A 115,343-nucleotide genomic window follows, 5' to 3' on the forward strand; every position below is an offset into this window, starting at 1 on the left:
CTGACGTTAAAATCAGAAGGATGTTTTGCATTATCGAAAGACCGGAATCGTTTCTGTCAAAAAATCGTTCCAGGCTGTTTGATGCAGTTCGCTATAGAGCTCTGGCATTTGGTCTCTTTCAAAAAAAGCAACGTCGAGTGATTCATCGGAATCAATCGTCAATTGCCCCCCATTGATTCGGCAAACGAAAAAATGGACGATCGGCTGGACGACATCCCCGTTTGGATACATCTCTTCGTACTTCGAATAGACACCACTCAAACGTTCGATCCTGACATGAAAACCGGTCTCTTCAAAAATCTCACGCTGTGCGGCTTCGACAATCGACTCTCCCAGTTCCAGTGCGCCGCCGGGAAAGCCCCATGCTTGTTGCTTCCGCCGTTTTTGAAGAAGAATGCGCTCCTCCTCGTCGATGACGATGCCACCCGCAAAGTTCAACATCACTTTTTCTTGACCGACCTTAGTGCGAAGAAAACGTATGTAGTCCATCTGTCGCCCCTTGAAGTTTGACGTGCTTCAGCCATGTGATCAGTTGTTTGATCATTGCATCGGTCACGGTATGATTGACACCTGGAAAAACGTCTAATACGGTCGTTTGCGCCATACCTGCTTGAACAGCTGTCCCGTGATAAAACTGCTGGATCGATAGTGGAATGATGTCATCGGCATCGCCGTGCAGGAGTAATCGCGGACGCTCATCCATCACGCTGATTGGATCGAGCTTCCATGGTACATCCTCCTTTTTGATGGCAGGTCGCCCGTCACGAACGCGGAATTGACGTTCTGCTTCAAGATAGGCACCGCCCCCATTGATCGCAACGAGTGCTTTAATCGGCTGACGCGACATGATCCCGTGGGCAATGAACCCACCCATCGAGACGCCGATCGCTATCACGTCTGAAACATGCCAGCCTGATTGTTCGATGATAGCTGTCGCTTCCGTAATCGATTGTTCGACGACGGACCAAAAATAGGTCGTCGTTATTTCTGGATCAAATGGATGATCAAGCGGTTCACGCTGGTCGTGTCGAAGAAGTTCCGGGATGAAGACATCGTATCCTTCGTCAGATAATTGTCGCGCAAACTCTAGATAAGAAACAGCCGTTCCGCCCCAACCATGATAAAGCAGAATGGCTCCTGTAGGTTGAGAGGCACGGACACAATGAACATGAAAATCAAGCTTCATTATTTAGCTTCTCCTGATTCAAGCGGACGATCGTTCTCGCGAAGTCATCTTCCGGTAATCGGTGTCCGTTCTCAAGAAACGGTTTCCAATACGGTCGAATCTTAAATAGCGAGACCGTATCACGATAGACTGTTCGGCGGACAATTTGTTCTGTCGTCAACGGCAATCCGTTCTCGCTTTCAACCTGGATGCCGCAAATCCGACCACCAATCGTTTTTCCGTTCAACAGTTTTAATTGCGCGACTTCTCCTAGAAAACTGATTGTCGGTTGTGTCACGACAGCGTGAACGACTTCTGACTTCACACGTCGTAACACCGTTTTTTCGATGACGAAGGAAAGTCCGAAATAAACAGCTTGGTTGATGATATACGCACCGATTCGTCGTTTAGTCGTTAAATGCATGGGTGGTCCTCCTTATACGTTGAAATAGACGACAGCGCCAAGTCCACTGACGGCAATCAAATAAAAGACGATTGCGAGTCGTTTGTTTGCAGCAGAGATATCCTTTCGGACGAGGATCTTACTATACCGATACGTCAAGAATGCGAACACGAGCAATGCCAAAATCAATAATGGTTCCATTCGATTCCCTCCTTTTCTTTCTTATTCTACATCATTTCTGGTTTCGAATTGTTATATTTTACAAGTAAAGTGGTATATGCTTGATCCATATGTCATCAATCCAACAATGAAATGAGGTTTACATGTTGAACACTACAACGATTTGCTGTCTTGTGGAGTCGAAGACACCTGGTTATCTTGTTCGGGAACTGCCGCCGCTTGGCATCCATGACGTCCACGTCCGCACCTTAGCCGGTGCCATCAGTATTGGTGCCGAACTTCCCCAATGGCTGGAACAAGATATGACCGAAACCAGCTATGACTATCCGCTCGAGACCGGATATGAAAGCTACGGCGAAGTGCTTGCAGTTGGTGACGCCGTCCAAATCGTCAAGCCCGGTGATCGGGTCGTCAGCTTCTATGGTCATCAAGATCAGGCGATCGTTCCTGTATCGAAGGTCATCCCGGTTCCTGCTTATGTCTCACCACGTGAAGCCTTACTACTGATTCTGTCCTGTGACGCGGCAAAAGGCGTCCGTAAGCTGACATTGAAACCCGACACAAACGTCTTAGTTTCTGGAATGGGTACGATCGGTTTGCTTACAGTGCATTACTTACGGCATTATATCAACGTTCGTCAGATTGATATCATCGAGCCGCTTACGTCCCGAGCGGAGTTAGCACGTCAATTAGGTGCACGTGTCGTCACACCGGATTCAAGTATGTATGACGCCGCCATCGAATGTTCCGGACGCCAAGCGGCCTTTGCCGAGCTTCAGTCTGCTGTCCGTCCTCATGGTTCAATCTGCGTCTTATCGGACGGCAACCGGGAATCCTTGGCGTTGACGCCCGCTTTTCACGCGAAAGAACTTCAGATCGTTGCATCGAGTGACGGCTGGGACTACCGCAAGCACGCAGACTGGCTCTTTGCAGACGAGCGTCACGCGACATTGCCCGCTTTGTTCGAACACGAGACTTCGTTTTCGGAGCTCGCCAGTTGCTTCGCTGCCTTAATGGAAACACCAGATCTCCCGATCAAAGTATTCGTTGATTATGAGCAGACGAGCTGAACACCGTTCGGATCCGTACCTACGAGCGATACGTCGGAAAAGACTGCTTCTTGCAAGACGGTCTTCTCTCCGCGGACGGTTTGGATTTGTGAAATCGGTTGATCGAACAGTTTCGCTAAATCCGCCTCTAATCCTTCGCGCGGCGTCGCTAGGATCAGACGCTCAAGCGTCGCTCCATCAGTATCCGCAATCGCATCTTCATGGACTTGCAGTTCAATCCGTAATCCGTATGGTGTCTGCAAGAATATCCGCCGTTCGTTCGCTTGGACGGTGAACGATAACGTTTCTGCGCGATCGAGAATCGTTTGCACGTCACCGGGCTGAATCAAAAATCCGATGTGATCGAAACGAACCGTTTTTCCGAATCCGATCGTCACATTGACCGCTCCCCTTTTCATTTCAATGATTCGGAATAAAATTTGATCGGCTCGAAAATCATCCCATGATAGAGGTGGATTGAACGACGAAAATTCTCCGTCTTTCTTCCCGATGCGCTGGGAAACGTGAAATCCGCGTGCCGTGTACCAAGCTTCTGTTTCTTCCAAATGTGGTGTCCAAATATGGTAGTGAAATAGCATTTACATACACTCCTTTTTGTTGTTCCAATCGTTCCACGTCATCACTTCGACTTGGTTCGATTCATTCAAATATTGTCGTAATAACGGGAGGTGCGCAGCACCGTACAAACAGACGATTCGTTCGTTCGCCTGAGCGAGGTGCAGTAAACGATTTGCGATCTTTTGATTGCGGACTCGCCAGTAGCGTTCAACCCAAATCCGACCACTCTCCAGTCGTTCGATTTGATCATAGATTCTAGCCGACGCTGCAATCGTTTCTTCAGCGTGCAATCGATCGAGCCATTCGGAGAATGATGACTGCTCCATCGCGTGCTCTAACTGTTCTGTCCGCTTCATCTCAGCCGCGACGATCGTCTCAAAGGCTTCCGGATGATGTGAACGGACGATTCCTAAATCCGGTACGCCGGGTACGATTTCGTTCCAATCGACCCCATGGAGATTTGCTACTCCCGCCATCCGGGCTAATCGAAAGCCAATTTGTTGCCGTTCATTTTCGGTTAAATCGCTCTCATGTTGATAGGTGTCATATGTATGTTGCAGGTCACTCATGCGTTCAGGTGCCGTCTCAAGGGCAACGCATGTCGGTCGAAATGCGTTCAATCGAGCGACGACTTCTTGGATTTCTCGTTGCCTTCTCTCTGACGCGATATCAAAAATTGCTGGACGAATCATGTCACCATTTGCCGGGCGATCGAGATGGAACATGCCTAACAGTAAAATCTGAGGTTTCATCTATCTCCCTCCTTTTCCTGATTTTACCTTATAATTGGTAAAAGAATCGACTATTACCTATCATGAATTTACGTTCCTATTCAACGAATACTCATATAAGGAGGTTCCGATGAAAAAGATATTCGTCATTGTGTTCATTGGATTTTTATTCGGATGCAGTCAAACCGGTACAGAGGACGAAGTTAGTCATGCCATGATCGTCATTGTGAATAACAAAGAGTATAACGGAACAGAAGTTGAATTGGATGCATCTATGCAACAAGGAGAAAAAATGAGCACGATACTAAAGAAAACAAAAGCCTATGAAATGCCCCAAGCGAACAGTCAATCGAATCTTTTTTCAGTCGGCTCCACCATCTATTCTGTTAAAGGAACAGAAGATTTTATCATCGTAAAAGACAAAGAAAATAAAAAATGGCTTTTAAAAAAGGTAAGAGATATCAAAAACAATTTGAATCAATGAGGCACTTTAACACTTTTAACGTGGTACCTCTTTAGAAGTACCAACAGCAGAGATGTTTTGTACTTTTACACGAGGTATGGTGAAAAGTAATAAAAAGTGGACAGATGGCGCCATCTGTCCACTTTTTTTATCCTGTTAAGCTTGATTTAACGAGTAAAATTTTCCCACTTTCCTCTGCATCGATATAAGATACGGCTTGTACATCGAGATGGATATCACGACCGAATAAACGGTACAACCGTTCCATCAGAAGTCGTTCGTCTGATTGACTGAACCGCTCTGCGTCCGGAACGTAGTAGATCGATACGCTATCTGTCGTCATTTGAACATATTGAATACGCTCGATACTGTTTGGCAAATGTTTGACGAGACTCGACAGTTGCGCTTCAAAAATCTTTTGCCCATCCGGTTTTTGAATGAATGCCCGCCCCCTGCCGTCAATCGATTCGATGATTGGTCCCGGGTGACCACAGGAACAGGTGCGCTGACTGAGCGTCATCCGATCTCCGACCCGGTAGCGAATGAGGGGAGTCCCGTGTGTATCAAAACTCGTCACGAGAATCTCCCCGTCTGTATCGAGTTCGATGATCCCCATCTCATGATGCAGATGTTTTTGACCAAACCGGCATTCCGAAACGATTGGTGCCCCTTCAGACGATGCATATTGATCAAAGACTGGTCCGTGAAACACTTCTTCGATGACTTGGCGCTCTTCCGCGTCGATCCGTTCAGCCGTCGGAAAAATCGCAATCGGTTGACACGTCAAGCGGATCCCTTCTCGCTTCGCAAATCGGGCGAGCTCAATCATCGCTGACGGAAGACCATCGATCGTTTCTGGTTGAAAACGTTCGATGGCTTCAAGATAAGCTGCCATCGTCCTTGGGGATAATCGTTTTACCGTGAACAAGAGTTGATTCGCCGCTCGATTCATTCGCCAGTAGACGTCCACCTGTTGACGCTCGGGTACGAGATCCTGTGCCGTAAAGCTGATTCGTCGCATGCCACGGTAGACACCGTGGGTCGCCTTGAAATAATCCAGATGGGCCATGCGAATTTGCATATCCGGTATCGTATATCGTACTTGCAGTGACGTGCCTGTCGTTCCGCCCGTTTTCCCTATGATTGGCGCAGCGACATCTGTTTGAATGTCCTCCATGTGTGTTCGTAATTTTTCTTTTGATAGTACAGGAATATGTTTTAGTTCGGATAAGTCCGTTAACGGTAGGCGAATGCCATGTGAAGTGAAGAGCTGACGGTAATAGGGACTGTGTTCAGTACAGAAGCGAAGGAAGTCATTTAAACGATCAAGTTGTTCCGCTTTGACGTCGATCGTCGTATGTTCTCGTTCGAGGAGCATCCGGAACCGTTCTTGATAGACCGGTCCATAACGTTCGCGATGCAATTGATACCCATAGAGGGTTGTGAAGAAGTGCTGGAGAAATAGAGGAGAGCGATTGTAGATCTGCTCTTTGATACCCATATCATCACGTCCTTTCGCAAGGGAAATAACGATTACGATATCTCTACGATATCGTAAATAACTGACAGGAATATGACAAAAATAAGGGAACATGCATCCTGACAAATTGCTATCACCTTGGACAGGTCCGACGATCTTCGCTCTACTATACTGAAAACAAGGAGGTGACAAGATGTGGCTCGAATCGATTCAACGCGTTATTGACTATATCGAAGATCATTTAGAAGACTCGCTCAATCTCAACGTTTTGACAAAAGTCGCTCAGATGCAGGCTTATCCTTTACAACGGACGTTTTCGTTACTTGCGATGATGACGTTACCGGAATACATCCGAGGACGACGTCTGACGCTCGCAGCGCAACAATTGACACAGACGGACGAAAAAATCATCGATCTCGCCTTACGTTTTGGTTATGAGACGCCGGAAGCTTTTACGAAAGCTTTCAAACGTCAGCATGGTTGTTCGCCAACGTTGATGCGAAGCGAGCGACGTCCGATTCACGCCTATAACCGCCTGAGCATTCAGGTGACCTTGAAGGGACTGGAGCAAATGGATTACCAACTCATCGAACGACCGGCTTTACAAATTTCAGGATGGCGAAAACATTTCCCGACGCAAGATGGTGCCCAACAACAACTGATTCCGTTGTTTTGGAATGATGTGAATCATTCTGGTCAAGATGCTACCTTGTTTAAACAAAATGACGGTCAGATTGAAGGTGTGATTGGTGTCTGCTCCAATTTCACCGAAGCATCGATGGATTATTGGATCGCGACGACGACAACGGAAGTTCTGCCCGGTCAGGAAACGATGACGATTCCGGCGAGTCTTTGGGCGACGTTTCCGGTCGTTGGTCCGATGCCGCATGCCATTCAAGAGATGTGGCAGCGTATCTATCAAGAGTGGATCCCATCGCATGGATATGATCCTCTCCCTCACGCTGAACTCGAAGTTTATTCGGCAGGCGACCCGTCTGCCGCCGATTATCAATCTGCCATCTGGATTCCGGTGCGACCACGCGACTGACAGTTTCAGGACATACGAAAAAGCGAGATCATCAGTGACCTCGCCTTTTCATGTGTCATGCATACTGTTGTTTAATCAGTAACGTTTTTCCACTGATTTCTTTCGGAATTTCGGGTACCGCGCGCATGACGACATTCAATTGTCCGTCAAACAGTCGGTCAAGAACGAAAAAGAGTTTCTTCTCATGTTCTTTCTCGAAGCATCGTTCATCCGGAACATATAATAAAACAATCTCATCCCGCGTCTCTTGAATGTATTGCACGCGTTCGATACAGTTCGGGAACGCTCGAACGATTCCCGCAAGTTCGCCTTCAAAGACACGGTGCCCGTTTCTGAGTTGAATGAAGCTTCTCCCCCGTCCGTCGATCGAAGCGATGATCGGACCTTGATGACCACAGGGACACGTTTCCTGACTAAGCGTCATCCGATCGCCAACGCGGTAACGGACAAGTGGTGTACCATGCGTATCGAAGCTCGTCACAAGGATTTCACCGTCCTCATCACGTTCAATGATTCCCATCTCATAATGTAAATGTTTTTTCCCATACGGACATTCGGCGACGATCGGCGCCCCTTCTGACGACGCATACTGATCATAGATTGGCGCATGGAAGACTTCTTCGACGAGCGTTCGTTCTTCTGCCGTCATCATCTCAGCCGTCGGGAAGATTGCTTTGGGACGAAACGTACAGGTCATCCCATATTTTTTAGCATATCGTGCGACTTCGATCATTCCTGAAGGCAAACCATCAATCGATTCCGGCTGAAACCGATTCAGTTGTTCGATGTATGCAGCGGCGGTTTTCGGATTGATGTTTTTGATCGAGAACAACATCTGATTGATGACTTTATTCGTCCGCCAATAAACCGGTGCCTTTTGTTGCGGGGAAGCAAGCGTTTGACCGGTAAAACTTGCACGGCGCATCCCTTGATCGACTCCATGGGTCCACTTGAAGAAGTCAAGATGTGCCATCCGGATTTGCATGTCTTCCTTTGTATAATGCACTTGAATCGATTTACCGGTCGTACCGCCCGTTTTTCCGAGAATCGGGGCATGGACGTGCGCATGGACGTCCTCATTTTGTTGGCGTAAGATTTCTTTCGTCAAAGGGGGAATCTGTTTTAGTTCGTCAATCGATTGTAGCGGGAGCTCTAGTGCAATGGTAGAAAACAATTCCTGATAGTATGGACTATGTGTTTGGCAAAAAGAAAGGAAGTCGTTTAATCGATGCAATTGTTCTGCTCGAACGTCATGCGGTCGTCCTAACTTCTGTTTCAGTTCTTGTAAACGTTGCTGATAGGCGGGACCGTATCGTTCATGGAACAGGCGACGTCCTTGTAAAGTCGTCAACAAGTTTTGGATGAAAATCGGTGAGTGAAAGTAGATCGATTCTTTGAGCTGCATGATGTCACTCCTTCCATAGTTAGACCACCTTTTACTGATACTTTCATCTTATTTCCAGTCGCCGCCCATCTCAATTAGTTCTTCGTGAATAAACTTAGCTTTTATTTTCATGGCGATTTATTTTAATGAACTCTGATTCACGAACATCTTCTTACCGATTCTTGAACTTACAACTTTTCTTCCCTCACAAAAAATCCGATTGATGAAGAGGAGTTTCTTCATCAATCGGATTCATACGAGTGGTATTACGATTTCGCACCTTTTTGTAGCATCTGACATCCGTATGCCCGCAATTTAATCGCTTCGAGTACGAGCGACATCTGTTGCTCATCCAATCGTTCAATCAGCTCGATGATCGTGATCGTCGTTCGTCCATTATACAATTGGACGATCAAGTGGATGATTGCTTCTAACGCTGGACTCGGATAGGGTTCAGCCAGAAATTCACGATCAAAAAACTCACCACTATCCGGAAAGAAGTAATCCGAGAACCGTTCGAGCACTTGTGGCTGTCCTGTCGCAAGGTACAGCATCGAGACCATCGCTGCATCTTCTCGTTGTTTCGGCTTTAATCGTCTCCACAACAGATCGAATCGTCGTTCATGTCCCTCTTGCATGAATTGTATCGTCTGCATGGTTGAAGCCCCCTTTGTTTTCATACTTCCTGTTGGTTCTTTTCCATATGTTACTATTCCCTATTCCATTCAACTGAATCGTCTCAGCATATCCTCTTGCGATTGAACCGACTCGATTGGGGGTACATTACAACAGATATAAGAGAGGAGTTTACATCCATGCCAACGCGCCTAGCTTTAGCCGGAGCCACCGGATACATTGGTCACAATTTACTGAACGAACTAAAGAAAAAATATGACGTCATCGCCCTTTCACGAAATGGTGACGACAAGGACAATGAGGAACGCGTCGAATGGCGATCGTGCGACCTCTTTTCTCTAGACGATACGATCGCTGGTATGAAAGGAGCAGACATCGCTGTCTACCTCGTCCATTCGATGATGCCATCTGCTAAATTGACACAAGGATCGTTTGAGAATATGGACTTATTGTTAGCCGATAACTTCGCCCGTGCCGCAAAAGAAAACGGCATCCGGCAAATCATCTACTTAAGTGGTATCATCCCCGAGGAAACAGAAAATCTATCGCGTCACTTAAAGAGTCGACTTGAAGTCGAACGCGTTCTCGGTGCGTACGGAACACCGGTGACGACGATCCGTGCTGCGTTAATCGTTGGTCCTAAAGGTTCATCGTTCCCAATCTTATCGAAACTCGTCAAACGCTTACCCGTCATGGCACTCCCACGATGGACACGTAACAAGACACATCCTGTCGCCTTACCCGACGTCATTCATGCTCTTGGTGAAAGTGTCGATCGCGATGATGTCAAAGACCGGGCCATCGATATCGGTGGTCCGGAAGCGATGACCTATAAAGAGATGATCCTTAAAACAGCCGACATCATGGGTAAACGACAACCGACGATCGATATTCCTTTATTGACCGTTAAATTATCCCGCCTTTGGGTGACACTCGTGTCCGGAGAACCAAAAGAAACCGTCTATCCACTCGTTGAAAGCATGGTCCATGAGATGGTTGCGGATCCAGAAAAAATGGTTCCCGGCATCAGTGACGGCAAAATCACATTCGAACAATCAGTCCGAGATGCGTTAAAAGAGGAGGAGGAACAAAAAGGATCTTCTTCCTCGTCGTCTTCGACACCAGACGTCCTTGACGTCCGATCGGTACAACGTGTTCTTTTGCCAAAGGATCGCGATGCCGACTGGGCAGCTGAAGATTATATGAACTGGTTGTCATCATTTGCTCGCCCTTTCCTATCGTCAACCGTGCAAGATCAAGTCGTTCGGATCCACATTCCGTTTTACGAACAACCGCTGCTGGAATTGACGAAGGAACCGGTTCACGATCGACACATGGCGACGTACCGGATTACCGGCGGATTGTTCGCAAAAGTCGAGCAAGACAGCCGTGGTCGGATTGAATTCCGGCAAATTCCCGGTACGCAGGAATGTATCATCGCCATCCATGAATTCGTCCCTGCGCTACCGTGGATACTCTACAAGGCAACACAGGCGAACGTTCACCTGCTCGTCATGTATCTCTTCAAATTACACTTGTTGCGCCGGATTCATTCGACGGAACAAGAATCGACACGTGCGGACGAAATCGTTCCGTCCTCTTAATGCCAATCAAAACGATTCGCCTCTTCCTTGGCGAATCGTTTTTTGACGTTTACAGAAGGATGACGAAATGGAAAAAATCGTGATACACTGGACGATGACTGAAAGAAAGGGGTTTCATCGCATGCGCTCATTTGAGGAACGATTATCGAACCAACTCGAGGCGACGGCTTCACTCGCCACATTGATTCAACCTTCAACGGATCAACTCCGTTTAGATAAACTAGATAAATTCGCTAGCAAACTATTAAAACGAGAGTTCACGATTGCGTTTGCCGGTCACTTTTCAGCTGGAAAATCGAGCATGATCAACGCCTTGACGGGTGAATCGGTCTTACCGACGAGTCCGATTCCGACGAGTGCGAACATCGTGACACTTCAGCAAGGTGAGATGGATTCAGCAATCGTTCACTTTCATGAACAGCCGTCTGTTCGTCTGACAGCAACAGAGCAAGAGGAGCATCTTCAATCGCTTGGGAAAAGTGGTGATGTCCGACAAATCGATTTGACGCATGCCGCGTCCGCGCTGCCTCCTGGTCTCGTCTTAATGGATACGCCAGGCGTCGACTCGGTCGATGATGCCCACCGTGTATCAACGGAGTCTGCCCTTCACTTGGCTGACATCTTGTTTTACGTCATGGACTACAATCATGTTCAATCCGAATTGAACTTCATGGTGACGGATGAATTACAAGCTGCCGTACCGGAATTGTATTTAATCGTCAATCAAATCGATAAACATCGTAACGATGAACTATCATTCGACGCCTTCCGCCGCTCGGTTCATGCGTCCTTCGCTGAACACGGTGTCGTGCCGAAAGGAATCTTCTTTACGAGCCTACGGGACCCAGCCCATCCGCATAACGATTTCATGGAAGTCGAACAGCTCGTCAAACAAAGCATTCGCGACGCTCAACCGAAGTTGTTGACTTCTGCCGCTTTGACACTCGAAAGTCTTCACCAGGAGCATACACGTTATCTCACACGTCTCGTCTCAGAAACACACGAGACGATGGCTGAGCAATTGAATGACGCTGAACGACGGGATCCGGCGAAAATCGAAACCGAATTAACGCGTGTCTCGCAACAATTAGAAGCACGTCAACCGGACCGCTGGGTACAGACGTTTTCGCTTCATCGGGATCAACTCTTGAAAAATGCGACATTGATGCCATTTGAGTTACGCGAGAAGATGCGCCGTTTCCTCGAGTCACGTCAGCATGATTTCAAGGTTGGATTATTCCGTAGCGCGAAAAAAACGGAAGCGGCTCAAGCGGAGATCGCACAAGACGTGCTCCGTGCCTATCAGACAGTGACCGCTTCCGAAATTTCGCTTCATTTACGTAACTTGATGAAACAATCGTTACGTGACCTTGGTCTCCTGCAGGATACGCATATCGTCGCAATCGATCAGCTCTCACTCGACCCACCGCTTTCCGTACTCGAAAGTGCCTTGCCAACCGGTATTACGATCACAGGTGAATCAGTGCTCCAGTTCACGAATCGTGTCGCCGAACAGACACAAGCGTGGTTCGTCAAGGAAACGAACGCGTGGCGTGAGCTTGTTCGTCAAGAGTTGACGGCAACTTTCCCGAAAGAACAAGCTGAACTATTGCAACAACAGACGTCACTACAGCATAAATGGAATAGCGTTCAAGCATGGCAACAGGCTACCGTAGCACTCGAGCGATATGAGCATGGCGTTGCCAATCCATCTGACCAACAACTCAAACAGGCTCGGACGCAAGTCTCAGTTTGGGAGGAGCAATTGATTCAGCAAGAAGCGGCGATCGTTTCCTTTACCGGATATGAATCGGTGACAGAAACTACTTCGTTTGAAGTTGCGACGACGATCAGTGAGCAACAAGCCGTCCGTTATGCACCGGAAGACGTCGCTCAAATCCGTCAGCATCTAAATGGTCTTCAAGGTTTTGAAGATGCCGTCGCTTATTTGAATGACAAATTGGACCGACTGACACATCAATCGTTCACGATTGCCTTATTCGGTGCCTTCAGTGCTGGGAAATCGTCGTTTTGCAATGCCTTACTCGGAGACAAGGTCCTCCCGGTCTCTCCGAATCCGACGACCGCATCGATCAACCGGATTCACCCTGTTGACGCTGCACACCCGCACGGCGTGGCAGAAGTCACGTTCAAGTCGGAAGCATCGATGCTGGAAGACTTAAATGAAGCGATGGTCGGAACGATGACATTCGAGTCAACGAAACAGGCATACGATACGCTCTTACCACGTACCGCGTCACTGACGGACCCGTTCTTGCGTGCTTTCTTGAAAGGATTCCCTGCCGTTCAATCCTTCATCGGTACCGCTCAGACGGTCGATCAAGACGCATTTAAACAGTATGTCGCGCAGGAAGAACAAAGCTGTTTCGTAGATGTCATCGATTTCTATTACGATAGTCCGTTAACACGTCTCGGCGTGACGCTCGTTGATACTCCAGGAGCAGATTCAATCAATGCCCGTCATACTGATGTCGCTTTTGATTACATTAAGAACGCGGATGCGATCTTATTCGTCACGTACTTCAATCATGCCTTTGCCCGCGCTGACCGTGAATTCTTGATTCAACTCGGTCGTGTCAAAGACGCATTCGAACTCGATAAGATGTTCTTCCTCGTCAATGCGATCGATCTCGCTGCTTCAGATAGCGAACGTCAAGATGTCTTGAACTATGTCGCGACGGAATTGCAACGCTTCGGGATTCGGTCGCCCCGACTGTATGGAGTCTCGAGCTTACAAGGACTCACCGAAAAGCAACAAGAGCGATCGGATTCAACTTCCGGTCTACCTGAATTCGAGGAGGCATTCCATCACTTCCTAGCGGAGGATTTGACCGGTCTCGCTAAAGTATCGTTGTCTGAGCAGACGGAAAAGACCGTCCAGCGACTCGAACGATTTATCGCTGCGACTGAAGCGAATCTGTTGCGAAAAGAAGAACGGTTGGCTGAGCTGTCTACTCTAGAACAGCAGGTCACCGATCGTTTCGAAGACAATCGCGCCGCTGTGATCGAACCTGCACTCAAAGCAGAGATCCATGAGCTGTTGCACCATGTCGTACAACGCATTTATTACCGTTTCCCTGACTTTTTCAAGGAAGCCTATAACCCTGTTCGTTTTGCTCAAACTGGCAAAGGAGCAGCATTACAAGATGCGTTAACGGAACTGTTGACGTTCCTTCGGTTCGATTTTGAACAAGAGCTCCGTGTCACGCATTTCCGTGTCGACCAATGGCTCGAAGCGTCCTTGATCCGGCGTCAACAAGAGGAGCAACAGTTGCTAGAGCAATGGAACGAATCCTTCCAGCTCGCGCCTGTTACGGTCTCTCGATTAAACGAAATGACGTTCGACGGACCCTTCGAAGATGCAACTCCTTATATCGGCGTCAAACGTCATTTCCGGAATGCGAAAGCCTTCTTTGAGAAAAATGAGAAGGAGCAGTTGAAGGAGGAGCTTGCGACATTAACCAAACAAGAAGCACTCGCGTACACTGCCACTCAAGAAGAACGCTTGCTGGCAGTCGCGTCGGCACATCTGGACACTTCTTTGACAGCCGTTTCAGAGCACCTATTACGCCAAACACTCGAGCAACTTGAGAGTGAACGCGCGACGTTACAGGCACAAGAGACGCTGACTCCTTATAAACAAGCAGCAAAGCAGATTCGCAGTCTGACGCAACACGTCACTTCATAAAATACAATCGTTCAACACAAAAGACCGGAGCGCGATGCGTTCCGGTCTTTTTTCTTCATCGCGCAGGCGTTGGCCAATACGACTGAAAATAGTGGACGATGTATTGGTGGACGTGCCGGACAACAGGACGTAATTCCGTCCCGACGAGTCGGTTCAACGAGACATCCCATAACATCGGTGGGTCGAACGGGATGATTTTAATGTCATCCGCATGATGAAACCGTAGTATCGGCTCCGGTAGGATTGAGATGACGTCAAGTTCTTGGACCATCCCGATCAACAAGTCCCATGCCCCTGACATGAAGAAGATATTCGGCTCTTGCTGCACTTTACGAAACTCCGATAGTATTTGATGATGTAACATGAATCGATCGTTCAAGATGACAAGTGGTTCATTTCCGATATCACGATACGACAACGCTTCTTTGGCTTGAAACGGGTGATTCGGACGCACGGCGACGACGACCTCATCTTCGATCAATCGAAAACGTTCGATACCATAGGATTCGCCCGGTTCAATCAAAATGGCCAAGTCGAGTTCTTCAAGTAACAGTCGACGCTTGAGTTCAAACGCCCCCTCTTCGATGATTTCGAGTTCGATGCCTGGATGTTCCGCCATGAACTTCGGAATCAACTGCGAAAATAAAACAGGGAGGATGACGGGTGGGATGCCGAGACGGACCTTTCCTCGGACGACGTTCGAACGTTCACGCAGATGACCCATCAATGCTTGATGACGTGTCAGAACGATCTTCGCATCCTCATACAATTGACGTCCTGTTTCCGATAATCCTGTCAACCGTCCGTGCTTTCGAATGAACAGTTCTACTTGCTCCAGCTGTTCGAAGTCGCGAATCATCTGACTAAGCGCCGGTTGCGAAATCGACAAGTGTTTCGAAGCACGCGTTAAGTTATAGCCTTGCTCGACAATTGTCGTAAAAAAAAGTAACTGTCGAATATCCACTTATATCTCTCCTTATTCATCAAACCAACGATTTTTTTTGAAGAACAGAATCATCCCTAAAGCAAGAAGTCCCATTGCCCCTAACGTCACGAAATAACCATACCGGGTGGTCAGTTCTGGCATATGTTCAAAGTTCATGCCATATATACCAGCGATGAACGTCAACGGCATGAAAATCGTCGTAAAGATCGTTAACGTCTTCATGATGCTATTCATCCGATACGAGTTGAGGGAAATGAAGTTATCCCGAAACTCAGATGTCATCAATCGGTTGTATTCAATCATTTCGGATAACTTTAGTAAATGATCATACAAATCGCGAAAGAATGCTTGCTTCTTCGGATGAATCGATAACCGCTTCGATTCGACGACCCGATACAATAAGTCCCGCATCGGCATGACCGTCCGCGAGATTCGAAGTAACCGCGCGCGTAGTTCGAAAATCTCCTCCATCAACCGACGATCATTGCCACGCGTTCGGTAGCGTTCCTCAAGCGCAAACAATTCATCTTCCGTTGCATGAACGATCGGAAAATACCCGTCGACGATCTTATCCATGATTTTATGTACGAGGTCGACTGTTTCTTGTTTGTCGAGGCGTTGGCTACACTGTTCAAACACGATATCAATTTCTGGTGAAGATTGCTCATGGTAGCTAACGAGATGCCGATCACTTGCGAACAAATTGATTTCACGACTCGTCAACGTTCCTTCATCGAGCGCATGAAGGACAAAAAAGCTATGTTCTGTATAATATTCAAGCTTTGGGCGTTGCAAGTAATGAAAACAATCTTCAATCGCCAGTGGATGAAAATCAAAGACCTCAATCAATTTTTGCTTCTCTGCGTCTGTCGGTTGATCGAAATCAACGAAATAACGTGTGATGCCTGACTCCTGTATCCGACTTACATCATCGGTCAAAATGATTGTGTCATTCGCATCGATCAGTATACAACGAATCAACTTTTTCTCCCCCTTTTCCTATGTAAGCGTACTATATTTTTTCGTATGCAACAAAAAAAGGATTTCCTCGAAGAGAAATCCTTTCAGATTGTAGACAAATGAACTGACTCAAAAAATGACACACCTTTTCACGCCCTTTCCTCAGGCGAGACACAAGCCAGTTTTCCCGCTTCATTCGAGCAGGAAAACCTGTCTTGTTTGTCTCTGACAGCGCAAAATCGTGCTTTTTCCTGTAGGAGTGGCGTGTAATGCGTCATTTTTTTATATCCGGAAGAAGGATCCGAGAAGCATTTTGTTCACTCGAGATTGTTTCTTAAGGAAAAACAAGCAAGAGCGACCCTTGCAACGAAGCGAAGCTGCGTGATGCTTGTCCCAGGAAAACGATGCGAGACGAACAAAAAAAGCGCAATCCTTCTCGTTAGAGAACAATTGCACTTGTCTTCAGTCTCAAAAGATTTCCCCGAAGAGTAATCCTTTTTTGTATAGCAATCAACCATGTTCAATATAAAAGCCACTCCAATATACTTGACGATACGTAAATTCTTTACCGCTTTTCGTCGTCACAAGCATCTCATCTTCTGCCATGACAGCAATTTTAATGGGTACTTCACCGTGATCCGTCAAATAATTGAGAATCTCGAGATGCCGATTCAACCAAAGACGACGGCGGAACCAACGAAAACGACTGAATGCCGCACTGAAGTGGAGTAAAGCGAGCGCAAGAATAATTAAAGCAAACGGAAGTGGAATGTCGAACAACGCAATCAAATATACATCTGCGATCAGCAAGGATAACGAGAGACCCATTTCCGTCATCTCCATGAAAGATGCTTTATAGGTCGCGAAGTAGGTCATCACACGAAATAGGAAGATGACCGTGAGGTACGGTACGAAGTACATTTGAAACACATGGTCCGTGCCGCTGTTGACGAACATGAGCAGTGGCAGGAAGAATAGCAATTTCCAGATTAGGATGGCGGAATAAAATAAAGTATGATCCGTGTAGCGTCTGCGTACGATGGCTTGACTCATATTCATTGCCTTCCCCTCCTTCATGATGGACCGTTTCAAAGTCGATGATGACAGGACATGATGCCTATAAGGGTATGTTTCCGAATTCAGCTGTTTCTAATCGTCTAATTCACAGTTTTTAGAAACTGTATATTTAGTATACGTCATGACGCGCCAAATGGTTCACTTTCCCCATCATTTCCCATCATTCGATGTGCTACAGATTGGAAACCCGCTCTTGCTAGTCGTCCGGATCTTCTACTGCTACAATATAAGATATTCCAATTGAACAGAATCGAGTTGAATCTTTCATGTACAACCATATCATCATCGGCGCCGGCATTCTCGGTGCTTCGACGGCCTATCATTTATCGAAGGCTGGTGAACGCGTCTTACTCGTCGATCGGAAGGAACCTGGTCGAGCCTCTCATGCGGCAGCCGGCATTATCTGTCCATGGATGACACAGCGGCGAAATAAGGCATGGTACCAATTAGCGAATAACGGGGCTCATTTTTACAAGACATTGATTCCTGAACTGGAAGCACTCGGTGAGACGAGTACAGGTTATCAGCAAGTTGGCACGATCGCCTTACATGAAACATCAAAAATCGAAAAGATGGAGACGATTGCGCAAAACCGTTTTCCGGAAGCTCCTGCCATCGAACGTATCGAACGACTGGACCAAGATCGTGTCAAAACGCTCTTTCCACTCGTCGAACAGATCGAGGGTGCCTTATTCGTTTCCGGTGGTGCACGCGTTGACGGACGTGCCTTGTGTGCTGCACTGATTCGTGGTGCTGTCGAACACGGTGCGACCGTCCTAGAAGGAGATGCTTCTCTTATCGTAGACAAGGGAGTCGTCACTGGTATAACTATGGAAAATGAACAGTACTTGGCAGAACAGTTCATTTTAACGGCGGGTGTCTGGTTAAATGACCTACTCCGTCCACTTGAGCTTAAAATCGATTTGCATCCGGAGAAGGGACAGATCCTGCAACTCGATTTGACGGATTCTACATCAACGACTTGGCCCGTCGTCATGGGACAACGCGGATTATATCTCGTCTCCATCCACGAAGGGAAACTGATCGTCGGTTCAACACACGAAAAACAGACCGACTACGACTTGAAACCAACCGTTAAGGGGATGTATGCCTTATTGAATCGGGCTTTACCTGTCTTACCGCGTCTCGAAGAAACAACGATTGATGAACTGCGTATCGGCTTACGCCCGTATACGAAAAACTCCCTGCCGGTGATCGGACCGCTTCAAAATCATCCGAACGTGTTCCTAGCGAACGGACTTGGTGCATCTGGTTTGACGATCGGACCCTATCTCGGTAGCCAATTAGCGAAGCTTGCACGTCATCAAGCGCCTGATATCGAATGGACGACTTATGAGCCGACCTATGTCTCTCTCGACTCCTGACCCACTCTATGCTTCACTTTGAAAGGAAGTACACCATTGTCCATGAAACCAATCGTTCCTCTTGAATTATTCGATGCTTTAGATATACGTGTTGGTACAATCCAGTCGCTTTCGGATCTTACCGATGGCTCAATTCAGATTGAACTACAATTCGACGGATTTACGCGTTTATTCTCACTCGACTGGGAATCACTGCGACCCGATGTCCATGAATTGCTTGGAAAACAAGCGATTGCCGTACTCAATATACCTGGTCGTACGCCTGAAGAGTCCGGTCGGGTGCTTGAGATCGGTCGCTCGGAACAATGGATGCCGATTCTCGTCGTACCGGAACATCCGATTCCGGAAGGAGCACGTGTCGAATAAGGCATATCATTTAGAAAAACACTCCCTGTGTCGCTTCGTAATGGAAGCTTTCAAGTGGGAGTGTTTTTTGATGTGCCGTTACATTTTTTCTAAATAATGCACGCTGAATCGTTCATCGTCATCGAGCCAACAATTGACTGAATGAAAACCACTTTGACGGGCAAGTGTCTCAAACTCTTCTTTACTATACTTATAGGAGTTTTCCGTATGAATCGTTTCCCCTTGTTTGAATGGAACCGTCACATCTCCAACTTGCACGAGTTGATCGAGTTGACTCCGAAGATGCATTTCGATTCGTCCTTTTTCTTCATTATAAAAAGCATGATGTTCGAATCGTGTCACATCAAACGTTCCCTTGAGCATCTGATTCAAATGCGTCAACATGTTCAAATTGAATGCTGCTGTGACACCGGCTGCATCATTATAAGCCCGTTCAAGCACATCAACAGACTTTTTCAGATCAACACCGATCAAGAATCCATCGCCCGTTTCAAGAATTCGTGAGGAATGACGTAAGAAGCGCATCGCTTCCTCCGGTTCAAAGTTACCAATCGTCGATCCCGGGAAAAAGATGACTCGTTTTTGAGACTCCTCGACCGGTAAAGAAATCGATTGTGAGTAATCCCCACAGACCGCTTTAATATGCAGCGCAGGATACCGTTCCGACAATTGGCGTGCAGATTCCATTAGGAAGTCTTTTGAGATATCAATGGGCATATACGTATCGAGATGTGTAAATGTCTCCAGTAACATCTGGATTTTACGACTGCTGCCACTTCCATATTCAATCAGTGTATGCACATCGCCGATACTTCGTGCAATCTCCGCTCGATGCTGCTCCAAGATGGCGAGTTCTGTCCGTGTCGGATAATATTCCGGTTGTTGCGTAATCTGTTCGAACAACTGGGATCCGATATGATCATAAAAATATTTTGCCGGTAAGACCTTTTGTTCTCGCATCAGACCTTCGATGACTTCTAAACGCATGTTTTGTTGCGGCGTATATAAATCGTACCCAATGACTGTCTCTCGCATCACATGTCACCTGCCAATCGGAAGCCGCCAAATAACCAACGTTTATCAGGCGGGAAGAAGTTACGGTATGTCTCGCGAATGTGATCGTCAGGCGTCACGCACGCTCCTCCACGCAGTACCATTTGATTACACATGAACTTCGCATTGTATTCCCCGAGTGCTCCTTCAAGCGGTTTACTGCCTGGATATGAACTATAAGCGCTCGACGTCCACTCCCAGACATTTCCGAACATGCTCGCAAGCGTCGTCTCTGACTCTTCGACGGCTACCGGATGGAAGGTTCCGCTTCCCATCATATTACGCTTCGTGACAGAATCGACTTGGCGAGAAGCCCATTCCCATTCCGCTTCTGTCGGCAAGCGTTTCCCTATAAAGCGACTATAAGCGTCCGCCTCATAAAAACTGACATGACAGACCGGTTCATCGAGACGAAGTGGTTCGACACCATTCATCGTAAAGATCGTCCACTCTCCCGCGTCATCCTTCATCCAATATAACGGGGCTTTCCAGTCTTCTTTTTGCACCGTCGCAAAGCCGTCAGATAGCCAATACTCTGATTTTTCATAGCCCCCCGCTTCAATGAACGCCAAATACTCCCCGTTCGTGACAGGACGCGTCGCTAATTGAAACGGATGTAACCACGTTTTATGACGTGGACTCTCGTTGTCAAACGCAAAACCGTCTCCTGTATGACCGATTTCGACGAGTCCTTCCTCGAATTGGATAAACGATGTTTCCTTGACTGCATTTTCAGGCACATCTGTTGCCAGCGACTTTGACAGATAAGCAGGTAACAGTGGATTCGTGAAAAAGTTATACTTCACGTCCATCAAGATCAATTCCTGATGTTGTTGCTCGTGTTGTAGTCCCATCTCGACTAACGCTTCGATTTTCCGTTGGTCTTCTGGAGTCCGTTCTTCTTTCAAGAACTCGACCATTTGTCCATCGACATATGACCGGTAAGCAATGATGTCTTCGACGGTCGGACGCGACAGCATTCCCCGTTGTTGACGAGGCTGGTAAGGACCGATTGAATTATAGTAAGAATTGAATAGATAATTGTACTTCGGATGGAAAACGCGATAGTCTTCATTATATTCCTGTAGTATCATCCGTTCAAAAAACCAAGTCGTATGGGCGATATGCCATTTCGGCGGACTCACGTCCGAACTCGCTTGAATGATGAAGTCTTCTGCTTCGAGCGGTTCAATCAAGGCAATTGTTTGGTTACGAACAGTGGCAAATTTTTCGATTAAGTACGATGTCGTTTCAAATAGCATGTCAATCACTCCCTATCCAAAATATTCCGAATCTTTTGGTCCATTTGATGTATACCCCTCCTATGGAAGAGTTATGCTAAAGAAACAAAAAAAGTCCGCTCCGTTAAGAGCGAACTGATCACTTTAATATACTTTATCGCCGTTGAAGATCGAGTTCTTGACGACGACGTAGTCGACCGTCCGAATCGCCTGCAATTTGTTCCCGCCAGCGTACGAAATTGCCGATTGCAAATCTTGCTCCATCTCGATCAACGTATCCGCTAGACTTCCTTTATGCTCGACGAACATCTTCTTTCCTTCGACGTTCTTGCGTTCCCCTTTTTGGAACTCAGAAGCAGAACCGAAGTATTCCTTGACGAGCACCCCATCTACTTCATGCGTCTCACCAGGCGATTCCTCGTGCCCTGCGAAGAGTGAACCGATCATGACCATCGAAGCACCGAACCGAACCGACTTCGCGATATCGCCATGCGTCCGAATCCCGCCATCCGCGATGATCGGTTTACTTGCTGCTTTTGCACACCAACGAAGTGCCGCAAGTTGCCAACCACCTGTACCGAATCCTGTCTTAATCTTCGTAATACACACTTTACCTGGTCCGATCCCGACTTTTGTTGCGTCGGCTCCCGCATTCTCAAGTTCGCGCACCGCTTCTGGCGTACCAACGTTACCCGCGATGACGAAACTTGCTGGTAGAAGCGACTTGATGTGACGAATCATCTGAATGACGGCTTCCGAATGACCGTGTGCGATATCAATCGTGATGTATTCAGGAGTTAGGCCCTCTGCCGCAAGCTGTTCGATCAGCTGATATTCTTCTTCCTTGACACCGACGCTGATTGAAGCGAACAGTTGACGTTCTTGCATCATACGTACGAATGCCAAACGACGAGCCGGTTCGAATCGATGCATGATATAAAAATAATCGCCTTCCGCTAAGAACAAAGCAATCGATTCATCAATGATCGTTTGCATGTTTGCCGGTACGACCGGAAGCTTGAAACGTCTACCACCGAACTCGACTGACGTATCACATTCCGAACGACTACCAACGATTGATTTTGCTGGAATTAATTGAATATCTTCATAATCGAATACTACATCCATGAATAACACCTCTAATTACGAATATTTTTTAATATATTGGCGATAATCATTCGCCCCTTGACTACTATAACGAACTGTCATCATAGTGTCAAAGAAATTTTCGCGTTTTTAAGGTTTTTCAAGAACTTTATTCCGTTACCAGCAATTTAATGTTCGGTTTTTACCGATTTTGTTGTTGTAAATCTGTCAACCAGTGCTCTTCCCAGTCAAAATAGCTCGTTGCTTCGGATGCTTCAAACACGTGATCAGGATAAGGCAGTACTAAAGGAGGACGATCCTGTTTCGGAAAATACGCCAGTTGCTTTGATTCGCCATCGATGGCTTCGAGCGTTCCGCCGACTACCTTACACTCGAATACCGTCGCTACATATTCAACTTCGTTTCCATCTGGGTACGTCAAACGGAACGACTCTCCACCGAAGGTCGCAATCAGACGGACCGGTCGGACGAATAGACCCGTCTCTTCATAGACTTCGCGAATGACTGCCTGTGCCGGTGATTCCCCCAGTTCGATTGCTCCAGCAGGCAAACTCCAAAACGGACCTCCTGGATCCTGAAAGAGGATGTGACCTGCTTCGTTTCGAATGATCGCTGCGACGCATGGTGTAAAAAGACGCTGCGTTCCGACAAGTTGGCGCAGATTGGCATAATAATTAGAGATTGGCATGACGTGACTCCTTTCGGTCTTCTTTTAATAGGGCAAACAAAACAAAGTCTTCCCAGGCATCGTTGATGAAGAGATTTTGTTTCGCGATTCCTTCTTTACGAAATCCGACTTTTTCAAGGACACGGATCGAGCCGATATTCTCTGGCATGACTTCAGCTCGGATCCGGTGGAACTGGTGGACATCAAATAAATGATCCACGAACAATCCGACCGCTTGTGCCATATATCCTCGTCCTGAAAAGGCGGCATCCAACTGGTAGCCAATCATGCACGTCTCCGCTGGTCCACGTTGAACGAACATCGCCGAAACATCCCCAATCAACTGGTCCGTCTCGGATAAAAAAACACCATACGCATAATAAGCATCTTGACGCATCAACTCTAGATGACGATGAATCCGTTCTCGTTGCCCTTCTATCGTGTATTGTTCAGGTGACGGCTTGATAGGCATCCAGTATTCAAAGTGATCACGGTTTCGCAAATTCACATCAAGGATCGCCGCTGCATCGTCCAAGATGTACGGACGAATGTATACAGGAAACATATAACGTCCCTCCATTTCCATTATTATCTTTAGTTCAAGAAGTTTGGGTGTTTCATAATTCATATAGCGGGAATCTACATAATAGTTTTATTACATTACAGTGACAGCATACTATAGAGAAAACTGTCGAAGAAGGAGTGACCTATGTATTCAGACATTGATTTGCTCAATCAAATCAAACAACGCGATTCCGTCGCGTTAGAACGATTATACGATCGTTACGAAAAAACACTCTTTCTTCTATTCCGTCGCACACAAGTCGAGGATGCACTCATTCATGCCGCGATGACGCAATTGTTTCGTACCGTTTGGGAACAACCGACACGTTATCCGAACTTCCAAGGATTCATTTTGCATACATTACGACAACTCAGTAGTAAAAGAGAACATATTCCGACTCGTTGAAAGAATCAGTTATACTCTTTCGACACAAGTAGAATGAACCCTTTAATTGCATGCTTTATTCAGAGAAGAACAGCTTCGTTTGTTCTTTTTTTGTTTTGTCCTTTCTTTTTCGATTCAGGCATGCTATATTATTAAGTAATTATTGTTGTTCGGTGGAGATACGAAGTGTTTCACTTTATATTCGATGAAATTGATCACGGTAGTAATAATCAGTGTGCCAGTCACACGCAGGAGGCAATACACATGGAACAAGGTAAAGTAAAATGGTTTAACGCAGAAAAAGGATTCGGCTTCATCGAGCGCGAAAGCGGAGACGACGTATTCGTACACTTCTCAGCAATCCAATCTGAAGGTTTCAAATCACTTGACGAAGGTCAAGAGGTTTCTTTCGAAGTTGAAGAAGGTCAACGTGGACCACAAGCAACTAACGTTGTAAAACTTTAATTTCCTTTAGACCCTGCTCACGCAGGGTCTTTTTTGTGTTTATATATGCTACACTAGCGATTCAGGAAGAAAGGAGATGTAACATGACACTCGAACAAACCATGCAACACCTTCAAGAGGCTATGCTAAAAGGAGATTTATCACAAGTCTCGCCTCTATTATCTCCCGAATTTACGTTCATCGATGCGTTAGGGCGGTCTTTCGATGCCGAGACCTACCTCGATCATTACGTGGATCCTGCAAACATCCGCTGGTTATCCCGGACCGATGATTTTTCATACATTGATCATTTCGAAGATACGGCAATCCAGTATAGTTTGACAGAAGACCGATTTGAATACGGGACAACTCAATATGTTGGTCGTTTCCGGATCGTATCCATCTATCGTGCTACGTCAAATGGTTGGAAATGGCACTTTGGTCAACTGACATCTCTTGATCCGTCGTAACGGATTCAAGGGATGTTTTTGTTTTCATGTTCCATTCATCGTCAGTTGGAATTGCTTCTCATTTTTCATTCCGTTACACTTGAGGGGTACATATTTTCTGAAAATTCAAGAAGGAGTGTTCCTCATGACGGTTTATAACTTCTCTGCCGGTCCAGCAGTCCTTCCTGCCCCGGTCCTATTGAAGGCTCAATCCGAACTACTCGATTATGAAAATTCAGGACAATCCGTTCTTGAAATGAGTCATCGTTCGCCAATCTTTGAATCGATTCGAGATGCGGCTGAACAATCCTTACGGAGACTGATGTTGATTCCCGATTCGTACTCCGTATTGTTTCTTCAGGGAGGAGCTACACTTCAGTTCGCGATGTTACCGCAAAATCTGGCGACGAAGACCGGACGGATTGATTTCATCGATACCGGCGGCTGGTCGACGAAGGCGATGGCAGATGCCAAACTGTACGCCACGGTCAACGTGCTCGCCTCTTCCGCTGATCACGGGTATCGCTTCATCCCAGAAGGTCCGTTCACGTCAACGGCCGACTATCTGCATATCACTTGGAACAATACGCTCGAAGGGACGACGTATCAGACACCGCCACATGTCGATGTGCCACTCGTCGCTGATGTCTCGTCTTCGATTTTGTCTGAACCATTGCCAATCGAGTCATTCGATGTGTTGTATGCTGGTGCTCAAAAAAACCTTGGTGTCGCTGGTTTAACGGTCGTCATCGTGAAGAACGAGTTGCTTGATCGTGTTCCTGACACGATCGGTGCCTACTTACGGTATGACATCCATGCAAAACAGCGGTCTCTTTATAACACGCCACCGACGTTTAGTCTTTATATGACGAAATTAGTGCTCGATTGGATTGAAGAGACGGGACTCGAGACGATCGCGGCACGAAACGTCTCACAAGCGCGCATATTATATGAAGCAATTGATCAATCCGATCTATTTCATAACCATGTAGCCGTCAAGGATCGAAGCCGGATGAACATTCCATTCTCGACCGGAAGCGAATCGGAAGACGCTGCTTTCTTGAACTTTGCTGCGCGTCACGATTTAATCAACCTTGCCGGTCACCGCTCGATTGGTGGAATGCGCGCGAGTCTTTACAATGCGATGCCGACCGAAGGAGTTACGGCACTGATTCACATCATGCACCGTTTTGAACAGGGGGAACGTTAAATGTATCACATCCAACTATGGAATGATCTATCAGACAAAGGATTAAAACGATTTACATACGACTATCACGTCCAGCGGGAAACGGAGCAACCAGACGCCTTTCTCGTCCGCAGCAAGGATTTACATGACATGCGCTTTCCAGATAGTCTCAAAGCCGTCGCCCGAGCTGGCGTCGGTGTCAATACGATTCCACTCGATCAACTCGCGAACCGCGGGATTCCCGTCTTTTCGACACCAGGTGCCAATGCGAATGCCGTCAAGGAACTTGTCATCGGTAGTTTGTTCCTGACGGCGCGAAAACTCGTCCCGAGTCTGCTTTGGACGAACAACTTGCGCGGACCGGATATTCCGGAGCGGATCGAAGCGAACAAAAAACAATTCGTCGGAACGGAGTTACTCGGAAAACGAATCGGGATCGTTGGACTTGGGGCGATCGGGGCAAACTTAGCCAACACCCTTCACGAGCTCGGCATGACCGTCACAGGCTATGATCCACATATGTCCGTTGAGTCCGCTTGGCGCGTCTCGAATCAGATTCAGCGGGCAACACAGCTCGAGGATCTCCTCGCGACAAGCGACTACATCACGTTGCATCTCCCGCTCCTTGATGCGACGACGGGTTTACTCGATGCGTCACTCTTTTCAAAAATGAAACACGGCGCGACCCTACTCAACTTCTCGCGTGGTGAACTCGTCGATGAACAAGCGTTAGCAGACGTGCTCAGGTCCGGTCGCCTGGCGAATTATGTGACGGATTTCCCGAACGCCTTCATCTTGTCCCTCCCCCGGGTCATTGCTTTACCACATATCGGGGCATCGACAAGTGAAGCGGAGGAAAACTGTGCCATCATGGCGGTCGATCAACTGCGTCTGTTCCTTGAGACAGGAAACATCCGCAATGCGGTCAATTTCCCAGCCGTCGAGTTACCGTTCACTGGAAAACGACGAATTACGATTGCTCACCACAACATTCCGAACATGGTCGGTCAAATCGCCTCCGTGTTAGCGCAAGAGTCGATCAATATCGCGAATATGATCAATGGTAGTAAAGATGCGATTGCCTATACGATCATCGATATCGATAACCATGCGGACGAGATGATTTCGCTCGACCGACTGAATCAGATTCCTGGCGTCTTGAAAACACGCCTACTCTAAAGGAGTGAACCCCATGCCAACTTTCGAACCTTTTGCGGCGTTACGACCGGACTCAAAATATGCGGCAGAATTTGCCGCCTTACCGTATGATGTTTATTCGCGCGAAGAAGCACGTTCCGAGATCCGACGTCATCCGCTGTCTTTTTTACGGATCGATAAAGCAGAAGCTACTCTTCCGTCATTAATCGCTGAAGATGACCCACGCGTTTATCAGCAAGCAGCGCTTGCCTTCGAAGAGAGTCAAACAAACGGCATCTTACAGCTCGATGCAGACGAGACGTATTACATTTATCAATTGTCAGATGGAACACATACGCAATCCGGTTTCGTCGGATGTGTTGCCGTCAGTGATTATGAGACGAATCAAATTCGTAAACATGAGTTCACACGTCCTGATAAAGAGCGCGACCGCGTCCGACACGTCGAACAGTTACAAGCACATACGGGTCCGATTTTACTTGCGCATCAAACCGATGCACAACTCGAAGCAATCGTTACGACGATTACTGCTGGCGATCCCCTATATGATTTCACCGTCGATGGAGTGACGCATCGAATTTATAAAATCACCGATCGCAATCATCTATTGACGATCGGGAGCCAGTTCGCCCGTCACGATGCTCTCTATATCGCTGATGGTCACCATCGTGCTGCAGCAGCAGCCATCGCTGCCAGTCGGACGGACCAGGAGGAAGCACAACGTTTTCTTGGCGTCTCCTTCCCGCAGGATCAATTACGGATTCTCGGTTACCATCGGGTCGTTGAAGATTTGTACGGTCAATCCGTCGTTGATTTCCTTGAGCGATTAGCCCATCGCTTTACGATCACAAAAGGACGTGCCGAACAAACGAAGCCTCACCAAATCGAGATGTATCTCAACCGGCAATGGTATACCCTTTCGTACGATTCTGAACGAACAGGGACGAAAGCGAATCTCGACGTCTCGATTTTACAAGAAGAGTTGTTGACACCGTTACTCGGTATCGAGGATCCACGGACGGACGCACGGATCCAGTTCGTCGGTGGTCATAAGGGGTATGCCGGCCTTGAGCAAATCGTGGACTCTGGACATGCCGCTGTCGCTTTTCACTTGCATCCGACTTCGATCGAAGATTTAATGGCTGTGGCTGATGCGGGAGAAGTGATGCCGCCGAAGTCGACTTGGTTCGAACCGAAGCTTCGGAGCGGTTTACTGATCCATCCGTTTGATTCATAATGCACACGCACTAAAAAAGCAAGTCGCGGATTCGATATCCACGACTTGCTTTTTCTTATACGTGTCGCAAAAGAAGAGCCGACACAGCTTCTACTTGAATAGTTCCCGACAACGTCGTTGCATTTAACAGACTTTCATACGTTCCCTCAAGCGAAAGAGATTGTGCCTCTTCACTTACGTTGACCACGAGCAAGTAAATCTGTTCACCCTGACGTCGCTCGACGACAAATGTCTGTTTTGTATCATCGATCCTTTGGAAATGATACGTTCCGGCATTTGCTAAAACCGGATGCTGTTTTCGAAGATCGATCAACTGTGCAACGTGATCGAACAACTCACGGTTCTGCTTCGTCTCATCCCATTCCATACACGCACGGTTTGCCGGGTCTTGCCCCCCAGTCATTCCAATCTCATCGCCATAGTAGATGACGGGTGAACCCGGAAACGTCAACAGTGTAGTGAAGAGTAACTTCATTCGATCGATATTCCCTTTCGCACGCGTTAGAGCACGCGGCGTATCATGCGAGTCAATCAAATTGAACATGACCTCGTTGACATTTTGAGAATGCCAGTTTAAATTCCGGCTGACTGCATGTGAGAAATCACGAACGCTCGTCTCGCCCGTCGCAAAACAAGTCAAAAAGCTCTCTGTCAAACCGTAATTCATGACGGCATCAAATTGATCGCCGAGGAGCCATGGTTGCGAATCCGTCCAGCATTCGCCGACGATATAACATGTTCCGTTCGCAGCCCGGACTTCCTTTCGAAACTCACGCCAAAACGCATGATCGACTTCACTAGCGACATCCAGACGCCAGCCGTCAACTCCGAATTCCTCGACCCAGTAACGTCCGACGTGAAGCAAATAGTCTTTGACGTCCGGATGGGCAGTATTCAACTTCGGCATGTTTCGTTCAAATGCAAACACTTCATAGTTTGGAATCGATGGATCGACCGGGAAGGAATCAATCGTAAACCAGTTGGCGTATTTTGAGTCTTGTCCCTTTTCTAAGACATCTTGAAATGCTGGGTGCTCTTCACTAATATGATTAAAGACGGCATCGAGTAATACGCGGATACCGTTCTCATGTAGCACATCGATCATCTTGCGGAACGTTTTCTCGTCACCGAACGCAGGATCAAGCTTCAAGTAATCAAGCGTATCGTATTTATGATTGGATGGTGCCTCAAAGACTGGGCAGAAGTAGACACCCGTGACGCCGAGACGTTGTAAATGATCGACGTGATCAATGACCCCTTGAAAATCTCCACCGAAGAAATTCTGAAAAGCCGGTGCTTCACTTCTCCACTCCTTCGTTCCCGCTGGATCATTCGTCGTGTCACCATTAGCAAATCGTTCCGGGAAAATTTGATACCAGACCGTATCCTTCACCCAATCCGGTGTATCAAAGACATCCGTCGCATGAACATATGGCACAGAAAAATAATAGCCTGGATGATCGAGTGGTGATTCGTCATACCAGCCACGCTCGGTTAAAACGGCTATCTTATCGCCATGAACCTCAAACCCATACCGTACCCGCTTCCGTTCTGGACGGATTGCAATGAACCAATAATCATACGTCGCGTCACTTCCATTGTGTTGCATCGGTGTCCGCTCTACTTTCCATGATTTTTCTTTCTCCGGATCAAAGTTCCAATCTCGGTCTTCTTCTTTTTCTGCTTCCCATTCATACGGATCACCATATATCAATTCAACTTTTTCAATATCATCTTTAGCCGTCATAAGTCGGATATGGACCGTCTCTTGATCATAGGTATAAACAAATGGTGATAATGCGCGATGAACTACCCCAGCCTGGTTCAAATTCTGCCACTCTCCCTTAAATTGATATTTCTCTATCGGTAAAGTTCCTTTCTTCCACATCGCTTAAACGTATTTAGTAGAAATTCAACTGTTCCACCGACATTTTAGTTCAGTCTGTCAGGTAGTTTAAGGTATACTGATAACGCATAGGAAATCAGGGATTTCTGATATTACGGAAAGAGAGTGGATACGAAATGGGTCGTAAATGGAACAACATCAAGGAAAAAAAAGCATCAAAAGACAAAAATACGAGTCGGATCTACGCAAAGTTCGGTCGTGAGATTTATGTAGCGGCTAAACAAGGTGAACCCGATCCAGAATCAAACCAAGCATTAAAGGTCGTTCTCGAACGAGCGAAGACATACAACGTGCCACGTGCCATCGTCGATCGGGCGATTGAAAAAGCAAAAGGTGGAGCGGAAGAAAACTACGATGTCTTACGTTATGAAGGATTCGGTCCAAGCGGTTCAATGGTCATCGTCGAAACGTTGACGAACAATGTTAACCGGACGGCTTCTGACGTCCGTGCTGCATTCGGAAAAAATGGCGGAAACATGGGCGTGAGCGGATCCGTCGCTTATATGTTCGATGCGACGGCAATCTTTGCCTTCGAAGGTAAAACTGCAGATGACGTTCTCGAGTTGATGATGGAAGCGGATATTGATGTGCGCGATATCCTCGAAGAAGACGAATCTGTCATCATCTACGCTGAGCCGGAACAATTCCATGCTGTGCAAGAAGCGTTGAAAGCTGCAGGGATCACCGAGTTCTCACTTGCCGAACTCGTCATGCTCGCTCAAAACGAAGTCGCGTTGTCTGAAGACGACGTCGCACAATTCGAGAAAATGATCGATGCACTGGAAGATCTTGAGGATGTGCAACAGGTCTACCACAACGTAGAACTATAATCAAAAAGACAAGGGGATGGTCACGACCATCCCCTTGTCTTTTTGATTATAGTTTCTGTATCGGTTAACGCCCAGAATCGGTCACGCACCGTCTGTATTCATCATAAAGTATGAAACGCGTTTCATAACAAGAACTAAAAAAGATTCATTTATGATGTTTATTTCTTGAATTTAATGGGAATAGTAATATTCGGTGTTGATTATAACTTATTTTGCTTTGAAGAAATAAAAGGAGGAACGAACGATGACATATTCTTTAATTGAAACATTCAAACACATCGTAAGCGAGGCAACTAGCTTTAAGCGCGTTGATTTCGGAGGATACGATATTTATATGCAGACAACAGATGGACGAACGATTACGGCACACATCCGCTATGATGGTGGTGGAACAGACTTCAATGAAGCTTATTTAATGCTAGAATCGAGTACCGGTCAACGTCGCACAGCGACCTTAACGCTTTATCAATTCGAACATCTTTCTTCTTATACTGCACACAGTGAACGGACACGTGCCCTAGTCACAACAAGTGCTTAATGACTATAAAACACGTCTCTCATTCGAGAGACGTGTTTTTTTAATTTTCTTCTCGCTCGAGGCGTTCGAGTTCTGCGTGCGTTTGTGGGAATCCATTCGCTTGCCAATCTGCCCGATGAATGGAATCAAGTTGTGTCAGTCCGACTTCAGCCGGATCGCGTTTCGCGTCGACACTTGGACGATGGTCAATATCGTCTGAAGTCGTTTTTCGTTGTTGGTATTGTTGATAGGCGATTGTCGCAATCGCCGCTAGACCACCTAAAATGACACCTGTCTTGAATGTTGCTCGCATGAAAGTTCCCCCTCTATGGTCATTAGTTGTGCTCTAGGTAGATGTACCCGAGTTACTTGAATTTGAATCATTCTTCTCATGGATCAACGTGTTATTTGAAAAAAATCAAAAAAAAATTCAGCCTATTTCTGCCGTGTTCCTACATATTTAATAATCAAGAGAGAAAATGGCTCTATCCCTTATGCTTCAACGCTTCACGTCATGCAAGAGGGAAAAAAGTACGCTATACTTGATTCAGAAACATCTTCGACGAACAAAATGAATCGTGTCTTCTACTGGACAGTTCCGAGCTTCAACAGCTTGCGTTCGCGTCCCTTTTTCATTTTTGGTCGTCGATGTCACAAAGGAGGGAATTTCGTGTCCGTGATGCACGGGGCTATTTTACTGCCCATATTGATCAGTCTTTTCATTCCGCTTCTAGCGAAACGCCTTCCGAACATTCATACCGGTTGGTTTGTACTTGTCGTACCTGTACTGCTCGTTTCGTATTTCAGCCGCTTTCTCGCTGGTACGATGTCAGGTGAGACCTTTACGGCACGCATGCCGTGGATACCATCGCTCGGTATCGATTTCGTCACGTATCTCGACGGACTCGGCTTATTGTTCGCACTATTGATCACAGGAATCGGCTCACTCGTCGTTCTTTATTCGATTTTTTATTTAGATGCGAAAAAAGAATCACTCGGAACATTTTATGTTTATCTGTTGATGTTCATGACCGCCATGCTTGGCGTCGTGCTGTCAGATAACATGATCGTCCTCTATCTGTTCTGGGAATTAACGTCGATTTCGTCGTTCTTATTGATCGCCTATTGGTACGAGCGGGAACGTTCTCGTTACGGCGCTCAAAAATCGATGCTGATCACCGTCTTCGGTGGACTAGCGATGCTTGGGGGAATCGCGATTCTCTCAACACTCAGTGGATCGTTAAGTATTCGTGAGACCTATGCGTCGCTTGAATCGATTCAAGGTGAACCCTTCTTTTCGGTCGCCCTCGTTTTATTCTTGCTAGCTGCCTTCACGAAATCGGCTCAATTTCCGTTCCACATCTGGTTACCGGATGCGATGGAAGCACCGACCCCTGTCAGCGCCTACTTGCACTCGGCAACGATGGTCAAGGCAGGGTTGTATCTTGTCGCTCGTTTCAGTCCGATTTTTGCGGATGAGTCGCTCTGGTTCTATCTCGTCTCATCTGTCGGAATATTCACCTTATTCTGGGGTTCACTCAATGCGGTGAAACAACATGATTTGAAAGGAATCCTTGCTTACTCGACGATTTCTCAGCTTGGATTGATCATGTCCTTGCTCGGACTCGGAGCAGCCGCCTTGCACGTCGACGCGTTAGATGACGGATTATATACGATTGCGACAGTCGCTGCGATCTTCCACCTGATCAACCACGCGACGTTTAAAGGCAGTCTCTTCATGATGGCGGGAATCGTCGATCACGAGACTGGTACTCGCGACATTCGGAAGCTCGGTGGTCTTGCGCAACTCATGCCGATTTCGATGACGATTGCGATGATCGGGACCCTTTCGATGGCGGGGATTCCACCATTCAATGGTTTCTTAAGTAAAGAGATGTTCTTGACAGGTGTACTTGAAGTTTCAGGATCTGACTTGTTCCACTTACCGTCTTACGGTTGGATTATTCCTGTACTCGCCGTCGTCGGAAGTATCTTTACATTCGTCTATAGCATCTTGATTGTCCGCAGAACGTTCTTCGGTAAGCGTCAAGACGACAAGTTACCGAAAACACCACACGAGGCACCGATTGGCATGTTGATTCCACCTCTCGTCCTCGTCTCGCTCGTCGTCATCATCGGACTCTTCCCGAATATATTATCGGATACGTTGATCCGACCGGCAGTCGAAGCGATCTTACCGCAAGTCGTTGATGCGGGTGGCAAGATTGATGTGCATATTTCAATGTGGCATGGATTCAATACTGAATTATTCCTGACACTCGTGATCATCAGTGCTGGCGTAATCTTGTATAAAACACTCCCACGTTGGCAATCGCTTTACAACCGGATGCCACGTGCCGTCTCCTTGAATCATCAATATGACGCCTTGTTACGTCGTGGTGAACAGACATCGACAAAGATCCATGATAGGGTCATGACCGGATACATGCGGTCGTATCTCGTCTACATCTTCGGATTCATCGTCATCTTGATCTTGACGGCATTATACGGGTTTGATGCCTTCCGCTTCGCGGTTGATCCAATCAGCTCGATTGACGCGTATGAGATCATCCTTGCACTCGTTCTCGTTTCGAGTGCCCTCTCGATCACCTTTGCGCGTTCACGACTGACATCGATCATCTTGCTCGGTGTGACAGGTTATACGGTCGCTCTGTTCTTCGTCTTGTTCCGAGCGCCAGACCTTGCCTTGACGCAACTCGTCATCGAGACAGTATCGGTCGCTCTGTTCCTGCTCGTTTTCTATCGTTTACCGGAAATCAGCCGGAAAGAAGAGCGCATTCCGTTCAAGCTCGGCAACGCCTTGATTTCGGCACTCGTCGGACTGACGGTGACACTCGTCGCACTTGCTTCTCTCAGCCAACGATCGTTTACTTCAATCGCCAAATATTACATCGATAATGTCGCTGATCTTGCCGCTGGCGGTAATATGGTCAACGTCATTCTCGTCGACTTCCGTGGCTTCGATACGTTGTTTGAGATTGCCGTTCTCGCACTTGCCGGAATCGGAATTTACACGATGATTAAATTCAGACGAACAGGAGGGATGGATAAATGAAAAAGCAGACAAAAAAGCATACGAATGACGTCATCTTAGAGTCCGCGACTTCCTTTATCACGTTCATCATCTTCCTGTTTGCTGTCTACTTGTTCTTTGCTGGACACTATACGCCAGGTGGCGGTTTCATTGGTGGTCTTGTGACGGCGTCTGCTCTTGTCTTGATCTTACTTGCTTACGACATCAAGACGTTACGCCGGATTTTGCCATTCGACTACAAATGGATCACGGCTCTTGGCATGTTGATTGCCGTACTGACGGCTTCAGGAGCGCTTGTCTTTAACGTCCCGTTCTTCACACATGCACATGACTATTTCAACCTACCGTTATTCGGTAAGACATCACTTCATACGGCGATGTTGTTTGATCTTGGTGTTTATCTTGTTGTAGTCGGTGTGACGATGACGATTATTCAAACGATTGGGGAGAGTGATTAATATGGAAATCATCATGGCGATCGCCGCAGGCATCCTGACGATGTGTGCCATTTATCTCATTCTTTCGAAAAGTATTCTTCGCATTATCATCGGAACAGGGTTGCTCAGCCACGCTGCCCATCTACTCGTCATGACGATGGGTGGATTAAAACGAGGCGCGGCTCCGGTCTTAAAGGACGGCGTGACTTCCTATACGGATCCACTACCGCAAGCACTCGTCTTGACCGCCATCGTCATCAGCTTTGGTGTCACTGCCTTTTTCTTGGTACTCGCTTATCGTGCCTATCAAGAACTCGGAACCGATAATATCGAAGAGATGAAAGGAACCGATTCGAATGATTAACTTACCGCTACTACCAATCATCATCCCTTTGTTGACGGGTGTCATCTTGATGTTTTTCCCGAGACACCTCAAAGGACAACGAATCGTTTCCCTCTTTTCGACGATTTTGACTGTCTGTGTCTCCATCTATCTTGTGCTGACTGTCCGGTCGAACGGCATCTTAACAGTCACACTCGGTAGCTGGCCAGCACCTTTTGGTATCACACTCGTCTCTGACATGCTATCCGCTTTACTCGTCACGACGACGAGCATTCTTGTTCTTTGTATCATCTGGTATGCCATTGTCTACTTGAGCGTTTCCTATCAACGATACTACTATTTCATCGCCGTTCAATTCCTGCTCGTTGGTGTCAATGGTGCCTTTACGACAGGTGATATCTTTAACATGTTCGTCTTCTTCGAAGTCTTCCTGATTTCGTCTTATGTCTTGATCGTTCTCGGCGGGAAACCGGCACAATTACGAGAATCGCTGAAGTATCTTTTGATCAACGTCATCTCGTCCGCATTATTCGTCATGACGGTGGCCTTCTTGTACGGAATCATCGGATCACTCAGCATGGCGGATATCAGTCAAAAGATTTCAGAGGTCGGACAGCCGGCAATCCTAAACGTCATCGCCTTGTTATTCCTGATCGTCTTCGGATTAAAAGGTGCGATCTTCCCGCTCTACTTCTGGTTACCTGGTTCTTATCAAGTACCGCCGACGCCTGTTCTTGCTCTGTTCGGTGCCTTGCTGACGAAGGTCGGGGTCTACGGGATTTTACGGACGTATAGTTTGTTCTTCTCAAATGAGATTGGAACGATTCATCAAATCTTAAGTATCCTTGCTCTCAGTACGATCATCATCGGGGTGATCGGTGCGCTTGCGACACGGGATGCGAAGCAAATCATCATCTACAACATCATCGTCGCAGTCGGGGTCATCTTGTACGGGGTTTCCCTCATGACACCGCAAGCACTAGAAGGTGCGATTTTCTACCTTCTTCATGATATGTTGATCAAAGCCGCTTTATTCCTTCTCGTAGGGATCATGGTCGGAATTGCCGGCTCGAGTAAACTGAAAGATATGGGAGGGATGATCAAAACCTATCCTGTACTATGTTGGACGTTCTTCATCGCGGCGTTATCACTTGCCGGGATTCCACCGCTCAGCGGGTTCATTGGGAAATTCCTGATTGTTCGTGGTGGTATTGAAGCTGGTGAGTTGATTGGACCGATCATCGTCTTACTATCAAGTCTGCTCGTCTTGTATTCCGTCGTTCAATTGTTCATGCGTGCCTTTTGGGGAACACCGAAGACCTACTCGGGTGATAAACAAGCGCTTGTTCCCAAGCTGCTAGTTCCTACGATTGTCTTAGTTGCGCTCAGCGTTCTCTATGGAGTAGGTGCTGAGGCGATGCGTCCACTGATTCAACAAGCCGTCGAACCGTTGACGAATCCAACGCTCTATATCGATGCCGTACTAAAAGGAGGTCGTTAATTCATGGCATTTCAAGTCTTGCTCAACTTATTTCTTGCATTCTTGTGGATGTTTCTCTCAAACAATTTCTCGGCCTCCGGTTTCGTCATCGGTTACGCGCTAGGGCTGATTGCGATGTTCGCTTTCCGTCGCGGCTTCAAAGGTCGCTTTTATCTCGGACCTGTCGTCGCACTCGTCCTATTGTTTTTCCGCTTTCTCTACGAGCTTGTCGTCGCGAACATCGATGTCTTGAAAATCATTTTAAAGCCGAAGTTAGATATTCAACCTGGTATTTTCGCCTATGAGACCGAACTCGATCAACCGTGGCAAATCACGTTGCTGTCAATGCTGATCACGCTGACACCGGGAACGCTTGTCGTTGATATCTCGGATGATAATAAGACACTCTACATTCATGCACTCCACATGCCAGAGGTCGATGAAGCGGTCGCTTCGATTCGTGATAGTTTTGAGAAAGCCATTCTGGAGGTGAGTCGGTGATGTTCGATATTTTAATCTATATCGCACTCGGGGGTGTCTTTCTCTCGATGCTTGGTCTGTTTTACCGGGTCATCAAAGGACCAAGTGTTGCGGATCGTGTCATAGCGCTTGATTCAATTGGTATCAGCTTGATTTCAATCGTTGGACTTGTCTCGATCATCTTACGGACGAGCGACTACCTCGAAGTCATCCTGTTGATTGGTATACTCGCCTTCATCGGTACAGTTGCCTTTTCAAAATATATCGAGAAAGGAGAGATCATCGAACGTGATCGCAACCAATGAATTGATCGTCGCGGTCTTCGCCTTGCTCGGTATGGGATTTAGTCTCGTCACCGCGCTTGGTCTGATCCGCTTACCGGATGTCTATACGCGTGCTCACGCTGCATCTAAAAGCGCGACATTAGGTGTCATGTCGATTTTAATCGGCGTCATCATCTATTTCGTCACTGAAGATGGATTCTTCTCCTCTCGTGTCGTTCTCGGCATTCTGTTCGTGCTCATCACAGCACCAATTGGAGGACATCTGATCGCTCGTGCTGCATATTACAGCAATGTGCCGCTATGGAAATCGTCTGTTCGAGACGACTTGTCCCAGAACAAAGAACATGTGGAACCAAAGAAACGTCAAGATGATGTATAAGTATCGCTATGACAAAACCCTCGCTTCCATTCACGGAAGCGAGGGTTTTTTGATTAGGAACGCTGTAAAAATGAGGCAGCAAACAAGAGTGCCAACTCATCACGATTATCTAGCAATTCTTCTAATGTATGCTGTTCCAGTTCCCGGATATAAGCTCGAAGCGCTCGTCCGAGCACACCTTTTAGACGGCATCCTGGTTCGATGACACAATGACTGTTGCTTCCAAAACACTCGACGATATCCATCGGTTCCATCTCCCGAACGACTTTCCCGATGTTGATGTCTTTTGGCTCACGAATCAAACGGAGTCCGCCTGACCGACCTCTTGTTGATTCGACATAGCCAAGTTTCGCTAATTGTTGTGTTACCTTCATTAAATGGTTGGATGAGATGCCATAATGCTTGGCAATCTGCGGCATTGGTGTGATAACATCCCGGTGCACCCCGAGATACATCAACACACGTAGTCCATAATCCGTATACTGTGTAATTCTCACGATCCTCACTCCATTCCTTCCCAAAACTGCACTGTAATCGTACCATGAAATACGAAACTGACTACATTGTTTTGTCTCATGATTCGAAATTCTGATAAACCTCTATAGGGTTTACGTATGGAATGAAATATTGGATTTAAAATACGAGTTTTAAAAACAAAAAACTACTCCTCCTTTCCTGTTCGAAAGAAGAAATAGTACTGTTTCGTTTTTACTTTATTTTTTGTACAGCCCTTTCACGACATCATTGAAACGGTCAGCATAGTTCGTAAAAACACCTGTAACACCATAATCCAGCATACGTACCATATCCGCTTTTTCATTGACAGTATACGGGTGAAGTAATAAATCATGCGCGCGAATCGCTGAGATGTTCTCACGTGTCAACGCTTTGAAGGAAGGACCGACACCGACTGCATACTGACGGATTGCAGTCAATCGATCATCCGTCAATGCCTTGACTTCGTTCGCTTCCATCAACTGAATAAGCGGTACATTCGGATCCATGGCTTTGATTTTTTGAAGGCTTGCTTCACTGAACGATTGAATTAAGACTTGACCCGGTTTTACACGATCACTCGATAAACCATAAGCTTTTAAGGTATTCAATAACTTCTCTTCCATACCTGGATAAACCTCTGGCGATTTTGTTTCAATATAATAGTTCGCATGCTTTCCATATGTCGAGAAAATTTCTTCAAGTGTCGGCACTTTTAATCCAGCGTACTCTTTTCGAGCAAGTGAAGGGTTTACTTCATTGAACCAGCTTCCTGCATCAAGCTTCTTGATTTCTTCAAGTGTCTTGTCTTTGACAGCACCCGTCCCATCTGTCGTCCGATCAACCGTTTCATCGTGCATCGCAATCAATTGACCATCTTTTGTCATCTGTAAGTCAATCTCGATGTAATCTGCTTTAAATTTCTTATGTCCCATTTCATAAGCTGGCATCGTATGCTCTGGTGCATACCCTGAAGCTCCGCGGTGAGCGACGTTGATGATTCGATTTGGATCGAGCAATGATTTTCCTTTTGATTGTGCACCGACATCTTCTGTCGGAAAACCTGTACTTAATATCGCGCCTGCAGCCATCGTTAACCCAAATTGTTTCAACATAATTGATTCCCCCTTGAAATATTCTTACAATACCTATCCTAAGTCGTATGTATGAAGCTGATATAGAGAAAATGTAAATGTCATTTCGTGATTTGATGACAAAGTGTTATTACGACATAGAAAAAGACCCGTTCGATCAAACGGGTCTTCTTGAAACTTACGCTTCGAAAATCAATGACTCTGGATCTTCAAGCAAATCTTTGATGTGCTTCAGGAACGTAACGGCTTCTTTTCCATCAACGATTCGGTGGTCGTAGGAGAGTGCGACATACATCATCGGACGGTTTTCCATCCGTTCAGCATCAATCGCGACAGGACGCAAGTTGATTGCATGCATCCCTAGAATCGCGACTTGTGGACCGTTCAAGATCGGTGTCGACATGAGTGAACCGAACGTACCACCATTCGTGATCGTGAACGTACCACCCGTCAAATCAGATAGACCGAGTTTGTTGTCACGCGCTTTGACAGCGAGTTGAATGATATCTTTTTCAATCTCAGCGAAGTTCTTCTTGTCCGCATCACGTACGACAGGAACGACGAGACCGTCCGGTGCTGAGACCGCAATCCCGATATCGTAGAATTTCTTCAGGACGATTTCATCCCCTTGAATCTCAGCATTCAAGTATGGCATCTTCTTCAGTGCTGCGACTGCTGCTTTTGTAAAGAATGACATGAAGCCGAGCTTGACTTCGTTTTCCTTCACAAATTTCTCTTGGCGACGTTTACGTAGTGCCATGACCGCTGACATATCGATCTCATTGAATGTCGTCAACATCGCTGCCGTTTGTTGAACTTCAACGAGTCGGTTCGCAATCGTCTTACGACGGCGTGACATCTTGATTCGCTCTTCCGGTTTCCCAGGAGCGGCTGCAGGTGCTGGTGCCGGTGTAGCGGGTTTCGTAGGAGCCGGTTTTGCTTGCTCACGTGGTGCTACTTCAAACGTCGCGACGTCTTGGACGCGGATGCGACCAAGTGGATCTTGCGTCGCCACTTGCGCTAAATCGATTCCTTTTTCACGAGCCAGTTTACGGGCAGCAGGTGAAGCAATCGGACGATCCGCAACAGATGTACTTTCAGTCGCTGCTGCAGCCACCGGTTGTTCCGCTTTTTCTTCTGCTTTTGGTGTCTCTTTTGGCGTTTCTTGTACTGGTTCTGCCGCAGCCGGTTTTGGAGCCTCGCCACCAGCAGAGATGACAGCAATCGTTTCCCCGACGCGAACTGTATCTCCTTCAGCAGCCATCACTTCCGTCAACGTACCTGCTTCATCTGACGGTACTTCGATGTTGACTTTATCTGTCTCGAGCTCAACGATGGCTTCCCCTTTTTCCACGTGATCACCTGGTTGTTTTAACCAAGACGCCACCGTTCCTTCAGTAATTGATTCGGCAAGTTCTGGTACTTTGATTTCCATCGTATTCTCCCCCTATGACTCGATTCTATCTTAAGTTATGATGTGTGATTTGATACGTGTGATGGTGCTGTTGGAGTAGAAACAGTCGCTGTGAGTGCATCATTGATGATACGTGCCTGCTCTACTTTATGACCTGACGGGTCACCTTCTGCTGTACTAGAACGACGACGACGACCGATGTAACGGACGGTTTGGATGCCGTTCGGTGCGACTGTCTCAAGTCGAGGTTCCATGAAGGACCAAGCCCCCATGTTTTTCGGTTCTTCTTGTACCCAGACCATCTCTTCGACGGCTTCATAGCGCGCGATGACTTCTTGTAAGGCTTTCGCCGGGAACGGATACAACTCCTCGACCCGGACGATTTGTAGCCAATCGAGATTCTCATCTGATTTTGAAACGGCTTCTGCTAGATCGATTGCCATCTTACCAGAACAGAACACAAGACGTTTAACACGATCTGGTGCTTCGCCAAGTCCAGCTTGTTCGATGACACGTTGGAAACTACCTTCCGTCAACTCAGAGACATCGGATGTCGCAAGCGGATGACGCAAGAGACTCTTCGGCGTCATGACGACGAGCGGTCGGACTTCCTCTTTCCCGAGAATCGCTGCTTGTCGGCGCAACAGGTGGAAGTACTGGGCAGCACTTGACACGTTCGCGACCGTCCAGTTTTTCTCACCCGATAACGTCAAGAAACGTTCTAAACGACCACTCGAGTGTTCTGGTCCTTGCCCCTCATAACCATGCGGAAGCAACATGACGAGACCTGACGTTTGTCCCCATTTTGCTCGGCTAGCTGAGATGAACTGGTCGAAGATGACTTGACCTGAGTTCGCAAAGTCCCCATATTGCGCTTCCCATAATACAAGTGTTTCCGGAGCGAAGACGTTATAACCGTATTCAAAACCAAGTACACCTGCTTCAGACAACGGACTGTTGTAGACCGAGAATGATGCAGTTGCCGTTGACAAGGCATGGAGTGGCGAAAAGCCTTCTCCTGTTTTCACATCATGAAGATTAATGTTCCGTTGTGCGAACGTTCCCCGTTCAGAATCTTGACCGCTCAAGCGGATGGGTGTTCCATCTGAGAGAATCGAAGCGAACGCCAATGTTTCGGCATGTCCCCAGTCAATTCCGTTCTTCGTTGAGAACGCATCCGTCCGGCGCTTCAGGACCTTCTCAAGTTTATGGAACACTTGGAAGCCGTCTGGCCACTGTAATAATTCTTCATTGTACGCCGTCAATGTTTCAATCGAGACCCCTGTCTCGATGGTCGGAACGCCTTTAAAGACGACGTCCGGCATGACCCCACCATACTCTTTCTCGACGTTTGGTACTTTTTCACGAGCTGCTTTCATCTGGTCATTGATCGATGTTTCAATCGATTGAATTTCGTCAGCTGTCGCATCCCCGTTCGCGACAAGTGTTTTCCCGTACAAGACACGAATTGGATCATGTTTATGAATCAAATCGTATAAGACCGGGTTCGTATTCATCGGTTCATCCATTTCGTTATGACCAAAACGACGATATCCGATCAAATCAATCATGACATCCTTCTTAAACGTTGCCCGGTACTCGCTCGCGAGCAACGCGACAGCGAGACAGCTTTCCGGCTCATCCGCATTGACGTGGAAGACTGGGATCTCATATCCTTTGGCAAGATCACTCGAGTAACGCGTCGAACGGGAGTCCGTCGGCTCCGTCGTGAAGCCGATCGTGTTGTTCGCGATGATATGAATCGTTCCGCCGGTGTTATATCCTTTGAGATTCGCTAAGTTCAATGTTTCAGCCACGATTCCTTGACCTGGGAACGCTGCATCACCGTGGATCAGGATCGCAGCGGCAGCCGCTTGCTCTTGGCGTGGTGCTCCTTTTTGTGAGCGATCATCTTGTGCCGCACGTGTGAAGCCTTCGACGACTGGGTCGACGAACTCAAGGTGCGACGGATTGTTCGCAAGCGTCATCCGCACGTTACGTGTCTCTTGCTCAAGTTTTCGGTTTAAACCGAGGTGATACTTCACGTCGCCCGTCCAACCGTACGTGATCCCAATCGAGCCTTCAGATGGTACGAGGTCATGGTTTGGTGCATGCTGGAACTCAGCAAAGATCATTTCATACGGCTTCCCGAGTACGTGCGCCAAAACGTTCAACCGTCCACGGTGTGCCATTCCGATATTGATCGTCTCCGACCCGTTCGAGATGAGGTGTCCGACGATTGTGTCGAGCAATGGCACCATCGCGTCAAGTCCTTCAATCGAGAAGCGTTTTTGACCGACGTATGTTTTGTGCAAGTATTTTTCGAAGAGGTCCGTTTCAGCTAAGCGTTTGAACAACTGTTTCTTTTGTTCAGCGTCTAGCGTCGCTGTCAAAGCACCTTGCTCGATTTTCTGACGGAGCCATTTCTTTTCATCGAGATCGTCGACATGCTGGAACTCAACTGCGGCTGCTCCCGTGTACTGCGCTTTTAAATGTTCGATGCCTTCAAATGCGTCCTGTACACCAGTTGGTGGTTCAGGACAGACGAGTGAGACTGGCATTTTTCGAAGATCTGCTTCTGTCAATCCGTACTGACTCAATTCGAATAATCCTGTTTCTCGCGGATGGTCCTTCAGCGGATAGATATCCGCCGCAAGATGTCCTTTTGCACGAATTTGTTCCGCTAAACGATTCGCCGCAAGATATTTTTCGAAATCTCCTGTCTCGACTTGCATCGGTACAACTGGTTCCGTCACGGGTGCACCATGCTCTTCGAAATAAGCACGTGTCTCCTCATCAACGGATGTTTTGTCTTCTAAAAAACGCTCGTACAATTCAATGATGTAGCCAAGGTTTGGTCCATAGAATGCTTGTTGATCTTGCTCGTGGCCTGCCATGTACGGTTCCCCCCGTTTCTATATTTCTCCCCACACATCCAGTGGATACTCGATGTGTTTCCAGCCCTCTACCTGTTAGCGCTTTCAAAAGGAATTGCATGAATAAAACGCTGAACGTCATGAGAAGGAATGATCGTGTCATTCTTCCATGAAAGTGCCTTCGTTACTATATTACTACTCTTTTCCTGTGTGTGCATTTCGAATTCCCAAATTCTTGCGCTTAAATGTATAAGTTTTTCTTATGAGCGCTTAGCCAGTTATTTATGATTCGTCAAAAAACCGGCGTATCCGCATTTAGATACGCCGGTTCCATCATAAGACTTTACTAAGGAACGATTGCGTCCGTTCGTGTTGTGGAGAATCAAACAATGCTTGTGGCACGTTCTCTTCGACGATATAGCCACCATCCATGAATAAGACGCGATCTCCAACCTCTCGAGCAAATCCCATCTCATGGGTCACGACGACCATCGTCATGCCTTCAAGGGCAAGCTGTTTCATGACGGCAAGCACGTCACCGACCATTTCCGGGTCAAGCGCTGACGTTGGCTCATCAAACAACATGATTTTCGGATTCATCGCAAGCGCGCGGGCAATAGCGACCCGCTGTTTTTGACCTCCAGATAATTCACCTGGATAATTATCCGCTTTTTCACGTAATCCGACTTTATCGAGTAGTTCAAGTGCCCGCTGTTTCGCCTGGTCTTTATCCGATTTACGCACTTTAATCGGTGCGAGCGTGACGTTTTCTAGCACGGTCTTATGTGGGAAGAGATTAAAATGTTGAAAGACCATCCCGACTTCTTCCCGGACCTTGTTGATATCGACCTTTGGACTCGTAATGTCGAAATCATCGACGATGACCGTGCCACCCGTGATCTCTTCCAATCGATTCAAACAGCGTAAAAACGTACTTTTCCCAGATCCCGACGGACCGATGACACAAACGACTTCTTTTTCTGCAATCGAGACGTTGATGTCTTTTAAGACTTCATTCGAACCGAAGGATTTTTTTAAGTTCTTCACTTCAATGATACTCATCGTAATGTAAACCTCCGTTCCAAGAACTTCGCCACTAAGGACAAGAGATAAATGATGACGAAGTACATCAATCCGACGACAGACCAGACGATAAATGGTTCGAACGTCGTCGATTGCTGAACCTGACCTTGTTGCGTCAAGTCAGCGATTCCGATGATCGACAGCAACGATGTATCTTTTAAGCTGATGATCGATTGGTTCGTAATCGTTGGTAACATCCGTCGGAATGCTTGCGGTAAGATGATCTGTACCATCGTTTGACGGCCTGTCATCCCGAGTGAACGCGCAGCTTCTGTTTGTCCTTTATCAATCGACTGGATACCAGCTCGAATGATCTCCGCAAAATAAGCACCGGCATTGATTGCGACCGTCAGTATCCCTGCATACATCCGGTCCATCGATAACCATTCGAGCGAATTGAGTCCAAAATAGATGAAGAATAACTGAACGATGAACGGCGTTCCGCGAATGACATCAATATAGACAATTGCGATCCCGTTTAAGATTTTTGATGGTGATAACCGCATCAATGCGACGACTAAGCCAATCAGAAAGCCGACGATGACCGCGATGATGAAAATATACAATGTGACTTGAAGCCCTTCCAAGAAAAATGGAAATGCGGTTTTGACCACTTCCATTGGCTATCCCACTCCCTTATCGCCTTGCGACTTATTTCAGATACGTGTCAACGATTTTATCGTATTCACCGTTTTCTTTCAGATTCGCAAGCCCTTTGTTGATTTTCTTCATCAGATCCTCGTTCTCACCTTTTAAGACAGCGATTCCGTAGTTGTCCCCGTTGAGACGGTCTCCGACAAGTTTTAATCCAAGGTTTTGTTGTTTATTTGCATATGAGATGACAGGATAATCTTCAATCAAAGCAGCAGCGTTACCATTCTTCACTTCTTGGAACATCGCTGGACTGTCATTGAACTGTGTGACTGTAAAGCCCAGTTTATCTGCGTTATCCGTTGCATATTTCGCACCCGTCGTTCCCTTTTTGACGGCTACTTTTTTCCCTTTTAAATCGTTGACAGATTTAATACCATTCTCATCTTCTTTGACGACTAGAATAAGACCAGCTTTGAAGTATGGATCCGAGAATGTGACGACTTTCTTCCGTTCTGGCGTAATACTCATACCGGCAATGGCAACGTCCAATTGATTTGCTTGAAGTGCCGGAATGATGCCGCTAAAGTCCATCGCTTCAAATTGGATCTTGAAGTTCTGATCCTTCGCGATTGCTTTCATGAGATCGATGTCGATTCCTTTGTACGTATCCCCGTCTTTATATTCGAATGGTGGATACGTGACGTCAATGCCGACCTTATAAGTCTTTCCTTCAGACGACTCTTCTTCTTTCGAACCGATGCTACATGCACCAAGTACGAGAACACAGCTCATCAAGAGCGCTAGCAAGATACTCCCTTTTTTCATGTTTGTTTCCCCTCTCCTATGTGTTAAAGATTGTCTACTTCACTTAGTACTTTCCCTGAAGAGTACCCTCTTTAAAACGTATTTTACCAGAAAAATTCTAAAAAGATAAATATTTCTGAATTTTTATTCGTTGTAATCGTTTTCTATTCAGCAATAAAAAAAGGGCAACCCCCTGCTGGGATTGCCTCCTTCAATCATTTATGCCGCCGAGAGGACTTGAACCTCCACGGTGTTGCCACCACTAGATTCTGAGTCTAGCGCGTCTACCAGTTCCGCCACGACGACGTTGATTTATGATATTAATATAGCGGGTAAAGAACGGAGTTGTCAATCATTTCGCAAGATGTTGCGAACGAACTTCTCGACGACATCATCATACAATGCTGGATCCTCAAAATAGGCCATCGCATGAGCGGCATTTGGAATGACGACGAGCTCTTTTTCCGTTGGACAAGCTTCATACAGCTCATACACCATGTCTGTCGGTACGAATGTATCCGCCCCACCATGGATGAACAAAATCGGTACTTGTGCCTTTTTGACCTGTTTCAGCGCAGATGCTTCACGGAACGTATAACCAGCCTTTAGCTTCGTCAATACGCTCGTCATGCCTAAGAACGGAAAGTGTGGTAGACGGTACATCCGCTTCATCTGATACGCAAGGACTGCATTAACGGACGTATAGGCACAATCAGAAATGATTCCTTTGATTTGTGGTGGGAGTTGTTCGCCACTCGTCATCAATACGGTCGCCCCTCCCATCGATACGCCATGCAGGAATAGTTTCGCCTCCTGTCCGATCCGTTCAATCAGATAGTTCGACCAACTGAGACAATCTTCCCGATCATGCCATCCGAATCCGATGTAGTGACCGTCACTCATTCCGTGTCCACGATTATCGGGCATCATGACATGGAAACCGGCCTGATGGTACAGATAGGCGAATCCGGCTAAATCCGTTCCGACGCCTCCGTACCCGTGCACGAGAATGACGATCCGATCTGACGGAACAGGTGACGGAAGAAAATGCCCGCGTAACGTTAAACCGTCTTTCGCTTCAATCTCGATCCGCTCAAGCGGTTGCTCCTTGATCCATGTCTGACCAGGTTGCATCAATCGGACCATCTCGTCACTTAGATCTCGATTATTCGATAAGAATGGCTTTGGATTCGTAGCGATTGCCATCTCGTAAAAATAATAACTCGCTGCTACTAATCCGGATCCGATGACTCCGATTCCAATTTTTGTTCTGCGACGCATCTGTCCCACTCCTTCTTTCCGTTATAACTCGATCTTCAGTTGAGCAGCATGGTCATCCTCTTCATCCTGCAAGACTTGTTGACGTAATCGCTGTTCTTGTTGCTGACGCCGGTAGGCAAATTCTTGGACGAGCTCTGTACCCGTGAATCCATCTTCTACGAGTTCGCTCAATAAATCTGTTTCTGTCTCGACGACCTCCCCCGGACGTCGCATGACGAGAACATCTCCGACTTGTGCAATCAGCAATTCATCTTCTAGACGAAGTGCATCGTAAAATGGTTCCGGTAACGTCATCCGACGTGTCTCCGGATTGATATGGACGCGTTTATAAACGCCTAATGCTTGAAACTTACGACGTGCCATTGCGTGCTCTCCTTTTTAGTTGAACGTCAGATCGATTCGTGAATCTTTTCCTTGAATACGAACCGTACCCGTCGCTCCATTGATTAACGTCACCTGCGGCGGCTGATGACCGATGTCAAGATCGTATAAGACTGGTAAGCCTTTCTCATCCGCTAGATATTGATACACGTTTAGCCATGTCAGGTCTTCTGTAATCCTTGCAGACGTGCGCCCGAATAAAAAGCCAGCCGCATGGTTGAACCAGCCAGCATACGCCATTTGTCGCAGCGTCCGGTGCACCTCTGCCGAATTCGCTTCAGACACCTCAAAGTACCAGAGTATCGGTTCTCCGTTGATCTCTTCACGCTGGAAACGCTGCACATCTCCATACGGTGTCCCAATCAGATGGCGAATCGTCTCTAGGCACCCACCAAGTATACGTCCGGTCACTTCTGTTCGCTCATCAAGTGCTTTCCATTCCGTCGCTTCCGTTAGCTGAAATAACGAACCTGCTGGACGTTCTTCATCAGTCCACTCGGATTGATAACGATCGGAAGCCCACTGTGTAACGGTTCCTCCAGTTGGCGTCGCAAGTACTCGTCGCCAGGCACTTGTCGTCTCGTCCCATTCTTCACTTCGAAGCTCAACGAAATTCGGACCATGTGCTGTTGCAATTCCCGTCTGAAGCGTCAGACTGAGCAATAGCGTACTGATATCGGAATAGCCAAGCAACCATTTTGTTTGGTAAGTAGCTAGCGTCAACTCAGGTAAAAGATCAATGGCGCGTTCCCCGCCAAATGGCGGGATGACGGCATCAATCGTCTCATCCGTCATCATGCGGTTCAATTCTTCGGCCCGTTGTTTAGCCGGTGCACTCTCAGCATGTTGATGCGACCAAATCGTTTCGCCTAAACGGACGTTCATTTGTCGTGCTTGTACCTGTTCAACTGCTCGTTCGACCCATTCCTGTTGCTGTTCACGTAATCCGGAGGAGGGCGCCGTCACTCCGATCGTTTGACCTGTCCAACCTAAAAATGGATATTTCATGGTGACCCCCTATAATGTCATAGTGTGAAACTATCTTCTCGTCAAAATATGAGTTCATTATACCGTTCTTATGCCGCATTACCAACTTTTATCCTGTTCGAACGTCGTGATACGAACAAAAAACACGATTCCGTACGAGAGACCTGAATGAACAAGTCACCTCGACGAAACCGTGTTTGATTCCTTAGCTTGATGCTGATAGTTCAGCGTATTCCTCTTGCGTGAACGCACGAGAGCGTGTCAAAAAACGTTTCCCTTCGACACCTTCAAGAGAGAACATTCCGCCTCGACCATCCACGACATCAATGATGAGTTGCGTATGTTTCCAGTACTCATATTGATCTTCATGAATATAAAACGGACAACCACCGATCTCTCCCAGTTTTTTATCCTGATCTCCCAGGAATAGATCACCCTGCGCAAAACACATCGGGGAACTGCCATCGCAACAACCACCAGATTGATGAAACATCAACGGACCGTGTTTTTCTCTCAACTGGTCGATTAACTCTAGACAAGCTGCTGTCGCCTGAACACGTTCCACCATTTGCATCCACGTCCTTTCCGACTTAGAAGAAACCGAGTTTATTCGGGTTGTAGCTAACCAGTAGGTTTTTCGTCCGTTGGTAATGGTTGAGCATCATCTTATGGTTTTCACGTCCGATCCCTGACATTTTGTAACCACCAAACGCCGCGTGAGCTGGATATTGGTGATAACAGTTCGTCCAGACGCGTCCTGCTTCGATCGCACGCCCAAACCGATAAGCACGGTTCATATCACGTGTCCAGACGCCGGCACCAAGACCATATAACGTATCATTCGCAATTTCGAGCGCTTCTTCTTCCGTCTTGAATGTCGTAACCGACAAGACCGGTCCGAAAATTTCCTCTTGGAAGATTCGCATCTTATTGTGTCCTTTGAAGATCGTTGGTTGGATGTAATATCCTTCTGCGAGATCCCCTTCAAGCATGTTGCGTTCCCCACCGATGAGACATTCTGCGCCTTCCGACTTACCGATTTCAAGATATGAAAGAATTTTCTCCATCTGTTCGTTCGAAGCTTGGGCACCCATCATGACGTCCGAATCAAGAGGATTTCCGATCTTGATGGCTTTAACGCGCTCTAGAACACGTTCCATGAACGGTTCGTAAATCGATTCTTGAATCAAGGCACGCGACGGACACGTACAGACTTCTCCTTGGTTCAACGCGAACATCAGTAATCCTTCGATTGCTTTATCAAAGAAAGCATCGTCTGCCTGCATGATATCCTCAAAGAAGATGTTCGGTGATTTCCCACCGAGTTCGAGTGTGACCGGAATCAAGTTTTGTGATGCGTACTGCATGATCAAACGTCCTGTCGTCGTCTCTCCCGTAAAGGCGATTTTTGCGATTCGTTTGCTTGAAGCGAGCGGTTTTCCTGCCTCGAGACCAAATCCATTGACGATATTCACGACACCAGGTGGCAATAGATCCTCGACAAGTTCCATGAGCACCATGATGCTCGCTGGTGTTTGTTCTGCTGGTTTTAAGACGACACAGTTTCCTGCTGCAAGAGCCGGTGCCAGCTTCCAGACAGCCATCAGGAGCGGGAAGTTCCACGGAATGATTTGACCAACGACGCCAAGTGGCTCATGGAAGTGATACGCTACCGTGTCTTGATCGAGTTCGCCGACCGAACCTTCTTGGGCACGGATGACGCCGGCGAAATAACGGAAGTGATCGATTGCGAGCGGTAGATCGGCGTTGAGTGTCTCACGGACCGCTTTCCCGTTCTCAAGCGTCTCTGCATAAGCGAGCATCTCAAGGTTTTCTTCCATCCGATTCGCGATTTTATTTAAAATGTTTGAGCGTTCCGTTACAGACGTTTTCCCCCATGCTTCTTTTGCCGCGTGTGCTGCATCAAGAGCCAGTTCGATGTCTTCCTTACCGGAACGAGCGACTTGGCACAATACTTTACCAGTGACAGGTGTGACATTATCAAAATATTCTCCCCCGACAGGTGCCGTCCACTTTCCATTGATATAATTTTCATACCGTTCCTTGTACTGTACTTTTGACCCTTGCTTGTTCGGAATGTCATAAATCATGCGTTATTTCCTCCCTCAACTAAAATGGTCAAGCAGTGAGACGGATGCTTGTATGCGCTTACATTTTAATATAGGCTAAAACAGTCCCCTCGATACCATCGTACCAAAATTATATGAAAAGTCAAAAAATTCCGGTAAATATCTGTGATTTTTTTCGAGAAAAAAACATCTCCATTTTCGGGAGATGTTTTGCCGGTCAAGACCGTGTCGGGTCAATTCCGTCTTCTTGGTCAGACGGTGTGTCGGAACTACCGAAATCACTTACTTTCGAGAATCCATCCGTATCACCGTCGATGTCTTTCCCGCGGGCTGTAACAGATGGATCCAGTACATCTTCTTCACTTGGTCGCGAATTCGGATCGTTCTCGTTTTGTTCTGCTTCTTCTTTCGCATGCTCGATACATAATAGCGTTTCCGGAATGATATCAAGACGTTCAATCTCAATCTCTTTTCCACAGACCTTACAAATGCCATACGTTCCGTCCTCAATCGCTTTTAGGGCACGATCCACATCAGAGAGCATATCCTCTTGCATGTCCGTGATCGCTTGATCGCGTTCCCGCAAGAACAATTCATCGCCGGAATCGGCAGGATGATTATCGTAACTCGACAATTCACCTTCATCGTAATCCTTATCGCGTTGTTCGATGTTTGATGTCGTCTTTTCTTTTTCCTTTAATAATCGTTGCTTGAATTCTTCCGTCTGTTGTTTAGATAACATGATTGTTCGACTCCCCTTCGTTAGAACCTCTGTTAAGAATGTAGCCTATTCGAAGAAGAGTTAAACCATCACGAACACTTATAAGAACGAATTGATCCATGAAGATCACAGATAACCGTCATGCATTCATTCCCATCGTTAAAACAAATCTGATGTGATCGTCCGTTCTTGGATGTCGTGATGTCATCGATCCACAGTTGCGAAGCATCTGCCGAAGACAGCATCGCGATTTTGTCACGAATCATGAATAAATCAAACGGTAACAGATTCAAGGATTGAATCGTTAACCCATTTTTACGGAAGAGTGGATCAAGCTGGTATTGCGAAAGACTATATAAAGACTTTTCCGTCCCACCAATCAGTAGTTGAATCGAATGTGACGGTTCATGACTGTCGATTCGTTCCTTATGCAGGATGATTCGTCCTCGAACACCAGACTCATTGAATATTCGTTGCGTATCCTCTTGTGACAGGCGTGGGCCACCTTCCTTGACCTTTAAGACGATGTGGGCGAATTCCGCAAAATCCGGTTTTCCAATCTCAAGCGCTGGGATATGACGGACTTCTTCTCGTTCAATGATTTCAATCAAGTCACGCTCTACTTTGACACTGACCGTATCTGTTGAAAAGACACGGACGTCGATCACGAATTGATCAAGTACCGCATTTACTTCGATCGTATACGTCAAATCAAGATTTTTTTCTTGTTCAACCAACAAACGATTCAAGATGAGTTGATGCAATAAATGGACTGGTGTACGTGAAGAAAACTGACTCGAATAAATCAAATGTTTTGGTCCGGTTCCTTTTGTTGCTTTTGGTCGTGCTCCGTTTAATCTATATACGTTCACTTTATAATTCAACATATAATCACCTTCTCTTACCTGAAAAATCGGAATAGAGATGTTCCGTTCATATAGCGTACAATGTATTTTAATCGCTAAATATTCGTTTTCGAATATTCCAAATTGAATATACAAATTGTAATCAAATTGTGATAGAAGATTTGCAAAAACTGATTATTTCGATGACGATGCGCTACATGTTATTAGATATACAAAACCACCTTTCACGTAACGTGAAAGGTGGTGAGCACACTTATTCTCAAGCAATCGAATTGACTTGTTGTTGCATCGCTTCATAATGTTCGATGATTCGAGATCCAAGTGGATCCGTTGCTGACAGTTTTAGATATGCGTTTAATGCATCTTCAATTCCATGTTTCGTGATATATGCATTTAATTCAGAAGATTCTGAATCATTTGGATCGAAATAGGTCAGTGCTGCTGCGATCCCGCGCGCTAATCCATCTGCTTCAATCCCGCGCTCCATCAATTCCTTCGCTGGTTTGACGAGTCGGTCACTTGGACTCAGTTTACGAATCGGTGAACGAGCGACACGAATGATTTCATCATGAATTCGCGGGTTCTCAAAGCGTTTCATATTCTTTTGGATATACGCACTATGGTCGACGGGGTTAAAGCCGTACTTTTCAAGTAACAACCACCCTGTTTCGTAAAGTGCTGTCTGGACACCACGACGGATGCGTGGATCCGTTAGACTTTCAGCGATTGTCTCTTTATGAAAGAGTGCTCCGAGGTACGAAGCGATCGCATGTCCCGTATTAACTGTGAACAGTTTCCGCTCGATGAACGGTTCGATGTTCTCGACATAGGTAACACCTTTAATCCGTGGATAGGCTTCCGGTAGTCCAGTCGTCTCAATCACCCATTCGAAGAATTCTTCTACTTCGACGTACAACGGGTCTTCATGATGCTGAAGCGGCACGATCCGGTCAACCGCTGCATTCGGGAAATACCAGTTCTCCGCTACCGTCTGATGTTTCGCTACCTCCGCTTGCAAGTGTTTTGACCCACCGATCATATTCTCACACGCAATGACGTAGACAGGTGTCTGTTGATCACGTTGACGTAACCCTTCCGCGATCAAAGGAGCTACTTTCGACAACAAGCTCGGGCCGACAGCAGTCGTAATCACATCTGCATCGCGAATCGCTGCAATGACCTGATCCGGTTCAGACAAACTGTTGAGCGCCGTCACGCCGTCGACCCGTTCACGTCCTCCTTGTTCAGAGGCATAACCGACCTCATAGGTATGTCGTGCTTTTAATGCATCGACGACCGTCGTATTGACATCTACGAAGCAGACTTCGTAACCCGTCTTGACGAGTTGTAAGCCGATGAAACCACGTCCAATGTTACCGGCACCAAAATGAATGGCTTTCATGCTTACACCTCCGCTGTCAATAAGGCGATGATTTCTTCTTTTGATTTCGCTGCCACGATACGCTCGACGTTCTCCTCATCGGAGCAAATGACTGCGATATTCGATAACAACTCGAGGTGTTCGTCCCCAACACCAGCGATACCGATGACGAGTCGTGCTTGTTCCGTTCCGAACGCTACGCCTTGCGGTACTTGTAGAATCGATAGCCCCGTTTTCTTGACTTGTGATTTAGCCGACTCTGTTCCGTGGGGAATTGCGACATGGTTGCCGATATAAACCGTTGATAAAGCGTGACGCTCCTGCATTGAATCGATATAACCCGCTTCGACATATCCATGGTCGACGAGGAGTTGACCGGCAGCCGTAATGGCTGCCGTCTCGTCTGCGAATTGTTGATCCAGTAATACGAGTTCCGGTGAGAGGTTCATTGTCGTTGTCATGTTTATTCCTCCTTGAATATCTCTATCTTTATTTTTAAGAAATCTTATTTCGTGCTGTTTCAATCTCATGAACGAGTTGGTCATAATAACCGGCATTCAAGAAATTATCGACTGATCGGTGTTCTGCCGTTGGAACCTGTTCCTTCGCTCGCTCCGTCAAATCACGATGCGTGATGATCAGTTCGGCGTTTTGCGGCAATTGACTGATTGACGTATTCGTTACCTTGATCGGTAAGCCCGCTTTGTTGATTTTATTGCGAAGGACGGATGCTCCCATCGCACTTGATCCCATACCAGCGTCACAAGCGAAAATGATATGTTCGACTTCCGCAAGTGGTTTAGCATCAGCTGAAACGAGTATCGAAGCAATCGATTGTTTGCCTTTCATCGCACTGACGTTCGCGCTTGCTTCTTCAAGGGATGTCTCTTTTGCTTTGCTTGTTTTCAATAAGACAGTCGAGACAACGAATGTCACAGACGCTGAAACAAGGACACCGGCGATCAATCCGATGTAAGAGCCGCGGGATGCCATCGCAAGAACCGCAATGATACTACCTGGCGAAGCAGGTGCGACTAAACCGACATCAAATAGGACGAATGTGAGAATTCCACTCATACCACCTGCGATCATCGCAAGCAATAAGACCGGCTTCATCAAGACATATGGGAAGTAAATTTCGTGAATCCCACCGATGAACTGAATGAACGCAGCACCCGGTGCTGTTTTCTTTGCTGCACCAGAACCGAAGAACGAGTACGCGAGTAACAATCCGAGACCCGGACCCGGGTTAGCTTCGAGTAGGAACAGTACCGATTTTCCTGCTTCATTCACTTGATCGAGACCAAGTGGGCTTAAGATACCGTGGTTGATGGCGTTATTTAAGAACAAAATTTTCGCTGGTTCGATGAATAAACTAGCAAGCGGTAATAAGTGCGCACTGACGATTGCACCAACTGCTGCAGCCATGATGTCGTCAAGACCTGTCATGAGTGGTCCGAATAACTTGAACCCACCGAGCATCAACAAACCACCAATGATTCCGACCGAGAAATTGTTGACGAGCATCTCGAGACCCGGTTTGACTTTTCCTTCGATCAACTGATCGAACTTTTTGATGACGTATCCACCAAGTGGTCCCATGATCATGGCACCGAGGAACATCGGAATCTCTGTGCCGACGATGACCCCCATCGTCGCGAGCGTCCCGACGACGCCCCCTCTGACGTCATGCATTAATTTCCCGCCTGTGTATCCGATCAGCAACGGTAAGAGATAGGTGATCGTCGGACCGACGAGTTCACCGAGTTCCTTATTTGGTGCCCATCCAGTTGGGATGAACAGTGCCGTGATGATCCCCCAGGCGATGAATGCACCGATGTTCGGCATGACCATACCGCTTAAAAAGCTTCCGAACCGTTGAACTTGTACACGGATGCCCCGTGCTCCATTTTGAGCTGTCGCCATTGTGTTAGCCTCCATTTCGTGTATGAGTTGATAAGATGATTGCTTTGCTATGACCTTATTGTAAGAGTACTGCAAGCGCTTACTCAATCTTTCCTAGTTCAGTCTTTGTCCAAGAAGTTGGACAGACTGGAAAGAAGCCTGCTTGACATAAAAAAATCCCTGTCACTTCAGGAATGGAGTGACAGGGATTTTTTCAAGTGTGACCTAGGAATTGATCAATGACCGTTCGAAACGTTCGATTCAAAAGCAGACGAATCGTCTGTTCCTCCCCGAACTCGAATTGATCCATTTGTTCGGGACTCTCGATGATCGCAGCACTGATCGAACTGAGTAATTCAAGCAGTTCGTTCGAGGTCTCTTCCGGTGCGACCAAGACGAGGAGCCGTTCGACGGATTGTAACTGTTGATCCATTCCGAGCAAGTCGATCGGTTCAGGCAATTCAAAGATGAGGAATCCCCCTCGTTGAATCGTCGCATCGCGTCCGTGAAACAGCGCAAGCCGCGTTCCCGGAATACCAAGACCTGACATCTCATGACGACGTAGCAATTGTCCAGAGAGCGAAACAGCTGACTTCGCCAATCCTTGCTCGACCATGCGTGTACTGATCTCAAACAATAGCGATTCAATCCCATCGTCCATCCGCTCCAACCGTTCCATCTTGAATCCATTCGATACTTGGATTGACGATGCGACGAGACGATGCAGTTGCTCAAGTTCGAGCCATTCCGTTTTCGTCTTTCGCGGTGCCGGTTGAAAGGATTTAGGCAAGGCGAGAATTAATTTCCGAATCCGTTCGACCTCATCCTGAGGAAGCAATGGGTTGACGAGAAGATGTGGTGGGCGGATGTCAGGCAACGGTACGGTCGATAAAACGAAGTCGTACGATTCGATCGGTAACCGTTCGATGCCAAACAACGACGAGTTATCGATGTGCTCGAGTTCAGCGAATTCTTGACGCAATCGATTCATTAGTAACTTCGAAGAACCGAGTCCAGCAGAACAAACGACGAGGACACGATATGGTAGTTTAGGTGTCGGTTTACTCAGGACAGCTCCGAAGTGCATGACCCAAAAAGCTAAATCAACGTCTTCGAATGTAACATCGGTGAAGATCGACAGTGCTGCTTGTTTGACCGCATCAAACAAGCGCGGATATTCCCGTTCGATTTGTTTGATGACATAAGATGGATTGACACTATTTTGACGTGTGTACGATTGAATATGCGAAACGAGTCCGCGTTCTAGCGCATGATCCTTCGTGAAGTTCGTTCCATACATTAAGGAAACACGTTCAATCAATCGTTTCACACGAAGACGCGTGACGAGTTCTTCCGTATCTCCTGCGTCCGATTGAAAGAAAGCACGCAACTCTTCTGATAACCATTGGCGTTCGGCAATCGACAATGTGTCAGGTAGTCGCTCTTCGACGCGTTCCACCCATTTGAGGATTTCGACCGGATACGCTTTTAACTCGTAACGCATCGGAAACTGATCTTTGCGCAACGCTTGTAAAGCTAAGCTGAGTGTCGCACGCATGATTTGTCGGTCATTGAGACGCCCTTCTTTCGTCAATGGCGCTATGACCGCGTACGCTTGATTGATCATCTCAAGCCAGGATGTTCGATTCATGCGTAACAGATGAGGTAATTGCCCGGCGTCGCCTTGTAACAACCGATAGAAAGCGAGAACATCCCATTGCGTAAAGATCAATGAAATCAGTAAACGGCGTTTGTTGATTTCTTCGCCGATGACTTCGGCACCAATACCTTTTTTGCGCTTGATTTCAAGGTCATATTGTAGAAACCATTCATCAATCCGTTCTAAATCCTGGCTAACCGTGCTCGGAGCCACATACATCGCATGGGCGATTGCCTGTAATTTGACCATCCCTTCTTCTTGTAGTAGCCGATACGCTAACTCGACTTGGCGATCTTCAGCGTTAGGTAATTGTTTATGTGACAACAAGAGTTGGTCCCGTAATGCATGTTTGGCTTCGTCCGTTCCCTCAATTAAGAGACCTCTGCCGCGAACATATGTCAAACGCAAATCATGATCTTCTAAAGACTGGGCAAGACGATCGCGTTCACGTTGAATCGTTCGTTCCGATGTCTCGAGCGTTTCCGCGATCTCTTGTATTTGAACAGGTTCCTCGCGTGATAAGAGGAAAAATAAGATATCATGTTCCCGTGGTGTAAATTCAGTCATGCAGCCTCACTCTTTTCTGCCAAGATTCGAGGATGACGTCATATGCAGTCGGATCAAGAATCCGATCGACTGGATGAACCGAACAATGTGTTTTCCATACGTGTCGATGGACGAGTTGCGTTTCTCCGACGATAAAAGCTGCTTGATCAGGTAGTTCTGCGATCCGACATGTCTTGACGTCTGTCGTAATACCGCATTCAAGTAAGCGCTTTCTTAAAATCGTAGCCCCCATGATACTACTCGCCATTCCACTCTCGCATACGAAATAGATGCTTTCTGAATTCATCTGTCATACCTCCTCTTCATTTTATAAGAATAGCAGAAATATTTTCGGTGTTTCACCTTGAAACAAAATCAATAGTTATTTTTGAACTGGCAGATTTCTTTGCCAAACACAAAAAAGCCTGGATTTCCGATGTTGCCAGAAAATCCAGACGATGTGATTTAGCCTGTTTGTTGCATTGCTTTTAAATATTGTCCAACGGCTTCTGCTACTTCACGACCTTCGCGAATCGCCCAGACGATCAGTGATTGACCACGTCTTGCGTCACCTGCGGCAAATACGCCTGGACGGTTCGTCGCGTAACGTGTCGTCTTGATTTTCCCACGTTCCGAGGCGACTGCTAAATGTTCGAGTACGTTCTCTTCGACACCACTGAATCCAATGGCAATCCAGACTTGATCGACTGGGAAGTAACGATCGCTCCCTTCGATCTCCTCAAAGATCACTGTACCCGATTCATTTTTTGTTTTCGTCGTTTGAATCGTCCAGACACCGGTGACTTGACCCGATTCACTTGTTGTGAATCGCTTGATCGCGATCAAGTATTCACGAGGATCCCGACCGAATTGTTGAAAAGCTTCTGCGTACCCATAATCGATGGAGTAGAGTGACGGTGTATCCGGCCACATGTTTCCTGTTGCACGTGTCGTACCCGGTTGTTCATGTTTACCGAATTGGACGACGGAGCGACAGCGTTGACGGAGTGCTGTTGCCACACAGTCCGCTCCTGTATCGCCTCCACCGATGACGAGAATATCTTTATCTTTCGCATCGTGATCAGCAGACAACGGTTCTTGCGAGAGCACGTGACGTGTCACCCCTGTCAAATAATCCATCGCATAACCAACTCCACGCGTTGGCGCATCCGTTAATTTTCGTGGTTCCGTCGCGCCGACACATAAGATAACGGCGTCATACTCCGCTTCAAGTGTCTCGAGAGTGATATCTGCACCGATCGTGACGTTCGTCCGGAAGTGGATCCCTTCCGCTTCAAGCAAATCAACACGGCGCTGTACGACCTCTTTATCAAGTTTCATGGCTGGTATACCGTACGTGAGTAATCCGCCAATCCGATCTTCCCGCTCGTAGACCGTCACTTGGTGACCGGCTTGATTCAGCTGATCGGCAGCCGCAAGACCGGCAGGACCTGATCCAACGATGGCAATCGAACGTGTCGATCGTATTGATGGAATTCGGGGCACGACCCATCCTTTTTCGAAGCCAATGTCGATGATCGTCCGTTCGATATCTTTGATCGCGACCGCAGGTTCATGAATCGACAACGTACACGATCCTTCACATGGCGCTGGGCAGACACGACCCGTGAATTCCGGGAAATTGTTCGTCTCAAGAAGGCGATCGAGTGCCTCTTGAAAACGTCCTTCTTCTACGAGCAAGTTCCATTCTGGAATCAAGTTATAGACTGGACAACCAATCTTCACTTGATCAAATACTTCCCCTACATGGCAAAACGGGGTGCCACAATCCATACATCGACTTGCTTGTTGACTCGCTTCCGCTTCCGTCAAAGCCGTCTTATATTCCTTAAAATCACCCACCCGTTCGCTTGGATGTCGTTCCGTTCCACCCGAACGAGCAACTGTCATGAATTGATCGCGTCGTTTCATCGTACTCCTCCTGTTCTGCGCCCTAGATGTGTCTCAAATGCGAGCAACATCGCTTCTTCGGTGTTGTGTCCTTGTTTAGCGAAATCAGCCATCAACGTCGTCACTTTCTCATACGTCGAAGGAATGACGCGGATGAACGAATGAATGACATGATCCCAGTTCGCTAGAATCGCATCTCCCTGCTCACTTCCAGTCCGTGCGACGTGACGTTCGATGAACGTCTTCAGTCGCGCAATCTCTTCGACATGTGTTACAGGTCCCGTCGAAACGAGTTCGCGGTTGACACGTTGTAAAAATTGTTCAGGATGACGCGGCAAGACATAGGCGACACCACCTGACATACCGGCAGCAAAGTTTTTTCCGACATCGCCAAGTACTACGACGGATCCACCGGTCATATACTCGAGTCCATGGTTGCCGATTCCTTCGACGACGGCAACGGCTCCACTGTTTCGAACCGCAAATCGCTCACCTGCCTGACCGTTGACATAAAGTTCTCCACTTGTCGCCCCGTAAAGTGCGACATTACCAATAATCGATTGATCGGACGAGACGAACGAAATCGAACGTGGAGGATGAACGGCGATGATACCCCCGGACAATCCTTTCCCGACGTAATCATTTGCTTCTCCCGTGACATCAAGTGTTACACCACGTGGTAAATAAGCGCCTAAACTTTGTCCGGCAGATCCATTCAGTTCGAGTTTCAATCGATCCGTCGGCAGACCAAGGGCCCCAAACCGTCTTGTCAGCATGGCACCGGTCTGTGTTCCGATCGCACGGTCTGTATTTTGAATCGTTAAACGTAATGTCTGAGGCTGACTGAAATCTGCCTTCTCCAAATACGGCGATATTTCACGCGCGTCAAAGGAACGCTCGACATGATGCTGTTGTTGTTCAGCCGGACCGTGTGTCACATGGACGAGGAGACGCGAAAAATCAAGACTCTTCGCTTTCCAATGCGTCCGTTGTCGCTCCGATGGTTCGAGTAAATCCGTCCGCCCTACGAGATCTTGCAGCCGTCTTACACCGAGTTTCGCTAAATGTTCTCGTACTTCCTCAGCGATGAACGTCATGAAATGGACGACGTCATCGGCAGATCCCGTGAATTTCTTACGGAGCTCTGGATCTTGCGTCGCGACACCAACAGGACACGTATCGAGATGACAAGCACGCATCATGATACATCCGACGGCGATGAGCGGAGCTGTCGCAAACCCATACTCATTCGCTCCGAGCATCGCGGCAAGGATGACATCGCGACCAGTCAAAAGCTTTCCGTCGGTTTCAAGGACGACACGCTCGCGCAACCCGTTTAATGTCAACGTTTGGTGCGTCTCAGCAAGACCAAGCTCCCATGGCAGTCCGGCATGTTGAATACTCGTCTTCGGCGAGGCACCCGTGCCGCCGTCATGACCACTGATGACGATGACGTCCGCAAGCCCCTTCGCAACTCCAGCCGCGATCGTTCCAACGCCACCTTTTGCGACAAGTTTGACGCTAATCCGGGCTTGATCGTTGGCACGTTTTAAGTCATGAATTAACTGGGCCAAATCTTCAATCGAATAGATATCGTGATGTGGTGGTGGGGAAATCAATCCAACACCCGGTGTCGATGCACGCACCCGTGCGATCCACGGATAGACTTTTTCACCAGGCAATTGACCACCTTCTCCGGGCTTCGCACCTTGTGCCACCTTGATTTGTAATTCGTCCGCGTGAACGAGGTAATGACTTGTCACCCCAAAACGACCAGAGGCGATTTGCTTGATTCGGCTCATCCGGAAGTCACCATTTTCATCCCGTTCGTATCGTTCCTCCTCTTCACCGCCTTCACCACTATTACTCTTACCACCTAAGCGGTTCATCGCGATCGCAAGCGTCTCGTGCGCTTCTTTTGATAACGAGCCGTATGACATCGCACCCGTCTTGAAGTATTTGACGATTTCGCTGACAGGCTCAACTTCTTCAATTGGGATCGCCGTCGTCTCCTTGAACGTCAACAGATGTCGTAGCACCGTTGCCGGTTCCTCCTGAATGCGTTGAGCGTACTTTTGATAGAGCCGGTAATCATTCGTCCGGCATGCGTGTTGCAACAAATGAATCGTTGCTGGGTTAAAGGCATGATGTTCTCCAGCTTGACGGTACCGGAAGACACTGCCGGACTCTAAATGAATCCGTTCATCTGCAATCTGTTGTGCTCGTCGGACTTCTTCTTCCATCAGTTCAAGCGTCATCCCGCTCAATTGAGAGACCGTACCCGTGAAATGCTGGTCAATGACGGTGCGGTCGATTCCGACTGCTTCAAAGATTTGCGCACCACGGTAGCTGAAGACCGTCGAAATGCCCATCTTCGACATGACTTTGACGACGCCTTCCGTGACTGCTTTTTGGTAACGTTTGTCGACATCCGTAAAACGATCCCCTACCGCTTCTTCAAGCGTCGCATATGCCAGGTACGGATAAATCGCATCCGCACCATATCCGAGCAACGTTGCGACATGGTGGACTTCACGAATCTCTCCCCCTTCAACGATCAAGCTGAGATTTGTACGTAATCCCTTGCGAATCAGCGCATGATGAATCGCACTCGTCACTAAGAGGATTGGCATCGGCAAGGTGCCGGGGCGTACGAGACGATCCGATAATGTCAATAATTCATACCCGTTTCGTGCAGCGGTCACAGCCTCATCAACGATCATGTCGAGTGCTTCTGCAAGCGAGTCGGTGAACGTCGTCGAAATCGTTTTTTGCTTAAGTCCACTTTGTTTAAGCGCATGGGCTTCGTCTGGTCGCAGAATCGGGGTCTCTAAGCGAACACGACGACAGTTCGCGCGGTTCGGCGTCAGCAGTTCCCCTTGTCGACCAAGCCATGTCAGCGTCGAGGTGACGATCTCTTCGCGTAACGCGTCAATTGGTGGATTCGTGACTTGTGCGAACAGTTGCTTGAAATATCGGAACAAGGATTGAGGACGTTCACTTAAGACCGCTAGCGGTATATCCGTCCCCATCGCACCTAACGGATCCTTTTGTTCTTCGACGAGCGGGATCAAGTATTGATCGATATCTTCACGGGTATATCCGAAGTGTCGTTGTTTCGTTCCAAGTTCAACAAGTGTCTCCTTGAAGTCGTTACTTGAAAGGGAAACGACTTCTTGCGCGAGCCACTCCGCGTAGGGGTGCCGTGTCGCTAGTTCCCGTTTGATCTCTTCATCTGCGATCAACTGACCGGACGCAAAGTCGAGTAAAAGCAGTTCACCCGGTGCTAATCGTTTTTTGTACAGAATGTCTTGTTCACGAAGAGGGAGTACTCCTGCTTCTGACGACAACATGAAGTGACCATCGCGCAACAATACATATCGCGCTGGACGTAAACCGTTTCGGTCAAGCGTCGCACCAATCTGCTTTCCGTTCGTAAAGACGATCGCAGACGGACCATCCCATGGCTCCATCATGCTACTGTGGTACTCATAATACGCGCGCTTCGCTGGTCTGATCTCAGCATGTTCGAATGGTTCCGGTACGAGCATCAGTGCTGTCTCAGCGAGCGAGAGTCCGGACAGATGAAGAAACTCAAACGCATTATCAAGCATCGACGAGTCGCTACCTGTCTCATCTAGAATCGGTAACACTTCCTCTGCCCGATTACCATATGTCGTCTCGGCAAGTCGACGTTCTCGACCGCGCATCGCACGAATATTTCCTTGCAACGTATTGATTTCGCCGTTGTGAATCAAATAACGGTTTGGATGGGCACGTTTCCAACTTGGGAACGTATTCGTACTAAAACGCGAATGCACAATACCAAATCCAGACTGATAGCGCTCGTCTTGTAAGTCATCGAAGTACGCACGCAATTGATCCGTCGTCACGAGTCCTTTGTAAACGATCGTTTCACTCGAGCTACTCAGGACGTATTGTTCAAGACCGAGTTGCTCCGATTCACGTTCAAATGCGCGACGAATCAAAAAGAGTGTTCGTTCAAATGTCAATCCTTCCATCGCCTTTGCACCAATGAAACATTGACGAATGACTGGCTCTGTGCGGCGAGCACCCGACCCAAGCACTTCGGACTGGACGGGTACGGTTCGCCATCCTAAGACGTCTTGTCCTTCCGTCAAAATGATTGACTCTAACGTTCGTTCGAGTCGCATCCGTTCCCGTTCCTCACGTGGTAAGAACATCATGAAAACGCCATAATCCCCTTTTTTAGGGAAGGAAATGTGGCGAATCGTTTCACGAAACAAACGATCTGGTAATTGTGTTAAAATACCCGCTCCGTCTCCCGTCTTCGCATCGCTTCCTTGTCCACCACGATGTTCCATTTGACAAAGCATGGCCAATGCATGTTCAACGATTTCATGACTCGCTCGTCCTGTTTGATGTGCGTAAACCCCGATCCCGCACGCATCATGTTCCATACGAGGGTCGTATAATCCCTGCTGTTCAGGGTACTGATGAAATGTCATGGTAGCACTCTCCTTGCCTTCTTAATTTTCTGTATATTCAGTTAAATTATACTTTACACTCTTTTATGTTTATTCGCTACTATGCATAATCACCATTTTATTTAACCTTTAAAGATAGAAATACCATATATCAACATTGATAACGCTTACACAAACATGGATATTCATTCAATATTTTTTTTAGTTGAATTCTACACTTTGTGCGCGTATTACTTTGCCCGAACATAAGATTCCGTGGTATTTTTAACTATGAAAAGAGTTATTGATCATGGAAGTAGAGAGAGGAATAATACGATGAAAAAAACAATGCAATTTACGGGTCTCTTGATCGCAGGAAGCTCGATCTTATTAAGCGCATGTGGTCAGCAAGAGGAGAAGGCAACCGCATATGACAAGATTCAAAAAGATGGCACAATTGTTGTCGCGACGGCTGGTACACTTTTCCCGACATCTTACCATGAAGAGAAAAACAATAAGTTGACTGGATTTGATGTCGAAGTCGTCAAAGAAGTAGCAAAGCGTCTTGACTTGAAAGTGAAATTCAAAGAGATGTCATTCGACGGTATGTTGACAAGCGTCAATACAGGTCAAGTCGATCTCGCTGCTAACGACATTACGATCACCGATGATCGTAAAGAAAAATTCGCGTTCTCAAAACCATATAAATATACGTATGGTACGGCAATCGTCCGTAAAAGTGATTTATCAGGCATCAAGTCTCTTGAAGACTTGAAAGGTAAAAAAGCTGCCGGAGAAGCTACAACGACATATATGCAGATTGCTAAAAAATACGGTGCAAAAGAAGTCACGTACGATAACGCGACGAACGATCAGTATCTACGAGATGTCTCAAATGGTCGAACAGACGTCATCTTGAATGATTACTACTTGCAAACACTCGCTGTCGATTTCTTCAAGGACTTCGATATTACGATTCACCCTGATATCGCTTATAATCCAAGTCAGGTTGGTTTAATCATGGATTTAGATAACAAGGAACTTCAATCCAACATTAACGAACAACTCGATAAAATGAAGGAAGATGGCACATTAAAGGAAATTTCGAAGCAATTCTATGCTGGAAAAGATGTCTCTCAAATGCCTGACGTCAAAACGACGATCGTCGATGTGAATTAACGATGTCTTCGATTGATTGGCGGTCCGTCTTCAATCCGGAATTGGCGGTTGAATCGTTTCCTTATATTTTGAGTGGACTGGGACAGACGCTATGGATTTCCTTGCTCAGCATGGCCATTGGTCTTGGAATTGGTTTGCTCCTTGCCCTTTGTCGTCTGTCTAGGCTTCGACTTTTACGTATCGGAGCGAGCGCCTACATCTCGTTCATGCGAGGTGTTCCGATTCTCGTGTTGCTGTTCATGTTGTATTTCGGACTGCCGATCATCAATATTCAACTGGACGCGTTAACAGCAGCAATTACCGGTTTTAGTTTGAATAGTGCTGCGTACATGGCAGAGATCATTCGTTCTTCCTTACTATCGATTGATCGTGGTCAGGAAGAAGCGGCAGCTTCGCTTGGTTTATCGCGATATCGAACGTTCGTTGGTATTATTTTGCCACAAGCGATCCGAATCGCCATCCCACCGCTTTCAAACGTCTTGCTTGATCTCGTCAAAGCCTCGTCGCTTGCTGCCATGATTACTGTCCCTGAAATATTTCAAAAGGCAAAAATCGTTGGTGGGCGTGAATTTGATTATATGACCGTTTACTTTGTCGTTGCGTTCATTTACTGGGGAATTTGTTCCTGTATCGCAGTAATCCAAGAGATTCTCGAGCGTCGTTTTGCACGGTATCTCTGATTCATTATTTCGCAAACTGTTATACAAACAGGCGATGGACATGGTCCATCGCCTGTTTGCTTTTTAAATTTTTACTGATTGGTTACCCTTCCCGATACATCGCTAAAAAATGTTCGAGTTGCCGCGGTTGTAGCGGTCGATGGAAGAGGTAGCCTTGCAACGTATGACATCCTAACCGCTCGAGCAACGCTGCCTCTTCTTCTAGTTCGATTCCTTCTGCGACGATTGTCATATCTAATCGCTTTCCTAACTGAATGATCGTCTCGATCATCGCTCGCTTTTTCTCTGAATGAATGGCTTCTTGAACGATTTCTTTTGGAATCTTCAATTGATCGAATGGTAACTCCACTAATGGTTGCATGGATGAGAAGCCCGTTCCGAAGTCATCGAGCGCAATCCGAATCCCATATAAATGGAGTGCATTTAATGTCTCGATGATTTGCTCAGTTCCTTCGATGAAGATGTGTTCTGTCATTTCGATTTCGAGTAATGATGGAGGAAAGCCTGACTGTTTTAAGATTGCTAATACACGCTCCGTAAAATCGGGTTGGCGCAGTTCCCACGGCGAGACATTCACGGAAATCGTTAAAGGTTCCTTTCCCTCTTCCAACCATGCTTTTCCTTGGAAACAGGCTTGACGCATGACCCAACCTCCGAGAGTCTCAATGAAACGTGTCCTTTCCGCAAGTGGAATGAACTCAATTGGCGGAACAAGACCATATTCCGGATGATTCCAACGAATCAATGCTTCGACTCCTGTAATTTGACGCGTTTTTGCATTGACTTGAGGTTGAAATAAAATAAAAAAGTCGCGATCCAACTCTGCATCGTATAAGTCGCGTGTTAACTGAAGCGCCCGTTTTCGTTCATTTTGTGTCGCCAAATCTGTAATCGCATACGTATTTTTACGATTGGATTTAGCAGTGAACAAGGCAATCTCCGCATCATTGATGACATGGTCCGTCGTTTCGTCATTCATATAGGAAACACCAATACTTGCAGTGACGTTAATCTGTTTAAAGTCGATTTGGACGCGTTCTGATACACTCGATAAAATATCGTCACAAAGGCTTCGTGCGTCGTAATGGCTTGGTGCATGCAGTAAAAAGGCACTTCCGCTTGCTTTCGCAATCGTACAATCCGGAAAGCGATTCATCAATCGACGACCAATGATGTGCAAAGTGCGATCACCTGTCCGGTAACCAAAAGCATCATTGACGGTTTTAAAATCATCCAGATCAACCAGACAAATCATATCGCCTTCTCGCTTTTTCTTATCCACTTCAATGACAAAAGAAGAACGGTTCGACAAACCTGTCACGGGATCCGTAAATGCTTGTTCCTGTAGACGGGCTAAGTAGTCAATATTGCGTTCAAGACGAGTAACATATTGATTATGAATCAGTAAACTAATGATCGTCGCAATCAAGATGAGTCCGATGCGCGCGATGTGATCGGATGCAAACATCGAAGTATTTTCAAGTGACGGGGTTTGATACCAAATATAAAGAAGAGAAACCGTCGTGATGCTTGTTGCATATAGTAGCATCGTCCGGTTGATGACGACTAAGGACGCTAAAATGAAAAGAAGGGCACATGCCCAAACCGTCTGGACTCCCCGATCGATGAATGGATAATAAATATAAGGAATCAATAAAAAAATACTCGACATCATATGAGGTTTTAAACGCTCTGACAACGAACTTTTACCGATGAAATATTGCACGATTCCAGCACTTGCAATGACAAGTGCACGTGTCCAATCCTCCCCGTTCAGACCAGAACGACTAAATACGTTGGCAACGATATATAAAACGGCACCACAACTCGTCAATACAAAAATGATCATCCCGAACAATTGATAATTTGCTCGAATCTCTCGATGATATTGCAGACTATTGGAAGAACGTCGCTGTGTATTCACCGCCATCCCCTCTTTCTAGTTCCTGTCGTTTATTTTTCCTTATCAGAACCGAAATAAAACCTGAATTTTCTAAAAATAATAAAATATTGGGAAGTCATGATTTTAAGTAGAATGGGAATAGAGAGGTATAGAAAGGAGTAATGATTATGTCACATTTACTATTCATCGAAGCGAACGATAGCACACATCAAAAAAAAGGCATTAGCTCTGAATTGAACGATGCCTTTTTGAACGCGTATCGTGAAACACATCCGGATGATACAGTTACGGTTTTAAATTTATTTGAAGAACGTCTTCCCTTCTTCGATTTGAAACTGGCGAGCGCGGCAGGTCGCCTCTTTAAAGGCGAGGAATTAACTGGAGAGGATGCGACACATGCACAGCGACTTCAGGAGTATTTAAACGGTTTCTTAGATGCCGATAAGGTCGTCTTCTCATTTCCGATGTGGAACTTGACGGTTCCGGCACCGCTGCACAATTATATGGATTACCTTGCTCAAGCTGGTCAAACATTTCGTTATACGGCCGAAGGTTCGATTGGACTTGTTGAAGACAAACAAGTCCTGTTGATTCATTCACGCGGTGGTGATTACTCGACAAAAGAGAAAGCACCAAGTGAACACGCTGTTCGCTACATGTTAGACTTATTAGCATTTTTCGGAATTGATGATGTATCGACAGTCATTTTAGAAGGGCATCAACAATACCCCGATCGTGCATCTGAATTGATTGAACAGGCACTTCTTGCATGTAAAAAGACAGGTGAACGATTCTAAATACGAAATAAAACAAATGAACTATTTTTTTCAAGTAAGATTTTTTCATGAACAGGTAGATTAAAGGTACGGAATAATGAGTACGCCATTGTAAAGTCTTTTTGGATGTCAGAGGGGTTACGATTCAAAATTTTTTTGAAGTAACCTCTTTGATAATATAGTTGACCTAAAAGTTGACCATCTTCAATTTGCAAGCTCTCTTGAATGCCTTGTTTAGTAATCTCTAATCCAAGTTGATTTCGATTTTGTTCAGATAGTTGTTTTGCATAGTTATAAAGAATCTTAATACGAACTTTTTTCAGTTCAATTGTGTCATAGTTAAACCGAAGCAATTCTTGAAAGCTATTTTCTGCTGAATCAAAATCCTCATGCTCAATAAAAGAAATCGCGATTGCCATATGAATTCTTAAATAAAGCGTTGGAGATTTGAATTGTAATGACGTATGCATCAATAATTGTTTAAATTCACCAATGGTTTCAAGATAAGTTCTAAAATTTCGTTTTTCATGAATGATAATTTCATAATACATTGCTAAAAATTTTATCTCATCGTAGTCTATTTTGTTTTTTATATCATCAATAATCATGCAGGCTTCTTCAAATTGATTACCTTGTAACAACCTTAACAACTGTTGATCATAAGATGTATACATATCACTTCGAAGATGATCTTCAAACAACATCGACAGCGGTACCTTAAGACGTTTTGCAACTTGTTGTAACCAATCAATTGTTGGTGAATTTTTACCATTTTCTACTTTACTAATTTCGGCTTGACTACATATTCCCTTACATAATTCAGCTTGAGTCATATTTTTCTCTTTTCGAATCCGTTTAATTTCATATCCTATTGATGAAGATAAATGACTCATACGATCTCCTCCTTCATCTATTTTAAAGTTCAAAGTATAAAAAATCACGTTTACCATTTAATACTAGTTCGGCGTGATTTCTATTGTCTAACGCGTGAAATATGGTATACGCGTGAGTAAATGCTTCTTGAATGTCCTTACGTGGATAATCTAACTTTTCATAAAAACAACCTCGTTGATAAAAAAAATGACCTAACAATGACGTATCTTTTCTTTCTAGAGATGATTGAATGCCTTTTTCTGTTATCTTCAGTCCCGTTTCAAAATCTGATTGAAAGTACAGTTGCTGCGCATAGTTATACATAATTTTAGATTTTAGTTTTATCAAATCATATGTCATATAATCATACTCTAATAATTCTTCATATATTTTTCGCGCATATTGATATTGGTGATTTAAATAATAATAGTTTGCGACAGACATTTTAATTCTTAAGAAAATAGATGGGTATTCGATTTCCATTTGTTCTTGATCTGATAAGTAAAGTAATTGAGAAATACAAGTACGGTAGTCAATATCTTTTTTACCCTCACGAGCTACCCACTCAAAATAACGAATTAATAATTGAACAGAAGAAGGTAAATCATTTGGTGTTTGTTTAATGAAATCAAGCATGTCATCATAACGATGTCGTCTAGAAAAGTCAGACAATTGTCTATCAAATTGATGAAATAGACTGGTCTCATTCGCATCAATGAAGAGATGAGCCGTTGAAGTATGGAGCTTTTGGGATAACCGTTGAACAATATCTATCGTCGGCATGATTTTTCCATTTTCGATTTTACTCAATTCCGCTTGGCTACATACATCTCTTGCTAATTCTGTTTGCGTTAAATTTCTTTCGACACGTAGTTGTTTAATATGTTGACCAAATGCTTCGATTTCCAAAATTTCTGCTCCTTTCTTGTAGTTTCATTTTCACTTAACAGCGTGTTTATTATTTGATTAAGTATACGGAGAAATCAGTTTATGATTCCGAAAAATTTTTCTTAACAGATAAAGAAGATTGCTAATTTTATGCACTCTAAAAACAAGATATAGTATAAGATTTCGCATTGGGACAAGCCTATATAGGAATACTTTTAAGTCTACTCAAAAGTAAATAATAAGTGTTCCTCTTTTAGATCAACAACTTTTTGTTTAGTCGATTTAAGCTCTAATGCATGCAATAATGTATACGCAACTGTATATGTTTTTTGAAATGAATCTATTCCTACCGCTTCTTGATAGTTACCTAATTGAAAATACAAATGCCCTAAAAGAAAAGTTTGCTGATGAAGTAAACATAATTCAATTCCTTTTTGAATATATATTTTTGATTCTTCAAACAGATCTTGATACAAAAGGATTTGGGCATGATTAAAATAAATTTTGATTAAAGAGGTGACATATAATGAGCTATTAAGACTCTCTAACAAAATTTCGATATCCAAATAAGAATTCGTCGTTAAATGGAATAGCTTATGTTCAGCATATAAATTGGCAATCGCGGTTTTGATTCGAATGAACAAAGTGACTGATTCGTTTTGAACATCCCGTTCAATTAGAAGGTTATTTAATAGGAAAGTCGCGGTCCTAAAATCATACTGATCCTGTTTCAAGTCGACGATGATTCGAAAATATGCATTTAATATGACTAACTCAATATTTTCATTATTATTGTGCTTAGAAATGTATCTCTTGATCTGCTCATACTTTTCATCTCGAAGTAGCGCTGAAACAGTCTGATCAAAGCGTTCCATTTCTTCGTTTTCTTGAAGTTCTTCGAATAAAAGTGCAATTGGAACTTTTAATCGAGTGGCAATTTGCTTCATTAAATCTACAGTGGGTGAATTCAAACCATTTTCAATTTTACTAATCTCAGCTTGGCTACAAATACCATTACACAGTTCGTTTTGTGTCATCTGCTTTTCAATACGCAACTGTTTTATTTTTGTACCAATCGATGAAGTTAGTGAATTCATCTTCATCATTTTTCACTCACTTTCATCTATTGGGAATAGCAATAGTTCTGCTAAATGCACTTCAAGAATTTTTTGATAAGCATGATTATTTGTTGCAATAAAAAAGGAATAGGCAATGGTATATGCCTCTCTAATATCATTATTTGCAGCATGTAATGATTCTAAAAAGAACCCTTTTTGATAATAAAAGTGACCAAGATATGTTAAATCTTGTAGTCTTTTTGTCTCTTCAATTACTTGTTCAACTTCTTGCAATCCTTCTTCAAATCGCTTTAGTCTATACAAATTTCTTAAATAATTGTACATGATTTTCATTTTAATTTTTTTATATTCACAGGTCTGATATGGCATTTTTAATAAATCTTCATAAATTTGGTGAGAGTGCGCATATTCCTTATTATTCGTATAGAGAACAGCAATTGCCATTTGAATTCGAATATAAAGAAGAGACGACTGTTCCATGATTTTCTTTTGCGCAACTAATTGAAGTAAGGATGTAATGCATGAACGAAAATCAATATTTCCTCTTTCATATTCAAGCAGGACTTGATAATAATGAATAAAAATTCTAATTTCAAATATGGTTGTAGAGTTAGAATATTGAACTAACTCTGCTGACATTTCCCCATACGTTTTTTCTCTAAAATGCCGTAACATTTTTTGGTCAATTTCGTTCAACTTTTGCGAGACCTGTTCATCCGCAAAAAATAAAGAAATAGGTATTCGTAGTTTTCTAGAAATTTGTTGTAATAAATCGATTGTTGGAATGTTTCTTCCATTCTCGATTTTACTAATCTCAGCTTGACTACAAATATCCTCACACAGTTCCTTTTGAGTCATCCGTTTTTCTAATCGTAACATCTTAATTTTTTTACCAATTGATGAAGTTGGTAAATCTATCATTTTTTGTTCACTCACTTTCATTAATCGGAAATAAGAGGTGATCAGAAAAATAGGTTTCAAGGATTTTTAGATAAGAGTGATTCTGAGTAGCAATGAAAAAAGAATAAGCGGTCGTATACGCTTCTTTTGTTTCTGATTCAGATGCTTTTAACGCCTCTAATAAGATTCCTTTTTGAAAGTAAAACTGTCCGAGATACGTTAAATCCTGCAATTGTTTTGTCTCTTCGATGACCTTCTCAACTTCCTGCAACCCTTTTTCGAATCGTTCAAACTCTACTAAATTACGTATGAAATTATACATGATCTTCATTCGAATTTTTTTATATTCTCTTGTTTGATAAGGTAAGTCTAATAGTTCTTTATAGATTTGATGGGCACGACTATATTCTTCGTGGTTCGTATACAGAACAGCAATTACCATCTGAATTCGTGTATAAAGAAGAAATGATTTGTCTTTGATCTGTTCCTGTCTGACAACTTGTAATAAAGAGGCGATACATGTCCGAAAATCAATATTTCCTCTTTCATAGTCTAGTAATTCTTGATGGTAGCGAATTAAAATTTGAGTTTCAACCGCATTATTGACGTTCTCATATTTTGCTAAGTCTTTTCCCATATCTGAGTACGTTTTTTCACGCAAATGCCGAATCATTCGTTGGTCAATTTCATTTAATTTTTGTGAGACGATCTCATCTTCAAAAAACAATGAAATCGGGATGCGAAGCCTTCGACAAATCTGCTGCAACAAATCAATCGTCGGGGAATTTCGACCATTTTCGATTTTACTGATTTCAGCCTGACTACAAATTCCTTCACAAAGTGCTTTTTGTGTCATTCCTTGTTTTTTTCGTTCTTGCTTGATCTTATCACCAACAGATTGAATGACTGGATGCATGTAAGTCACTCCTCAAATCAAAAATATCGAACTCATGAAAAAAGTCTTCCGTTTCAAGTATATATCACTTGAGACGGAAGACGTGTCTATGCTTCCGGCGAGAATCGAACTCGCACTGCAGCATTACCATTGCTGAGGTCTGCCATTAACCTACGGAAGCTTGCAAAACCTGATTCTAGTATAACTTATAGAAAAAGACAAAACAAGAAGTCGATGCTTTTTCAGATCAACTTCTTGTCACTCATTTACAATGTAGTTTTCGTTAGCGAGTTATCATAAACGACTAAAACTGAATAATGTTCATCCGCTTTAGACGCAACGAATGTTGAAAATTTTAATGTAATGATGGCGTTCGATCCGACCCCATTATTTTCAAAAAAGTCATTTAGTCTTTCCTCTAATTCTTCAGGCGATCGCCCGACGACTAATTTAGAATGTAACATGATCATCACTCCGTTCCGTTATGGTAGGTTCGAGTTTAGTAATTTCCTTATCGAATAAAAGTTAAACCTTTATTTTTTCGACTTGCCCCACTCTCTCCCTATCCGCTATGGTGAAATGGAGTCATTCAATTATTAAAGAACAGGAGTGAAGTCTGATGGAACAAATCAATTTCGATGAAACGATCGAGAAACGAAATACAGGATCCGTCAAGTGGGACGGGCTCCCTTCGCTGTATGGATCAGATGAGCTGATTCCGATGTGGGTTGCCGACATGGACGTCCGTCCACCACACCATTTGACAGAACGATTGACAAGACGTGCTGCTACAGGTCATTTCGGTTACTCGATGTTTGAAGACGAAGCAAAACGAGCGATTCAGCATTGGTTTCAAAAGCGGTATGACGTATCAATCACTACTGATTCCATTCTTTATTCAAGCGGTGTCGTTCCTGGACTTGCGCATACTGTCCTAGCATTGACTGAACCAAGTGATGAAATCATCATCCAAACACCGGTCTATCCTCCATTTCATCAAATCATTCAGTCTAATCAACGACAACTCATTGAAAGTCCGCTTCTTTTAGACGGTGAGACGTACCAGACCGACTTTCCACTTCTCGAACGACAAATGCGAACAGCACGTATGATGATTCTCTGTAGCCCGCATAATCCAAGCGGTAAAGTCTATCCGAGAGAAGAATTACAACAAATCGTCGAACTCGCAAAGCAACATGATGTTTATCTTGTATCCGACGAGATTCATGCGGACCTTGTCTATACAGGTTCCGTGCACACGCCTATTCTTGGTTTGGATTATGAAAAACTCATTTTAGTGAGTGCACCATCCAAAACGTTCAATATTCCGGGTCTCTATGCGTCTTATCTGATCGTACCTGACATCTCGATTCGTCAACAGATTGATCGTATCCAGCAACGTCATTTCGTTCACCCGAATGCATTAGCTTCAACTGCTATTACAGCAGCGTATGGTGATGTTGCGAGTGAGCAATGGCTTTCACAATTACTTATATATTTAGAGGGAAATCGTGACCATGCTATTCGTCGGATTCGCCAAGAGATGCCAAAATTAGACGTTGTCATTCCAGAATCAACTTTCCTGTTGTGGATCGACTTCAAAGCACTCAAACTAGATAGTAAAACACGAGCAGATTGGCTCGTCAAGGAAGCAAAAATCGCTCTAACACATGGTTCTTCGTTCGGATCTGGCGGAGAAACATTTGAACGGTTAAATATCGGGTGTCCTCGTGTACAATTAGATCAGGCATTAGACCGTTTAAGCTCCGCATACCAACAGTTTTGGGCCAATTAACATGACACGAATGATCCTAATTTATTAGGGTCATTTATTTTTCATTTAATTATTCCGAACATTCGAACTAGTAGAACTTCAACAGGGACTAAAACCGTCCCAATCCCTTAAGGCACTAGGCGTGGCGGCACTTTTCATGAATTTGAAGTGACTTGCAAAGTCGTTTTATCCCCTGTAAGGTGGGGGAACATATCATTTGGCGAATGAGTCAATACATGCTTGATCGCTGAAAAAAACTATTGCATTTGGAGGATTTAACTTTATGACGCAAGAATGGATTTCAATCATCCTGTATCTTGTTCTCATGTTGGCAATCGGTTATTTTGCCTACAAGCGAACGACGAATACAGAAGATTACATGTTAGGCGGACGCGATCTCGGTCCAGGTGTCACAGCACTCTCTGCTGGTGCATCGGATATGAGTGGATGGATGCTCATGGGACTTCCCGGCGCCATGTACGCGACAGGTGTTTCAGCACTCTGGCTCGCACTCGGATTATTGATTGGATGTTACGTAAACTATTTAGTACTCGCACCACGTTTTCGACTTTATACGGAAATGGCGAACGACTCGATTACGATCCCTGATTTCTTAGAGAATCGTTTTGAAGACAAATCACGTGTGCTTCGTACTGTATCAGCACTCGTCATCATCATCTTCTTCACGTTCTACACATCAGCTGGAATCGTCTCAGGTGGAAAATTATTTGTCAGCTCATTCGGATTTGATTACCACTATGGTATGCTCTTGACGATTGCGGTCGTAATCGCCTACACGTTATTCGGCGGTTTTCTCGCAGTTAGTTGGACCGACTTCGTCCAGGGCTGTATCATGTTCATCGCACTCGTGCTTGTTCCTGTCGTCGCATTGACAGACGTCGGCGGAGTCGATGGTGCCTACAACTACGCTGAAAAATTAGACCCTTCGTTGTTTGATCCACTTAAAGGAACAACAGTTCTTGGAATCATCGGATTCCTTGCCTGGGGACTTGGTTACTTCGGTCAACCACACATCATCGTCCGTTTCATGGCGATTCGCTCAGTCAAGGATTTAAAAAGCGCCCGTCGTATCGGGATCGGATGGATGTTCATCTCGATTCTTGGTGCGATGATGACAGGACTCGTCGGAATCGCCTATTTCGAAGGTCAAGGCAACGGACTTGGCGACCCGGAAACGGTCTTTATCCGCTTCTCTGATGTACTGTTCCACCCTTATATCACTGGGTTCTTGATGGCTGCGATTCTTGCAGCAATCATGTCGACGATTTCATCACAGTTGCTCGTTACTTCGAGTGCATTGACAGAAGATTTTTATAAAACGTTCTTGAAAAAGGATGCAACGGATAAACAACTCGTCTTTACTGGTCGAATCTCTGTGCTTCTCGTAGCAATCGTTGCAAGTGTACTCGCTTGGAATCCGTCAGCGACGATTCTTGCACTTGTCGGTTATGCATGGGCTGGATTCGGTTCTGCCTTTGGTCCGATCATCTTGCTTTCTCTCTACTGGAAACGGATGACGAAACAAGGTGCACTGGCTGGTATCATCTCAGGTGCCTTGACTGTCATCATCTGGGTTCAATTCGGACTTAGTACGACACTTTACGAAATGGTACCTGGATTCTTCACAAGCTTGATCTTTACGGTCGTTGTCAGCTTGATGACGAAACAACCGGTCAATGCCGTTCAGGAAACGTTTGAAGAGATGGAAGACGAATTAAAAGACGCTGTTCAATAATCAGCGAATAACGAGTAAGACCTCTGCCGTATGATTGGCAGAGGTCTTTTTTTGATCTACAGTTCAATCACGCCATAATGCAACTTCGACGTCTTCCGCTTTGTTCGTTCGAACCCAAACCGTTCAAACAATGGACTCTCATAATGTGCTTTTAACACGATGCGCTGACGTGCCACACGCTTCGCCTCCACCATCGCTTCCACAGATAAGGCTTCATAATTCGCAAGCGTTCGTAAAGCATCGAGATGCGTCGATTCTTCGACGGTCTGTTCGAACATAGGATCAAAGTAGATGACATCAAAGGAATTATCCGGACATTCTTTCAAATAGGCGAGATGGTGTTTGACTCTCACTTCGATTCGTCGCATCGCTTGATTGATCGGTTCGTAGGATTCTTCCCACCGTTTTAATCCGTTCTTAACGACAAATGCTGTCTCAACCCGACTTTCTAAGCCGGTAATCTGACCTCGCTCTCCGATGGCATGACTCATGACGATGGCATCTGCTCCAAGACCAAGTGTGCAGTCAAGCACACGCATCCCTTCCGATAAGCGTCCACTCGCAACGAGAGGGTCGCCTCCTCCTGCATCAATTTGTTTGATGCGAAACACCGCACTTGAAGGATGGAAAAAGAACGATGTCGTCTCACCTAGTGGATATAAATCAAGCCGTTGTTTATCGACGACAAGCACCGGTAATCCTGTCTCCTGTTGCAAGTGTTCTATGCTTTTTTTCTGACGCACGACGTAGATAAAATGTATCGTCTCATCCGCTAACAACTGCTTCACACGATGATGCACGTCGTCAGTCGGACGAAGACATGTCGTCAGTCCAATGGTTGGTTTCATAATGTGTTCCTCCACAAAAAAATAAGCTAGCCGGAGCTAGCTCATTTCTTTTTCTTCAATAATCCTTCGATATCTTCAATCAATGCTTTTTTCGAAATCAGGTCTTCTTGCTTTTCCTGTTCGACTTTTGCATCGACCGTCGTCCGCTTCATGAGTGCCTGAAGCGTCTCATCGATGCTTGACTTCAAATGATCGCGGTCTTCTTTATTAAGGGAAAGATCATGTTGAACTTCATCCCCTTGTTCATCTAATTGGCGTAAGCGTTCCGTCAATTGTTTCGCTTCACGATTCAAGTCCGAATACAATCGTTCGATTTGCTCTAGACGCAATTTGATTCCGTCACGTTCTGTGAACACGTTTTCCAGCCCCTTCCAGTATGCAGTTGTCTATATCATTACTTTACCATATTCCGAGGTAATTAAAACAATCACAAGATGATTACAGAATGACTTTTTTTAGATTTCTTCCTGCGGATCGATTCCAGTTAATTTTTGCAATTGCACGGAGGGTATCGCTATAATGTAAACGAAGCATCAATTGGGATGAGGGAGGATTTTGTGATGGAATTGAGACGTCGAACATTACGTCATGTCGATCAAGCTGAGTACGATCATTTCTTGAAGTATGGCGAGCAAGCATATGGACTGACTCCGCAAGAAATCAAAGGGTATGACCATGAGCTTGGAGAAGAGCGGGCTTTTGATTCCGTCGAGCACAGTTATCCTGAAGATTATTACTTTGATATCGTTGAAGCGGATACGATCGTGGGGCGGGTTCTGCTCTTAAAAATGGGTCATTACTTCCAACTCGACTTCATGGTGTTTGATCCCTATACGCGTCGGGGTCTAGCTACTCAAGCAGTTGCTGAAGCATTGACGTATTCTGGGGTACTAGATCGTCACGAAGTACGCGCGCGTGTCCTTGAACAATCACCACACGCTTCGTTTGCAAAACGCATTTTGGAAGCGAATGATTTTACGTCGACAGAGAACTATTACGTCAAAGGAAGACGTCGCCGGTACTCTCTGCAACGAATGGGCTAAAGACCGTCCGAAAGACCATGAAACTCATGGTCTTTTTTTAATGCCCCTCGTCGCTTCGTCACCTTTGACAGTTGATGAATTTCAGCGTACAATTTTCATCTGTATGAACAGAAAGGAGTACATCTCATGAACGAATGGTTATGGATCCCTTCCATTTTTTTAACGATGGGATTATTGATTTTCAGTTATTATTTATTTGGTAAGACAGGATTGTTGATGTGGATTGCCATCGCAACAATCATTGCAAACATCCAAGTCACACAAACCGTCGATATTTTTGGTTTCGTCTTTACGTTAGGGAACGTCGTGTATGGCAGTTGTTATCTAGCGACAGATATCCTCAATGAAAAATACGGAAAACAGGTCGCTCGTAAAGGCGTCTATATGGGGTTCTTCTCCCTGATCACGACGACCGTCCTCATGCAGTTCAGTCTCTTGTATACACCACTTGCTGATAAGGCTGCACTCGAAACATCCGATTCCTTGCATTTATTGTTTGGACTTTTACCATGGATTGCTGTCGGTAGTCTTGCCGCTTATCTTGTCTCGCAACTATTCGATGTCTTTATTTATTCAAAAATCCGTCAGAAGACAGGCGAACGTAAGCTTTGGTTACGGACGACAGGGTCAACCGTATTAAGTCAATTGCTTGATACGTTGACGTTTTGTGCGATTGCCTTTCACGATATGCCCTTCTCCATCTGGTGGCAAATCTTCATTACGACGTATCTCGCGAAATTCGTCGTCGCTTGGTTCGCGACACCATTCATGTATTTAGCAAAACGTATCCATCCGACGAAACAATCGACAGACGCTGCTGCATGACCAAAAAAAAACTAGAAGACTTGACGAAATTGTCGGATAATGGGATTGGAGGTGCCTACATGAAAATCAAACGCAATGAACCGTTTCGATATACGCTGAAGACTCCTATAATTGGTGAATTTTACTTGCTCAAAGATGAACAGCGTACACCGAAAGGGTTGATGAAGATTCATAATATCTCACCGAACGGACTAGCAATCAGCACAGAACTAAAACTTCCACTCCTCAAATCAATGAAAATCGTCGTTGAATTCTCATTGATTGAAGGACAAGTGCCACTATGCATCGAAGGGTTTTTATTGCATGAGAAGCCTTCCGGTCCTGGGCGGTTGTACGGTATCCATCTCAATTCGACAACAACTGATCGTGAAAAAATCATTTCACAAGTGAAACAGATCGCGAAATCAGAACGATCCCTTCTTAATGATTAAAATGGCATTGCCCCTACATATGTAAGGGCAATGCCATTTTTTATCGAAACAATTTATGCGTCAAACGTACGGAAGACGACGGCCTCATAAGGTCGAAGTGTGAGTTCGTCGGTAACAACGGACCCATCATAGTTTCCGATGACCCGATCTGACGTATCATGCGTAGACGGAATATTCACATCATGATCCGCAAACGAACAGTAGATATACCATGTCTCCCCTTCAAGCGTTCGTGAGTAGGCGTATACTTCTGGATGATCTTCGAGTAAGAGTTCATAGCGACCATAGACGACGAGCTCATGGTCATGTCGTAGACGAATCAACTGTTGATAGTAATAAAAGATGGATTGCTCATCTGCAAGCGCCTGTTCGACGTTGATTTCCGGATAGTTCGGATTGACCTTCAACCATGGTGTTCCCGTTGAGAAACCAGCGTTCTCCGACGCATCCCACTGCATCGGTGTCCGCGCATTGTCGCGTCCTTTGATATGGATGGAACGTAGTAGTTCAGCCGGTGATGCCCCTTGTTCCGTACGTTCTTTCCACATGTTCCGAATTTCGATATCTTCATAGTCCGCGATGTCTTCAAAAGCGACGTTCGTCATGCCGATTTCCTCGCCTTGATAGATATATGGCGTCCCTTTTAACAAATGCAACAATGTAGCAAGCATCTTAGCTGACTCGACGCGGTACGTCGTGTCATTTCCGAATCGACTGACGACGCGGGGTTGATCGTGGTTGTTCCAATAGAGCGAGTTCCACCCCGTCTCATGTAAGGCCGTCTGCCATTTGGTGAAGTTTTGCTTGAGTTTGAGTAAATCAAACGGAATGACGTCCCATTTCCCGTTCGGACCTGAATCAAGATCCATATGTTCGAACGTAAAGACCATGTTGACCTCTTTACGTGCCGGATCCGTGTAAAGAATGGCATCATCCGTCGTCGCTCCTGGCATCTCACCGACTGTCAGGACATCGTATTTACCGAAGGAAGCTTCGTTCATCTCGTGTAAAAACTCATGGACACGTGGTCCGTTGATATAATGTTCTCCACCATCTCCATACAGTGCTCCTGGATGGACCGTCGCATCTGGTAAGCCAGGTGTCTTCGAAATCAAGTTGATGACGTCCATTCGGAAACCATCAATCCCTCGATCCAACCAGCGACGAATCATCCCGTACACATCGTGACGCATCTGCTCATTTTCCCAGTTCAAGTCAGGCTGCTTCTTCGAGAATAAGTGAAGATAGTATTCATTCGTTGTTTCATCATATTCCCAGGCAGGTCCAGAGAAAATCGACCCCCAGTTGTTTGGTAGAGAACCGTCTGGATTTGCCGGGCGCCACATATAATAATCCCGATATGGATTGTCCTTGCTTTGACGCGATTCCGCGAACCACTGATGTTCATCTGACGAATGATTGATGACAAGGTCCATGACGATTTTGATATCTCGTGCATGTGCCTCATCTAGAAGACGATCAAAATCATCCATCGTCCCGAATTCCTTCATGATGGCTTCATAATCACGAATATCATAGCCATTATCGTCATTCGGTGAATCATAGACAGGACTTAGCCAAATGACGTCGATACCAAGTGTCTTCAAATAATCCAACTTTTCGATGATTCCGTTCAAGTCACCGATTCCATCCCCATTCGAATCATTATAACTACGTGGGTAAATTTGATAAACGACACTATCATGCCACCATTTACGTTCCATCCTCAACACTCTCCTCTTTTATGTACGTAACGTGCTACATATTGAGCAAACGATTGCATCAATTTGTAAAAGCGCTTTCAATTCTCACAACGTCATCTTAACATGTCCATAAGAGGTGCTCAAGCAAGAACCTTAACATATTTGATATCATGAAATATGAAATACAAGTGTTTACTACATCCAAGATGATGGGAAAGAAAGGTATGAGAAAGGAGTGTGGACAAATGTATCGTCGATATTTGCTCTTCCTTGTCTGGGCGATTGCTATTGTCTTCATCTTATTATTTGGAAATAATCGTGTCTTTCCAGAAGGTTTCTTGATGTCGTTTTTACGTTTCGACCAAAGTCAATTTGATACATCCGCGTTAAGTTTATTTGCCTTACTCGGTATTTATCCGTTCGCTTTCTTTTTACTATTTCTAGATGAGAAACGATTCATGCGCCCGGGACCGCTCGTCGCAAGTATTGGATCGTTCTTCTTAGGTGCCTTCGTGTTGATGCCTTATGTCGCCCTCGCTATTCCAAGGAAAACGTTTCTTCCTTTTCGTCGTCGCGGGTGGATTCCTACCGTCGTCGCCTTACTTAGCGTAGTGACGACATTATTGCTTTGGATTGCTCTTGCTCGGTCTGATTGGAGTATATTCCGCATCTACTTTGAGACCAATCAATTCGTTCGAACGATGACCGTCGATTTGTTATTATTCTACATTCTGCAAGTCTATCTGCTCCGGCGCATTCGTGTTCGGAATGCACAATCACTAGATTGGCAAGACGTGATTCCGCTCTTTGGCTTATTCCGTTATCTATTCGCAAGACATTTACCGACATCCTCAAAATCTTAATTTATGGTACAATGAAATTTGGATTTTTCGAAAAGGAGATGTCATCCGATGGAACAATATCATGCACTTTGCGAACACATTTTGGAACACGGAACAAAAAAGGAAGACCGGACGGGAACGGGAACACTCAGCGTGTTTGGTCACCAAATGCGCTTCTCCCTTCAAGATGGTTTCCCTCTCATTACGACGAAAAAGTTACATATGAAGTCGATCATCCATGAGTTGATTTGGTTCATCTCGGGTGATACGAATATTCGTTATCTACAGGAAAATGGTGTGCGGATTTGGAACGAATGGGCCGATGAGAACGGAAATCTAGGTCCTGTTTACGGGGCACAATGGCGCTCTTTTCCACGTCCAGATGGCACGACGGTCGATCAGCTAGCACAAGTCATTGAACAGATTAAGACGAATCCGGATTCTCGTCGTTTGATCGTCAGTGCTTGGAATCCTGGACAAGTCGATGAGATGGCTTTACCACCTTGTCATCTCTTGTTCCAATTTTATGTCGCTGACGGAAAACTATCATGCCAATTGTATCAACGTTCAGCTGATGTTTTCCTAGGCGTACCATTTAATATTGCATCTTATGCGTTACTGACACATATGATTGCTCATGTGTGTGGACTTGAGGTTGGTGACTTCGTTCATACGCTCGGTGACGCTCATATCTATTCAAATCATATTGAACAAGTTAAACTTCAGTTGACGCGTACCCCGAAAAAATTACCGACGCTGCGCTTCGCTCGAACAGTCGATCGTATTGAAGACTTCCGCTTCGAAGACATCATCATTGAAGGCTATGATCCTGATCCGCACATTAAAGGTGTGGTAGCCGTATGATCACACATATCGTAGCGTTTACAAAAAATCATGTCATCGGTCGTGACAATGCGATGCCTTGGCACCTTCCAGCTGATTTAGCTCACTTCAAGCGTACGACGATTAGCAAACCGATCATCATGGGACGAAAGACGTTCGAATCCATCGGACGACCGTTGCCCGGTCGAGAGAACATCGTCATTACGCGCGATCAGACGTTTGCAGCCGAAGGTGTAACGGTATGGCATGATCTATCTGCTTTGCAACCATACGTCGATTCAGAAGAAGAAGTCTTTTTGATTGGTGGTGGAGAGTTGTTTGCTCAAACGCTTCCTCTTGCTCGCCGCCTGTATGTCACTGAAATTGATACGGTTCTTTCTGGAGATGTACATTATCCTGAAATCCCATCTTCATTTCAGATTACTTCCGAAACACATTATGATGCGGTCGAGGGAAACGATTATCCGTTCATCATTCGTCGATATGATCAGTAACTAAAAAACAGCCACATTGCTCCGTATGATGGACGAATGTGGCTGTTTTTTTAAGGAATTTGCATGATCCATTCAGCAATCCATTCCTCCATATCAGAATCGATCTGTGAGGTCATGATATAGTCTGTCGCACCGCATGATAGCGCATTGGCTAAACGATCGTCTTCTTGATCCGTCACGACCAAAGCATCAATGATCGATTCCCGTTGTTGTCTCCACTCCTCTAATCGTACAAAGTTCTCGCTTGCTAACTGATCGAGTGAAAGAATCGCCAATTGTATTGGCGACGTCCGTTGATCATCTAGCGGAATCACCTCAATATGGTATTTCGGATGACCCGGCATATCAAGCGTATGTACCTGTTTAAGGAATCCTTCCTCGACACGGATATAGACTGGTATTTTTTCAATCGATATCGCTGTCGAATAGGACACCACTTGATTACGACCATTACGTTTCGCTTGATATAGAGCTTCATCTGCCTCTGCTGTTGCTTGCGCCAGGGATGTGAGGAGATCAAAAGCAAAGGAGAGACCAATCGAAACCGTTACTTTTAATCCGTTCGCAAAAATATGGCGCTCGACACGCTCGCGAATTTTATTCATACTCGCAACGGCTTGCGGTACTGTTTCTGCTGAAAACAATAAGATGAATTCCTCACCACCGAAACGAATGAATTCATCATCGAGACGAGCGGCTTGTTGAACGATGGTAGCTAGTTCGGAGAGGACCAAATCCCCCGTTGGATGTCCATGTAAATCATTGATCCTCTTAAAATGATCGATATCAAAAATCGCTAACCCAAATGTCCGCTGTTCACGTTCGAGACGTGCTACGCGACGATCAAAGGCATTTTGGAGGTATTTCCGGTTATAAGCTCCCGTCAGTTCATCGACCAAGATCGTCGAAGATACGACCCTTAATTTTCGTAATAGTCTCGCTAGACGAACATGTCGTTCTTCATTCGTCACTGTCTCATCCCAGTAGTCATCGGCTCCCATCTCATAGCTGACTTGACGAATATCAGACCGGTTTGGACCTACGATGATGACGGGAACGAATGCTGACTCCATTTGTTTGATCAGTTTTTGGAACAACTCCAATGATTCCACGATAGATGAATGGTCGATAATGACGGCATCCATAGCAATATCATGTGATATCGACAACGTGTCTTCCACCGAACTGAAGAATCGTGACATATAGCGCTCCTGTTCGAGCGATTTTTTCCATTTGATATTCTCAAGAAAACGTCTTGTCACAGTGACGACCAATTCTTTTCGAATCCGGTTTGCGCGTGAACGTTCCGACAACTGATCGACGATTGGCTGCAGTAATTCTTTAACGATTGGCTGCGTGATGACCGCATTCATTTGTTCCCACGTCGCTTTTTCCCGACTCACTTGATCGGCAAGTCCTCTGAACAGTTCCTCTCTCCCCAGTCCTTCAAGCCAGCTTGCCAATGCGAGTAGTTCTGTTCGTGGCACGGCCGGCATCCGAAGTAACGTCTCCACCATGATGATCGTCTGTTGCAGTTGTTTTTCTATTCGTTTTCGACTTCGTTCCATCCAATCCCCTCTCTTTCTATACATCCGAAGAACAATCCTCGGATAAAGAGAAAGCGAGGGAAATCCCCCGCTTTTTCAACTCACGCTTTTAAGTTCGGACGGACCATATCTGCTGGTACGATCCATTGATCATATTGTTCTTCTGTCAATAAACCAGTCGCAAGTGCTGCTTCTTTTAATGTCGAACCGGACTGATGCGCTGCCTTTGCAATTTTCGCCGCATTCTCATATCCGATATGCGGGTTGAGTGCAGTGACAAGCATCAACGAACGTTCGACGTTCTCAGCGATGACGGACTGTTCTGGTTCGATTCCGATTGCGCAGTGGTCATTGAACGAATGCAAGGCATCTGTCAGTAAACGAACCGATTGTATGAAGTTATACATGATGACCGGCTTGAAGACGTTTAGTTCGAAGTTTCCTTGACTTGCAGCAAAACCAATCGTCGCATCGTTTCCAAGGACTTGCGCTGCGACCATCGTCAACGCTTCACTTTGAGTCGGATTGACTTTCCCCGGCATGATTGAGCTTCCCGGCTCATTTTCTGGAATCGTAATTTCGCCGATTCCTGCTCGTGGACCTGACGCGAGCCAGCGAACGTCGTTTGCGATCTTCATCGCGTCCATCGCTAGCGCTTTGACCGCTCCATGTGTAAAGACGAGTTGATCGTGGCTGGTTAGGGCATGGAATTTGTTTTCCGCGCTCGTGAATTCATATCCCGTCTCCTCGCTCATCTTTTGCGCAGCCAAATCACCGAAGTCCGGATGTGCGTTGATGCCCGTCCCGACTGCCGTACCGCCGATTGCTAATTCTGTTAACGGATCAAGCGTCCGTTCGATCATCTGCTTCGAAAGTGCAAGCATCCGGACCCAACCGCTGATTTCTTGACCGAGTGTGATCGGTGTAGCATCTTGCAAGTGTGTCCGTCCAATCTTGACGATATCCGCAAACGCGTTCGCTTTTTCGTCAAGTGTCGCATGCAACGCATCGATTGCTGGGAATAGTGATTCCAGCAAGACTGTCTTTGCTGCTAAGTGCATCGCTGTCGGATATGTATCATTTGAACTTTGTGATTTGTTGACGTCATCATTCGGATGAATCGTCGTCTCACTGCCTTGTTCTTTCAACTTACGTGTCGCGACCCGAGCGATCACTTCATTGACGTTCATATTCGACTGTGTACCTGAACCCGTTTGCCAAACGACAAGCGGAAACTCATCATCGAATTTCCCCGCGATGATCTCGTCACATACTTCAGCGATGACACCCGCTTTTTCTGCCTCAAGCACGCCTAAGTCGCGGTTCGCAAGCGCCGCTCCTTTTTTCAGGACTGCAAAGGCACGAATGACTTCAATCGGCATTTTTTCCGTTCCGATCTTAAAGTTTTCTAGACTACGTTGTGTTTGTGCGCCCCATTCCTGCGCTTCTGGTACACGAATTTCCCCCATCGTGTCACGTTCTACACGGTATTCCATAAACAAATTCCCCCTTTTGATTATTTCTCTTTTAGTTTAACGCAAAAGTAGACAGAATGGGAATGAGAGAGACAGTTTTCGGGAATAGTTTATTATCGAAAAAAGGAGTGAAGATTTCATGTGGTTGATTAACTTAACGATTGTACTGCTTTTGATTCTAGCAAACGGTATTTTTGCGATGACTGAACTCGCTTTGCTTTCCTCCAAACGGTCCAAATTAGAGAAAGCAGCGAATGATGGCAAAAAGTCAGCCCATGTTGCATTAGAGTTACTCGATCGACCAACCGATCTGTTATCGACTGTTCAAGTCGGCATCACGTTAATCGGAATCGTCAATGGTGCCTTTGGTGGTGCTGCTCTCTCAGGACCGGTCATCAAGTGGCTTGCTCAATTCGCGTGGCTCGCTCCTTATGCCAGTACGATCGGTTATATTCTCGTCGTAACGATCATCACCTATATTTCGCTCGTCATCGGTGAACTCGTTCCTAAGCGTATCGCCCTTGTCAGTCCAGAACGGGTCACGATGTGGCTTGCCCCACCGATGCGTTTTTTCTCGATTGTACTTCGACCATTCATTTGGGTTCTAAGTAAGTCCACGAGTTCCATCTTCCGTTTGATTGGTCTGGATCGCCTGCAAACAGAAGACGAGACGGAAGACGAAGTCCGGCAATTACTGATTCGTGGTACGCAAGAGGGAACCTTCAATCGATCAGAAGCGGAGCAAGTCTCTCGTGTGTTTGATTTTCATGATTTGTACGCGTACGAACTGATGGAGCCGCGTACCGTTACCGAATGGATTGACTTAGCGGATGACTCCGACACGATCTTACAAGAGCTCCGGCAAGCACGACATCGAAACTTACCGGTTGGTCATGGTGACTTGGATCACTTTGTCGGTTTCATCGATGCGAAAGAGGTGCTATCAACGGAACGACCTGTTCAAGAACTTGAACGACTGATTCAATCACCACTGATCGTTCCCCGTCAATTAAAAGCAACCGTCTTGCTTGAACGGATGCGCAAAGAGACGGTATCCATCGCCTTTGTTCTTGATGAATACGGTGGTTTCCTCGGCATGATCACCTTATTCGACATCCTCGAAGCATTCGTTGGCGAAATTTCAAGCGTCGAGGAAGAACCGGAACTCGTCATGCGAAAGGATGGCTCCTTCCTCGCGGATGGTCTATTGCACATTGATGATTTAAAGCGGACGCTCGGTTATACAGAAGACTTACCCGGTGAACAGTTGAACGCCTATCATACGGTTGCTGGTTTGATTCTATATACGTTAGGTGATGTACCCTCCCGTGGAAGTACTGTCGAAATTGGACCGTACCGGTTTGAAGTCGTTGATTTAGACGGACGACGCGTCGACCAAATTCTGATCGAGCGCATCGAACATGAACAAACACCCCTACCGTGAGGATAGGGGTGTTTGTCGTCAATCATGCTTCGTATAATCGTAACGCTTCTCGTGCGACACGATCTGCTTTGTTCTCCGACCGTGGAATCCACTTCACGAAAGCGAGTGGTAAGAGTTGATAACGCGCAAAGGCAGGATCAAAGATCGTCTGTGTTCGTTTGTTCTTGACGAATTCGCGTTCGACTGCGAGTGCAACCGCTTCTGAATCCGTCCGAAACGAAATGACGCTCTCGCCTTGTGCAATCAGTTCGTGCGCCCAATCGACGGCTTTCGCAAAAGCAATAAATTCTGCTTCATGATTATTGATTGCTTGAATTTGATACATTTTTTCCGTGACTTCTCCCTCGGAATTTTTACTGAAAAGCCCAACCGCCGCTTCATCATTTGAAGGACGGACCGTACCGTCAAAATAAAGTTCAACCATGTTCAATTGCCGCCTCGATTCCTTTTCGTATCACTTGTTCATCTAGCCCTTTCCCAATGAAGACGAGCGTCGTCTTTGGTTGTTCGCTAAATGGTTCTCTGATTGCTGTGCCGTAAATCATGCCAGTACCTTGTAAAATGACCTTTCGATCCGTATCTGCAAAATGAATGATTCCTTTATAGCGATAGAGATCTTCCGCATACGCTTCTAACACCTCACGTAGGACCATTCCGAATCGATTTCGGTTCAAGGGTCGTTCCTCGACAATCGTCAATGCCGTGAAATCCTCAACCGACTGATGAATCTGATCCGTTTGTTGACTGAGTCGTACTTGCTCTTCTTTTGGAAAATGGAACGTTTCAAACAGTCGGTCCGATTCAAGTTGAGCCTGTTCCGTTTCAATGATAGCTGCAGAAGGATTTCGTTCGCGCAGTAAAGCGGACAACGTTTCGCGCTTTGACTCGTCAATCAAATCCATTTTATTCAAGATCAGGACGTCAGCAAAGCCGATTTGTTTCACATTTTCTTGGAACGTCAGTTGACGTTCCAAGTGGTACGCATCGATGACTGTGACAACACTTGAAATCTGATAGGACTGTTCAACAGCCGGCTCAAAGTAGAATGTCTGTAGAATCGGTCCTGGATCCGCAACGCCTGTCGTCTCAATCAATAATCGATCAAACGATAACTCCCCATCTCGACGGCGTTTTGCGATCCGTAGCAACGCATCCCGTAAATCGCCGCGAATCGAACAACAAATGCAGCCATTCGTCAATTCGATCATCTCTTCGTCACTTCGTTCAATCAATGCTTCATCAATATGAACAGAACCTACTTCATTGACGAGCAAGGCAAATTTTTCTGTCGGTTGAGAAACGAGATGATTGAGTAGCGTAGTTTTACCGGCACCTAAAAAACCAGTGATGACGGTCGTACGTATTTTGTCTTGCATGATTTCACTCCTTAGCGTCCTTGTTGCTGACGCCATTTTTCTTTTCGTGCATCGAGTAGATCAATCGCATGAAGATACCAAGCATCTGTCGTTTGCGGCGTAACACTTGATCCCCACTCGCGTTTACCATGGTGTGATAATACCATATGCATGAGACGGTGATAAACAGCACGCGGTAATCGGATATCTTCTTCTCGAAGTGTTTGTTCAAGAACAAAACAACCATATGGCATATGACCCATCAATACACCGTCCGGATCAAGCGCAATACCTGCCAGTTCTTCCTCTTCCTCTGTTACGTGCAACAGTCTTGAAAAACGATCTGTCGATGCACCCGCATGCGTATACTCCCATAGCTTTCCGATGTCGTGCAATAAAATACCGAGCAACAACTCATTCGGATTCGGTCGTTGATCTAACAGTGCAATCCCTTTTGCCGCTTGATAGAGGGCATCAAAACTGTCATCCCAAGAAAATTGACGTATCTCTCGTTCAGCTGCTTGGAAGAGTTCATTTTTATGATCGGCTTCTGCTTCTTGAATACATTTGAGTAGCGTCAAGTATGGTTGTTCACTATCACAGATTCCTCGACCAATCGTCATCATACAAGCAGTATGTTTCAGCAACCCACCGATATAGGCATGGTGATGAAACAGAGCAGCCGGTCGTGTTGAAAAATCCGCCCAGTACTGTCGCAGAATCGATAGTGCGATTTCTTGGTAAGGAGAATCAAGTTGATCGATTAGTCCAAACAACTGATCACGATACGTTTCAAGGGATTCATCTGCCGGTAATTGCGGCAAGAACTGCGTCGGTGAGGCATCATGAATCGGAGTGACGCGCTGAACGGTCAATGACTTGTTTCCGGATTGCGGCGGATATTCCTCTACCTTCGCCTCGACCCGAACGATTCGTGTTTCGAGATATGGAAGAAGTGCTTCTTCTGCCGTTCCTTGATTGATCCACTGTTTTCCCTTACAAGATCCAGCGGGCGAATTGAACGTGAACTGTAACCATTCTCTCCCGGTTTGACCAGTACGGATTTCACCAGAGGCAACGAGTAACACTTCTTCGATTCGCTCACCCGGAACAAGCGTCTCTATCGAAAGTCCAATCGGTTGATTCGATTGATGGATGGAAAAGGCATCATTTCCATAAGAAGGCATTGTCACTTCCGGAAGTGCTTTGAATAATTGAATCACGTCATCTCACTCCTTTTTCTTCACTCATATCATAGCAGACACGATTTCATCACGACTACTAATAAACAGATATTGTAAGCGTTTTCTAAATGAATTATGATGAAACTGGAAGTCCATTTATGCTTAAGGAGGAGAAACGATGATTCGACCACTTACTCAACTATACAATGAAGCTGTTGGCACACTCGATCAATGGACGGTATCCGAAATCGTGACACGCGATCAAATTCGGCAAGCTGTCCAGGTGTACGATCCATATCAAATGCATACGTCGTATGCTTTGGAACATTTGTTGATTCATGAATTGCGTGAGGCTTGTCATCATGTCCAAGAACAAGGGCTAACGTTGGCTGATGCGCAAATAGAGCTTCTCATCCTCTCTGCTTTCCAAAGTGATGCTGGCTACCAAGCAGAGGAAATTCAAGATATGTCTCCCACTGCAATCAAACGGCACTTGTCTTCGCTAGACGCCGCCTTCAACCGACTATTACATCAACTGTTTTTACATCAATCGCAACCAGACATCCTCTGTCAGCGATTCATGACGATCCTCTCAGGTGCGGTCGCCACAAAATGCGTAATCCGTGCTAAACGCCTCAAGGAAGCGACACTTGTTCATCCATAAAAAAAATCCTGACTCATGTGAGTCAGGATTTTTCATTCAACGACCTGGCATTCCAGCTCCTTGATTGGTTTTGTATGAAAATGCGGCGTTCCGCTTCGTCATATTCTATAGTCATCATGCCAAACTATTCAAGTCCTGTCAATTCTTTTCTAAAAAAAAGTGGACCGATTTTCGATTGAAAATCAGTCCGAATGGAAGAGTGAATAATTACCATGGCAATGCTTGATTTCATCATACAATGCTATGGAAGCGTTTACAACCCTTTTTCGTTAAATTTTTTCAAGAAAATATTCGTTTGCGAGTGGCAAGTGGATGACTTCGATTCCACTTTGTCGCATCAGGTTCAGTCCGTCCCCATACTCATACCCTGTCGAATAAACGACACGATCGATTTTAGAAGCGATGAGCGCTAAACTACACGCATGACACGGACTATGTGTGACATAAGCTGTTGCATGACGCGCGCTCGTCGAATCAGCTGCTAGCTTACCGAGCGCGTTGATTTCAGCATGAATCTCATGTTGCTTCGACCATTCATGGTGTTCTTCCTGATTTTCGCACCGATAAAAGAGAGTTCCGTTTCGTTCAACCGATTCTTCAACAATCGGATGGTCAGGACGTGATGTATAGAGAATACCATCTTGCTTTAAGTAAATTTCGTTGCAATTCACATGCTGACTAGGTGTTCCATTTATTCCGATTGAAATCGGCTTTTCATCTTTGACGATGACACAGGCAACGGATTTCGAAGCACATTTTGAATGACGGTCTGCCATCATCCGTGCGAATAATAACCATGTCGTATCCCATTTCAACTGCTTCTCTTCATTATTCATTCAAACTCTCCTTTCATGAAGGAAAGGAACACGAAATGTCGTGTTCCTTAGTATGGTCGATTCGGTAATTCTCTGCTTTTTGAGGCGACTTCGATGACTTTTTGTTTCAATTCATTCTCCATTCGCTCTAGTTCATGCTCTGCGTCGCGGCGCTTTTGTTTTCCTTCTTGTTGGATGCGTAATGTCTCATCCAGTGTCTCGATCAAGTTTTGGTGCGCCACTTTTAACGATTCGACGGATACGATGCCTTTTTCGTTTTCTTCCGCAATTTCAATTGACGATTCCTTCAGCAACTTCGAATTTTGCTCAAGTAACTGGTTCGTCGTATTGGTGACATCCTTCTGCATTTCAAGCGCTGCTTTTTGACGCGACAGACTCAAAGATAGGACAACTTGGTTCTTCCAAAGTGGAATCGTATTGACGACTGCTGATTCAATTTTTTCCGCTAGAATTTGGTTATTTTGTTGAATGACACGAATTTGCGGTGCCATCTGCAAGCTAATCGTTCGGGATAATTTTAAATCATGGATTTTCTTTTCAAAACGATCCGTCAATTGAATCAAGTCATTCAATTCCTGTAACTTCGTTTGATCCCGCGATACCTCGACTTCCGTTCGTAACGGTTCGATTTCATGTTGACGAACGTGAGCGATTTTCGTCTCGCCAGCAGCAATATAGACGTTTAATTCCTCAAAATAACGCTTGTTCTTTTGATACATTTGATCGAGTAACGTGATGTCTTTCATCAATCCAAATTTTGATCGATCAAGATTGTGTACGACTTCTTCGAGATAAGCGCTCATTTTCTCGTATTGCAAGAAATACGTTTCCGCTTTTTTCTTCGCCCGACCGATGACCGGCACGTTCGACCAGAAGCTCTTTTTTTCTTGAAGCGTATCTGGATCCATTTGGCGGACACGCTGCATTAAGTCACTCAGCAATTTCCCTGCTTCCCCGCCGTCCTTCATCTTCACTTCACTTAAGACTTGATCAGAGAATTGGGATAGTTCACGCTGAACGGGCGCCCCGAATTGCATGACGGCATCCGTTTTTTGTAGATCGATCACCTGCAGTAGACGTTCAATCTTTTGTCGTTGTTCTGCCGGAACATCCGAAGGAATCATTTCTTCGACAGGGCGAGCCGGCATTTTGGGCGGTGTCTCCGCTACGTTTAAGTCGACCGACGGATCAGAAATCGTCGGTTGATCTTGCTCATCAGGCCATTGTTGCCATGTATCTTTATCAGAATGGGTCATGTCGGTAACTCTCCTCCTGTTTTCGTTGTTCAGTCTCTTGCGTCAATACCTTTTCAATCGTTAAGAGTTCCCGTTCTAAATCAACGGTATCCCCTTCAAGCAACAAGGTTTGTTGTTGCTTTAATTTTTGTCCGATCATTTTCAAGTTCGAAATCAATTGATTTTTCGTATCCAATTGAACTTGAGCGCCACGGCGTTCCAAATCGGCATATTTTTCTGAAATCGACAGTAAGGAATCCAGATAGAACGTAAAGAAGTCCCGAACTTTTTTGACGTCGCGTGGACTTTCATATAACTCCTCGAACAAGACATGTGCTTCCCGTGAGACGATGCGCATCTCACTTCTGATTTCACTATCTCGAATAGAGGGAACGATTTGATCGTACGTCTGGATTTTTGCGAATCCTTCTTCAATCGTCCGTTGCAATACTTGAAGTTCTAAATCATCCGTCTCTTCAAATCGGCGTGTCGCCCGTTCCGGTTTTAAAATGACACTTCCGACGAACTCATCTTCGTCATCAAGTAGTAATTTCTTTTTCACATTTTTCCGCTTGATTTCGGTCGATTTCCGTTCTGTCCGATATCGTCGACCTGGTTTTGTTCGATAACCGCTCCAAATGAACCACAAACCAAGAGCGATGAAGATTCCCGAGAAGTTGAACGTATCGGCCAATTGTAGAAATACGAACATCATACCGATGGAACCAAATATCCACCATGAAGACTTCATGTCATCCCCTCTTCCTTCGTACTGATTCTTCTATCAGGTTTACGTGTCTTTATTTTAACATTACGTAACGTCTAACAAAAAGTTTCCCGTTTTTCCGAAATGTTACGCCTCGTGTATTTATATTTCAACATACTTTTAAAAATATCGCATCAGACCGAAGAATGAACTATTCGTTCTTTCTTTCGCATGATTCTTTTGACAACAAATAAGGTAGTCGACAAAATTGTCGACTACCTTATGGAGAATACTTGATTTGTTATCCGAACAATGGCCAGACAAGAATAATGAGAATCGCGATTGGACTCAAGTAACAGACACTAACTCGCCAGATCGGAACTATTTTCTTCATCATTGGACTAGTCACCAATTCTTGCTCGACAAGTGCACGGTCTAACTTATAACCGGCAAAAATTGAAATCAATAATGCACCGATTGGCATCAAAATATTCGAGACAAGGAAATCGACGCTATCAAAGAACGTTTTTCCCATGAATTGAGCATCACCTAAGATTCCGAATGAAAGTGCAGACGGAATGCCGACGATAGCGATTGCGAGTGTCGCAAGCCATGTCGTCCGCTTTTTATCACGCGATGTCGCATTTTCCTTACGATCCGTTAATGAAGCAACAACGACCTCGAGCATAGCAATCGATGAAGTGATCGATGCGAAAGCAAATAGAAGGAAGAACAGTGTCAAGAACACCGATCCAAATTGGATCTGACTGAAAACGGTCGGCAATACGATAAAGAGTAACGCCGGTCCTTCTGCAGGATCAAGACCCGAAGCAAAAACAGCTGGGAAAATCGCGAATCCAGCTAATAATGAGACGGCGACATTCATCGCAACGATCCATGCGGCGGAACGATTAATCTCGCCACGTTCCTTCATGTAGGAAGCATACGTCAACATCGCTGATACACCGAGCGATAAGGAGAAGAACGCTTGACCAAGCGCACTCAGGACAGAAGTTCGGTTGAGGACCAAAAAATCAGGCTGTATGAAGAATTTAACACCTTCCATTGCACCATCAAGAGTCAATGATCGAACGACAAGGATGATGAAACACACGAATAATAATGGCATCATGATTTTACTCATTTTTTCAATACCGGATTGAACACCACGTAAGACGATCCAACATGTCAAAGCAAGGAAAATCAATTGCCCTGAAATGACATATAATGGTGAGGCGGAAATCGTTCCGAACAGTTCACCAAGTGAACCACTGTCCATCGTCGTTAAGCGACCTGTGAAACCAAGAATGGTATAAATCAAGACCCATCCGCCGATGACACTGTAGAAAGACAGCAACAAGAAGCAGGCGATGACACCAAGGACACCAATGAATGTGAACTTCTTATGACCAAGTGCCGAGAACGCTTGAAGTGCCGTTTTCCCACTCGTACGACCGATTAAAAATTCGGCAATCAAAACAGGTAGTCCAAGTAGCAAAGTAAACACGAGGAACAAGAGTAAAAAGGCGCCTCCTCCGTTCGTTCCAGTCGTGTACGGGAATTTCCAGATGGCCCCCAAACCAATCGCAGATCCCGCTGCTGCTAAAATAAATCCAACTTTTGAAGCCCATGCGTTTCCTTTCATGGTGCTTCACCTCCTTTTCAAAATACTTTTTCATTGTACAGAAAGAATCTGTGAAAGTCATCCTTTATCAAATATTTTCTTTAAAGCGTCAAAGCATAACCGCATATATGTACTGAAATATAAAAAAGAAGGTCGTTTTTTATGACGACCTTCTCTTCATTCGTAATTTATTATTGTGTGCCTCCATACATGCGCAGGTACTCCGGCAACACTTTAACTGTAACCGGCGTATGGATGGCTTTCTCACCATCTGTATCAATGACTTTTGCATCTTTTGTTTTCAGCTGAAAACCACTCGTCAAGATATGTGTAAAGGAAGGATCATTAGCAAGACCAATTTTTTGAAGAATCACATCTCGAATGGTTGTCAAGTTTACTTCATCGACGATCACTAAATCAAGTTTCCCGTCATTATAGGCTCCATCTGATAAGTTCGTCTCGATTCCACCGAGTGATTCTCCGTTTGCCGCAAGAATGAGAACTGCTTCGCCGGTCATGTGACGACCTTCATCTAAAATCAGTTCATATTCGAAGGGTTTTGCTTCTAGACTTGAGCGAATCGTCGATAGATAATATCCCATCTTCCCGAGACGTGCTTTTTCTTCTGTATCGATGCCAATCGATGCCTCTGCGACAAGACCGACACCAAGAAAATTCAAGAAATAGCTATTTTCGACTTGTCCGAGATCGACCTGAACAACGTGTTGCATCGCGATCGCTTCCGCAGCAAGCCGAGGAGCCATCGGTAAACCAAGCGTTCGAGCGAAGTCGTTACAGGTCCCTCCAGGAATGATGCCGAGTATCGGGCGATCATCCAGTTTTGCAACCCCGTTGATTGTCTCAAAAACCGTTCCATCTCCGCCGATGACGACGACCGCATCAAATGCGGACGACTCCTCCGCAAATTGCATCGCATCTCCAGCTTGCTTCGTATTCTTGATGACGATTTCATCGAATAATGTACTTAATGGTTCGATGACTTCTCCAAGTAACCCCGTGCCGTTCGTCCCAGCTGTCGGGTTACTGATCAGTAAAAGTTTCATTGAATGACGCCTTCCTTCTTCAGGTAATCACGAGCGACCTCATTCGCCGTCTTCCCGCCGTATGCGACAGCTTCATTCATTTTTGACATCTCTTCATCTGAAATTTTACCTGACAATTGCTCAAGTGCTTGTTTTACTTCTGGATACTCCTCGATCGTCTCTTGTCGCAGAAGAGGAGCTCCTTCATATGGAGGGAATAGTTGCTGATCATCTTTTAAGACGACCATGTCGTATTTGGCAATCTCCGGATCTGTCGAATAGGCATCAATGACATCGATCTCACCTGATTCGATTGCTTTATAACGCAATTTCGGCTCCATCGTGACGACCTTCTGGAAATTGACATCATATTTATCTTGAATCCCTTTATACCCATCCTGTCGATCCTTAAATTCTAACGTGAATCCAGCCGTCAACTGATTCGCGACCTGTTTTAAATCAGAGATCGTCTTCAAATCGTAGCGTTCTGCTAATTTCTTTGGAACAGCTACAGCATAGGTATTGTTATAGTTCATAGGTGGTAACAAGGATAACTCTTGTTTTTCAAGACCGGCTTTTGCTTGTTCGTACACTTCTTTTGCATCATTCGACTTCGGTTTTTCATTCGTCAAACTAGCGAGCACCGTTCCTGTGAACTCTGGATACGCATCGATATCACCTGACTCGAGTGCCTTGTAGACAAACGTCGTCTTCCCGAAGTTTGGTTTGACTTGCACCGTCAAGTCCGTTTCATCTTCGATGACAATCTTATACATATTCATTAAAATTTCCGGTTCTACACCTAGTTTTCCGGCGACGACGAGATCTGGTCTTTCACTACGACCGAAGGCAAATGGTGCGGCGACGATCGCGACCATCAATACGACTGCCGTCACGAGACGTGCTGTTTGTCGTTTACGTGTCGCTACTTCCGTTTGACGTAACAATCCATCAAATAAAAGTGCGAGGAGTGCTGCTGGAATGGCACCCAGCAATAATAGATAGTTATCATTGCGGTCAATCCCGAGGAGAATGATGGAGCCTAATCCCCCAGCACCAATCAAGGCAGCAATCGTTGCTGTACCAATGATCAGTACCATTGCTGTTCGAATCCCAGCCATCATGACAGGCAAAGCCAACGGGAGTTCGACTTTCCAAAGACTTTGCATCGGGGTCATCCCACACGCTCGTGCTGCTTCCTTGATCGAAGGATCGACTTCGGCAAGACCCGTGTAGGTATTACGAACGATTGGTAATAAGGAATATAAGACAAGTGCAATAATCGACGGGACTGTACCGATTCCGACAAGTGGTATCATCAGACCGAGTAACGCGAGTGATGGAATCGTCTGGATGACAGAGGTTACACCAATCGACCACTCACTCAGACGTTTATTGCGTGATAAGTAAATCCCCAGTGGAATAGCGATGACACATGCGATCAGCAAGGAAATGACCGATAATTGAATATGCTCGATTAGCGCTTGAAGCAATTCAGTCTTCCGGTCTTGATACGTTTCGATCAATCCATTCATTCGACACTCCCCCTGACTTGACGCATGAACTCTTGAACGAATGGATCGTTACTGGCTAGTACCTCTTCCTTCGTACCGATGAAAGCGATCTCTCCAGCGTTCATCAGACAGATGCGACTGCCTAGTTTCAACGCTTCGTTCATATCGTGCGTGACGAATAAAATTGTTTTACCAAGCTCTTCGTTTAGATGCAACAAATCATTTTGTAATTGCTCACGTGAAATGGGATCAAGAGCAGAAAATGGTTCGTCCATCAAGATGACGTCTTGTTCTGCTGCGAGTGCCCGCATGACACCGACACGTTGTTGCTGTCCACCAGAGAGTTCACTTGGATATTTTTTCTTAAGTGATGTGTTTAACCCAGTCAACCGAAATAATTCATCGACTCGTTGTACTACTTTCTCCTTTTTCCACTTCAATAACTCAGGCACGACGCTGACGTTTTCCTCAATCGTCATGTGTGGAAAGAGAGCGATCTGTTGTAAGACATAGCCAATTCGCCGACGGAGTTCATGCTCATTGATCGACATGATCGGTTCACCATCGATCCAAATTTGTCCTTCCGTATGATCAATCAATCGATTGACCATTTTCATCGTCGTTGTTTTACCGCACCCTGAAGGACCGATCAAACAAAAAATCTCGCCTTGTTCAACCGTAAAATTCACGTGTTGCACTGCCTTTGTTCCGTCTGCATACGTTTTGCCGACATCCTTGAATTCAATCACGAACCATCCCTCGTTTCCCGGTTTATTATCTTTGTAAAATTCCCCTTTCTTGGACATTCTAAAACCTATTCCGTCTACTCTTTCCCCTGTTTTCTAAATCCATCATTGAACAGATCGTTATTTTATTCTTCATCAAAACAAAAAAGACGATGGAAACTATCCATCGCCTACCCATATACGCCTCTTACTCGAACGTCACCGTGACATGACGGCGACCCCATTCTAAAGCTTCTTGTTTTGAACCGACAAGAAGATCCATGATTTTTCCGCGAATCGCACCACCTGTATCGAGCGCAATCGCATCTCCGAAACCTTCTACATGTACCTTAGTTCCAAGCGGTACGACCGATGGATCGACAGCAACGATGCGACGTCCTTCGTATGTAATCGTATTCGTGACGTCATAACCAGATGCCGTTAAGGCACGACCATTATACAAACGACTTCCATTGTTTTCCGGATTCGTCGTATACGCTGTCGTCTCAAATGTTTCCGTACGTTTTGTGGAACGGTCAGCGTTTGCTTGTGTTCGACTTTGTTTCTTTGCCTGTCGTGCTTCCTTTTTGGCTTCTTGTACTGCTTTTGCTTTTTGCTCTGCTTCTGCTTTTTGCTTAGCCAAGGCTTTTAAGCGCACTTGCTTTTTCGCCTCTGCTTGTTCACGCTTCTCTCGAGCAGCTTGACGCTTCATCTCTAATGGATTTTGTACGATCGTTTTCTCCGTACCGATCCCGATTTGTGCTGCCGACGCTTCGTGATGCGGCAAAAGAATAAATATGAATCCCGCTAAACAAAGGGATAAAAGGAATGATGTTCGTTTCATGTTGATGCCAACCTTTCTCGCCGTTTTACGACCCGCACAACGTATCACGGTGACAAATAGTTTGAAAAGCGAACACTATGAATTGAAATATATCTGTCAAAAAGTAACGAAATGGTTACACGCTTACAAAAAACGCTCTCAATCGTTGTGTATCAACGTTTTTATATTTTGTAACCGTTCTGTTACGAATTAGTCTTTGTTACTTTTTTGTAATAAATGTATCTTTTCGATGTTTTCAGTTATTTTGTCCGATTCTTCAAAAATTAAAAGAATGTATGATTTCATTATTATTCAGTTCACTGGATGAACATAAAAAAGCACACCAATTGTATGGTGTGCTTTCATACATTATTTTGTTTTACGTTCTAACAATTCAATCTCTGACTTCAATAAGACTTGTTTTTCGAACTCTAAGCCGAGTGCCTCAAAGTTTTTCGTGTGGGATACATCACCAACGACCGTATTTGTCAATACAGCCGTTACTTCTGCTACCCAGCCTTCTTTCGTTTTTACCATATCGCCAACGATATAATCGAATAACTCTTCTGTTTCTTCCATTTGACTCATCTCCTGACACGTTCAATTACAGTTAATCATATAAAATAACGACCGAAAAAGCTAGTCACGCGTCAATTGAGCCAAGAACTGGCGCAAGATTTTAGCGGTTAATCCCCAAATCAGATAATCCCCGTGCTCATAAAAATGCTCCGTGACTGTATACGTACGATCCAGATAGGCTTCTCGATTCGCCATGCGTTCGGTCGGCACTTCCTTACCAGGGCGAATCCGCCACTCCATATCTCCTTTAATCGGCTTCGAAGTCATTAATTCCGTTAATGACACGAGAAACACATGATCGACTTCGGCCGGAGAAGGATTAAAGTCTGTCGCATGGAGAATGCCAAGATACGGGTAAATGATCGACCGGTTCGGTGTCACGAGTGGTTCAAGCGTTCCAATCACTTCGATTTCAGAAGCACTGACATTTAATTCTTCAACCGTTTCGCGGACAGCCGCTGCTTTCGGTAATTCACCGCCATCGATCCGACCACCTGGAAAAGCGATTTCACCTGGTTGCGAACGTAATGTCTTAGCTCGTACTTGAAATAACAAATAGACTTCGCCATTCTGCTCGACTAACGGAACGAGTACAGCTGCCGCATGACGAGGTAAACGTTCTTCAGAATCTACGTAATGCTTTCGGATATCGGCTAAGTTCACCTGTTTCATCGCCCTTCTTGTGCAACGTGTTGGTACGCCTCTTCCAGATGGCGCATACGGACGATGAGATCTGCATTCTTAGCAATCCGGTCCGATAAAATCGATCCTGCTACCGTCTTGTAATAGGCGTTTAAGGCATGTCGTTTCGTCAGATGTGCCTCATTCTGACGGATATATTCTTTAAAATTCGCAATCAATCGTTCTGTCGTAAAAAGTTGTTCGTTCACAAGTTTCATCCTTTCACACGTCAAGCGTGTCATCAATAGTTTAATGGTAACGAGTTTTGGCTAAGATGTAAATTAAGGGGGGTTATCCGTGAATAAAAAATTAGATGTCCTCATTATCGGTGCCGGACCAACCGGTTTAACACTCGCACTCGCACTCTCGCGCTATGGATTATCCTTTCGCATCGTCGAACGTGCAAGCGGACCATCCGTCGTCTCAAAAGCGATCGGGATTCAAGCGCGTTCTCTGGAGTTGTTCGCAAGGCTTGGTGTTGCAGAAGACTTGATGGAGAATGCAATCAAAATCAATCAAGGAAACCTCTATGTCAATGGTGCATGGCAGGCAAAACTTGATTTTACGGATTTGAATACACCTTTTCCGTTCGTCACGCTGTTGCCTCAAAGTGAGACGGAACGGATTCTTGAAGCGCAACTCGCCAAATATGGACACGTAGTCGAGCGCGAAACAGAATTAACAGGGTTTGCTCAATTTCCAACTTTCGTTACAGCATCCTTACAACATAAAGGAGAAACAGAGACGGTCGACGCTTCCTTCATCATCGGAGCAGATGGTGCAAACAGTTTCGTCCGTCGTGAGCTCGGGCTTCCGTTCAGCGGGAAGTCGTTCAAAGAATCGTGGGCACTGGCTGACATCGAGGTCGACTGGCCGCTCTCTTCTGAGGAGGTTCATATCTTTTTCTCTGATCATGGCGTTATCGAGTCGTTCCCTCTCCAGTCGAACTTGTTCCGGATTACCGGCAATCTAACGAGCGGACCTGTTCCGACCGACCATAAAGCGATTGATGACTTTTTACAAAATCGAGCAAAAGTACCGTTTGAGCTCAAAAAAGTCCATTGGTATTCGATGTTTCGTGTCCATAATCGGATCATCGAGAAATTCGGTCACCACCGGATTTATTTGATCGGGGATGCAGCACACATCAATTCACCCGTCGGTGGTCAAGGAATGAATACCGGAATTGCTGATGCGATGAACCTCGCTTGGAAACTATGGTGTGTCCATCAGTTCAAGGCGAGTTTTCCATTACTTGATTCTTACAGCGTCGAACGTCGGGAAGCGGCACAAGGGATCTTACGTTCAACCAATCTTGCGACAGAACTTTTGCAAATCAATATTCCTTTTTTATTGCCCTTGCAGGAAAAAGTCATTCGAAATAGTCTTAAGATCGCACCCTTACATCATTTCGTGACGAACCGAATTGCACAGCTCAACAGCCACTACCCAGCGAGTTCGACCTTCGTCACACAAGGACACTTTAGTCCATTGACACCAAAACCAGGCGAACCGATGCCTTACAGTGAAGTCGTTCACCCGCGGACGAAAAAGAACGAACTATTGTTACGTCGTGCCGATCGGAATTTCTTATTACTACTGTTCTTACCAAAAAATGCAACCGATGATCTTCTTGAGCCATTCAAGGAACTCGCCTATACCTATCCCGATCTATTTGAGACAGTACCGATCCATCAATCCCTAAAAGAGGATGGTGTCGTCGATCAAGGCGGTGAACTGGCACGACGCTTTGGCATCAAGCATTCCGGATTATATTTAATACGCCCTGACGGTTATATCGCGTATCGCCAACAAGGTTTGAAAAGTAAATCGTTCGCCCGCTATGTTGAACGTTTACTTTATGCGCGTTAACTCGGTATGATAGTAGGTGAGGTGAAGGCAAAGATGGATATACAGCTAGTTCGAACGGTTTTAATCATTTTTTTAGTCATTGCATTTCTCGTCATCGTCAGCAGACGAACGAAGGAAAACCTTCGATGGTCACTGATCGGGGAAGCATTTGGTGAAAAAGGAGAAGATTTATTAAAGGACGCTGCGCGACTTGAAGCAGCTGACTTAGAGATTCGAGTCGAACGCGGCATCAAAACTTCGTTTTTATTCCGACGTTTTAGTAAAGACTTGGATGATCGCGTAGCGGTGTATGTCTTGAAAGAAGACTTGGATCAAGCTGAAGACATTCTTGCGTCTCGACCAAGACGATGAATTCAAACGGAAAAGGCAGTGAAGCGGGCGCTTCACTGCCTTTGTTCATTCCTGTTGTTGCGCGAGATAAAACGCAACTTTTTTTCGTTCTTGCTCTTGAACAGGGGAGGATTTCTTTGAGACGATGAACGCCCGCACATCTTTAAAGCTGTGCCCCGTCGGGAATTTAATTCGTTCCGTCCGCATCTGTGGTGCATTCGGAAAAAGTGTAATGCCATGAATCGGAATGATGATCCCTTGTTCTTTTAGCGTTTTTCGAACCGCTTGAACGATTTGTTTCGACTGATGGATGGGATGAGGTGCAAACACTTTTCTTCCATGCTCAGCATCCATGACATGGCAAGATTCCTCCGTCATCCATTCTACGACCGCATCGTTTTGTAACACGAGGAACAATCCTTTTGGTCCGATCAGCGCAAAAGGAATGACTATCGTGTCAGAAAGACGAATCCGATCAAACAACATCCAATCAAAACGACAAACATGACGGATTTCATTACAGAGTGCATCCGTTTCACTCGTCGTCGTATTCACTTGTTTACTTGCAAAAAAACGACGGCGCGGTGGTTGAGGAACAGAAGCAGTCATGACTTGTAACATGGTTCATCATCCTTTGTAGTATGTATTATTAGTTATCTTAACACCGTTTTCGTTCAGATGACGATTCTTTCAAAAAGAAGGAAATAAAAAAAGACACTTCTGATCTGACAGAAATGTCTTTTTTGATGCGTCAATCTTGGTGCGGACGTCCGAAAACGGCCTTCTCTAAATTTGAAATACGACGTAACATGTCATAGTTCGATGAACTTGATACTTGTGGCTCCGCTTGCTCGACGCGGCGCTCTTCACGTTTTACCGGTTGTGCTGGTGCTTGTTTTAACGCCTCGTTCTCTTTCTTCAGACGTTCGATCTCACGTTCGAATCCTTCATAATCTTTAATGATTTGATCCAAATATCCATCGACATCTTCGATGACATAGCCACGGAGGCCGGTTTTGAATTCCTTTTTGTAAATATCGTCCGCTGTCAACAATGGCTTATACATCCTCTTCACTCCCACTGATCATTGTATTGTAATTCTTGTTCGAGCCAAGATAAATCATCTTGTGTAATTAAAAACAACTGATAATCGGATTGTTCCATTTCTATTCTAGCACGCTCTACTAAAAATTTCGCTGATCCTCCATGTTCTTCATCAAAAACCGACAACAATCCTTGGCTTTTTTGAATCATGAACTCGGTTTTATTACGTAGCTGCGATGGATCCGTATACGGTTTCTGGCTGATTGCTTCGACGAAGTCAGCTTGTTCAAGAATGGAAAGGTACTGCGCTTGAACTGGCTCTTTCCAGCGTGCTTCCTGTTCCAAGAACGGCAACAGAATACCGAGACGAATATGAGGATACTCTTCCTTTAATTCAAGCACGACCTCGCATGCCCAGATTTCGCAACCCGGTGAGGCATTCGTGATGAACCACTCTGTGCCTCGATCCTCAATTAAGCGAATCATCCGCTCTCGATATGCTGCCTTTAAGACCCGGATACCAGGGTGTTTTTGATCAAAGATACCTAGTTCATTGGGTTTGTATCCTGTGATGGCGACAACTTTCACACGTCACACTTCCTTTTCAACCGACGTCCTCGATGATCCAGCTCTGCTAAGATTCGTTCCTTTTTCGTAATCAACCAATGATGTCGCTCGACGTGTTGTCGTGCTCGTTCCGTATAATCATAAGCAAGCACTGGATCTTTTGCAATGTGCTCTGCCCACTTCGCAAGCTCAACATACCCTAAATAACTGTCGCTCTTCAAGAAACACTCTCGAGCTTGTTCATGGTTCTTCATTTTTTTATGCAAATATCCTTGGCGCAACCATCCTTCTGCTGATAGTTCTTTGACTTGCTGAAAATGAGCGTGTGATCCTTCATGAATTCCGAGATCTGCCAACCAAATCGCGATGTTTTCTTGAATTGGGGAAGGCGCCTCCGCTCGATGTGTGACGAGTCGGTTGCACGCATCATAGAGTCCGACAAGCGTCAGACAATCATCCAGATGATGTTGCAAGACCCCTGTCATGATATCCGGATGCTGGTGTTCGACGTACTGAAAGTAATGCATCGGCGCCAAAAATCCAGGTAAATCCCCTTCCCGTTCAAATCCAATTCGCTCTTCCATCGCTGTCAATCGATAGGAATCATACATTCCTTTAAAGATTCGCCGCGCGACATGAAGTAAATCGAGATGACCGACTTTCGGCAAACGCGGAACCCGTTCCCGAACGAAGACATGACGTGTCTTGATTTGCGGCCAATCAAAACTTTTCCCGTTATAGGTCACAAAGCGGACATCATCTCCGATATCTTGCAGGAAGTGATGGTAAAAAGCAGCTTCAAAGTGCGGATGCGGTAAGAAATATTGTCGCATCAGCAATCCGCCCTGCTCAAAGCGCGCGAACCCGAGTAAAAAGATCGTCGTTCCAGTTCCTCGTAATCCTGTCGTCTCCGTATCAAAGAAAATGACTTGCTCAAGTGGAACATCTAGTGCAAGCGGTGGATGAGGAAGCTGTAAGGACTCAAACACTTCAGCAAAACTCCGATCTCCATGCCAATCTGTTAATGCATATCGCTTGTCGATCCTGACAATCCACTCTTCTTCGAACGTCAAGATATCGGCCCCACGATCAATCCAGGCTTGCTGTTCGTCAGTCCACCCGATTGGTGTTTTCAGCGTCTCCACTTCAGGAGCGGAAGACACTTGATCCTCCGGTGCGGCGTCTGATGTAGATTTCAGCATACGTCTAAGACGATTTTTCATGATAGTTCCTTCTCCATTTCTGCCAACAACTGAATCGTTCGTTCTTTCTCGTCTGCTACGCCAACCATACCGATACAGGCAGGACAACCGTCCTGACACGGGCATGTGACGATCGAATCACGGGCGGCACGTAACATGACACTACGTTGCTTATAAATCGACTCCGCGAGACCGACACCTCCAGGGTAACGATCATATAGATAAACAGTTGGCTGTTGCGTGTGTGTCGCCTTGACTTGTGGCACGACGAAGACATCACTGGCATCACACATCAAATAAAGCGGTGCGACACGTCTGAGACTATTCGCGACTCCTTCTAGCACTTGTTCGAGCTCTGTCGAAGAGCGTGCGTGATCGGGTAACGTGAACCAGACACCTGTCGTATGAATTTCTCGTTCCGGTAAGTGAATTGGACCAGAGCCGATGTTCTCATGCGTACCGAACTTAATCTTCTTGAACATCGTCGCCATTCCGCGGACGCTGACATCACCGCGCGCAACACTATATTCTCCCTCTGCATACTGTTCATCTTCTTCGAGCACGGAAAGGTCGACTGAAAAATTAGCATCCGTATAATAATCAACGTCCACGGCACGGACGAATGCTTTTTTCTCTTCGAAATCCAAATGCTCCACTTGGTATTGATCAGCTCCGTGAAGATAAATGGCCTCGTCATGTAACAATGTCATCGCACTAAACGTATCCATTTCACCGATGACTCGATTCGGCACCTCGGTCTGATCGACGATGATGACGTTCTCTTGATCACTCGACCGAAGTGATATTCCATGAGCCGGAAACGCATCGTTCATCCAATAAAATCGATCGCCCCGTTCGTGCAGGACACGCTCTTCGACTAAGTATTCGAGGATATCTTCCGTCTCGAGCGTTCCAAATGATTCTCCTTTCGTAAAAGGCAGTTCAAACGCTGCACATTTGACGTGATCAACGGCAATGATCAGATTATCCGGATCCAGTCGGGCTGCTTCCGGGGATTGATTCAAGAATAACTCTGGTCGTTCTGCGACATATTGATCGAGCATACCGGAAGAAGCGACAAGAATGATTAACGCATCATCTTGTCGACGTCCCGCGCGTCCTGCTTGTTGCCAGAGCGAAGCAATCGTTCCAGGATAACCATTCATGATACAGACTTGCAGTTGACCGATGTCGACACCAAGTTCGAGAGCGTTCGTCGAGACGATACCGGTGATCTCTCCTTGACGTAACCGTCGTTCGATATCGCGACGCTCACTCGGCAAATAACCGCCCCGGTACCCTTCGATCGATCGCGGACCGAGCTCATGCGGATAAATGCTTCGTAGATACGTCAGCAAGACTTCAACGCGGACACGTGACCTCGCAAAGACGATCGTTTGGAACTTTTTCTTGATGAAACGCATCGCCAGTTGTTTCGTCTCAAGCGTCGCAGAACGTCGAATGCCGAGTTGTGCGTTGACGATCGGTGGTTGATAGACAAGAAAATGTTTACGTCCTGTTGGTGCACCGTTGTCATCAATCAAACCGACTGTTTTTTCCGTCAGACGTTCTGCCAGTTCCTTGGGATTGGCAATCGTCGCACTCGTCATGATGAAGACGGGATCACTACCATAATACCGACAAATCCGTCGTAAGCGACGAATGACATTGGCGACATGACTACCAAACACGCCACGATAGGTGTGAAGCTCATCGATGACGATATACTTCAAGTTCTCGAACAGTTCGATCCATTTCGTATGGTGTGGTAGGATGCCGGAATGTAGCATATCCGGATTCGTGATGACGATATTACCAGCTTTTCGTACTTTTGTTCGAATCGTCGGTGACGTATCTCCGTCATAGGTAAAACATCGGATCGGCGCTTCTAATTGATCGATCAATTCAAGTAATTCACTATTTTGATCCTGTGCGAGGGCCTTTGTCGGATAGAGATATAATGCCCGCGCGTTCGGATGCTCAAGCAGGTGCGATAAGACCGGTAAGTTAAAACAATAGGTCTTTCCGGAAGCAGTCGGTGTGACGATGACCGTAGATTCTCCCGCTTGTACACGTTCAAACGCTAGCCCTTGGTGACGGTACAATTGCGTGATCCCACGTGTGCGAAGGGCTTGTCGTAAACGCTCCGGTAGCCGTTCTGGAAAATCGACATAACGCCCAGCTATCGCTTCCATCGTTTTCATATACGTAATCCGCTCCATGAATGAGCGGTCCTGTTTCAATTCTTCGAGAAATGCAACGAGCGTTTGTTTCGCTTGCATGCCTTCACTTCCTTCCACTTCTCATTATACAAAAAAAGAGGCAAGACCAAAGAACGAACTACTCGTCTTTGGTCTTGTCTACTTTACAAGTGACGCTCCTTAATTAATCTTCAGAGTCGTCTCCACTATTATTCGAATTATTGTTGTTTCGTTCCGCTGGTACATTTGAGTTACTTTGAGCATTCGCCCCATCATTCGATGACGGTTCATCCGTCGTCGGCTCGTCCGTTGATGGTTCATCCGTCGTCGGCTCGTCAGTTGATGGTTCATCCGTCGTCGACTCGTCCGTTGATGGTTCATCCGTCGTCGGCTCATCCGTTGATGGTTCATCCGTCGTCGGCTCATCCGTTGATGGTTCATCCGTCGTCGGTTCATCCGTCGTCGGTTCGTCCGTTGTCGGTTCTTCTGCTTCAGGATCCGTGACCGTTACTGTCGTCGAAACCGGACCTGATTTTTCTCCAGAAGCCTTCGCGACGACTTGGAATGTCGAGCGACCTGGCTTCAATCCACTGATCGCAATTCGATTCGTCGAGCTCGTTCCGACTGTCGATGATTGACCATCAGCATCCGTCATTGTCACTTCAAACGAGACATCGTCATACCCATTGGCACGAAGCGCAGCATCATTATAGTTCCAAGTCAGTTCACCGCTCTTTGTGTCTTCATCGTAAGATGCTTGTAATCCAGTCGGAGCGGGTACCGTCTTTTTTTCAACGACAGGTTCCTTCGTCCCTTTCACGTACAATTCGTTTCCGATACTGAGGACAGAACTAGGTTGTTCAAATGGTGCCGGCGTACGATCACGTGTCTTCGTGATGAAATCTTTCCAGATTTGTTGCGCCATCGTACTGTTATACGGACCACTGAGCCCTGCACCATTGTTATTGCCGGACTTCGTAGTTCCTGTCCATACACTGATTGAAACGTCTGATGTGTATCCAGCAAACCAGACATCCTTGTAAGCATTCGTCGTCCCAGTTTTTCCAGCTGCGTCAAACGATAATCCAGCGCTTGGGAACGTACCGCCTGGTTTCAAGACATCACGCAACATGTCCGTCAACATATACGCCGTGTAGTCTTCCATTGCTTTTTTCGATTTGACTGGTGATTTGATTTTTGATCCATCACTGTATTCAATCGATTTGATCAGGTGCGGTTTGATATATTCGCCACCGTTTCCGAGTGTCGCATAAGCCCCAGCCATTTGAGTCGTATTGAAACCATGCTTCATCCCACCAATCGCATAAGCTGGTGAAATCGACTCATCGTCTTCTAATTTCAAACCTGATTTTTCAGCGAATGCTTGAACTGGGTCACCACCGATTTCTTGATACGTTTGGATGGCCGGTGTGTTCGCTGAAATTTTTAACCAGTGGCGTATCGTATTCGTGCCACGGTATCCATCATAATAGTTACCAATCTCTTTTCCATTGACTTCTGTTGGTTTATCCGTCAATTGCTTCGCAGTCGACCATTTATCGTTCTCGATCGCTGGACCATACGCGAAGAATGGTTTTGCGGACGATCCCGGTTGGTGCGGTTCATTTGCGTAGTTTCGTCTCGCTGTTCCCTTACCCGGATTTTTTCCGTCTACGACAGCTAAAATCTCACCCGTTTGTGTATTCACTGCCGAAGCAGCTGTCTCTGCATATTCAGGCATTTTAACGATTTGGTCTTTTTTGATGGCTTCGTTCATATAATCGTGCATCGGTTTATCGATCGATGTATAGATTTTTAAACCTTGACCATAGATGTCTTTTCCTTCCAAGCCAAAATCATCTTCTAACTCTTTTGATACCATATCGAAGATGACACTATCGTAAGATTCATCCTTTGTTGACTTCGGTGCCGGATTGATCAATTTTGAGATTGGCTGCTTCACTGCTTTATCCCGTTGTGCTTCTGTAATGACGCCTGTCGTCTGCATCGCATTGAGTACTTGCGTCTGACGCCATTTCGTTAACTTCGGATCTCCTTTAATTGGATCGTATGCCGTCGGACGCTGTGGGAGTCCTGCGAGCATCGCGGCTTCCGCATAATTCAATTTATTTACAGGCTTATTGAAGTATGCTTTTGAAGCGGTTTGGATGCCAAATGAATTTTGACCATAGTAGTTTTTGTTCAAGTACATCTCTAAAATTTGATCTTTTGTATAGTCCTGTTCTAAACGAATCGCGAGCCATTGCTCTTGGACTTTCCGTGTAATCGTCTTATCAAAAGTCAGGAACGACTGTTTGACGACCTGTTGCGTGATTGTCGAAGCCCCTTCAGAACCAAATCCGTCCGTCACGTTCGCGATGATGGCTCCGCCAAGACGACGGAAATCGATTCCATTGTGCTGATAGAAACGACGGTCCTCAATCGAAATGAATGCGTCCTTGACGACTTCAGGGACTTCATCAATCGAGACGTATTCCCGACTCGTTCCACCTTTCGTAATTTCCTTCTTATTACTTGCGTAAATTTTTAGCGGCAAAGCATCACGTAATTCTGCTTCATCCAGCTCAGGAGCAGTAGCTACGGCATATGCTGCAAAACCGCCACCAATCAGCATCATTAAGATGAATAGACCGGTAGCAATCAGTAATAACTTTTTCCAAAGTGGACCTTTCCCACCGGAACCTCCACCTGACTTTTTCTTTTGGGGACGTTTCGTCCGTTTCATCTTTTTCTCAGATGACTTCGTCTCTTCACGACGTGCGACACGACTTCTTTCCATATGCTATCCTTCTCCTTCAATCAAAAAGTGTCTGAATTGAAATATAGTTCGTCCACTGCCTTTAAATAATCGATGGCAGGGTACGCGCCAGTCTCGACTTTGATACCGTCTCGTTCAATGACCGTCAGCGGAATAGATTTTCGTCCGCTTTCTAGCTGATCCCACCAGGGGAACACGTGCTCGACTGAAAGCACATATTGCACATTATACAGACTGAAACGAATGATGACAAAACAAATTCCTCCATGTTCGACACATTGGCGCATGTGTGCGATTTGATGGGGGTGAAAATTTTTTATCGGGAAGGATGTTTTATTCGTCGTCTCCTTCGCTTCGAAATCAATATATTTTCCGCGATAAACACCGTTATAGTCCGTCGTCGACGGTTGCTTGAAATAGGCTTCCTTGACGACCGCTGCCGACCGTTTTGGATAATCGACTTGGACGATTTGTAACGGAGTGGGTTTCTTGTGAATGATTGCCCGATTATGGGTCAGGTAAAACGTATTACTTTCATTCAATAATTTTTCGAGCGTCATCCCTCGATTCGAAAAGGTCGAATCGGTTGATCGCGCCTTCTTGATTCGGGTTCCATGCGACTCGAGTGGCTTTTGAAATTTTTTCCCGTTCGGGTAATTCAAAACGATTCCCCTCCTATCGCGTTTATTGTACCATGATATGTGATTGTACCGTATCGGCCGAGAGGAGTAGTTAAAAACCAATGACAATTGAACCGTTATTACAAGAGATTGAACGTATTTATCAAGAAGGACGTGCCGGAACCGAATATGACTTCAATCGTGACGTCGTACCGTTCGTTGAACGAGCGGATCAACTGATTGCACAGTGGCAAACGAATGCCCAGGATAGTCCTTACTTACGACCTAGCATGGTCGAAAGCGCCGTGGATCAACTAAAGCAAATTTCCGTTCAAGCATTTCAGCCAAAAACGAGTCTGAAACGCTTCAATGAAACGATTAAATCCGTTCGTTATATCGATCGCTTGATGAATGGTGAAGAATAACGATTAAAAAACAGGAATTATCTTCCTTAAGTCGAACACCTAATCATACGAGAGAATGTTTCTACGGTTTCACTTATCAGGCTATAGCTTTTCAGCCGCCTAGCGTGTAAAGTGGCATCAAGAGCATTTCTTTCGAAAAGACTGTGTAATTATTGTGCAATTGGAGGAGATTCATTTGAACAAACGGGTACAATCGAACGTCAAAGGCGTTGACGTCAAAGGATTTCCTAAGAATTCAACCCCTGCCCCGAAGAAATACATCATGTTCGTCGATGAAACTGGGACACCGAAAGGGAATACACAATTCAACTTAACGGGTGTCTTGATGGAATATAAATATGCCATCGATTCGGATGAGACCGGTGAACCAAGTCCGCTTCGTCAACGTTTGATGGATTTTAAGGCAAAAGTTTTTGAAGATCCACATATTCCGCTTCATTTGAAGGAGATTTTAAAAGCGGAGCATCCGTACGGTAAAGAAGATGGCATCACGATCGATATGTTACGACATTTCTGGATCGCCTTGCCGGAATTTTTAGTTGATATTGATTGTACGATCGTCAGCGTCGAAGTCGATAAACAGAAGCTACAAGACTTCTTCTCGACACCGAAGGATCCGTATGTCGTTGCCTTCGCTCATTTGATGAAGTCGTTTTATTCCTTCCTCGACGAGACAGAAGCAACGAGTGCGCGTGTTGTTCTTGAAAGCCGTGATGATTATCAAAACTTGCTCATTCAAAAGGCGTTCTTCGATATCTTCAATTCGGGAACGGTCCATCTCGACGTCGAAAAAAGTCGTCAAAAAATCAAAGGCTTCATCTTTGCTGAAAAAGACAGCGACCTCTACCAATCTGGTCTTGAGATTGCCGACTTGGTCTGCTTACCTTTATCTCGCGTTCGTCGTGGTGTCATCGAGGTAAAACCCCGGTTTGTCCATTATGGGGACGAAAACCGGATTTTTAAAGCCATCAAAGATAAGATTTACATTCGCCGTGATAGTCCGGACCAAGATTTCCGAAACTGGGGATTCAAAAAAGTACCGATCACGAAAAAGCGTCGTGAATGGTCCGATACTCCTTGGAATGGATGATATGCAAAAAAAAGTAGATCCGGTATCGGATCCACTTTTTTTTATGGTGTAGCTAGTCCTTTTGTCCGCTTTTTCCCCTCTCGACACATGTCGAGTAACGGGCACGCTTCACAGTTCGGACGTTGTGCCTTGCAGTGATAACGTCCAAAGAAGATGAATTGGTGATGAAGCTTTGACCAACGCTCCCGTTTGAAGCGACGCATCAGTGTCGCTTCAACCTGCGTGACATTATCCTTCCAGCGACAGATCCCGAGGCGCTTCGAAACACGTTCGACATGCGTATCAACCGCAAATGCCGGTACATCGAAAGCGACAGACAAGACGACGTTCGCCGTCTTGCGTCCAACGCCAGGTAAGGCTTCGAGCCCGGCGCGTTCCGTCGGGACTTCTCCGTCGTGTTGCGCAAGGAGTTGTGCCGCAAGCGCTTTGATGTTTTTGGCTTTATTTCGGTACAATCCCAGTCGTTTGATTTTATCCTCGATTTCCTCAACGGGTGCCGCAGCAAGCGAAGCAGGATCCGGATACGCTGCGAACAACCCAGGCGTCACCTGATTGACAAGTACGTCGGTCGCTTGTGCACTGAGTGCAACCGCTACGACCAGCTCAAACGGGTTGCGATGAATCAACTCACAAAATGCATCCGGAAACATCTCTTCTAACGTTGCTTCAATCCGATCGATTTCTGCCTTTCGTAACATCTCCTTAACCTCCCCGCCCTGCGAGATCCTCAAGCGTCTTGATTCCTTCACGTTCCCATGTCCGCAGAATTTGATTGATATAGGTCATTTTGCGGACATTATGATAGACTGCTTCTCGAAGTGCGGCAAGCACTAGCTCTTCCGAAATGTTCTCGATCGTCAACCACTGAATGATCTGCTCCATCTGAAACGGTGACATCATCCCGAGTTCCCGTTCGAATTGTTGGAAGACGGACGGGTTGATCGTATCAAAGTTCGGTGCTTCCTGTTCCGGTGGTGCCATCAGCTTTTCGTAAAGCGGAACAAGCGAATAACGTTCAGACCCATTGACGTTCTCCATTGCCAATAATCCTTTTTGTAATAAACCGAGTGTCGTCTCGATTGTTTCCGTCTCGGATAGTCCAAGTCGATTACTTAACTCTTCCGGTGACGGCATCTCCA

At 45.6% G+C, this 115,343-nt stretch carries 113 protein-coding genes and 2 tRNA genes (1 of these 115 cut by a window edge); 39 read left to right on the plus strand and 76 right to left on the minus strand.

All coding sequences use genetic code 11. The features are described 5' to 3' along the window. Positions 1 to 30: 30 nt before the first annotated feature. From KNQ12_RS02035 to KNQ12_RS02050, 4 genes are read right to left on the minus strand one after another with little or no spacing between them, the layout of a single operon-like run. On the minus strand, positions 31 to 489 hold the full coding sequence (locus KNQ12_RS02035; RefSeq protein WP_214746055.1) for an NUDIX hydrolase: 459 nt from the start codon (positions 487 to 489) through the stop codon (positions 31 to 33). Then, positions 461 to 1,186: an alpha/beta fold hydrolase gene (locus KNQ12_RS02040; RefSeq protein WP_214746058.1), complete on the minus strand. Its 726-nt coding sequence runs from the start codon at positions 1,184 to 1,186 to the stop codon at positions 461 to 463. The genes KNQ12_RS02035 and KNQ12_RS02040 overlap by 29 nt, the downstream gene beginning before the upstream one ends. Next, positions 1,176 to 1,589 (minus strand): RDD family protein, encoded by a 414-nt coding sequence (locus KNQ12_RS02045; protein WP_214746061.1) that lies wholly within the window; start codon positions 1,587 to 1,589, stop codon positions 1,176 to 1,178. Before KNQ12_RS02045 ends, KNQ12_RS02040 begins: the two co-directional genes overlap by 11 nt. 12 nt (positions 1,590 to 1,601) lie before the next feature. Continuing rightward, entirely contained in the window at positions 1,602 to 1,769 is a 168-nt protein-coding gene (locus tag KNQ12_RS02050) for a hypothetical protein (protein WP_023468507.1), read from the minus strand. Between the two features lie 122 nt (positions 1,770 to 1,891). On the opposite strand from KNQ12_RS02050, the gene KNQ12_RS02055 reads away from it, so the two are divergent. After that, a complete protein-coding gene (locus tag KNQ12_RS02055; RefSeq protein WP_214746064.1) occupies positions 1,892 to 2,818 on the plus strand; it encodes a zinc-dependent alcohol dehydrogenase in 927 nt (308 codons plus the stop codon). Here KNQ12_RS02055 and KNQ12_RS02060 read toward each other — a convergent pair. After that, a complete protein-coding gene (locus KNQ12_RS02060; RefSeq protein ID WP_214746067.1) occupies positions 2,800 to 3,396 on the minus strand; it encodes a hypothetical protein in 597 nt (198 codons plus the stop codon). The genes KNQ12_RS02055 and KNQ12_RS02060 overlap by 19 nt on opposite strands. Then, positions 3,397 to 4,128 carry a DUF5694 domain-containing protein gene (locus KNQ12_RS02065; RefSeq protein ID WP_214746070.1) on the minus strand — a complete coding sequence of 244 codons (732 nt, stop codon included), beginning with the start codon at positions 4,126 to 4,128 and terminating at the stop codon, positions 3,397 to 3,399. A gap of 109 nt (positions 4,129 to 4,237) precedes the next feature. Here KNQ12_RS02065 and KNQ12_RS02070 point away from each other — a divergent pair, with 109 nt between their 5' ends. Further along, the gene (locus KNQ12_RS02070) at positions 4,238 to 4,591 is read left to right on the plus strand and encodes a hypothetical protein (protein ID WP_214746073.1); all 354 of its coding nucleotides are present in this window, start codon (positions 4,238 to 4,240) and stop codon (positions 4,589 to 4,591) included. 127 nt (positions 4,592 to 4,718) lie between these two features. Here KNQ12_RS02070 and KNQ12_RS02075 read toward each other — a convergent pair whose 3' ends face one another. Then, positions 4,719 to 6,071, minus strand: coding sequence for a phenylacetate--CoA ligase family protein (locus KNQ12_RS02075; protein WP_214746076.1), 1,353 nt, complete (start codon positions 6,069 to 6,071; stop codon positions 4,719 to 4,721). Between the two features lie 172 nt (positions 6,072 to 6,243). Here KNQ12_RS02075 and KNQ12_RS02080 point away from each other — a divergent pair, with 172 nt between their 5' ends. Continuing rightward, entirely contained in the window at positions 6,244 to 7,098 is an 855-nt protein-coding gene (locus KNQ12_RS02080; RefSeq protein ID WP_214746078.1) for an AraC family transcriptional regulator, read from the plus strand. A 55-nt stretch (positions 7,099 to 7,153) separates the two neighbouring features. Here the strand turns inward: KNQ12_RS02080 and KNQ12_RS02085 are convergent, their stop codons facing one another. Continuing rightward, positions 7,154 to 8,503: a phenylacetate--CoA ligase family protein gene (locus tag KNQ12_RS02085; protein ID WP_214746081.1), complete on the minus strand. Its 1,350-nt coding sequence runs from the start codon at positions 8,501 to 8,503 to the stop codon at positions 7,154 to 7,156. Positions 8,504 to 8,748: 245 nt separating this feature from the next. Then, positions 8,749 to 9,138 carry a hypothetical protein gene (locus tag KNQ12_RS02090; protein ID WP_023468515.1) on the minus strand — a complete coding sequence of 130 codons (390 nt, stop codon included), beginning with the start codon at positions 9,136 to 9,138 and terminating at the stop codon, positions 8,749 to 8,751. Between the two features lie 159 nt (positions 9,139 to 9,297). Here KNQ12_RS02090 and KNQ12_RS02095 point away from each other — a divergent pair, with 159 nt between their 5' ends. Next, complete coding sequence (locus KNQ12_RS02095; RefSeq protein ID WP_214746084.1) at positions 9,298 to 10,722, plus strand: NAD(P)H-binding protein; 1,425 nt, start codon at positions 9,298 to 9,300, stop codon at positions 10,720 to 10,722. A 121-nt stretch (positions 10,723 to 10,843) separates the two neighbouring features. Next, complete coding sequence (locus KNQ12_RS02100; RefSeq protein WP_214746087.1) at positions 10,844 to 14,431, plus strand: dynamin family protein; 3,588 nt, start codon at positions 10,844 to 10,846, stop codon at positions 14,429 to 14,431. A gap of 55 nt (positions 14,432 to 14,486) precedes the next feature. On the opposite strand, the gene KNQ12_RS02105 is transcribed toward KNQ12_RS02100, so the two are convergent. From KNQ12_RS02105 to KNQ12_RS02115, 3 genes are all read right to left on the minus strand, one after another. Beyond that, positions 14,487 to 15,395, minus strand: a complete 909-nt coding sequence (locus KNQ12_RS02105) for a LysR family transcriptional regulator (RefSeq protein ID WP_023468518.1) — start codon at positions 15,393 to 15,395, stop codon at positions 14,487 to 14,489. Between the two features lie 12 nt (positions 15,396 to 15,407). Continuing rightward, positions 15,408 to 16,358 carry a magnesium/cobalt transporter CorA gene (gene corA / locus KNQ12_RS02110; protein WP_214746090.1) on the minus strand — a complete coding sequence of 317 codons (951 nt, stop codon included), beginning with the start codon at positions 16,356 to 16,358 and terminating at the stop codon, positions 15,408 to 15,410. A 489-nt stretch (positions 16,359 to 16,847) separates the two neighbouring features. After that, the gene (locus tag KNQ12_RS02115) at positions 16,848 to 17,396 is read right to left on the minus strand and encodes a hypothetical protein (RefSeq protein WP_023468520.1); all 549 of its coding nucleotides are present in this window, start codon (positions 17,394 to 17,396) and stop codon (positions 16,848 to 16,850) included. A gap of 284 nt (positions 17,397 to 17,680) precedes the next feature. Between KNQ12_RS02115 and KNQ12_RS02120 the strand changes: the two genes are divergently transcribed. Continuing rightward, positions 17,681 to 18,799: an NAD(P)/FAD-dependent oxidoreductase gene (locus tag KNQ12_RS02120; protein WP_214746093.1), complete on the plus strand. Its 1,119-nt coding sequence runs from the start codon at positions 17,681 to 17,683 to the stop codon at positions 18,797 to 18,799. Between the two features lie 42 nt (positions 18,800 to 18,841). Beyond that, entirely contained in the window at positions 18,842 to 19,165 is a 324-nt protein-coding gene (locus KNQ12_RS02125; RefSeq protein ID WP_214746096.1) for a hypothetical protein, read from the plus strand. Positions 19,166 to 19,243: 78 nt separating this feature from the next. Here the strand turns inward: KNQ12_RS02125 and egtD are convergent, their stop codons facing one another. The 5 genes from egtD to KNQ12_RS02150 all read right to left on the minus strand — a co-directional run bounded on the left by egtD (position 19,244) and on the right by KNQ12_RS02150 (position 23,798). Beyond that, on the minus strand, positions 19,244 to 20,200 hold the full coding sequence (egtD, locus tag KNQ12_RS02130; protein ID WP_214746098.1) for an L-histidine N(alpha)-methyltransferase: 957 nt from the start codon (positions 20,198 to 20,200) through the stop codon (positions 19,244 to 19,246). Continuing rightward, the gene (gene egtB / locus KNQ12_RS02135) at positions 20,200 to 21,480 is read right to left on the minus strand and encodes an ergothioneine biosynthesis protein EgtB (RefSeq protein WP_214746102.1); all 1,281 of its coding nucleotides are present in this window, start codon (positions 21,478 to 21,480) and stop codon (positions 20,200 to 20,202) included. The genes egtD and egtB overlap by 1 nt, the downstream gene beginning before the upstream one ends. Before the next feature lie 123 nt (positions 21,481 to 21,603). After that, complete coding sequence (guaC, locus tag KNQ12_RS02140; protein WP_023468525.1) at positions 21,604 to 22,587, minus strand: GMP reductase; 984 nt, start codon at positions 22,585 to 22,587, stop codon at positions 21,604 to 21,606. 160 nt (positions 22,588 to 22,747) lie between these two features. Next, positions 22,748 to 23,254 carry an NUDIX domain-containing protein gene (locus tag KNQ12_RS02145; protein ID WP_214746104.1) on the minus strand — a complete coding sequence of 169 codons (507 nt, stop codon included), beginning with the start codon at positions 23,252 to 23,254 and terminating at the stop codon, positions 22,748 to 22,750. Continuing rightward, positions 23,241 to 23,798, minus strand: coding sequence for a GNAT family N-acetyltransferase (locus tag KNQ12_RS02150; protein ID WP_214746107.1), 558 nt, complete (start codon positions 23,796 to 23,798; stop codon positions 23,241 to 23,243). The genes KNQ12_RS02145 and KNQ12_RS02150 overlap by 14 nt, the downstream gene beginning before the upstream one ends. A 144-nt stretch (positions 23,799 to 23,942) precedes the next feature. Between KNQ12_RS02150 and KNQ12_RS02155 the strand changes: the two genes are divergently transcribed. The 6 genes from KNQ12_RS02155 (at position 23,943) to KNQ12_RS02180 (ending at position 28,659) form a co-directional block, all read left to right on the plus strand. After that, positions 23,943 to 24,203: an RNA polymerase sigma factor gene (locus tag KNQ12_RS02155; protein ID WP_035397016.1), complete on the plus strand. Its 261-nt coding sequence runs from the start codon at positions 23,943 to 23,945 to the stop codon at positions 24,201 to 24,203. Positions 24,204 to 24,446: 243 nt separating this feature from the next. After that, the gene (locus KNQ12_RS02160) at positions 24,447 to 24,647 is read left to right on the plus strand and encodes a cold-shock protein (protein ID WP_023468529.1); all 201 of its coding nucleotides are present in this window, start codon (positions 24,447 to 24,449) and stop codon (positions 24,645 to 24,647) included. Between the two features lie 83 nt (positions 24,648 to 24,730). Beyond that, on the plus strand, positions 24,731 to 25,096 hold the full coding sequence (locus tag KNQ12_RS02165; protein ID WP_214746111.1) for a nuclear transport factor 2 family protein: 366 nt from the start codon (positions 24,731 to 24,733) through the stop codon (positions 25,094 to 25,096). Between the two features lie 124 nt (positions 25,097 to 25,220). Next, positions 25,221 to 26,285: a 3-phosphoserine/phosphohydroxythreonine transaminase gene (serC, locus tag KNQ12_RS02170; RefSeq protein WP_214746116.1), complete on the plus strand. Its 1,065-nt coding sequence runs from the start codon at positions 25,221 to 25,223 to the stop codon at positions 26,283 to 26,285. Then, the gene (locus KNQ12_RS02175) at positions 26,286 to 27,443 is read left to right on the plus strand and encodes a phosphoglycerate dehydrogenase (RefSeq protein WP_214746119.1); all 1,158 of its coding nucleotides are present in this window, start codon (positions 26,286 to 26,288) and stop codon (positions 27,441 to 27,443) included. Between the two features lie 13 nt (positions 27,444 to 27,456). Further along, positions 27,457 to 28,659 carry a DUF1015 domain-containing protein gene (locus tag KNQ12_RS02180; protein ID WP_133207447.1) on the plus strand — a complete coding sequence of 401 codons (1,203 nt, stop codon included), beginning with the start codon at positions 27,457 to 27,459 and terminating at the stop codon, positions 28,657 to 28,659. Between the two features lie 55 nt (positions 28,660 to 28,714). Here the strand turns inward: KNQ12_RS02180 and KNQ12_RS02185 are convergent, their stop codons facing one another. Continuing rightward, entirely contained in the window at positions 28,715 to 30,547 is a 1,833-nt protein-coding gene (locus KNQ12_RS02185) for a glycoside hydrolase family 13 protein (protein ID WP_251055695.1), read from the minus strand. A 134-nt stretch (positions 30,548 to 30,681) separates the two neighbouring features. On the opposite strand from KNQ12_RS02185, the gene KNQ12_RS02190 reads away from it, so the two are divergent. Next, a complete protein-coding gene (locus KNQ12_RS02190) occupies positions 30,682 to 31,395 on the plus strand; it encodes a YebC/PmpR family DNA-binding transcriptional regulator (RefSeq protein ID WP_023468535.1) in 714 nt (237 codons plus the stop codon). A gap of 244 nt (positions 31,396 to 31,639) precedes the next feature. Further along, positions 31,640 to 31,933, plus strand: a complete 294-nt coding sequence (locus KNQ12_RS02195; RefSeq protein WP_023468536.1) for a hypothetical protein — start codon at positions 31,640 to 31,642, stop codon at positions 31,931 to 31,933. A gap of 40 nt (positions 31,934 to 31,973) precedes the next feature. On the opposite strand, the gene KNQ12_RS02200 is transcribed toward KNQ12_RS02195, so the two are convergent. After that, the gene (locus KNQ12_RS02200) at positions 31,974 to 32,225 is read right to left on the minus strand and encodes a hypothetical protein (RefSeq protein WP_023468537.1); all 252 of its coding nucleotides are present in this window, start codon (positions 32,223 to 32,225) and stop codon (positions 31,974 to 31,976) included. Between the two features lie 357 nt (positions 32,226 to 32,582). Here KNQ12_RS02200 and KNQ12_RS02205 point away from each other — a divergent pair, with 357 nt between their 5' ends. Genes KNQ12_RS02205 through mnhG form a run of 7 tightly spaced genes read left to right on the plus strand, consistent with a single transcriptional unit; the run spans position 32,583 to position 38,370 of the window. Beyond that, positions 32,583 to 34,988 carry a Na+/H+ antiporter subunit A gene (locus KNQ12_RS02205; RefSeq protein WP_214746122.1) on the plus strand — a complete coding sequence of 802 codons (2,406 nt, stop codon included), beginning with the start codon at positions 32,583 to 32,585 and terminating at the stop codon, positions 34,986 to 34,988. Beyond that, positions 34,985 to 35,425: a Na(+)/H(+) antiporter subunit B gene (locus KNQ12_RS02210; RefSeq protein WP_023468539.1), complete on the plus strand. Its 441-nt coding sequence runs from the start codon at positions 34,985 to 34,987 to the stop codon at positions 35,423 to 35,425. The genes KNQ12_RS02205 and KNQ12_RS02210 overlap by 4 nt, the downstream gene beginning before the upstream one ends. A gap of 1 nt (position 35,426) precedes the next feature. Then, positions 35,427 to 35,768, plus strand: a complete 342-nt coding sequence (locus KNQ12_RS02215) for a Na(+)/H(+) antiporter subunit C (RefSeq protein WP_023468540.1) — start codon at positions 35,427 to 35,429, stop codon at positions 35,766 to 35,768. Further along, positions 35,761 to 37,248 carry a Na+/H+ antiporter subunit D gene (locus KNQ12_RS02220; RefSeq protein WP_214746125.1) on the plus strand — a complete coding sequence of 496 codons (1,488 nt, stop codon included), beginning with the start codon at positions 35,761 to 35,763 and terminating at the stop codon, positions 37,246 to 37,248. Before KNQ12_RS02215 ends, KNQ12_RS02220 begins: the two co-directional genes overlap by 8 nt. Positions 37,249 to 37,251: 3 nt before the next feature. Further along, positions 37,252 to 37,728 (plus strand): Na+/H+ antiporter subunit E, encoded by a 477-nt coding sequence (locus KNQ12_RS02225; protein ID WP_023468542.1) that lies wholly within the window; start codon positions 37,252 to 37,254, stop codon positions 37,726 to 37,728. 47 nt (positions 37,729 to 37,775) lie between these two features. Continuing rightward, positions 37,776 to 38,012, plus strand: coding sequence for a Na(+)/H(+) antiporter subunit F1 (locus KNQ12_RS02230; protein WP_369792030.1), 237 nt, complete (start codon positions 37,776 to 37,778; stop codon positions 38,010 to 38,012). Beyond that, positions 37,996 to 38,370, plus strand: a complete 375-nt coding sequence (gene mnhG / locus KNQ12_RS02235) for a monovalent cation/H(+) antiporter subunit G (protein ID WP_023468544.1) — start codon at positions 37,996 to 37,998, stop codon at positions 38,368 to 38,370. The genes KNQ12_RS02230 and mnhG overlap by 17 nt, the downstream gene beginning before the upstream one ends. A 53-nt stretch (positions 38,371 to 38,423) precedes the next feature. Here the strand turns inward: mnhG and KNQ12_RS02240 are convergent, their stop codons facing one another. From KNQ12_RS02240 to gltB, 22 genes are all read right to left on the minus strand, one after another. Further along, complete coding sequence (locus tag KNQ12_RS02240) at positions 38,424 to 38,867, minus strand: Rrf2 family transcriptional regulator (RefSeq protein WP_214746128.1); 444 nt, start codon at positions 38,865 to 38,867, stop codon at positions 38,424 to 38,426. A 216-nt stretch (positions 38,868 to 39,083) separates the two neighbouring features. Further along, positions 39,084 to 39,980 carry a glycerophosphodiester phosphodiesterase gene (locus KNQ12_RS02245; protein ID WP_214746132.1) on the minus strand — a complete coding sequence of 299 codons (897 nt, stop codon included), beginning with the start codon at positions 39,978 to 39,980 and terminating at the stop codon, positions 39,084 to 39,086. 157 nt (positions 39,981 to 40,137) lie between these two features. Continuing rightward, a complete protein-coding gene (gene odhB / locus KNQ12_RS02250; RefSeq protein ID WP_055968443.1) occupies positions 40,138 to 41,394 on the minus strand; it encodes a 2-oxoglutarate dehydrogenase complex dihydrolipoyllysine-residue succinyltransferase in 1,257 nt (418 codons plus the stop codon). A 35-nt stretch (positions 41,395 to 41,429) separates the two neighbouring features. Beyond that, positions 41,430 to 44,270: a 2-oxoglutarate dehydrogenase E1 component gene (locus KNQ12_RS02255; RefSeq protein ID WP_055968445.1), complete on the minus strand. Its 2,841-nt coding sequence runs from the start codon at positions 44,268 to 44,270 to the stop codon at positions 41,430 to 41,432. A 312-nt stretch (positions 44,271 to 44,582) separates the two neighbouring features. Continuing rightward, entirely contained in the window at positions 44,583 to 45,311 is a 729-nt protein-coding gene (locus KNQ12_RS02260) for an amino acid ABC transporter ATP-binding protein (protein ID WP_251055696.1), read from the minus strand. After that, complete coding sequence (locus KNQ12_RS02265) at positions 45,308 to 45,952, minus strand: amino acid ABC transporter permease (protein ID WP_023468550.1); 645 nt, start codon at positions 45,950 to 45,952, stop codon at positions 45,308 to 45,310. Before KNQ12_RS02265 ends, KNQ12_RS02260 begins: the two co-directional genes overlap by 4 nt. A gap of 31 nt (positions 45,953 to 45,983) precedes the next feature. Further along, positions 45,984 to 46,751 (minus strand): transporter substrate-binding domain-containing protein, encoded by a 768-nt coding sequence (locus KNQ12_RS02270; RefSeq protein ID WP_023468551.1) that lies wholly within the window; start codon positions 46,749 to 46,751, stop codon positions 45,984 to 45,986. Positions 46,752 to 46,952: 201 nt separating this feature from the next. Next, positions 46,953 to 47,036 (minus strand) — tRNA-Leu (locus tag KNQ12_RS02275). Positions 47,037 to 47,078: 42 nt separating this feature from the next. Then, the gene (locus KNQ12_RS02280; RefSeq protein WP_055968447.1) at positions 47,079 to 48,011 is read right to left on the minus strand and encodes an alpha/beta hydrolase; all 933 of its coding nucleotides are present in this window, start codon (positions 48,009 to 48,011) and stop codon (positions 47,079 to 47,081) included. Positions 48,012 to 48,032: 21 nt separating this feature from the next. Continuing rightward, positions 48,033 to 48,374: a hypothetical protein gene (locus tag KNQ12_RS02285; RefSeq protein ID WP_023468553.1), complete on the minus strand. Its 342-nt coding sequence runs from the start codon at positions 48,372 to 48,374 to the stop codon at positions 48,033 to 48,035. A 15-nt stretch (positions 48,375 to 48,389) separates the two neighbouring features. Then, entirely contained in the window at positions 48,390 to 49,400 is a 1,011-nt protein-coding gene (locus KNQ12_RS02290) for a S66 family peptidase (protein ID WP_214746135.1), read from the minus strand. Between the two features lie 184 nt (positions 49,401 to 49,584). After that, positions 49,585 to 49,947, minus strand: coding sequence for a DUF779 domain-containing protein (locus tag KNQ12_RS02295; protein ID WP_023468555.1), 363 nt, complete (start codon positions 49,945 to 49,947; stop codon positions 49,585 to 49,587). Between the two features lie 22 nt (positions 49,948 to 49,969). Continuing rightward, the gene (gene adh, locus KNQ12_RS02300; protein WP_055968451.1) at positions 49,970 to 51,490 is read right to left on the minus strand and encodes an aldehyde dehydrogenase; all 1,521 of its coding nucleotides are present in this window, start codon (positions 51,488 to 51,490) and stop codon (positions 49,970 to 49,972) included. Positions 51,491 to 51,686: 196 nt separating this feature from the next. Next, positions 51,687 to 52,211 carry a TraR/DksA C4-type zinc finger protein gene (locus KNQ12_RS02305; RefSeq protein WP_214746138.1) on the minus strand — a complete coding sequence of 175 codons (525 nt, stop codon included), beginning with the start codon at positions 52,209 to 52,211 and terminating at the stop codon, positions 51,687 to 51,689. Positions 52,212 to 52,279: 68 nt separating this feature from the next. Further along, positions 52,280 to 53,062, minus strand: coding sequence for a hypothetical protein (locus KNQ12_RS02310; protein WP_241492312.1), 783 nt, complete (start codon positions 53,060 to 53,062; stop codon positions 52,280 to 52,282). Between the two features lie 253 nt (positions 53,063 to 53,315). Then, entirely contained in the window at positions 53,316 to 54,458 is a 1,143-nt protein-coding gene (locus tag KNQ12_RS02315; RefSeq protein ID WP_035396977.1) for a mannitol-1-phosphate 5-dehydrogenase, read from the minus strand. A 2-nt stretch (positions 54,459 to 54,460) separates the two neighbouring features. After that, on the minus strand, positions 54,461 to 54,898 hold the full coding sequence (locus tag KNQ12_RS02320; RefSeq protein ID WP_023468560.1) for a PTS mannitol transporter subunit IIA: 438 nt from the start codon (positions 54,896 to 54,898) through the stop codon (positions 54,461 to 54,463). A gap of 34 nt (positions 54,899 to 54,932) precedes the next feature. Continuing rightward, entirely contained in the window at positions 54,933 to 56,363 is a 1,431-nt protein-coding gene (locus KNQ12_RS02325) for a PTS mannitol transporter subunit IIBC (RefSeq protein WP_214746141.1), read from the minus strand. Between the two features lie 193 nt (positions 56,364 to 56,556). Continuing rightward, positions 56,557 to 58,569: a BglG family transcription antiterminator gene (locus KNQ12_RS02330; protein ID WP_214746144.1), complete on the minus strand. Its 2,013-nt coding sequence runs from the start codon at positions 58,567 to 58,569 to the stop codon at positions 56,557 to 56,559. Continuing rightward, on the minus strand, positions 58,562 to 58,855 hold the full coding sequence (locus KNQ12_RS02335) for a PTS sugar transporter subunit IIB (protein ID WP_214746148.1): 294 nt from the start codon (positions 58,853 to 58,855) through the stop codon (positions 58,562 to 58,564). Before KNQ12_RS02335 ends, KNQ12_RS02330 begins: the two co-directional genes overlap by 8 nt. Before the next feature lie 158 nt (positions 58,856 to 59,013). Further along, positions 59,014 to 60,480: a glutamate synthase subunit beta gene (locus KNQ12_RS02340; RefSeq protein WP_214746153.1), complete on the minus strand. Its 1,467-nt coding sequence runs from the start codon at positions 60,478 to 60,480 to the stop codon at positions 59,014 to 59,016. Beyond that, positions 60,477 to 64,949 carry a glutamate synthase large subunit gene (gltB, locus tag KNQ12_RS02345; protein WP_214746156.1) on the minus strand — a complete coding sequence of 1,491 codons (4,473 nt, stop codon included), beginning with the start codon at positions 64,947 to 64,949 and terminating at the stop codon, positions 60,477 to 60,479. The genes KNQ12_RS02340 and gltB overlap by 4 nt, the downstream gene beginning before the upstream one ends. A gap of 294 nt (positions 64,950 to 65,243) precedes the next feature. Between gltB and KNQ12_RS02350 the strand changes: the two genes are divergently transcribed. Together KNQ12_RS02350 and KNQ12_RS02355 are read left to right on the plus strand one after the other, a co-directional pair. Next, the gene (locus tag KNQ12_RS02350) at positions 65,244 to 66,086 is read left to right on the plus strand and encodes a transporter substrate-binding domain-containing protein (RefSeq protein ID WP_023468566.1); all 843 of its coding nucleotides are present in this window, start codon (positions 65,244 to 65,246) and stop codon (positions 66,084 to 66,086) included. 2 nt (positions 66,087 to 66,088) lie between these two features. Beyond that, positions 66,089 to 66,766: an amino acid ABC transporter permease gene (locus tag KNQ12_RS02355; protein ID WP_214746159.1), complete on the plus strand. Its 678-nt coding sequence runs from the start codon at positions 66,089 to 66,091 to the stop codon at positions 66,764 to 66,766. Between the two features lie 82 nt (positions 66,767 to 66,848). Here KNQ12_RS02355 and KNQ12_RS02360 read toward each other — a convergent pair whose 3' ends face one another. Beyond that, the gene (locus tag KNQ12_RS02360; protein WP_483297635.1) at positions 66,849 to 68,690 is read right to left on the minus strand and encodes a putative bifunctional diguanylate cyclase/phosphodiesterase; all 1,842 of its coding nucleotides are present in this window, start codon (positions 68,688 to 68,690) and stop codon (positions 66,849 to 66,851) included. 146 nt (positions 68,691 to 68,836) lie between these two features. Here KNQ12_RS02360 and KNQ12_RS02365 point away from each other — a divergent pair, with 146 nt between their 5' ends. Further along, positions 68,837 to 69,466, plus strand: coding sequence for an FMN-dependent NADH-azoreductase (locus KNQ12_RS02365; protein WP_214746165.1), 630 nt, complete (start codon positions 68,837 to 68,839; stop codon positions 69,464 to 69,466). Here the strand turns inward: KNQ12_RS02365 and KNQ12_RS02370 are convergent. The 6 genes from KNQ12_RS02370 to KNQ12_RS02395 all read right to left on the minus strand — a co-directional run bounded on the left by KNQ12_RS02370 (position 69,463) and on the right by KNQ12_RS02395 (position 74,261). After that, on the minus strand, positions 69,463 to 70,338 hold the full coding sequence (locus tag KNQ12_RS02370) for a helix-turn-helix domain-containing protein (protein ID WP_214746167.1): 876 nt from the start codon (positions 70,336 to 70,338) through the stop codon (positions 69,463 to 69,465). The two genes, KNQ12_RS02365 and KNQ12_RS02370, sit on opposite strands and share 4 nt — an antisense overlap. A gap of 22 nt (positions 70,339 to 70,360) precedes the next feature. Then, positions 70,361 to 71,227, minus strand: coding sequence for a helix-turn-helix domain-containing protein (locus KNQ12_RS02375; protein ID WP_214746169.1), 867 nt, complete (start codon positions 71,225 to 71,227; stop codon positions 70,361 to 70,363). 200 nt (positions 71,228 to 71,427) lie between these two features. Continuing rightward, a complete protein-coding gene (locus tag KNQ12_RS02380) occupies positions 71,428 to 72,303 on the minus strand; it encodes a helix-turn-helix domain-containing protein (RefSeq protein WP_214746171.1) in 876 nt (291 codons plus the stop codon). Positions 72,304 to 72,315: 12 nt separating this feature from the next. Next, positions 72,316 to 73,227 (minus strand): helix-turn-helix domain-containing protein, encoded by a 912-nt coding sequence (locus KNQ12_RS02385; RefSeq protein WP_081637370.1) that lies wholly within the window; start codon positions 73,225 to 73,227, stop codon positions 72,316 to 72,318. Further along, positions 73,214 to 74,101, minus strand: coding sequence for a helix-turn-helix domain-containing protein (locus KNQ12_RS02390; RefSeq protein WP_285222518.1), 888 nt, complete (start codon positions 74,099 to 74,101; stop codon positions 73,214 to 73,216). The genes KNQ12_RS02385 and KNQ12_RS02390 overlap by 14 nt, the downstream gene beginning before the upstream one ends. Positions 74,102 to 74,190: 89 nt before the next feature. After that, positions 74,191 to 74,261: transfer RNA gene (locus KNQ12_RS02395), tRNA-Thr, on the minus strand. 438 nt (positions 74,262 to 74,699) lie between these two features. Here KNQ12_RS02395 and KNQ12_RS02400 point away from each other — a divergent pair. Continuing rightward, positions 74,700 to 75,875, plus strand: coding sequence for a MalY/PatB family protein (locus tag KNQ12_RS02400; protein ID WP_214746175.1), 1,176 nt, complete (start codon positions 74,700 to 74,702; stop codon positions 75,873 to 75,875). Between the two features lie 262 nt (positions 75,876 to 76,137). Further along, complete coding sequence (gene putP, locus KNQ12_RS02405; RefSeq protein WP_214746177.1) at positions 76,138 to 77,610, plus strand: sodium/proline symporter PutP; 1,473 nt, start codon at positions 76,138 to 76,140, stop codon at positions 77,608 to 77,610. A 56-nt stretch (positions 77,611 to 77,666) separates the two neighbouring features. On the opposite strand, the gene KNQ12_RS02410 is transcribed toward putP, so the two are convergent. Continuing rightward, a complete protein-coding gene (locus KNQ12_RS02410) occupies positions 77,667 to 78,458 on the minus strand; it encodes a class I SAM-dependent methyltransferase (protein ID WP_214746179.1) in 792 nt (263 codons plus the stop codon). Between the two features lie 41 nt (positions 78,459 to 78,499). Then, complete coding sequence (locus KNQ12_RS02415; RefSeq protein ID WP_023468579.1) at positions 78,500 to 78,814, minus strand: hypothetical protein; 315 nt, start codon at positions 78,812 to 78,814, stop codon at positions 78,500 to 78,502. A 204-nt stretch (positions 78,815 to 79,018) separates the two neighbouring features. On the opposite strand from KNQ12_RS02415, the gene KNQ12_RS02420 reads away from it, so the two are divergent. The 3 genes from KNQ12_RS02420 to KNQ12_RS02430 all read left to right on the plus strand — a co-directional run bounded on the left by KNQ12_RS02420 (position 79,019) and on the right by KNQ12_RS02430 (position 80,757). After that, positions 79,019 to 79,501 carry a GNAT family N-acetyltransferase gene (locus tag KNQ12_RS02420; protein ID WP_064299696.1) on the plus strand — a complete coding sequence of 161 codons (483 nt, stop codon included), beginning with the start codon at positions 79,019 to 79,021 and terminating at the stop codon, positions 79,499 to 79,501. A gap of 126 nt (positions 79,502 to 79,627) precedes the next feature. Continuing rightward, positions 79,628 to 80,326 (plus strand): queuosine precursor transporter, encoded by a 699-nt coding sequence (locus tag KNQ12_RS02425; protein ID WP_029341956.1) that lies wholly within the window; start codon positions 79,628 to 79,630, stop codon positions 80,324 to 80,326. Beyond that, positions 80,323 to 80,757, plus strand: coding sequence for a PilZ domain-containing protein (locus KNQ12_RS02430; protein ID WP_251055697.1), 435 nt, complete (start codon positions 80,323 to 80,325; stop codon positions 80,755 to 80,757). The genes KNQ12_RS02425 and KNQ12_RS02430 overlap by 4 nt, the downstream gene beginning before the upstream one ends. A gap of 53 nt (positions 80,758 to 80,810) precedes the next feature. On the opposite strand, the gene KNQ12_RS02435 is transcribed toward KNQ12_RS02430, so the two are convergent. Beyond that, positions 80,811 to 82,481, minus strand: coding sequence for a glycoside hydrolase family 13 protein (locus KNQ12_RS02435; protein WP_214746181.1), 1,671 nt, complete (start codon positions 82,479 to 82,481; stop codon positions 80,811 to 80,813). A 224-nt stretch (positions 82,482 to 82,705) separates the two neighbouring features. Here KNQ12_RS02435 and KNQ12_RS02440 point away from each other — a divergent pair, with 224 nt between their 5' ends. Genes KNQ12_RS02440 through KNQ12_RS02450 form a run of 3 tightly spaced genes read left to right on the plus strand, consistent with a single transcriptional unit; the run spans position 82,706 to position 84,639 of the window. Then, a complete protein-coding gene (locus KNQ12_RS02440) occupies positions 82,706 to 83,323 on the plus strand; it encodes a hypothetical protein (RefSeq protein ID WP_214746183.1) in 618 nt (205 codons plus the stop codon). 48 nt (positions 83,324 to 83,371) lie between these two features. Next, on the plus strand, positions 83,372 to 84,166 hold the full coding sequence (locus KNQ12_RS02445) for a thymidylate synthase (RefSeq protein ID WP_214746185.1): 795 nt from the start codon (positions 83,372 to 83,374) through the stop codon (positions 84,164 to 84,166). Beyond that, the gene (locus KNQ12_RS02450; protein WP_214746187.1) at positions 84,163 to 84,639 is read left to right on the plus strand and encodes a dihydrofolate reductase; all 477 of its coding nucleotides are present in this window, start codon (positions 84,163 to 84,165) and stop codon (positions 84,637 to 84,639) included. Before KNQ12_RS02445 ends, KNQ12_RS02450 begins: the two co-directional genes overlap by 4 nt. Positions 84,640 to 84,689: 50 nt before the next feature. Here the strand turns inward: KNQ12_RS02450 and KNQ12_RS02455 are convergent, their stop codons facing one another. Further along, positions 84,690 to 86,207: a GGDEF domain-containing protein gene (locus KNQ12_RS02455; protein WP_214746190.1), complete on the minus strand. Its 1,518-nt coding sequence runs from the start codon at positions 86,205 to 86,207 to the stop codon at positions 84,690 to 84,692. 80 nt (positions 86,208 to 86,287) lie between these two features. Continuing rightward, entirely contained in the window at positions 86,288 to 87,682 is a 1,395-nt protein-coding gene (fumC, locus tag KNQ12_RS02460; protein ID WP_035396940.1) for a class II fumarate hydratase, read from the minus strand. 118 nt (positions 87,683 to 87,800) lie between these two features. On the opposite strand from fumC, the gene KNQ12_RS02465 reads away from it, so the two are divergent. Continuing rightward, complete coding sequence (locus KNQ12_RS02465) at positions 87,801 to 89,105, plus strand: hemolysin family protein (RefSeq protein WP_075642515.1); 1,305 nt, start codon at positions 87,801 to 87,803, stop codon at positions 89,103 to 89,105. Positions 89,106 to 89,127: 22 nt separating this feature from the next. On the opposite strand, the gene KNQ12_RS02470 is transcribed toward KNQ12_RS02465, so the two are convergent. The 3 genes from KNQ12_RS02470 to KNQ12_RS17200 are packed head-to-tail and all read right to left on the minus strand — an operon-like array spanning position 89,128 to position 91,683. Further along, positions 89,128 to 89,529 (minus strand): reverse transcriptase-like protein, encoded by a 402-nt coding sequence (locus tag KNQ12_RS02470; protein WP_023468589.1) that lies wholly within the window; start codon positions 89,527 to 89,529, stop codon positions 89,128 to 89,130. Next, positions 89,522 to 90,481 (minus strand): CobW family GTP-binding protein, encoded by a 960-nt coding sequence (locus KNQ12_RS02475; RefSeq protein ID WP_214746192.1) that lies wholly within the window; start codon positions 90,479 to 90,481, stop codon positions 89,522 to 89,524. Before KNQ12_RS02475 ends, KNQ12_RS02470 begins: the two co-directional genes overlap by 8 nt. 11 nt (positions 90,482 to 90,492) lie before the next feature. Beyond that, positions 90,493 to 91,683, minus strand: coding sequence for an HD domain-containing protein (locus tag KNQ12_RS17200; protein WP_214746194.1), 1,191 nt, complete (start codon positions 91,681 to 91,683; stop codon positions 90,493 to 90,495). A gap of 139 nt (positions 91,684 to 91,822) precedes the next feature. Here KNQ12_RS17200 and KNQ12_RS02485 point away from each other — a divergent pair, with 139 nt between their 5' ends. After that, positions 91,823 to 92,308, plus strand: a complete 486-nt coding sequence (locus tag KNQ12_RS02485; RefSeq protein WP_214746197.1) for a hypothetical protein — start codon at positions 91,823 to 91,825, stop codon at positions 92,306 to 92,308. Positions 92,309 to 92,577: 269 nt separating this feature from the next. Here the strand turns inward: KNQ12_RS02485 and KNQ12_RS02490 are convergent, their stop codons facing one another. From KNQ12_RS02490 to yvfG, 11 genes are all read right to left on the minus strand, one after another. Then, positions 92,578 to 93,144 carry a deoxycytidylate deaminase gene (locus tag KNQ12_RS02490; protein ID WP_023468593.1) on the minus strand — a complete coding sequence of 189 codons (567 nt, stop codon included), beginning with the start codon at positions 93,142 to 93,144 and terminating at the stop codon, positions 92,578 to 92,580. 47 nt (positions 93,145 to 93,191) lie between these two features. Next, complete coding sequence (locus tag KNQ12_RS02495) at positions 93,192 to 94,400, minus strand: toxic anion resistance protein (protein ID WP_023468594.1); 1,209 nt, start codon at positions 94,398 to 94,400, stop codon at positions 93,192 to 93,194. Further along, complete coding sequence (locus KNQ12_RS02500) at positions 94,387 to 95,130, minus strand: 5-bromo-4-chloroindolyl phosphate hydrolysis family protein (RefSeq protein WP_214746200.1); 744 nt, start codon at positions 95,128 to 95,130, stop codon at positions 94,387 to 94,389. The genes KNQ12_RS02495 and KNQ12_RS02500 overlap by 14 nt, the downstream gene beginning before the upstream one ends. A 256-nt stretch (positions 95,131 to 95,386) precedes the next feature. Next, positions 95,387 to 96,730, minus strand: a complete 1,344-nt coding sequence (locus tag KNQ12_RS02505; protein ID WP_214746203.1) for a sodium-dependent transporter — start codon at positions 96,728 to 96,730, stop codon at positions 95,387 to 95,389. 170 nt (positions 96,731 to 96,900) lie between these two features. Next, a complete protein-coding gene (locus KNQ12_RS02510) occupies positions 96,901 to 97,773 on the minus strand; it encodes a diacylglycerol/lipid kinase family protein (RefSeq protein ID WP_214746206.1) in 873 nt (290 codons plus the stop codon). Next, a complete protein-coding gene (locus KNQ12_RS02515; RefSeq protein ID WP_214746209.1) occupies positions 97,770 to 99,287 on the minus strand; it encodes an ABC transporter permease/substrate-binding protein in 1,518 nt (505 codons plus the stop codon). The genes KNQ12_RS02510 and KNQ12_RS02515 overlap by 4 nt, the downstream gene beginning before the upstream one ends. After that, a complete protein-coding gene (locus tag KNQ12_RS02520; RefSeq protein ID WP_050677660.1) occupies positions 99,284 to 100,015 on the minus strand; it encodes an ABC transporter ATP-binding protein in 732 nt (243 codons plus the stop codon). The genes KNQ12_RS02515 and KNQ12_RS02520 overlap by 4 nt, the downstream gene beginning before the upstream one ends. Before the next feature lie 184 nt (positions 100,016 to 100,199). Then, positions 100,200 to 100,835, minus strand: a complete 636-nt coding sequence (locus KNQ12_RS02525; protein WP_214746213.1) for a 3D domain-containing protein — start codon at positions 100,833 to 100,835, stop codon at positions 100,200 to 100,202. Between the two features lie 348 nt (positions 100,836 to 101,183). After that, entirely contained in the window at positions 101,184 to 101,393 is a 210-nt protein-coding gene (locus KNQ12_RS02530) for a hypothetical protein (protein WP_023468601.1), read from the minus strand. Positions 101,394 to 101,453: 60 nt separating this feature from the next. Further along, positions 101,454 to 102,065: an NUDIX hydrolase gene (locus tag KNQ12_RS02535; RefSeq protein WP_133207477.1), complete on the minus strand. Its 612-nt coding sequence runs from the start codon at positions 102,063 to 102,065 to the stop codon at positions 101,454 to 101,456. Continuing rightward, the gene (yvfG, locus tag KNQ12_RS02540; RefSeq protein WP_023468603.1) at positions 102,062 to 102,283 is read right to left on the minus strand and encodes a protein YvfG; all 222 of its coding nucleotides are present in this window, start codon (positions 102,281 to 102,283) and stop codon (positions 102,062 to 102,064) included. The genes KNQ12_RS02535 and yvfG overlap by 4 nt, the downstream gene beginning before the upstream one ends. An 88-nt stretch (positions 102,284 to 102,371) precedes the next feature. Here yvfG and KNQ12_RS02545 point away from each other — a divergent pair, with 88 nt between their 5' ends. After that, on the plus strand, positions 102,372 to 103,946 hold the full coding sequence (locus tag KNQ12_RS02545; RefSeq protein ID WP_214746217.1) for an FAD-dependent monooxygenase: 1,575 nt from the start codon (positions 102,372 to 102,374) through the stop codon (positions 103,944 to 103,946). A 33-nt stretch (positions 103,947 to 103,979) separates the two neighbouring features. Further along, entirely contained in the window at positions 103,980 to 104,297 is a 318-nt protein-coding gene (locus KNQ12_RS02550; protein WP_214746220.1) for a hypothetical protein, read from the plus strand. Positions 104,298 to 104,342: 45 nt separating this feature from the next. Here the strand turns inward: KNQ12_RS02550 and KNQ12_RS02555 are convergent, their stop codons facing one another. From KNQ12_RS02555 to recU, 7 genes are all read right to left on the minus strand, one after another. Further along, positions 104,343 to 104,897, minus strand: a complete 555-nt coding sequence (locus tag KNQ12_RS02555) for a nuclease-related domain-containing protein (protein WP_214746223.1) — start codon at positions 104,895 to 104,897, stop codon at positions 104,343 to 104,345. 130 nt (positions 104,898 to 105,027) lie between these two features. After that, the gene (gene gpsB / locus KNQ12_RS02560; RefSeq protein WP_023468607.1) at positions 105,028 to 105,342 is read right to left on the minus strand and encodes a cell division regulator GpsB; all 315 of its coding nucleotides are present in this window, start codon (positions 105,340 to 105,342) and stop codon (positions 105,028 to 105,030) included. A gap of 5 nt (positions 105,343 to 105,347) precedes the next feature. Continuing rightward, positions 105,348 to 105,908, minus strand: coding sequence for an SLOG family protein (locus tag KNQ12_RS02565; RefSeq protein ID WP_023468608.1), 561 nt, complete (start codon positions 105,906 to 105,908; stop codon positions 105,348 to 105,350). Beyond that, on the minus strand, positions 105,905 to 107,089 hold the full coding sequence (locus tag KNQ12_RS02570; RefSeq protein WP_251055698.1) for a ribonuclease H-like domain-containing protein: 1,185 nt from the start codon (positions 107,087 to 107,089) through the stop codon (positions 105,905 to 105,907). The genes KNQ12_RS02565 and KNQ12_RS02570 overlap by 4 nt, the downstream gene beginning before the upstream one ends. Positions 107,090 to 107,106: 17 nt before the next feature. Then, positions 107,107 to 109,371: a DEAD/DEAH box helicase gene (locus KNQ12_RS02575; protein ID WP_214746229.1), complete on the minus strand. Its 2,265-nt coding sequence runs from the start codon at positions 109,369 to 109,371 to the stop codon at positions 107,107 to 107,109. Positions 109,372 to 109,474: 103 nt separating this feature from the next. Then, a complete protein-coding gene (locus KNQ12_RS02580; protein ID WP_214746232.1) occupies positions 109,475 to 112,090 on the minus strand; it encodes a PBP1A family penicillin-binding protein in 2,616 nt (871 codons plus the stop codon). A 20-nt stretch (positions 112,091 to 112,110) separates the two neighbouring features. After that, positions 112,111 to 112,737 carry a Holliday junction resolvase RecU gene (gene recU, locus KNQ12_RS02585; protein WP_035396916.1) on the minus strand — a complete coding sequence of 209 codons (627 nt, stop codon included), beginning with the start codon at positions 112,735 to 112,737 and terminating at the stop codon, positions 112,111 to 112,113. A 74-nt stretch (positions 112,738 to 112,811) separates the two neighbouring features. Between recU and KNQ12_RS02590 the strand changes: the two genes are divergently transcribed. Both KNQ12_RS02590 and KNQ12_RS02595 read left to right on the plus strand, forming a co-directional pair. Next, positions 112,812 to 113,114, plus strand: a complete 303-nt coding sequence (locus KNQ12_RS02590) for a DUF1798 family protein (RefSeq protein WP_023468613.1) — start codon at positions 112,812 to 112,814, stop codon at positions 113,112 to 113,114. Positions 113,115 to 113,289: 175 nt separating this feature from the next. After that, positions 113,290 to 114,204: a DUF3800 domain-containing protein gene (locus KNQ12_RS02595; RefSeq protein WP_023468614.1), complete on the plus strand. Its 915-nt coding sequence runs from the start codon at positions 113,290 to 113,292 to the stop codon at positions 114,202 to 114,204. Positions 114,205 to 114,245: 41 nt separating this feature from the next. Here the strand turns inward: KNQ12_RS02595 and nth are convergent, their stop codons facing one another. Together nth and KNQ12_RS02605 are read right to left on the minus strand one after the other, a co-directional pair. Next, entirely contained in the window at positions 114,246 to 114,902 is a 657-nt protein-coding gene (gene nth, locus KNQ12_RS02600; RefSeq protein ID WP_023468615.1) for an endonuclease III, read from the minus strand. 4 nt (positions 114,903 to 114,906) lie between these two features. Then, positions 114,907 to 115,343, minus strand: partial view of a DnaD domain-containing protein gene (locus KNQ12_RS02605; protein WP_023468616.1) — the 3' portion only. 142 nt of this gene lie beyond the right edge of the window; only the last 437 of its 579 coding nucleotides appear in the window; its start codon lies off the right edge, out of view — the gene reads right to left on this strand; it ends in the stop codon at positions 114,907 to 114,909.

Source organism: Exiguobacterium sp. s11 (assembly GCF_018619015.1).
Lineage (GTDB): Bacteria > Bacillota > Bacilli > Exiguobacteriales > Exiguobacteriaceae > Exiguobacterium_A > Exiguobacterium_A indicum.

Excerpts from the sequence above, each read along its gene's own strand:
- KNQ12_RS02035 (WP_214746055.1), bottom strand. The coding sequence starts at position 489 with ATGGACTACATACGTTTTCTTCGCACTAAGGTCGGTCAAGAAAAAGTG.
- KNQ12_RS02040 (WP_214746058.1), bottom strand. The coding sequence starts at position 1,186 with ATGAAGCTTGATTTTCATGTTCATTGTGTCCGTGCCTCTCAACCTACA.
- KNQ12_RS02045 (WP_214746061.1), bottom strand. The coding sequence starts at position 1,589 with ATGCATTTAACGACTAAACGACGAATCGGTGCGTATATCATCAACCAA.
- KNQ12_RS02050 (WP_023468507.1), bottom strand. The coding sequence starts at position 1,769 with ATGGAACCATTATTGATTTTGGCATTGCTCGTGTTCGCATTCTTGACG.
- KNQ12_RS02055 (WP_214746064.1), top strand. The coding sequence starts at position 1,892 with ATGTTGAACACTACAACGATTTGCTGTCTTGTGGAGTCGAAGACACCT.
- KNQ12_RS02060 (WP_214746067.1), bottom strand. The coding sequence starts at position 3,396 with ATGCTATTTCACTACCATATTTGGACACCACATTTGGAAGAAACAGAA.
- KNQ12_RS02065 (WP_214746070.1), bottom strand. The coding sequence starts at position 4,128 with ATGAAACCTCAGATTTTACTGTTAGGCATGTTCCATCTCGATCGCCCG.
- KNQ12_RS02070 (WP_214746073.1), top strand. The coding sequence starts at position 4,238 with ATGAAAAAGATATTCGTCATTGTGTTCATTGGATTTTTATTCGGATGC.
- KNQ12_RS02075 (WP_214746076.1), bottom strand. The coding sequence starts at position 6,071 with ATGGGTATCAAAGAGCAGATCTACAATCGCTCTCCTCTATTTCTCCAG.
- KNQ12_RS02080 (WP_214746078.1), top strand. The coding sequence starts at position 6,244 with ATGTGGCTCGAATCGATTCAACGCGTTATTGACTATATCGAAGATCAT.
- KNQ12_RS02085 (WP_214746081.1), bottom strand. The coding sequence starts at position 8,503 with ATGCAGCTCAAAGAATCGATCTACTTTCACTCACCGATTTTCATCCAA.
- KNQ12_RS02090 (WP_023468515.1), bottom strand. The coding sequence starts at position 9,138 with ATGCAGACGATACAATTCATGCAAGAGGGACATGAACGACGATTCGAT.
- KNQ12_RS02095 (WP_214746084.1), top strand. The coding sequence starts at position 9,298 with ATGCCAACGCGCCTAGCTTTAGCCGGAGCCACCGGATACATTGGTCAC.
- KNQ12_RS02100 (WP_214746087.1), top strand. The coding sequence starts at position 10,844 with ATGCGCTCATTTGAGGAACGATTATCGAACCAACTCGAGGCGACGGCT.
- KNQ12_RS02115 (WP_023468520.1), bottom strand. The coding sequence starts at position 17,396 with ATGAATATGAGTCAAGCCATCGTACGCAGACGCTACACGGATCATACT.
- KNQ12_RS02120 (WP_214746093.1), top strand. The coding sequence starts at position 17,681 with ATGTACAACCATATCATCATCGGCGCCGGCATTCTCGGTGCTTCGACG.
- KNQ12_RS02125 (WP_214746096.1), top strand. The coding sequence starts at position 18,842 with ATGAAACCAATCGTTCCTCTTGAATTATTCGATGCTTTAGATATACGT.
- egtD (WP_214746098.1), bottom strand. The coding sequence starts at position 20,200 with ATGCGAGAGACAGTCATTGGGTACGATTTATATACGCCGCAACAAAAC.
- egtB (WP_214746102.1), bottom strand. The coding sequence starts at position 21,480 with ATGCTATTTGAAACGACATCGTACTTAATCGAAAAATTTGCCACTGTT.
- guaC (WP_023468525.1), bottom strand. The coding sequence starts at position 22,587 with ATGGATGTAGTATTCGATTATGAAGATATTCAATTAATTCCAGCAAAA.
- KNQ12_RS02145 (WP_214746104.1), bottom strand. The coding sequence starts at position 23,254 with ATGCCAATCTCTAATTATTATGCCAATCTGCGCCAACTTGTCGGAACG.
- KNQ12_RS02150 (WP_214746107.1), bottom strand. The coding sequence starts at position 23,798 with ATGTTTCCTGTATACATTCGTCCGTACATCTTGGACGATGCAGCGGCG.
- KNQ12_RS02155 (WP_035397016.1), top strand. The coding sequence starts at position 23,943 with ATGTATTCAGACATTGATTTGCTCAATCAAATCAAACAACGCGATTCC.
- KNQ12_RS02160 (WP_023468529.1), top strand. The coding sequence starts at position 24,447 with ATGGAACAAGGTAAAGTAAAATGGTTTAACGCAGAAAAAGGATTCGGC.
- KNQ12_RS02165 (WP_214746111.1), top strand. The coding sequence starts at position 24,731 with ATGACACTCGAACAAACCATGCAACACCTTCAAGAGGCTATGCTAAAA.
- serC (WP_214746116.1), top strand. The coding sequence starts at position 25,221 with ATGACGGTTTATAACTTCTCTGCCGGTCCAGCAGTCCTTCCTGCCCCG.
- KNQ12_RS02175 (WP_214746119.1), top strand. The coding sequence starts at position 26,286 with ATGTATCACATCCAACTATGGAATGATCTATCAGACAAAGGATTAAAA.
- KNQ12_RS02180 (WP_133207447.1), top strand. The coding sequence starts at position 27,457 with ATGCCAACTTTCGAACCTTTTGCGGCGTTACGACCGGACTCAAAATAT.
- KNQ12_RS02185 (WP_251055695.1), bottom strand. The coding sequence starts at position 30,547 with ATGTGGAAGAAAGGAACTTTACCGATAGAGAAATATCAATTTAAGGGA.
- KNQ12_RS02190 (WP_023468535.1), top strand. The coding sequence starts at position 30,682 with ATGGGTCGTAAATGGAACAACATCAAGGAAAAAAAAGCATCAAAAGAC.
- KNQ12_RS02195 (WP_023468536.1), top strand. The coding sequence starts at position 31,640 with ATGACATATTCTTTAATTGAAACATTCAAACACATCGTAAGCGAGGCA.
- KNQ12_RS02200 (WP_023468537.1), bottom strand. The coding sequence starts at position 32,225 with ATGCGAGCAACATTCAAGACAGGTGTCATTTTAGGTGGTCTAGCGGCG.
- KNQ12_RS02210 (WP_023468539.1), top strand. The coding sequence starts at position 34,985 with ATGAAAAAGCAGACAAAAAAGCATACGAATGACGTCATCTTAGAGTCC.
- KNQ12_RS02215 (WP_023468540.1), top strand. The coding sequence starts at position 35,427 with ATGGAAATCATCATGGCGATCGCCGCAGGCATCCTGACGATGTGTGCC.
- KNQ12_RS02220 (WP_214746125.1), top strand. The coding sequence starts at position 35,761 with ATGATTAACTTACCGCTACTACCAATCATCATCCCTTTGTTGACGGGT.
- KNQ12_RS02225 (WP_023468542.1), top strand. The coding sequence starts at position 37,252 with ATGGCATTTCAAGTCTTGCTCAACTTATTTCTTGCATTCTTGTGGATG.
- KNQ12_RS02230 (WP_369792030.1), top strand. The coding sequence starts at position 37,776 with ATGCTTGGTCTGTTTTACCGGGTCATCAAAGGACCAAGTGTTGCGGAT.
- KNQ12_RS02245 (WP_214746132.1), bottom strand. The coding sequence starts at position 39,980 with ATGTTGAAACAATTTGGGTTAACGATGGCTGCAGGCGCGATATTAAGT.
- odhB (WP_055968443.1), bottom strand. The coding sequence starts at position 41,394 with ATGGAAATCAAAGTACCAGAACTTGCCGAATCAATTACTGAAGGAACG.
- KNQ12_RS02255 (WP_055968445.1), bottom strand. The coding sequence starts at position 44,270 with ATGGCAGGCCACGAGCAAGATCAACAAGCATTCTATGGACCAAACCTT.
- KNQ12_RS02260 (WP_251055696.1), bottom strand. The coding sequence starts at position 45,311 with ATGAGTATCATTGAAGTGAAGAACTTAAAAAAATCCTTCGGTTCGAAT.
- KNQ12_RS02265 (WP_023468550.1), bottom strand. The coding sequence starts at position 45,952 with ATGGAAGTGGTCAAAACCGCATTTCCATTTTTCTTGGAAGGGCTTCAA.
- KNQ12_RS02270 (WP_023468551.1), bottom strand. The coding sequence starts at position 46,751 with ATGAAAAAAGGGAGTATCTTGCTAGCGCTCTTGATGAGCTGTGTTCTC.
- KNQ12_RS02280 (WP_055968447.1), bottom strand. The coding sequence starts at position 48,011 with ATGCGTCGCAGAACAAAAATTGGAATCGGAGTCATCGGATCCGGATTA.
- KNQ12_RS02285 (WP_023468553.1), bottom strand. The coding sequence starts at position 48,374 with ATGGCACGTCGTAAGTTTCAAGCATTAGGCGTTTATAAACGCGTCCAT.
- KNQ12_RS02290 (WP_214746135.1), bottom strand. The coding sequence starts at position 49,400 with ATGAAATATCCATTTTTAGGTTGGACAGGTCAAACGATCGGAGTGACG.
- KNQ12_RS02295 (WP_023468555.1), bottom strand. The coding sequence starts at position 49,947 with ATGGTGGAACGTGTTCAGGCGACAGCAGCTTGTCTAGAGTTAATCGAC.
- adh (WP_055968451.1), bottom strand. The coding sequence starts at position 51,490 with ATGATTTATGACATTCCGAACAAGCAAGGGTCAAAAGTACAGTACAAG.
- KNQ12_RS02305 (WP_214746138.1), bottom strand. The coding sequence starts at position 52,211 with ATGTTATCTAAACAACAGACGGAAGAATTCAAGCAACGATTATTAAAG.
- KNQ12_RS02315 (WP_035396977.1), bottom strand. The coding sequence starts at position 54,458 with ATGAAAGCCATTCATTTTGGTGCCGGTAACATTGGACGTGGTTTCATC.
- KNQ12_RS02320 (WP_023468560.1), bottom strand. The coding sequence starts at position 54,898 with ATGACAACGACAATGAACCTCTCACCGGAACTCGTATTACTGGATCAA.
- KNQ12_RS02325 (WP_214746141.1), bottom strand. The coding sequence starts at position 56,363 with ATGGCGACAGCTCAAAATGGAGCACGGGGCATCCGTGTACAAGTTCAA.
- KNQ12_RS02330 (WP_214746144.1), bottom strand. The coding sequence starts at position 58,569 with ATGACTGAATTTACACCACGGGAACATGATATCTTATTTTTCCTCTTA.
- KNQ12_RS02335 (WP_214746148.1), bottom strand. The coding sequence starts at position 58,855 with ATGAATTCAGAAAGCATCTATTTCGTATGCGAGAGTGGAATGGCGAGT.
- KNQ12_RS02340 (WP_214746153.1), bottom strand. The coding sequence starts at position 60,480 with ATGAAACGACGCGATCAATTCATGACAGTTGCTCGTTCGGGTGGAACG.
- gltB (WP_214746156.1), bottom strand. The coding sequence starts at position 64,949 with ATGACATTTCATCAGTACCCTGAACAGCAGGGATTATACGACCCTCGT.
- KNQ12_RS02350 (WP_023468566.1), top strand. The coding sequence starts at position 65,244 with ATGAAAAAAACAATGCAATTTACGGGTCTCTTGATCGCAGGAAGCTCG.
- KNQ12_RS02355 (WP_214746159.1), top strand. The coding sequence starts at position 66,089 with ATGTCTTCGATTGATTGGCGGTCCGTCTTCAATCCGGAATTGGCGGTT.
- KNQ12_RS02365 (WP_214746165.1), top strand. The coding sequence starts at position 68,837 with ATGTCACATTTACTATTCATCGAAGCGAACGATAGCACACATCAAAAA.
- KNQ12_RS02370 (WP_214746167.1), bottom strand. The coding sequence starts at position 70,338 with ATGAGTCATTTATCTTCATCAATAGGATATGAAATTAAACGGATTCGA.
- KNQ12_RS02380 (WP_214746171.1), bottom strand. The coding sequence starts at position 72,303 with ATGAATTCACTAACTTCATCGATTGGTACAAAAATAAAACAGTTGCGT.
- KNQ12_RS02385 (WP_081637370.1), bottom strand. The coding sequence starts at position 73,227 with ATGAAAGTGAGTGAACAAAAAATGATAGATTTACCAACTTCATCAATT.
- KNQ12_RS02390 (WP_285222518.1), bottom strand. The coding sequence starts at position 74,101 with ATGCATCCAGTCATTCAATCTGTTGGTGATAAGATCAAGCAAGAACGA.
- KNQ12_RS02400 (WP_214746175.1), top strand. The coding sequence starts at position 74,700 with ATGGAACAAATCAATTTCGATGAAACGATCGAGAAACGAAATACAGGA.
- putP (WP_214746177.1), top strand. The coding sequence starts at position 76,138 with ATGACGCAAGAATGGATTTCAATCATCCTGTATCTTGTTCTCATGTTG.
- KNQ12_RS02410 (WP_214746179.1), bottom strand. The coding sequence starts at position 78,458 with ATGAAACCAACCATTGGACTGACGACATGTCTTCGTCCGACTGACGAC.
- KNQ12_RS02420 (WP_064299696.1), top strand. The coding sequence starts at position 79,019 with ATGGAATTGAGACGTCGAACATTACGTCATGTCGATCAAGCTGAGTAC.
- KNQ12_RS02425 (WP_029341956.1), top strand. The coding sequence starts at position 79,628 with ATGAACGAATGGTTATGGATCCCTTCCATTTTTTTAACGATGGGATTA.
- KNQ12_RS02430 (WP_251055697.1), top strand. The coding sequence starts at position 80,323 with ATGACCAAAAAAAAACTAGAAGACTTGACGAAATTGTCGGATAATGGG.
- KNQ12_RS02435 (WP_214746181.1), bottom strand. The coding sequence starts at position 82,481 with ATGGAACGTAAATGGTGGCATGATAGTGTCGTTTATCAAATTTACCCA.
- KNQ12_RS02440 (WP_214746183.1), top strand. The coding sequence starts at position 82,706 with ATGTATCGTCGATATTTGCTCTTCCTTGTCTGGGCGATTGCTATTGTC.
- KNQ12_RS02445 (WP_214746185.1), top strand. The coding sequence starts at position 83,372 with ATGGAACAATATCATGCACTTTGCGAACACATTTTGGAACACGGAACA.
- KNQ12_RS02450 (WP_214746187.1), top strand. The coding sequence starts at position 84,163 with ATGATCACACATATCGTAGCGTTTACAAAAAATCATGTCATCGGTCGT.
- KNQ12_RS02455 (WP_214746190.1), bottom strand. The coding sequence starts at position 86,207 with ATGGAACGAAGTCGAAAACGAATAGAAAAACAACTGCAACAGACGATC.
- fumC (WP_035396940.1), bottom strand. The coding sequence starts at position 87,682 with ATGGAATACCGTGTAGAACGTGACACGATGGGGGAAATTCGTGTACCA.
- KNQ12_RS02465 (WP_075642515.1), top strand. The coding sequence starts at position 87,801 with ATGTGGTTGATTAACTTAACGATTGTACTGCTTTTGATTCTAGCAAAC.
- KNQ12_RS02470 (WP_023468589.1), bottom strand. The coding sequence starts at position 89,529 with ATGGTTGAACTTTATTTTGACGGTACGGTCCGTCCTTCAAATGATGAA.
- KNQ12_RS02475 (WP_214746192.1), bottom strand. The coding sequence starts at position 90,481 with ATGCAAGACAAAATACGTACGACCGTCATCACTGGTTTTTTAGGTGCC.
- KNQ12_RS02485 (WP_214746197.1), top strand. The coding sequence starts at position 91,823 with ATGATTCGACCACTTACTCAACTATACAATGAAGCTGTTGGCACACTC.
- KNQ12_RS02490 (WP_023468593.1), bottom strand. The coding sequence starts at position 93,144 with ATGAATAATGAAGAGAAGCAGTTGAAATGGGATACGACATGGTTATTA.
- KNQ12_RS02495 (WP_023468594.1), bottom strand. The coding sequence starts at position 94,400 with ATGACCCATTCTGATAAAGATACATGGCAACAATGGCCTGATGAGCAA.
- KNQ12_RS02500 (WP_214746200.1), bottom strand. The coding sequence starts at position 95,130 with ATGAAGTCTTCATGGTGGATATTTGGTTCCATCGGTATGATGTTCGTA.
- KNQ12_RS02505 (WP_214746203.1), bottom strand. The coding sequence starts at position 96,730 with ATGAAAGGAAACGCATGGGCTTCAAAAGTTGGATTTATTTTAGCAGCA.
- KNQ12_RS02510 (WP_214746206.1), bottom strand. The coding sequence starts at position 97,773 with ATGAAACTTTTACTGATCAGTAACCCGACAGCTGGGACGAACGGCACG.
- KNQ12_RS02515 (WP_214746209.1), bottom strand. The coding sequence starts at position 99,287 with ATGAATGGATTGATCGAAACGTATCAAGACCGGAAGACTGAATTGCTT.
- KNQ12_RS02525 (WP_214746213.1), bottom strand. The coding sequence starts at position 100,835 with ATGAAACGAACATCATTCCTTTTATCCCTTTGTTTAGCGGGATTCATA.
- KNQ12_RS02530 (WP_023468601.1), bottom strand. The coding sequence starts at position 101,393 with ATGGAAGAAACAGAAGAGTTATTCGATTATATCGTTGGCGATATGGTA.
- KNQ12_RS02535 (WP_133207477.1), bottom strand. The coding sequence starts at position 102,065 with ATGAAACAGGTGAACTTAGCCGATATCCGAAAGCATTACGTAGATTCT.
- KNQ12_RS02550 (WP_214746220.1), top strand. The coding sequence starts at position 103,980 with ATGGATATACAGCTAGTTCGAACGGTTTTAATCATTTTTTTAGTCATT.
- KNQ12_RS02555 (WP_214746223.1), bottom strand. The coding sequence starts at position 104,897 with ATGTTACAAGTCATGACTGCTTCTGTTCCTCAACCACCGCGCCGTCGT.
- gpsB (WP_023468607.1), bottom strand. The coding sequence starts at position 105,342 with ATGTATAAGCCATTGTTGACAGCGGACGATATTTACAAAAAGGAATTC.
- KNQ12_RS02570 (WP_251055698.1), bottom strand. The coding sequence starts at position 107,089 with ATGCTGAAATCTACATCAGACGCCGCACCGGAGGATCAAGTGTCTTCC.
- KNQ12_RS02575 (WP_214746229.1), bottom strand. The coding sequence starts at position 109,371 with ATGCAAGCGAAACAAACGCTCGTTGCATTTCTCGAAGAATTGAAACAG.
- KNQ12_RS02580 (WP_214746232.1), bottom strand. The coding sequence starts at position 112,090 with ATGGAAAGAAGTCGTGTCGCACGTCGTGAAGAGACGAAGTCATCTGAG.
- KNQ12_RS02590 (WP_023468613.1), top strand. The coding sequence starts at position 112,812 with ATGACAATTGAACCGTTATTACAAGAGATTGAACGTATTTATCAAGAA.
- nth (WP_023468615.1), bottom strand. The coding sequence starts at position 114,902 with ATGTTACGAAAGGCAGAAATCGATCGGATTGAAGCAACGTTAGAAGAG.